This is a genomic window from Streptomyces sp. XM4193 (assembly GCF_023072595.1).
In the GTDB taxonomy this organism is placed as follows: Bacteria; Actinomycetota; Actinomycetes; order Streptomycetales; family Streptomycetaceae; genus Streptomyces.
The window spans coordinates 57,672-173,014 of record NZ_JALLGK010000010.1; the positions used below are offsets into that span (position 1 = coordinate 57,672).

Here is a 115,343-nt window from a genome sequence, read left to right on the forward strand (position 1 = left end):
GTGGTGGAGATGCTGCGCCTGGTCACCGAGCCGGGCGGAACGGTGGTGGTCAACTGCCCGGTGTATCCGCCGTTCTACTCCTTCGTGGAACACATGGGCCGTCGGGTCGTCGAGGCTCCGCTGACGGCGGCGGGACGGATCGCCCCCGAGGCGCTGGAGGAGGCTTTCGCGGGCGAGAACGGGGTGGGGGCCGCCGCGTATCTGCTGTGCAACCCGCACAATCCGACCGGGACCGTGCACACCCGCGCCGAACTGGAGCAGGTCGCGCAGCTCGCCGAGCGGTACGGGGTACGGGTGGTGGCGGACGAGATCCACGCACCGCTCGTCCTGCCCGGAGCACGGTTCACCCCGTACCTGAGCGTGGACGGGGCCGAGCGCGGTCTTTCGCTGATGTCGGCCTCCAAGGCGTGGAACCTCGCGGGTCTCAAGTGCGCGGTGGCGACCGCCGGTTCGGGCTCTGCGGCCGATCTGGCCCGGCTGCCGGAGGAGGTCGGTCACGGGCCGAGCCACATCGCGGCGCTCGCCCACACCGCGGCGCTTCGGGACGGCGGCGACTGGCTCGACGCGGCGCTGCGGGGCCTCGCCGCCAACCGCGATCTGCTCGGCGAACTCCTCGCCGAGTACGTGCCGGAGGTCTCCTGGCTGCCGCCCGAGGCCAGTTACCTGGCGTGGCTGGACTGCACCGCACTCGGCCTGGAGCACGACGGCGGCGCGCCGCAGAGCGACGGAGGCGGTCCGGCGGCGGCGACCGGGGATGTGACGGCCATCGCCGGTCCGGCGGCGGTTTTCCTCAAGCGGGGCCGGGTGGCACTGAGTTCCGGCCCGGCGTTCGGCAGCGGTGGAAGCGGCCACGCGCGGCTCAACTTCGGCACCTCCTCGGCGATCCTCGTCGAAGCGGTACGACGCATGGGAGAGGTCGCCGCCGGCGTGCGGTGAGAGAGGCCGGTGCGCCGGGGCGACCGGTGCGGGAGGGGAGTCGACGGCCTCGGCCGGCAGGCCAGGCGCGAAGTGTCACCGGGCGCGGCGGGCCGGCCAGAGGTCCGTGGGCCTGCGCGTACGTCTCCGTGGGCCCTGCCCGGTACGTCCGAGCCCCGCCGCCCGGGTCGGGTGGGGCGGGGCTCGGACGAGTGGGTCGTGTGCCGGGTCAGGGCGTGCGGCGCTCCTCCTCGGCGGCGGCCTGCGCGGCCCTCGCGGTCTGCTGGGCGGAGTCGGTCCGGTCGGCGGGCTCGGCGTCGGCGGGCTCCCCCGCCTTCTCCGCCTCGCGTTCGGCGCGCTCCTCGGCCTCCATCTCGGCGATCACGTCGATGGGGGCGGGGGCCTTCGCGAGGAAGATCCAGGTGAGGTAGACGCAGAGCAGGAACGGCGGAATGCCGAGTGCCACACGCAGCCAGCCGAGCTGGGTGGCGTCGCCCCAGAAGTAGATGGGGAAGGTGATGCAGGACTTCGCCAGCAGCACGAAGCCCCAGGAGTAACTGGCCTTGGTGTAGGCGCTCTTGCGACCGGGGTTGCGGGTGCGCCAGGAGAGGTTCTCGCGGAACAGCGGGCCGAGGATCAGACCGAGCAGCGGCCAGCCGACCAGCGAGCTGAGAATGTAGGCGACGGCCAGGCCCAGGGTGTAGAGCATCCCGGGCAGGTAGAAGTTCTTGGCGTCGCCGGACATCATCGCGAAGACCGCGCCGATGCCGACGCCGAAGACGCCGCTGAAGGCGTGCTTGACGGTGTCCTTGCGGGCGAGCCGCACCAGCGCCATGACGCCGGAGAGGGCGAGTGCGGCGATCGCGGCGGTGTGGATGTCCCGGGTGATCGTGTAGCACAGGACGAAGACGAGGCCGGGCACGGTGGTCTCCACCATGCCGCGCACGCCGCCGAACGCCTCGAGGAAGGCGGCCTTGGTCACCTCGGTGTCGGCGGCCGGTGCCTCCGCGTCCGCGGTGGGCTTGTCGAGTGGGGTCACCCGTTACTCCTGTCCCGGTGGTAGCAGTTCGTACTTGGGGTTGAACAGCACCGGTCGACCGTGATGCATCGCGATCCGTCCCGAGGCGATCAGCGCCGTGCCCGGTTCGATTCCCGCGATGGCGCGGCGGCCCAGCCAGACCACCGACAGCGAGGCGGAACCGTCGGACAGCTCCGCCTCCAGCGCGGGCACTCCGGCCCGGGCACGGAGTGTAACGGTGCGGAGCGTCCCGATCACCTTCACGATCTGGCGATCGCCGCACGCACCGATCGGCGTGCAGTCGCGCCCCGCCTCCGCGCCCCGGGGCTCGGGACAACTGTGCGGACGTTCGTCGTGGGGGGATAGCCGGGAGAGCAGCCGACGTATCGGACCGGAGCTCTTGCCGGAGGCGTTGACGCTGCCCATGACTGCCAGCCTACCCGTGCTCCGGATCCCTCCCGGCGGCGACGGCCCGGCCCCGCCCGAGGGGCGCCTCGTACCGGAACCCTGCCCTGCCGAGAGGCCGGGGACGGTCCGGTCCCGTTCAGCCCTCGAAGCGGTAGCCCATGCCGGGTTCGGTGATGAAGTGCCGGGGGTGGGAGGGGTCGGCCTCCAGCTTGCGGCGCAGCTGGGCCATGTAGACCCGGAGGTAGTTGGTCTCCTTCTGGTAGCTGGGCCCCCACACCTCCTTGAGCAGCTGCTTCTGGCTGATCAACCGGCCGCTCTGGCTCACCAGCACCTCCAGCAGATGCCATTCGGTGGGCGTCAGCCGTACGTCCTTGCCGTCCCGCCGCACCTTCTTCGCCCCCAGGTCGATGCTCAGCCCCTCGGCCTGGAGCACCACCGGCTCGGCGGTCGGCGGCGCGGGCTCGGCACGTCGTACGGCGGCGCGGAGGCGGGCGAGGAGCTCGTCCATGCCGAAGGGCTTGGTGACGTAGTCGTCGGCGCCCGCGTCCAGCGCCTTGACCTTCTCGTCCGAGGTCTGGCGGGCGGAGAGCACCAGGATCGGCACCCGGCCCCAGGCGCGTACGCCCTTGATCACCTCGACGCCGTCCATGTCCGGCAGCCCGAGGTCGAGGACGATGACGTCGGGGCGGCGGTCGGCGGCGATGCGCAGCGCGGTTGCGCCGTCGTGGGCCGAGTCGACCTCGTAGTTGCGGGCGCGGAGGTTGATGGCGAGGGCGCGGACGATCTGGGGCTCGTCGTCGACCACCAGCACCCGGTGCTTCGGCGGCTCCTTCGGCGGGCGCGACGTACGGCGGGCTGGGCTCACTCGGCGGCCTCCCTGGCGCTGGTGGAGCTGTCGGTTGCGGCTGGAGTCCCGGTTGCGGCTGGGGTCCCGGTCGAGGCTGCGGGCCCGGCGGCAGTGGCGGTCGGCGCTGCGCCTGCCGTCGAGGCGCCCGGCGCCGAGCCGCCCGGCGCCGAGCCGCTGTCCGTCCTGCCGCCGCCCGTGTCGTCACCGGAGGGGTCGTCGTCGGCAGGGTCGCCCTCCCGGGCGGCGCGGGCCTCCTCGGCGAGGTCGGCGTAGGTGAGCGGGCTGTCCCCGCCGGTGCGCAGGGTGAGCACCATCGTCATCCCGCCTCCCGGAGTGTCCTCCGCCTCAAGGCTGCCCCCCATGGCCTCCGCGAAGCCTCGGGCGACCGCGAGGCCCAGCCCCACGCCCGCGCCGCGCGGGGCGTCGCCGAGCCGTTGGAACGGTTCGAAGATCCGCTCCTTCTCGCTGTCCGGCACTCCCGGGCCGCGGTCGGTGACCCTGATCTCCAGCCGGTCGCGCAGCACGCTGGCCGAGACCTTCACCGGGGTCTGCGACGGGCTGTACTTGACCGCGTTCTCCACGATGTTGGCGACCGAGCGCTCCAGCAGCCCCGGGTCGACGGCGACCAGCGGCAGCCACTCGGGGATGTCCAGCCGCACGCTGCCCTCCGGCACTCCGCTCAGCGCCTTCGGCACGACCTCGTCGAGGTTGGTGCGGCGGATCAGCGGGGTGACGGTGCCGGTCTGGAGGCGGGACATGTCCAGCAGGTTTCCGACCAGGTGGTCGAGCCGGTCGGCGCCGTCCTCGATGGCCTCCAGCAGGTCCGCCTCGTCCTCCGGGGACCAGGCGACGTCGTCCGAACGCAGCGAGGTCACCGCCGCCTTGATCGCCGCGAGGGGGGTGCGCAGATCGTGGCTGACGGCGGCCAGCAGCGCCGTACGGATGCGGTTGCCCTCGGCGAGTGTCCGCGCCTGATCGGCCTCGCGCTGGAGCCGCTGGCGGTCCAGTACGCCGACCGCCTGGGCTGCGAAGGCGGCGAGCACCCGCCGGTCGGAGGCCGGCAGCACCCGCCCGGAGAGGACCAGCATCATCTGGTCGCCGACGGGCATGTCCGCCTCGCCGTCCTCGGGTCTGGTCAGCGGCTGCCCGCCGGCCGGTGTGCCGACGCTGCCCGCGCACGTCCACGGGCCGTGCTCCTCGGTGCGCTCCAGCAGCGCCACGGCCTCCATCGCGAAGGTCTCCTTGACCTGGCCGAGCAGCGCCTCCAGCGAGTCGCCGCCGCGCAGCACGCCGCCCGCGAGCATCGCCAGGATCTGCGATTCGGCACGCAGCCTCGCCGCCTGCCGGGCGCGGCGCAGCGCGAGGTTGACGACGAGCGCGACCGCCGCGGAGGCGACGAAGAAGCTCGCGATGGTGATGACGTTCTGCGACTCGGCGATGCGCCAGCTGTCGACCGGTTCGGCGAAGTAGTGGTGCAGCAGCGCCGAGCAGAGCGCGGCGGAGGCGAGCGCGGGCAGTACGCCGCCGAGGAAGCCGGCGACCACCGAGACCGCCAGGAAGAGCAGCACGGTGTTGGTGAAGCCGACGGTCGGGTCGAGTTCGGTCAGCAGCAGGGTGAGCAGCAGCGGTACGGCGATCGCGACGATCCAGCCGCTGAGGACGCGCGAGGTGCTGAGCAGCACCCCGTGGGCGACGGGCAGACCGCGGCCCTTGGCGACCTCCTCGTGCGTCACGATGTGCACGTCCAGGTCCGGCCCGGACTCGCTGGCCACGGTCGCCCCGACACCGGGGCCGAAGATGTACTGCCAGCTCTTGCGCCGGCTCGAACCGAGCACGATCTGGGTGGCGTTGACACCTCGCGCGAAGTCCAGCAGCGCGGCCGGGATGTCGTCCCCGATGACGTGGTGGAAGGTGCCGCCGAAGTTCTCCACCAGGGTCCGCTGGAGCGCCAGCTCCTTCGGGGAGGCGGCGGTCAGCCCGTCGGAACGGGCGATGTAGACGGCCAGCAGCTCGCTGCCGGACGCCTTGGCCGCCATCCGCGCCGCCCGGCGGATGAGCGTGCGGCCCTCGGGCCCGCCGGTGAGCGCGATGACGATGCGCTCACGGGCCTGCCAGGTGGTGCGGATGGAGTGTTCGGAGCGGTACTGCTGGAGGTACTCGTCGGCGCGGTCGGCGGTCCACAGCAGCGCGAGCTCGCGCAGGGCGGTGAGGTTGCCGGGGCGGAAGTAGTTGGAGAGGGCGGCGTCGACCTTCTCCGGGCTGTAGACGTTGCCGTGCGCCATGCGGCGGCGCAGCGCCTGGGGCGTCATGTCGACGAGCTCGACCTGCTCCGCGCGGCGCACCACCTCGTCGGGCACGCTCTCCGGTTCGCGGGCGCCGGTGATGGACTCCACGACGTCGCCGAGGGACTCCAGGTGCTGGATGTTCACCGTGGAGATCACGTCGATGCCGGCCTCCAGCAGCTCCTCGATGTCCTGCCAGCGCTTCTCGTGCCGGGAGTCGGGGGCGTTGGTGTGGGCGAGTTCGTCGATCAGGACCACCGCGGGCGCGCGCCGCAGCACGGCGTCGGTGTCCATCTCGGCGCCCTCCGCGCCGCCCACCCGCGGCAGCACCTCCAGGCCGTCGAGCTGCGCCTCCGTACGGGGACGTCCGTACGCCTCCACGCAGCCGACGACGACGTCCGTGCCCCTGGCCGCGCGGCGGTGTCCCTCGGAGAGCATGGCGTGGGTCTTGCCCACGCCGGGTGCCGCGCCGAGGTAGACGCGCAGCGTTCCGCGTTGTGCCATGTCGTCCATTCTCGGTGAAGCGGCGGACGATCGGCGCCGTTCACTTTCGGTGACCGGCGGCGACCGTGCGCACGAGGGGTCGGGGAGCGCGGGCGCCGTCCGATGCGGTGCGCGGGCAGGGGCGTTGTGGGCGGGGGCGTTTGCGGGCACGGGCGGTGCGGGCAGGGCGTTTGCGGCACGGCGAAGGGCCGCCTCCGGTACGGAAACCGGCGGCGGCCCTTCGATGTCGAGCGGCCGGGCGACCGGGAGCCCCGAGGGGGCGTCCGGTCCGGGGCGAGGGGCTCAGCGGACCTCGGTGACCTCGGGGCCGCGCTGGAGCTTCTCGATGCCGCCGGCGAACCGGGAGCCCTGCTCGGTCGTCTCGTCCTGCTTGACCCCGTCGGGCACCATCTGGGCGTCCTCCGGCAGCTTCAGGACGATCGGGTCGCGGGGCGCCATCGGGGCGTCGCCGCGCACGACGACGGTGTCCTGGAAGATCTGCTCCAGCAGCCCCGCGCCCTCGGGCTGGACCGCGCCCTGGCCGGAGATCACACCGCGCAGGAACCAGCGCGGGCCGTCGACGCCGACGAAGCGGACGACCTGCACGCCGTTCTTGCCGTCGGGCAGCTGCACCGGCACCTGGGCCCGCAGCTCCCAGCCGAGGGTGCCCTCGGTCTCGTCGATGACACCGCCCTGCTTGGTGATGCCGGAGGAGATCTCCTCGCGGATCTCGTCCCAGATGCCCTCGCGCTTGGGCGCGGCGAACGCCTGGAGCTGGATCGCGCTGTCCTTGAGGACGACGGTCGCGGCGACGATCGCGTCACCGGCGACCTCGACCCGGAGCTCCATGCCCTCGACGCCGGGCACGAAGAGCCCGCCGAGGTCGACCCGGCCCTTGGTGGGGTCGCCGACCTCGGAGAGGTCCCAGGGGCCGTCCGGGCGGGGGGCCGGCGGCAGCTTCGTCCTGGTCACCTCCGCGGAGGTCTCCTCGGCGTCCGCGGAGCCCTCTGCGTCGGCGTCCTCGACGGCATCCTCACCGGTCTCGATGTCGTCCTCGACACCCTTGGGCTTCTCGTCCCGCTTACGACGACGTCCGAACACGTCACTGTCCCTTCAGGTCGGTGCTCTTGTCCGCACCGACCGCAGCGTTATGAATGGTGCTGTGCAGAGCCGGCGGTCGTGTCGGCTCCGCTGCCGGAGGTGCCGGTCGAGCCGAAGCCCCCGTTGCCCCGGGCCGAGCCGGGGAGTTCCGCCACCTCGTGGAAGCTGACCTTCTCGACCTGCTGAACGACGAGTTGGGCGATGCGGTCGAAGCGCTCGAACCGCACGGTCTCGCGCGGATCGAGATTGACCACGATCACCTTGATCTCCCCACGGTACCCGGCGTCAACCGTGCCCGGGGAGTTCACCAGTGCGACTCCGCAGCGGGCCGCGAGGCCGGAGCGCGGGTGCACGAACGCGGCGTAGCCGTCGGGCAGCGCGAGGGAGATCCCTGTCGGCAGCACCGCCCGCTCGCCCGGGGCGAGTTCGGCGGACCGCGTGGTGACCAGATCGGCGCCGGCGTCGCCCGGGTGCGCGTACGAGGGCAGCGGCACCTCGGGGTCGACGCGGGCGATGAGCACGTCAACGGGCCTGTTCTCGCTCACGGGTTCACCTCGAAGGCACGCGCCCGGCGCACTTGGTCGGGGTCGTCCATGGCCGCCCGGATCTCCTCGTCGCGGCCGTTGTCGATGAAGTGCTCGACCTTGACCTCGATGAAGAGGGCGTCCGCCCGTACCGCCAGCGGCCCGTCCGGGCCTCCGATGCGGCCGGTCGCGGAGCAGTAGATCTTGCGCCCGTCGATGGCGTTGACCTGCGCGGCCATGTGCAGCACGGAGTCCACCGGCACGGGCAGCAGGAAGTCGGTCTCCAGTCGGCCGGTGACCGAGATGACGTGCATCATCCAGTTCAGCGAGCCCAGCGTCTCGTCCATGGCGGAGGCCAGCAGACCGCCGTGGGCGAGGCCCGGCGCGCCCTGGTGGTCGGGAGTGACGGTGAACTCGGCGACGACGTCGACGCCTTCACCGGCGCGCGCCTGGATGTGCAGACCGTGCGGCTGACCCGTGCCGCAGCCGAAACACTGGTCGTAGTGGGAGCCGATCGGCTCCCCCGGCGCAGGTGCTTCGGGATGGCGTTGCGGCGCGAGCGCCCCGGGCGGGGGCGTCAGCGAGGTCTTCGGTGCAGTCACGAGTGCAGACCCTACCGCCGTGCACAGTGCGGGGTCGCCACCGTGCCAAGCTGGACCCATGCAGCACTTCGACGAGCGTCTGACCGCTCCTGGTTTCTGGTGGTTCTGCGCGGCGATGCTGGGCGTGGTCTGCGGGTTGACCCTGCTCCCCATGGGCCTGCTTCCCGCGCTGGTGGGGCTGGTGGTGGGCGGCGCCCTCGCACTGCTCGGGGTCAGCTCGTACGGGGCGGTGCGCATCCGCGTCGTGGCCGGCCGGCTGCTCGCGGGCAGCGCCGGCATTCCGGTCGAGGCGCTCGGCGAGGCGCGGGCGCTGAACCGGGAGGAGGCCGCGGCCTGGCGTTCGCACAAGGCCGATCCTCGGGCGTTCATGGTGCTGCGGGCGTATGTGCCCACGGCGGTGCGGATCGAGATCGTCGACCCCCAGGACCCGACGCCCTACGTCTACCTCTCCTCGCGCCGTCCCAACCGGCTGGTGTCCGCGCTGGAGGCGGCGCGCTCGGAAGCGGCGCACGAGGGCGGCGGCTCGGAGACGGGCGCCCAGGCGTCGGCCGGGGGCACGGCTTCCCAGGGCAGCTGACCCGGCTCGGCGGCGGGGACGGCCCGCCGGTGCAGCCGGGGTCGCTCGCCGGCGGTGTGTCGCGAGCACCGACCCGTTCAGGGGTCCTGCTGCCGACGGTCAGGCCGAACGGCCGGGATGAACGGCCGGGTCGCACCCGGGAGTTGAGCGTGCCGCACAGCGCCCGGGAGGGCGTGGGGCGGGTGCGGGGGTGTTGTCGCGCGGGGCGCCTCGGGGGCGTACTCGCTCCGCTGGGGCGCGCATCGCGCCCGGCTCACGCGGCCTTCACGCGGCGGACGGCACAGAGCCGCTCCGGAGCTGCGCGGGAACTGCGGCGGTGCTCAGTCGGCGCCGCGCCGACTGCGGTGGTGCAGCGGGAATACGAGCGAGGCTTCGCAGCCTCGCTCGTCCTCACCCGCTCCTCGGCCGAGACGGTCAACTCCGGCCGGACAAGCCGAGATCGCGCCGACCTCAGGCCGCACAGTCGCGGCAGATCGGCTGACCGTTCTTCTCCTCCGCAAGCTGCGACCTGTGGTGCACGAGGAAGCAGCTCATGCAGGTGAACTCGTCCTGCTGGCGGGGCAGCACGCGGACGGACAGCTCCTCGTTGGAAAGGTCCGCGCCGGGCAGCTCCAGCCCCTCGGCCTGCTCGAACTCGTCGACGTCGACGTTGGACGCGGACTTGTCGTTCCGCCGCGCCTTCAGTTCCTCGATGCTGTCCTCGTTGGCATCGTCATCGGTCTTGCGTGGAGTGTCGTAATCCGTAGCCATGGTGTTCTCCCCCTCCGGGTTGCTGTGGTGTCTCAAGCGGTCGTAACGCATGAGAGGCCGGACTTGTGCCCGACCTGAGGCGGAGATTTTGCCTCACATCAAGGTCTGTTACTCAATCGACACCCAACCACCCCTCCGAAGAGGTGGGCAGGTCAGCTGCCGCACGGGCCCTCCTGGACCCGCTCCGGACTCCGCCAGACGCCATCTCGGGTACTTCCCGCGATCACGACCTGCGGAAACCTCGGTTATCTGACGATTTGAACCAACCGAACGGTCACCCAGCGTGGGCCGTCCGCAACGTCACATGTGTCCTCGATCACAACGTGCCCGACTCACGCCCTTCACATGGAAATCGTCCGTTTCGCTCTAAGCCTCGAAACTGCCGGGGATGCACTGTGCCAGACGTCGTCGACTTCCGCACACGGAATCAAACCGGCAGGACAACGCGCATCACCAGGCCGCCTTCGTCCCGGGGCTCGGCCGTAATGGTGCCACCGTGCGCGCGCACCACCGACCGCACGATCGACAAACCCAGTCCGACGCCTTTGTCACTTCCGGTACGTTCCGCCCGTAGACGGCGGAAAGGTTCGAAGATGTTGTCGATCTCGTACGCCGGCACCTGGGGCCCGGAGTTCTCCACCGTCAGAACGGCCTGCCCCGGTCTGGCCCGGGTGTCGACCGAGACCCAGCCGCCCTCGGCGATGTTGTAGCGCACCGCGTTCTGCGTGAGATTCATCGCGATCCGCTCCAGGAGCACGCCGTTGCTCTGCACATAGACCGGCTGCCGGGCCCCGCGCAGCTCCACCCCGCGCTGCTCGGCCTCCGCACGCACCTGCTCGACGGCGTGCGAGGCCGCCTCGGAGAGGTCGACGGGCTTGCGGTCGACGATCTCGTTCTCGCTGCGGGCGAGCAGCAGCAGCCCCTCCACCAGTGCCTCGCTGCGCTCGTTGGTGGCCAGCAGGTTCTTGCTCAGCTGCTGCACCTCGGCGGGGGCTCCGGGGTCGGAGAGCTGGACCTCCAGCAGTGTCCGGTTGATCGCCAGCGGGGTGCGCAGCTCGTGCGAGGCGTTCGCGACGAAGCGCTGCTGCGCGGTGAAGGCCCGGTCCAGCCGGTCCAGCATCTCGTCGAAGGTGTCGGAGAGCTCCTTGAGCTCGTCGTCCGGTCCGTCCAGCTCGATCCTGCGGTGCAGGTCGGAGCCGGCCACCTGGCGCGCGGTGCGGGTGATGCGGCCGAGCGGCGAGAGCACCCGCCCCGCCATCACGTACCCGAAGGCGAACGCGGCGACGGCGACACCCAGCAGCGCCAGCAGCGAACGTTTGAGCAGCGAGTCCAGGGCCGCCTCGCGCTGGATCTGCAGGCAGCGGTGGATCGCGTCGTTCAGCTCGTTCGCAAGCCCCGAGGAGGGCAACTGGCAGGCGTCGCTGGTCATCTCGACCCGCCCGCCGAGGATGCGCACGGGCATCACCACTCCGTCGTTCATCGCCCGGGCGGCCAGCAGATAGATGATCGTCAGCAGGATGATCCCGGCGATCAGGAACATGCCGCCGTAGAGCAGGGTGAGCCGTATCCGGATGGTCGGACGGAACCAGGAGGCGGCCGGCGGCGCGGGGTCCCAGGTGGGCTTGGGCGGAATGCCGGACGAGCCGGGCGGTGCGGAACCGGAGGGCAGGGTGGGGGGCATCGGCTCAGATCCGGTATCCCGAGCCGGGGACCGTCATGATCACCGCGGGCTCGCCGAGCTTGCGGCGCAGGGTCATCACCGTCACCCGCACCACGTTGGTGAACGGGTCGGTGTTCTCGTCCCACGCCTTCTCCAGCAGCTGCTCGGCGGAGACCACCGTGCCCTCGCTGCGCATCAGCACCTCCAGCACGGCGAACTCCTTGGGCGCCAGCTGGATCTGCTCCTCGCCGCGGAAGACCTCGCGGCGGTTGGGGTCCAGCCGGATACCGGCGCGTTCGAGCACCGGCGGCAGGGGCGCGGTCGTACGCCTGCCGAGCGCCCGGACGCGGGCGATCAGCTCGGTGAAGGCGAAGGGCTTCGGCAGATAGTCGTCGGCGCCCAGCTCCAGGCCCTCGACCCGGTCGCTCACATCGCCGGAGGCGGTGAGCATCAACACCCTGGTGGGCAGGCCGAGCTGCACCACGCGGCGGCAGACGTCGTCTCCGTGGACGAGCGGGAGGTCGCGGTCGAGGACGACGACGTCGTAGTCGTTGAGCTCCACCCGCTCCAGGGCCGCGGCCCCGTCGTAGACCACGTCGACGGCCATCGCCTCCCGGCGCAGCCCGGTGGCCACCGCGTCAGCGAGCAGTTGCTCGTCCTCCACGACGAGTACGCGCACGGTGCTGTCCCTTCCCTCACCCGGATCATCCGCCCTCCATCCTGCCCCGCACGCCGGTAAACCGGCTGTAAGTGACCGGAGCCGCACGGTGTTCCGGCCCGGCCCGAAGCTGCCGACGGACGGGGGCGGGAGGGAGATCACACAAATTCCGCGCCGAGTTGAGGTTTCTCTGAGGATCGGCGCGGGGAGGACACCCGCACACTCAGGATCACGCCCGGCAGGCGGCATGCCCACAACGCGCTGACGACCGGTCACCGGAGCAACCGTGATCTGCGTGACCCACCCATATCCGGCACCGTCGGCGTGCCGCTTTCCACAGACGAGGGGGCGCACCATGGACGCGTTCACCGCAAGCCTCTTGCAGCGGATAAAGAGCACGGAGGACGATCTGCACCGCGCTCGGGAGTCCGGTGACGAGTTCCTCGCGGAGGTCGAGGAGGCCGAGCTGGACGATCTGCGCCGGCTCGCCAACGAGCACGGCGTCGAGGTCAGCGCCTGACGAGCGGTTGCGAGGGCCGTCGGCGGGGCCGGCTGGCCCGGGGCCGGACGGTGCCCTGAGTCGAGTTCGCACCGAGTGAGGGTGCTCCCGGAAGTCCGGGAGCACCCTCACTCGTGTTCCTGCGGCGCGTGCCGGTGCCCGGCGGCCCGGACGGGTGGGCCGTGGGCCGCGCTCCCGGGCTGCGCGGGGTCACCGGCCCGCAGGCCGCACTGCGCGGGCCCCGGGCTGCGCGGGCTCCCGCGCTCCCGGGCTGCGCGGGCTCAGTCGTGCCAGGCGCCGAGCTCGTCCAGGAGCGGCTGGAGCAGCTCGAAGACGCCGGGCGAGGCAGCCACCATCAGCTCGGGCCCGCCGACCTCGCCGACCCGGCCGCCGGTCAGCGCTCCGGCCTCCCTGGCGATCAGATCGCCGGCCGCGTGGTCCCAGGCCTGTGTGCCGCGCTCGTAGAAGGCGTCCAGCCGGCCAGCGGCGACGTCGCACAGGTCCAGGGCCGCGGAGCCGGAGCGGCGGATGTCCCGTACGTGCGGAAGGAGTTCGGCGAACAGACGGGCCTGGACCTCCTTGCGCTGCTGCACGTAGGCGAAACCGGTGCCGACGAGGGCCTGGCCGAGCTCGGGCGAGGGACGGCATTGCAGCCGCTCGCCGTTGAGCCAGGCGCCGCCGCCCAGCACCGCGTGGTGCACCTGGCCTCGGGGCGGCGAGGCGACGACGCCCACGACCCGCTCGCCGTGCAGTTCGGCGGCGATGGAGACGGCCCAGTCCTGGCGGCCGTAGAGGTAGTTGACGGTGCCGTCGATCGGGTCGACGATCCAGCGCACCCCGCTGGTGCCGGCGGTGCTGGCGCCCTCCTCGCCGAGGATGCCGTCGTCCGGCCGGTGTTCGGCAAGGTGCGCGGCGATCAGCTTCTCGGAGGCCAGATCCATCTCGGTGACGACGTCGATCGGACTGGTCTTCGTCGCGGCCACGCCCAGCGAGGCGGGGCGTTCGTCGCGCAGGAGGGCGCCCGCGCGTTCGGCCGCCTCCAGTGCGACACGCAGCAGTTCGGCGTGGGGTGTGTCGGGCTGGTCGGTCACGGTCTCTCCTCTGGTTCCCGGCTTCGGCCGAACTCTTCGGGCGTACGGGGCAGCTGTACGGGTCAGGGGTACGGGGTCACGGGTACGGGCTGTCGGCGCCGGCGGCCGCCGGTTTGGCGGTCCGGGCGGGGCAGCAGCCCACTGGACACAGGTCGTGGGAGGGGCCGAGCGGGCCCAGCGCGCAGCGGACGGGCTCGGCGCCGCGCTCGCCGGCGGCCCGCTCCAGGACGAGCTCCCGGATGCCGGCGACGAAACGCGGGTCCGCGCCGACGGTCGCCGAGCGGGCGACCGGCAGACCCAACTCCCGCGCCCTGGCGAGCGCTTCGGTGTCCAGGTCGTAGAGCACCTCCATGTGGTCGGAGACGAAACCGACCGGCACCATCACCGCTGCCGCGGCGCCCCCGGCGTGCAGTGCGGTGAGGTGGTCGCAGATGTCCGGCTCCAGCCACGGGATGTGCGGCGGGCCGCTGCGGGACTGGTAGACGAGCTGCCAGGGGTGCCGGGTGCCGGTCGCCTCCGCCACCCGCTCGGTGAGGGTGCGGGCCGCGTCCAGGTGCTGGGCGACGTAGGCGCCGCCCTCGCCGTGCGCCTCGGGCGGTCCCGAGGTGTCGGCGGCGGCGGTGGGGATGGAGTGGGTGGTGAAGACCAGCTGGGCGTCCGCGCGCACCTCCTCGGGCAGTTCGGCGAGCGCCGCGACGATGCCCTCGGTCATCGGCTCGACGAAGCCGGGGTGGTTGAAGTAGTGCCGCAGCTTGTCGACGCGGGGCGGGTTCAGCCCTTCCTCGACGAGCGCCGCAAGCGACTCGGCGAGGTCCTCCCGGTACTGCCGGCAGCCCGAGTACGAGGCGTACGCGCTGGTGGCCAGCACCAGTACGCGGCGGCGTCCGTCGGCGGTCAGCTCCCGCAGGGTGTCGGTGAGGTAGGGCGCCCAGTTGCGGTTGCCCCAGTAGACGGGGAGGTCGAGGCCGTGGGCGGCGAGGTCGGCGCGGATCGCGGCGAGCAGTTCGCGGTTCTGCTCGTTGATCGGCGAGACGCCGCCGAAGAGGAAGTAGTGCTGTCCCACCTCCTCCAGGCGTTCGCGCGGGATCCCGCGCCCTCGGGTGACGTTCTCCAGGAACGGCACCACGTCCTCGGGGCCTTCCGGGCCGCCGAAGGAGAGCAGCAGCAGGGCGTCGTACGGGGCAGCGGTCGCGTCGGACATGCCCCGATCCTCCCACTGAGAAAAGCGAAGCGATCACCGCCCCGTCACGGTTAGCGTTCGGGGCGGGCCGGCGAGGTGCCCGGCCGGCCGCGGTCCGTGCCCGCACGCCGACCCCGTACACACACCGACGACCGAGGAGCGCCCTGTGCCGAGCCCGTACCGGGCGATCTTCGCCGAGCCCGGAACCCGGAGCTTCACCGCCGCCGGGCTGGTCGGACGGATGCCGATCGCCATGCTGGGCCTGGGCGTGGTGACGATGGTCTCCCAGCTGACCGGGGAGTACGCACTGGCGGGAGCGCTGGCCGCGACGGTGGCGCTGTCCACCGTCGTGCTCGGCCCGCAGGTCTCCCGGCTGGTGGACGTCCACGGCCAGCGCCGGGTGCTGCGCCCGGCCTCGGCGGTGACGGTGACCGCGGTGGCGGGCCTCACGCTGAGCACGCTCCTGCACTGGCCGCCGTGGACGCTCTTCGCCTTCGCCTCGCTCGCGGGCTGTGTGCCGAGTCTGGGCTCGATGGTGCGGGCGCGGTGGACGGCGCTCTTCCACGACTCCCCCGGGCGGTTGCACGCCGCGTTCTCCTGGGAGTCGATCGTGGACGAGACCTGCTTCGTCCTCGGGCCGATGCTGGCGATCGGCCTGTCCACCGCGTGGTTCCCGCAGGCGGGTCCGCTGGCCGCGGCCGTCTTCCTGGCCGTCGGCGTCTGCTGGCTGACCTCCCAGCGGGCCACCGAGCCCGTGCCCGGGCCGCGCGAGGAGCGGAGCGGGGGTTCGGCGCTGCGCACACCGGGGCTGCCCCTGCTGGTGGCGACGATGGTGATGCTCGGCGTGATCTTCAGCTCCATCGACGTGGTGACGGTCGCCTTCGCCGAGGAGCGGGGCGCCAAGGCCGCCGCCAGCCTGCTGCTGGCCGCGTACGCCCTGGGGTCCGGGGTCGCGGGCGCCGCGTTCGGTCTGCTGCCGGCGGCGGACGCGGTCGGCAGACGCTGGCTGCTCTGCGTGTGCGCGGTGGGGGCGGGCATGCTCCCGCTGCAACTGGCGGTCGGGCTGCCGGTGTTGGCGGCGGCGCTGTTCCTCGCCGGGATGGCGATCGCGCCCACCATGATCACGACTGTCGGGCTGGTGGCCCGGCTGGTGCCCAGGCAGAAACTGACCGAGGGGATGACCTGGACGAGCACCGGGGCGACCCTGGGAATCTCGCTCGGGGCCTCGGTCTCCGGCTGGGTCGTCGATAGGGTCGGTGCCGACCGGGCGTACCTGGTGCCCGCGGTGGCGGGTGCGTGTGCGATCGCGGTGGCGCTGGTCGGCACTCGTCGGCTGCGACGGCTCCCGGCGCCGCGGCAGCAGGAGCGGCACCAGCAGGAGGGGACGGACGATGAGCGGCATCAGCACGCTGACCGGAGCGGGCGGCACGAGGAACGCCACCTGGCGTAACTGGGCGGGGAACACGAGCGCCAGGCCGCTGCGCACGGTGGCGCCCTCGACCACCGAGGCGCTGGCGGAGACGGTGCGGCGGGCCGCGGAGGACGGACTGCCGGTCAAGGCCGTCGGCACCGGGCACTCGTTCACCTCCGTGGCGACCACCGGCGGTGTGCTGATCCGGCCCGAGCGGCTGACCGGTGTGCGCCGGATCGACCGTGCCGCCGGGACGGTGGCGGTGGCGGCGGGCACCTCGCTCAAGCAGCTGAACCAGGTACTGGCCGGCGAGGGTCTCTCGCTGGCCAACATGGGCGACATCATGGAGCAGACGGTCGCGGGCGCCACCAGCACCGGAACCCACGGGACCGGGCGGGACTCGGCGTCGCTGGCCGCGCAGATCGTCGGCTGCGAGATGGTCACCGCCGAGGGCACGGTGCTGCGCTGCTCGCCGACGGAGAACCCGGAGGTCTTCGCCGCCGCCAGGCTGGGGATCGGCGCGCTCGGTGTGCTGACCGAGCTGACCTTCGCGGTGGAGCCGCTGTTCACCCTCACCGCCCGCGAGGAGCCGATGCGCTTCTCCCGGGTGGTGTCGGAGTTCGACGAACTCGTGCGGGAGAACGAGCACTTCGAGTTCTACTGGTTCCCGCACACCGACAACTGCAACACCAAGCGCAACAACCGCACCACCGCACCCGCCCGGCCGCTCCCCCGGGTCCGGGGCTGGGTGGACGACGAACTGCTCTCCAACGGAGTCTTCCGGGCCGCCTGCTCTCTCGGCCGGGCCGCTCCCGCGACCGTGCCCGCCATCGCGCGGGTCTCCAGCCGGGCGCTGTCGGCCCGTACCTACTCCGACATCCCCTACAAGGTCTTCACCAGCCCGCGCCGGGTCCGCTTCCTGGAGATGGAGTACGCGCTCCCCCGCGAGGAGGCGATGTGCGCGCTGGCCGAGCTGAAGACCATGGTGGAGAGTTCACGGCTGCGCGTCTCCTTCCCCGTGGAGGTGCGCACCGCGCCGGCCGACGACATCCCGCTCTCCACGGCCAACGGCCGGGACACCGCGTATCTGGCGATGCACGTCTACCGGGGCACCCCGCACGAGGCGTACTTCACCGCTGCCGAGCGGATCATGACCGCGCACGGCGGACGCCCGCACTGGGGCAAGCTGCACAGCAGGGACGCGGCGTACCTGGCCGGTGTCTACCCGCGGTTCGAGGAGTTCCTCGCGCTGCGCGAACGGCTGGACCCGCAGCGCAGGTTCGGCAACGACTACCTCCGGCGTGTGCTGGGCGCCTGAAACAGGACGACGCCGGATCGGGGCGGGCCCGCGGCGCGGTCAGTCCGCGCCGGAGCCCTCTCCGGTGCGGGGCTCGGCGCGGTTGGGCGTGGTCGTCCCCGCTCCGCCGTCGTCCTCGGGGTCCGCGCCGGAGTTCCCGTCCGGGTCCGTCGGGGTCGTACCGGCGTCGCCTCCGCCGGGCGTGGGGACGGGGGTCGGCTCCGCGCCGTCCGAACCCCCCTCGCCCGGCTCGGGGTTGTCGGCACCGTCCTGCGGTGCGCCGGTGGAGGGCGCCTCCTCCCGAGGGCTCTGCCCGGTGCCCTTTCGCTGCTCGTCGCCGTCCGAACCGTCCGAGCCGTCCGGGTCGTCGTGGTCCGGGGCCCCGGACTCCTCGGGCTGCCCGGGGGCGTCCCGTCCGGGCACGTCCTGTTCCGAGTCGGAGGAGGAGCCGCCGGATCCGCGGTCGAGCACCCGGCCGATCGAGGTCCCGCCGCCGCCCGAGACGGTGTGGCCCGACAGTGCCTCGTACAGGGTGATCCCGCCCATCGCGACGACGAAGACCAGCACGGCCGGCAGCAGCGCACGTCGCACACCTCGCCGCCGGGTGCCGTGGGTGCGCGCCTCGCCGTACGGTTCGACGGGTGCCGCGCCGCTTCCGTCCCGCGGCGGCGGGTCGGCGACCGCAGGCGTCAACTGCCCGCGCTCCGCGTCCACTCGTTCCGGTACGACCTGTGCCGAGGTGCGAGGGCGGGTCCGAGCGGCCACCGCGGAGGAAGGGCGAGCCGTCCGCAGCCGCCTGGCTCCGACCTCTCCGGCCTGCTGTCTGACCTGCTCCCGCACTCCCTCGCCGGTACGGCTCAGCAGATGCTGGAGCAGCGGCCCGCCGGTCGTGGCGACCACGCTGATCACCCCGGCACCGATGATCGTGCCGTAGACGCCGAGCCTGCCGGCGATCAGCGCCGCGATGACCGCCGCGAGCGCGCTCCCGGCCACCTGGGCGACGCTCACGTCAACCACCCGCTTGGGAACGGTTGGTTGGCTTTCCGCGCTCTCCTCCGAATGTGAGCCGTTGATGGGCTCCTGCCCGGTTGTCCTGCTGTTGCTCATACCTCGCCTCGATCGCACACCTATGGCACCGCGCACGAGTTACGACCGATAAGCGACGGCGATAGTTCCGCTTCGCCCGATTCTGTGAGGCGTGCCACCGACACCGCCGTCGACCGGAACGCCAAGGAATCCCCAACTCCCCTGCACACGCACAAAATCGCAGCATGCCGACTCACCGGGGTGGCCCCAATGGAGTAGTGTGAAGAAACCTGATCTCAGCCTCGCTGAACCGCGTGGCACAGAGTGACGGCGAGTCCACACTTCCGTCACCGTCGGTGAAATCCGGTAACTGTGCCTCAGCGGTGACGAGAGGTGCGGGGTCGAAGAAGACGCCGGGCAGGTCGGCAAAACAGTGGCAGGCTGCACCCGGGCAGGCCACACTCGTCTACGCGGGAGCAGCGACGCACGTGACGTCGGCAGGCACCACCCGGGAGGTTCCCATGCCCGAACTGCGTGTCGTGGCCGTCAGCAACGACGGCACACGACTGGTGCTCAAGGCTGCCGACAACTCGGAGTACACACTTCCGATTGACGAGCGGCTGCGGGCCGCCGTGCGCAACGACCGCGCCCGGCTCGGCCAGATCGAGATCGAGGTCGAGAGCCACCTCCGCCCCCGTGACATCCAGGCCCGTATACGAGCCGGCGCCAGCGCCGAGGAGGTCGCGCAGTTCGCCGGCATCCCAGTCGAGCGGGTGCGTCGTTTCGAGGGCCCGGTGCTGGCCGAGCGCGCCTTCATGGCCGAGCGCGCCCGCAAGACCCCGGTGCGCCGCCCCGGCGAGAACACCGGCCCGCAGCTCGGCGACGCGGTCGCGGAGCGGCTGCTGATGCGCGGCGCCGACAAGGACCACGTCCAGTGGGACTCCTGGAGACGGGACGACGGCACCTGGGAGGTGCTGCTCGTCTACCGCGTCGCGGGCGAGACCCACTCGGCGAGCTGGTCCTACGACCCGCCGCGGCGGCTGGTCCAGGCGCTGGACGGCGAGGCGCGCGGGCTGATCGGCGAGACCGACGAGGCCCCCGAGCCCAGCTACCCGTTCATTCCGCGGATCGCCCGGCTGCCCAAGGAGCGTGCTCCGCACGACCGCGGCGAGCGTGCGGAGGGCGAGCAGGAGCGCGAGAAGCCGCTGCGGGCCGAGCGGCAGATCGAGCCGAACGAGGACCGGGACTCACTGACCAGCCTCCTGGAGTCGGTGCCCAACTTCCGTGGCGACATGGTGGTTCCCGAGCCGCCCGCCGCCCGGGAGGAGCAGCCCGAGGTCAACGACGAGGCGGAGCCGCTGGAGCCGCCCTCGACGGCCGTCGGCGCGGGTTCCGCGTACGCGGACGTGCTGATGCCGCGGTCGGTCGGCGGCCACCGCGACCGGCTTACCGGCACCACCGACCGCCAGGCCGAGGCGGACGGCGTCCGGCCCGGACGTCGGGCCGCGGTGCCCAGTTGGGACGAAATCGTCTTCGGCACCCGGCGCAAGAAGCAGGAGTAGCACCCCGGCCGCACGCACAACGGCGGGCCCCCGCGCACCGATTCGTCGGAGCGGCGGGGGCCCGCCGTGCGATCAGCCCGGCTCGGAGCCGGTGGCCACGGGCCTGCTCGGATCGGCGGTCCACTCCGACCAGGAGCCGACGTACAGCCCGGCCTCGACCCCGGCCACCGCCAGGGCCCACACCTGGTGCGCGCCCGAGACCCCCGAACCGCAGTAGACGCCCACCTCGGCGTCCTGATCCGCGCCCAACTCGGCAAAGTGGGCGGCCAGTTCGCCGGGAGGGCGCAGACGTCCGCCCTCGCCGACGTTGTCGACGGTCGGCGCCGACAGCGCACCGGGGATGTGCCCGCCGACGGGGTCGATCGGCTCGACCTCGCCCCGGTACCGCTCGCCGGCCCGCGCGTCCAGCAGCACCCCGCGGCGGGCGAGCGCGGCCGCGTCGTCGGCCGAGAGCAGCACCGCGCCGCCCGGCTCCGGTCGGAAGTCGCCCGGCACCGGGGTGGGCTCGGCATCGGTCAACGGCCCTTCCCAGGCGGCGAGTCCGCCGTCGAGGACCCGTACGTCCCGGTGGCCCGCCCAGCGCAGCAGCCACCAGGCGCGGGCAGCCGCCCAGCCCCGGCCGCCGTCGTAGACGACCACCGGCCGGTCCCGGCTCACTCCCGCCGCGCGCATGGCGGCGCCGAACGCCTCCGGATCCGGCAGCGGATGCCGCCCGCCGTCGCCCGCCCGGCCGGCCAGCTCGGTGTCCAGGTCGATGTAGACGGCCGAGGGCAGATGGCCCTTCTCGTACTCCGGACGGCCGGGCGGCCCGCCCAACTCCCAGCGCACGTCGAGCAGTACGGGAGCGTGCGGGCCGGTCTCGGAGACGGACTCGTGGTCGCCGGGCCCGCCCAGCTCGCTGAGCAGTTCGGATGCGGAGATGATGGCAGTCATAGCCGCATTCTGGCGCAGTCGGCCGCGCGGCAGTACCGGTTCGCGAGTGCGGGGCCGGGCACGGGCCGCAGACGGCAGGGCGGGACACGGCGCTCCCCGCGTACGGCGAATCAGCGAGCCGCGAGCCGCGCGGGCGGCGGGCGGCTGGCGGGGTCGGCAGTCGGCGGAACCGGGCGGGCGGGCGCGCCGGACCGGTGGACGCGACATTCGCACCTCGCGCAGTGCCGGGGAGGGGGACAGAACTCGCGGAGAGTGCGAGCATCGACACGCACCGCGCACGACGACCTCGCACCTCCCCACCTCTCGACCGTCCAAGGAGACAACAGCGATGACGGAGGCACCGGTTCAGCCCTCCCCCGGCACACCCTGCTGGGTCAGTCTGATGGCCCGCGACCTGGACGCCAGCAGGAGCTTCTACGGCGAGCTGCTCGGCTGGGAATTCCACCCGGGCCCGCAGCGGCTCGGGCCGTACGTACGGGCACGGCTCGGTGAACTGGACGTGGCGGGTCTCGGCGAGATCTCCCGCGACCGCAGTCTGCCGGTGACCTGGCTGCCGTACTTCGCCACCGACGACGCCGACACCACCTGCGCGCTGATCAGGGAGTGCGGAGGGACGGTCGGTGTCGGCCCGATGGACTCCGAGTGGGGCGGGCGGGTGGCGATCGCCGCGGACCCGGTCGGTGCCGCCTTCGGGATCTGGCAGACCGACGGCCGGCCCGGGGTCTCGCCCGACGGCACGCCCGGCACCTTCGTCTGGAACGAGCTGCTGGTGCGAGAGAGCGTCCAGGTCACGACGTTCTACTCGGCCGTCTTCGGCTACCGGATCGAACCGCTGGGCACGCCGGAGCGCGAGCTGCGCACTCTGCTGCTCAACGGCCGGCCGGTGGGCAGCGTCCGCGGCACCGATCTGCCGGAGGGCGGCGGGGCGAGCTGGGTGACGTACTTCGCGGTGCCCGATGTGGAAGCCGCGCTGCGGCTGCTGCGCAAGCTCGGCGGGACCATCGTGCGGGAGGTGCGCGACTCCGCCTACGGCCGGTTCGCCCGGGTGAGGGACCCGGAGGGCGGACCGTTCTCGCTGATCGAGATGCGTGACCCCAACGACGCCGTGGAACGTCCGCTGCGCGGCATGTGACCGCCCCGGCCCGGGACACGCCCGCCGGGGCTCGGTGGCGGGCCGGAGCGCACGCCGTCGGCCGCCGTCCGGGGTCGGGTCGCGGGCCGGCGGCAGCGGAGACCGGGCCGGCGGGCCGGTCGGGGACCGGGAGAGCGGCGGGTCAGGGTTGCGGGGCGGAGCTGGCGGGTTGCTGCGTCGGTACGGCGGTGCGGGCGGAGGCGCTCGTCATACGGCGGCGGTGGTGACGTCGGCAGAGCACCTCGTACCCGACCTCGGTCGCCGGCCGGCCCACGTCCCCGACGACGACCTGTGCGCCCTCGACGACCATCTCGCCGTCGACGGTGCGCGCGTTGTGGGTCGCCCGGGCGCCGCACCAGCAGAGCGCCTCGACCTGGAGCACCTCGACCCGGTCGGCGAGCTCTATCAGCCGGCACGAACCGGGGAAGAGCCTGGTGCGGAAGTCGGTGGTGATGCCGAAGGCGAACACGTCCAGCCCCAACTCGTCGACCACCTCGGCCAGTTGGTCGATCTGCCGGGCGCTGAGGAACTGCGCCTCGTCGACGATCACGTAGTCGCACCGCTGCCCGGCGGCCAGCTGCGCCGCCAGATGCCCGTGGAAGTCGAAGGAGTCGTCCACCTCGACCGCCTCGGTCACCAGGCCGAGCCGGGAGGAGAGCCGCCCCTCCCCCGCCCGGTCGTCGCGGCTGAAGATCATCCCCTGCAGACCGCGCGCGGAGCGGTTGTGCTGAATCTGGAGCGCGAGAGTGGACTTGCCGCAGTCCATGGTGCCGCTGAAGAAGGCCAGCTCGGGCATGCGAAGACAAGTCCCCTTGGGTGAAGGTCGGTTGTGGTGGCCACCGGTCGCCCCACAGGTTACTGGCGGCCTCCCGGCGCGGCGCGGCCAGCCCGGAGGCGTGCGCGGGGCCCGGGCGCGAGGGCCCCGCCTGCGGGCTCGGCCCCGAACCAGCGGGCGGCGCCCGCCGGAGCGGATCCGGCGGTGGTGGTCAGGTGCGCACTTCCAGCAGGGGCACGAGCTGCTCCGCGGCGGTGACCGAGCCGTGCATGCCGACCAGCGCCGACTCCTTGGGCTCGGTGCGGGTGGCGACGATGGCCGCACGGCCGCTCATGGCGACCACCACATCGCCGATCCGCTCGCGCACCCGGTCGTCGACGCCCGCCCGCGGCGGACCGAACCAGCCGAGCTCGATGGCCTCCTCGCGCCTGGCCACCCAGGCGTCCGGACCCAGCACCTCGCGCCAGACGGTGTACACATCGGCGGCGGCGCCCGGCACCGCGTACACGTGTCGGGCCCGGCCCTCGCCGCCCAACAGCCGTACGCCTGCGCTCAGTTCCCAGTCCTCGTCGAAGTCGAATCGGTGCCGCTGGTCGTCGGGCACATCGACCATGCCGTGGTCGGCGGTGACGTAGAGCGCCGAACGCGGCGGGAGCTGCTCGGCCAGGCGCTGCGCCAGTCCGTCCACGTACCGCAGCTGCTCGCGCCAGTTGCGCGAGTCGACGCCGTACCGGTGGCCGTTGCCGTCCAGGTCGGCGTAGTAGGTGTACACCAGCGAGCGGTCGGCGGCGGCGAGGCGTTCGGCCGCCAGGTCCATCCGCTCCTCACCGGTGAGTCGGCCGAGGAAAGTCCCGCCGGACAGCGCGATCTTGGTGAGCGGCGTGTGCTCGAAGTGCGGCGCGGAGACCTGGCTGGTCTCCACCCCGGCGTCCTGCGCCCGCTGGAAGACGGTCGGGTGGGGCTGCCAGGCGTACGGGTCGGTCCAGGGCTGCCAGCGCAGCTGGTTCATCAGCTGTCCGGTGCCCGGGTCGAGCGCCGAGTACCCCGGGAGCCCGTGGGCGCCGGGGGTCAGCCCGGTGCCCACCGAGGCGAGCGAGGTCGCGGTGGTGGAGGGAAAACCGGAAGTGAGCGGCGCACCGCTGGAGTTGAGCGAGGTGCCGAGCAGCGAGGTCAGGAACGGCGCCTCCTGCGGGTGGTCGCGCAGAATCTCCCAGCCCATGCCGTCCACCAGGAAGACGCAGACGCGGTCGGCCGGCTTCAGCGTCAACCCGGTCTCGAAACCGGTGAGTTGCTGTCCGGTGGCGATCGCGGGCAGCAGATCGGCGAGCGAGCCGGCGCCGTAGGCGGGCAGCGGGGCGGTGCGCGGATCGAGCGGCAGGTCGGAGGCGGGGTCGGTGGTCTGCGGCGAGGTCATCGACGGGACGCCGAGGCGGGTACGGCGGCCTCGGCCGCGGTGGTCGACTCCGCGAGCGCCTGCGCGAAGTCCAGCGCCTGCTGGACGGTGTGCGGTCCGTCGCCCGCCTCGCTCACCCGCAGGGCCAGATCGTCGGCGGTGCTGGAACCCGAATAGCCGTGGTCCGCCTCGCAATTGGGGTCGCCGCAGGCAGCCGGCTCCAGCTCGATGCGGCTGACCGCACCCCAGCCGATCGTCAGCACGACCTCGCGCGGCAGGGTGCCCGGCGTGTACGACTCGGGGTTGGCGACGACGCGGCTGAGCACCACGGAGGAGATGCGCGACAGCTTGACCGACTCGGTCGAGGTCGTGGCGTACGGAACGGCCGAACTGCCGTCCGCGGGCTGCTCATCGGTGTGGCTGACGATGAACCGGGTCGCGGTGAGCACCAGCACGGTCACATGGCGACGGACCTCGTTGGCGTCGAAGGTCGTCTCCTGGTGCACCACGTACGAGACGACCGGCTCCGAGCCGACCGCGGTCTCCACGGCCTCGGCCACCAGGGCCGGGTAGTAGCCGCTGCGTTCGATCGCCGCCCGCAGTCCCTGCGTCGTCGTTCCGGTCTTCGCCATACGGCCATCCTAAGGCCCAGAGAGGAGCCCGCAGACGGCCCGTGGCCGGTGGTGCCGGTGCGGGTGCGGCGCACGTTGCGCGGTGAGCACGCCGCACACGCGCCCCGCGGGTCGTCCGGCGCCGCGTCCCGGAGCGCCCGCGGGGCTCCACTGCCCGGGGCACGGCGCGCCCCGACACGCGCACGGCCGCAGGGCCGCGCACGGACGCAGGGCCGGGGAGGCGCTGGCCCCGGCGGGCGTACGGGGGCGCCGGGTCGACATGCGCACGGGCACCGTACGGGCGGCGGGGCGCCTGCCCGGGAGATCAGTGGGTGGCGAGGCGGCGAGGGCCGAGGTCGGTGGTGGCGGGAGGGAGCGCGAGCCGCACGGCGGCGCCGAGGACCGTCAGGCCCTCCGAGGCGACCACGGTGGGCTCCAGATCGAGCGCGACGATCTCGGGATGGTCGTCGAGCAGCACCGAGACCCGCAGCAGCAGCTCCTCCAGGGCCGGTACGTCCGCGGGGCGGGAGCCGCGCCAGCCGTAGAGCATCGGGGCCGACCGGAGATCGCCGACGAGCCTGCCCGCCTCCCGGTCGGTCACCGGGACCAGTCGGTAGGAGAGGTCGCCCAGCAGCTCCGAGGGGGTGCCGGCGAGGCCGAAGGAGAGCACGGTGCCGATCGAGGGGTCGAAGGAGGCGTGCACGACGGTGTCGACGCCGCGCGGCGCCATCGCCTGTACCACCGGGCGCAGTTCGTCCGCCGAGCCGAGTGCTCCGGTCAGCTCCTGCCAGGCGCGGCGCAGCTCCCGCTCACCGGCCAGCGAGAGTCGTACGCCGCCGAGGTCGGCGCGGTGGCGCAGATGCGGCGCGGTGGTCTTGAGGGCGACGGGATAGCCGAGCTCGCGTGCCGCCTCGACGGCGCTGTCCGCGTCGGGAGCGGGCCGGGTGGGCTGGACCGCGATGCCGTAGTGGGCCAGCAACTCGGCGGTGCGTGCCGGGTCCAGGGGGACGCTGCGGCCTCCGGCGGCGGGGTCCGCGGGAGTGTCCCGGTCCGCGGCGGCGTCCTCCAGCGCGGCGGCGACGAGGCGGGCGGCGGCGCCCTCGTCCACGTCGTACTCCGGTACGCGGCCCGGCTGTTGGGCGTCGGACCGCCACTGGGCGAGCCGGGTCGCCTCGGCCAGTGCGCGCACCGCGCGTTCGGGGGCGGGGTAGGTGGGGATGCGGCGGGAGCTCAGCTCCTCGTCCAGCCCCTCGATGGCGAGTTGGGCGACGGCGATCGGCTTGTCCGCGGTGTGCGAGGCGTCGAGCAGCGCGTCGGCCAGCTCTGCCGCGGCCCGCCCGGTGACCCACGGGATCGCGGTCACGACGACGGCGTCCGTCTCCGGGTCCGCGAGTGCTTGGACGAGCGCCGCGCGGTAGTCCTCCGGGGTGGCGGCGACGGTGAGGTTGACCGGCGGGGAGGGGCGCAGCCCCTGGGCGAGGCAGGCGTCGTAGGTGAGCAGGCAGAGCGACTCCGCGTTGCCGAGCACCGCGACGCGCGGCCCCGCCGGCATCGGCTGGAACGCCAGTTGGACGCCGGTGTCCACCAGCTCGGTGACGGTGTCCACCAGCAGCACCCCGGCCTGCCGCAGCAGCGCCGAGACGGTGGCGTCGGGCGTGCGGCTGGCGGGTACGGCGTGGCCGGGCGGCGGCGCGCTGGCGCTGTGCCGGGCGCCCTTGACGACCACGACGGGCTTGCTCAGCGCCGTGCGCCGCACCAGTCTGGTGAACTTGCGCGGGTTGCCGATCGACTCCAGGTACATCAGCACCACATCGGTGTCCGGATCGTCGTCCCAGTACTGGAGCACGTCGTTGCCGGAGACGTCGGCGCGGTTGCCGGCGGAGACGAACGAGGAGAGGCCGGCGCCCTGACGGTGCAGGGTGCTGAGCAGCGCGACACCGATCGCGCCGGACTGGGTGAACAGCCCGATGCGCCCGCGGCCCGGCGTCTCCGCCGAGAGCGTCGCGTTCAGCCGCGCGTCCGGCGAGGTATTGATCAGCCCGAAGGCGTTCGGCCCGATCACCCGCATCCCGTACGAACGCGCCTTGCGGACCAGTTCGCGCTGGTCCGCGCGGTCGATGCGGTCGGCGAAGACGATCACGCCCTGCACCCCGCGCTCGCCGCATTCGGTCAGCACCGGGTCGACCTGGTCGGCGGGGACCGCGAGGACGGCCAGGTCCACCGGCTCCTCGATCTCGCCCACCGAGCGGTGCGCGGGTACGCCCCCGAGCCGGTCGACACCGGCGGGCAGCAGTCGGTTGACGGCGTGGACACGGCCGGTGAAGCCCGCGGCGGCCAGTGAGTCGATCACCGTGCGGCCCGTACCGCCGGGGTTGCGGCCCGCGCCGATCACGGCGATCGAGCCCGGGGCGAGGAGCCGCCGCACGGAGCGGGCCTCGGCGCGCTGCTCCCGGGCGCGCTGGACCGCCAGCGACTTCTCGGTGGGTTCGAGGTCCAGATTGAGGTGGACGGACCCGTCCTCGAAACTGCGCTGCTGCGAGTAGCCGAAGTCCGTGAAGACCTTGATCATCTTGTGGTTGGCGGGCAGCACCTCGGCCGTGAAGCGGCGCACCCCGCGTTCCCTGGCGCAGGCCGCGATGTGCTCCAGCAGATTGGAGGCGACGCCGCGGCCCTGGTGGGCGTCCTGCACCAGGAAGGCGACCTCCGCACCGTCCGCGGGGGCGGAGGCGGGACGGCCGGTGCCGTCGATGCGGTCGTAGCGCACGGTCCCGATGAACTCGCCGCCGACGGTGACCGCAAGCCCGACGCGGTCCACGTAGTCGTGGTGGGTGAAGCGGCGCACGTCGCGGTCGGAGAGCCGGGGGTAGGGCGCGAAGAAGCGGTAGTACTTCGACTCGTCCGAGACCTGCTCGTAGAAGCTGACCAGCCGCCCGGCGTCGTCGGGGGTGATCGGCCGGATCAGCGCCGTGCCCCCGTCCCGCAGCACGATGTCCGCTTCCCAGTGGGTCGGGTAGGCACGCTCTGTAGACCGCTGCATCGCCCCAGGGTAAGGGCAGTTGACCACGTCCGGGCGGGCTCGGAGCGCCCGGCCCGAGGTCGTCCGCGCAACCCCGCGGCAGCGGTTCGGCAGGGGCGCGGACACCGGGGGCGAGCGTGGCGATACGGTCTGGAGAGCTTGTGAGAGTCTCCGTCTGAAGGGCAGAACACCATGGCAGAGCGCCGCGTCACCATCGGCTGGACTGAGGGCCTGCACGCCCGCCCGGCCTCGATCTTCGTCCGCGCCGCGACGGCCTCCGGCGTACCGGTGACCATCGCCAAGGGCGACGGCGCCCCGGTCAACGCGGCTTCGATGCTCGCGGTGCTGGGCCTGGGCGCGGAGGGCGGCGAGGAGGTCGTGCTCGCCTCGGACGCGGAAGGCGCGGACGCGGCTCTGGACCGGCTGGCGAAGCTCGTCGCCGACGGCCTGGAGGAGCTCCCGGAGACCGTCTGACCGCGCTGCGGCGCCAGTGCTGCGCCGGGCCCGCTCTCTGTGGCCGGCGCGGCACGGGCCCGTCTGTGGCCGGCGCGGCACGGGGCCGCGACGGCCGGAGATCGCTCCCGGCCCGTGGGTCGCTCCCGGCCGGGTGGGGCGCTCAGACCGCTGCCGCCCGGCGGTACTCGCTCGGGTTGGTGCCCCGAAGCCTCTTGAAGGCCACGCTGAACGCGAACGGATCGCTGTAGCCCACGGCGCGGGCGACATGAGCGACGGTCGAGGTCTCCTGCTCGACGAGCAGATCCGCCGCCAGCGTCATGCGCCAGCGCGTCAGATAGGTCAGGGGCGGCTCCCCCATCAGATCGGCGAACCGCTTGGCCAGTGTCGAGCGGGCGACCCCCGTACGCCGGGCCAGCTCGCCCACCGTCCACGGCGCTGCCGGCTCGGTGTGCAGCAGTCGCAGTGCTGCACCGACCACCGGATCCTTCTGTGCGGTCCACCAGGCCGGAGGGTGGCCGCCGGGCTGGTCCAGCCAGGTGCGCAGGGTGCAGACCAGCATCCAGTCCAGGAGCCGGTCGAGCACCACCTGCTGGCCGGGTTCGTCTCGGGCGACCTCGGCCGCGAGATGGTCCAGCACCGGATCGCCGGTCTCGCCGGCGTCCACACGCAGCACGACCGGCAGGGTGTCCATCAGCTGCCGGCCTATCTCGCCGCGCACCGGATAGGCGCCGACCACCAGAGTCGTCGCAGCACCGTCCCCGTCGGCCCCGTCACCCGGGTCGTGCCAGCCCAGTCGGTACCGGGTGCCGCCCTGCTCGGGCGTCGCACAGTCCTCTCCGCAGACGATCGGCTCCGCGTCGCTGCCGGGCTCGTCGACGAAGGTGAAGGTCGTGGGCCCGCGCACCACGATCGTGTCGTGGGCGCCGAGGCGCTCGGGCGGACGCCCCTGGGGCACGATCCACCCGGCTCCGGTGAGGACCGTGCACAGGGTCAGCGGCGCACCGTCCACGAACTGCAGCGACCAGGGCGGGGAGAGCGTCGAGCTGCCGAACAGCGAGCCGCGGGCCCGCACTCCCCGGAACAGATCACTGGTGATGTCCACCGGGACAGCGTAGACGTTCACAAAGGCATCCCGGCTTCTTGCCCATGTGAACGTACGACCGGGGGCTGTTCAGTGGTGTCCATGACGCAAAACACTCACCTTGTTCTCGGCGCGACCGGAAAGACGGGTCGCAGGGTCACCGCTCGGCTTCGACTGCACGGAGCGGCGGTACGAGCCGCCTCCAGATCCAGCCGGGTCCGGTTCGACTGGTCCGAGCCCGACGGCTGGGACACCGTCCTGCGTGACGTCGAGGTGGCCTATGTGGTGCCCCCGCCCGTGCCGGGCCCGATGCACGAGTTCACCGCGCGGGCCGAAGCCGCCGGCGTACGACGGCTGGTCCTGCTCTCCGGTCGCGGCGCGGACGACTGGGGCGACTCCACCTTCGGACGGAACATGCTGTCGGCCGAGGAGGCCGTACGCGCTTCCGCACTGGCGTGGACCGTCCTGCGGCCGGGGAACTTCGCCCAGAACTTCGACGAGGACGTCTTCCACGCACCGCTGGTGGCCGGCGCTCTGGCGCTTCCGGCGGGCGAGGTGCCCGAGCCCTTTATCGACCTCGAAGACCTCGCCGACGCCGCAGTCGCGGTGATGACCGACGGTGACCGGCACACCGGCCGGGTGTACGAGTTGAGCGGGACCCGCTCCCTCACGTTCGCCGAATCCGTCGCGCTGATCTCCCGAGCCTCCGGACGGGATCTCACCTACCGCCGCATCACCCGGGACGAGTACGTCTCCACCCTTGCCGAGCAGGGCCTGAGCCGAGACGACGCCGAGGAGGTCGCCGCCATGTTCGCCCTGATGGAGAGCGGAGTCATCGCCGACACGACCGACGAACTGGCCTCCCTGCTGGGGCGGGCTCCCCGGACCTTCGAGGAGTACGTCGTACGGCAGGCCGCGGCGGGCGCCTGGAGCGCGCGGTGAGCCGCCGGGAGCGCTCCGTGGCTGCGGCTGTTCCTGCCGGCCCCGTTGGCCCCGTTGACCCCCTCACTGAGGAGACCACCACCATGAACGTTCAGGACACCGGCCCACGGACGCTGGTCGTCACCGCACACCCGGACCCCGACTCCCTGACCCACCACGTCACCGAGCGGCTGGTCTCGGCCCTCCGTCCCGGGACGGTCGAGGTGGCGGATCTGCACCGCGAGCGGTTCGACCCCCGGTTCACGCCGACCGACCGCCGGGCGTACCGGGGCGACCACCCGCTCGACCCCGACGTCGTCCGCGAGCAGCGGCGCCTGGACCGCGCCACCGACCTCGTCCTGGTCTTCCCCGTGTACTGGTGGTCCGTGCCGGCGCTGCTGAAGGGCTGGATCGACCGGGTGTTCGTCAACGGCTGGGCCTTCGACATCACACCCGATTCGGGTCTGCGGCCGAGGCTCCAGTGGCTCACGACACATCTGCTGCCCGTCGCCGGCGCCGACTCCGGCACCTTCGAGCGCCACGGTTACGAACAGGCGCTGCGGACGCAGATCGAGCACGGTGTCGTCGAGTACGTCGGCAGCCGCCGCGGAGTCACCGCGTTCGTCCACGAGTCCGAGCAGCAGTCCCGCGCCGCCACGGCGGCGAGCGCCGCACACGCCGTACACGCGGTGAGCGAGGCCGTACGGACGGGGACGACGGCCTCGCGAGCGGGGACGGCGGCCTCCGCGGTCTGACGCTCCGGGTCGGGGAACGCGGGCGAAAAGGGGTGCGGCAGCACGAAGGACCCCGGGGTGAACCGGGGTCCTTCGTCGCGTCCGCGGTCTGCCACGAGCCGCCGCAGGTGGTGACCGCGTCCGCTGTTGTCGCGGGTTCTCCGCTCCCCGTCGCGCGGCCGGCACTCAGCAGTCGGCCGGACGCGCGGCGGGTAGGGCCTCAGTCGTGGGGGCGGGGTCAGCCGAGGCCGACGCCCTTGTCGCGGAGGTAGTTGATCGGGTTGACGTCCGAGCCGTAGGCCGGCGTGGTCCTGGCCTCGAAGTGCAGGTGCGGCCCGGTGGAGTTGCCGGTGGAGCCGACCCGGCCGATGGACTCGCCGGAGGTCACCTTCTCGCCGATGTTGACGTCCATCTTGGAGAGGTGGCCGTACTGGGTGAACCGGCCGTCGTTGTGCTGGACGACGATGTTGTTGCCGTAGGAGCCGCCCCAGCCCGCCTCGACGACGGTGCCGGGCCCGGCGGTCTTCACCGGGGTGCCCTCGGCGGCGGCGAAGTCGATGCCGCTGTGGGTGCCGGAGGACCAGCGGGCGCCACCGGAGTTGTACTGGGTGGTGACGTCGCCGCCCTTGATGGGGCTCAGGAACCCGTTGAGCTTGGCGCGCGAGGACCGGTCGGACCGCTTCTCGCCACCGCGCTCCGCGGCGTCCTTCTCGGCCTTCTCGACCTTCTCGGACTTGTCGCTCTTCTCGGACCCGCCGGAGACCTTCTCGCCGGCCTCGACGTCATCCTGGTCACCGGAGTCCTCGGAGTCCTCCGCCAGCGGGCCGACGGCCTTGGTCTGGGTCAGACCGGTCTGGTGCTCCGCGGTGGCCGTCAGTGCGGCGGTGGCGGGAGCGGCGAGCGGGCCGGTGATGGCTGCCACGAGCGCGACGGCTCCGGCGGCACCCATGCGGTTGCGCTGCTTGCGGGACAGGTTGATCTTGCCGGTGGCACGGTTGAACGCCATGGAGGCGAACTCCTTTCCTTCCTTCTCGCCTACCGGGTTAGCTGACGGGTTCGGAGCAGGAAGGTCTCCTACGGGCGGCTGTCCCAGTTCGGACACAGCCCGATTCACCCCAAGGACTTGAATGGGTCCCCGGCTCCCTCGAAGGGACTCGGCGATGCTGCACGGTCGGTCGCGGTCGCGATCACTTCGGACGAGCAGCGACCACCGAAGCTAAAACGGACATCCGGCGCAGAGCAACCAGATCAGTCACTTTGAGGCACAGCACACATCAACCCAACGAGAAATGCGGCCAAATCGGACATAGTAGGTCCCCCGGTCGTGGCCTGGGCCACAACCGGGGGACCTGGCAAGCGACTTCGCCGGAGCCGCCCGAGCGGCTCGCGGCGTCGGGGCGGTCAGCCGGTGACGACGGTCACCTCGCCGATGCCCAGCGCCCGCACCTCCTCGCCGATCTTCTCCGCATCGCCCACCAGCACCGTGACCAGGCGGTCCACCGGGAAGGCGTTCACCACCGCGGCGGTCGCCTCGACGGTGCCGGTCTCGACCAGCCGCGCGTAGAGGTTGCCCTGGAAGTCGTCCGGCAGCTCCTGCTCGACCTGGTCGGCGAGGGTCCCCGCGACCGCGGCAGCGGTCTCGAAGCGCAACGGCGCCACTCCGACGAGGTTCTGCACGGCGAAGTCGCGCTCCTCCTCGGTCAGCCCCTCGGCCGCCAGCGTCCGCAGCACCTGCCAGAGGTCGGTCAGCGCCGCGCCCGTCACCTCCGTCGCCACCGAACCGGCGATGCCGAGCAGCGCCGCACCACTGCCGTCCTGCGCGGAGCGCAGCACATGGCTGTAGGCGCGCACGCCGTAGGTGTAGCCCTTCTCCTCGCGCAGCACCCGGTCCAGACGCGAAGTGAGCGTGCCGCCGAGGCAGTAGATGCCGAGCACCTGCGCGCCCCACACGGCATCGTGGCGGTCGGCTCCGATGCGCCCGAGCAGCAACTGCGTCTGCACAGCGCCCGGTCGGTCGACGATCACCACCCGGCCGCTGTCGTCGGCGGTGATCGGGGTGAACGTGTGCGGCTCGGCGTCCGTGCCCTGCCAGCCGCCGAGCGCCTCGTCGATCAGCGCCTCGGGGTCCAGGCCGGTGAAGTCGCCGACCGCGACGACCGTGGCGGTCGAGGGGCGTACGTGTGCGTCGTAGAAGGCGCGCACCGCAGCGGCGTCGATCCGGGCGACGGTCTCCTCGGTGCCCTGCCGGGGACGGGAGATCCGGGCGCCCGCCGGGTAGAGGGCGTCGGAGAGAGCGATCGCCGCACGCCGGGCCGGGTTGGCCAACTCGTGGGGAATCTCGTCCAGTCGGTTGGCCACGGTCCGCTCGACCTCGGCCTCGGTGAAGGCCGGGGTGCGCAGCGCGTCGGCGAGCAGCTCCAGCGCCTGCGGCAGCCGGGAGACCGGCACCTCCAGGGAGACCCGCACGCCCGCGTGGTCCGCGCCGGCGTCCAGAGTGGCGCCGCAGCGCTCCAGCTCGGCGGCGAACTGCTCGGCGTCGTGCTTGGCGGTGCCCTCGGACAGCGCGCGCGCCATGATGGTCGCCACGCCGTCCAGGCCCGTGGGCTCGGCCTCCAGCGGCGCGGTCAACTGCACCTCGACGGCGATGACCTGCTGACCCGGACGGTGGCAGTGCAGCACCGTCAGGCCGTTGGACAGAGTGGCGCGCTCGGGCTGGGGGAAGGCCCACGGGCGGGGCCGGCCGGCCTGCGGCTGGGGATGGAAGTCCATGGCGGGGGCCACGCCCCGGTCGGTCGTCTCGCTCACTGCTCGGCACCTTCCTGCGCTGCCGCGTCAGCGTCGTCCGCCGACGGCTCGGTCGGTTCGTACACCAGCACCGCCCGGTTGTCGGGCCGCAGCCGTGCGGCGGCGACCGCGCGCACCTCCTCGGAGCCGATGTCCAGCACGCGGTTGACCGCGGTGAGCGCCAACTGGGGGTCGCCGAAGAGCACGGCGTAGCGGCACAGCTCGTCCGCCCGGCCGGCCACGGTGGCCAGCCGGTCCAGCCACTCCCGCTCCAGCTGGGCCTGGGCGCGCTCCAACTCCTCGGCGGTGGGGCCGTGTTCGGCGAAGGCGGCCAGCTCCTCGTCGACCGCGAGCTCGATATCGGCGATCTGCGCGTCGCCCGAGGTCTTCACGTCCAGCCACGCCAGGGAGGGCGCGCCGGCCAGACGCAGCAGCCCGAAGCCGGCCGTCACCGCGAGCCGGTCCCGGCGCACCAGGCGGTTGTAGAGGCGGGAGGACTCGCCGCCGCCGAGGATGGTCAGCGCCACATCCGCGGCGTCCAACTCCCGGGTGCCGTCGTGCGGCAGGCGGTACGCGGCCGTCAGCGCGGGCGAGGGCACCTCCTCGCGCAGCGGCTGCCGCAGCTCCTCGCCGATCACGTCCGGCAGGCTGCCGTCCCGGGGCGCCTGCTTGCCGTCGTGCGAGGGGATCGAGCCGAAGTACTTCTCGATCCAGGCCAGCGTCTGCTCCGGGTCGATGTCGCCCACGACCGACAGCACCGCGTTGTTGGGCGCGTAGTAGGTGCGGAAGAAGGCGCGCGCGTCCTCCAGGGAGGCGGCGTCCAGGTCGGCCATCGAGCCGATCGGGGTGTGGTGGTACGGGTGGCCGTCCGGGAAGACCATCGCCGTCAGCTTCTCGAAGGCGGTGCCGTAGGGGACGTTGTCGTAGCGCTGGCGGCGCTCGTTCTTCACCACGTCGCGCTGGTTCTCCAGGGACTCCTCGTCCAGGGCGACCAGCAGCGAGCCCATCCGGTCCGCCTCCAGCCAGAGCGCCAGCTCCAACTGGTGGGCGGGCATGGTCTCGAAGTAGTTGGTGCGCTCGAAGCTGGTGGTGCCGTTGAGCGAGCCGCCCGCACCCTGGACCAGCTCGAAGTGGCCGTTGCCCGGGACCTGCGCGGAGCCCTGGAACATCAGGTGCTCGAAGAGGTGGGCCAGGCCCGTACGGCCCTTGACCTCGTGCCGCGAACCGACGTCGTACCAGAGGCAGACCGCCGCGACCGGCGTCTGGTGGTCCTCGGAGAGCACCACGCGCAGGCCGTTGGACAGCCGGTGCTCGGTCGCTGTCAGCCCTCCTGTGGTCGGAGGAGGTGTGGCCGTGTGACCCATGGGCGGGGCCGTCCCTTCGGTTGTCGGTCATGGAAAAATCGGTGGTCCTGCCGCAGGGGCTGTCGTGCGGAGCTTCGCCGGGCGGCGGTGCCCGGCACGCGACATCGCTCCCCGGTCCAGCAAGATCCAAACGGCGGACCGCGGCTGCTGTCACTGTATGCAACCGTGCGGTGGGCGCGCTAAGTTCCCGTCGGGCGGGCATCGGGCACTGCCCGGCCCGGAGTTGTCGCACACTGTCCGGCGGCGGTCGCGCGGGGCTCGCGCGACCGTTGCCAACCGCCTTGCCCACCGCGCCGCTTGGGCCGGGCGCCGTAGTGTCAGCGACTGGGTTCACAATGGTCGGCGACCCGCCGGGTCGCCCGGCCCCGCCCGCCGCCTGCCACCACCGCAGGGGCGAGGCCCCGCACCGTCACGGATTCCGAAGGAGCCGCAGCCACAATGGCCCGCCGAGTTACGAAGTCCCCGCCGCCGGAGCCGTTCGAGGAGCGCATCCTCGACATAGACGTCGTGGACGAGATGCAGGGGTCCTTCCTCGAGTACGCGTACTCGGTCATCTACAGCCGTGCGCTGCCCGACGCACGGGACGGCCTCAAGCCCGTGCAGCGCCGCATCCTCTACCAGATGCACGAGATGGGGCTGCGTCCCGAGCGCGCCCATGTGAAGTGTGCGCGAGTCGTCGGCGAGGTGATGGGCAAGCTGCACCCGCACGGCGACAGCGCGATCTACGACGCGCTGGTGCGGATGGCGCAGCCGTTCTCGATGCGCCTCCCGCTGGTCGACGGCCACGGCAACTTCGGCTCGCTGGGCAACGACGACCCGCCCGCCGCGATGCGGTACACCGAGTGCCGCACGGCCCCCGCGGCCGGCCTGATGGTCGACTCGATCGAAGAGGACACCGTCGACTTCGCGCCGAACTACGACGGCAGCGAGCAGGAGCCGGTCGCACTCCCCGCCGCCTACCCGAACCTCCTGGTCAACGGCTCGTCCGGGATCGCGGTCGGCATGGCGACCAACATGGCGCCGCACAATCTGGGCGAAGTGATCGCCGCCGCACGGCATCTGATCAAGCACCCGGGCGCCGACCTGGAAACACTGATGCGCTTCGTGCCGGGCCCCGATCTGCCGACCGGTGGCCGGATCACCAACGTCGCCGGCATCAGGGACGCGTACGCCAAGGGCCGGGGCACCTTCAAGATCCGCGCCACCGTGGCGGTCGAGCAGGTCACCGCCCGCCGCAAGGGGCTGGTCGTCACCGAGCTGCCGTTCGCGGTCGGGCCGGAGAAGGTCATCTCCAAGATCAAGGACCTGGTCAACGCCAAGAAGCTGCAGGGCATTTCGGACGTCAAGGACCTGACCGACCGGGAGCACGGCCTGCGTCTGGTCATCGAAGTCAAGAACGGATTTCACCCGGAAGCGGTACTGGAGCAGCTCTACAAGTTGACGCCGATGGAGGAGACCTTCGGCATCAACAACGTCGCGCTGGTGGACGGCCAGCCGCTGACGCTCGGGCTCAAGGAGCTTCTCGAGGTCTACGTCGACCACCGCTTCGACGTCGTACGGCGGCGCAGCTCCTTCCGCCGCCAGAAGCGCCTGGACCGACTGCACCTGGTCGAGGGCCTGCTCGTGGCGCTGCTCGACATCGACGAGGTCATCGCCCTCATCCGCGCCAGCGAGAACGCCGCGGCGGCCAAGTCCGCGCTGATCGAGCGCTTCGACCTCTCCGACACCCAGACCCAGTACATCCTCGACACCCCGCTGCGCCGGCTCACCCGCTTCGACCGGATCGAGCTGGAGAGCGAGCGCGACCGGCTCCGCTCGGAGATCGAGGAGCTCACCCGCATCCTGGACTCCGACGCCGAGCTGCGGAAGCTCGTCAGCTCCGAGCTGGCGGCGGTCGCCAAGAAGTACGCCACCCCCCGCCGCACCGTGCTGCTCGACGGCGAGACGCAGACGCCGGTCGCCGACGTCCCGCTGGAGGTCGCCGACGACCCGTGCCGCGTGCTGCTGTCCTCCACCGGGCTGCTGGCGCGCACCGCCGGCGGCGACTCCGCTCTGGACACCTCGGGCCGCAGAGCCAAGCACGACGTCATCGTCTCCGCCGTACCGGCCACCGCCCGCAGTGAGATCGGCGCCGTGACCTCGGCGGGACGGCTGCTGCGGCTGTCGGTCATCGACCTGCCGCAGCTGCCCGAGCCCGCTCCAGGGACGCTCTCCGGCGGCGCCGAGATCTCCGAGTTCCTCTCGCTCGCCGAGGACGAGACGCTGCTCTGCCTGACGACGCTGGACGAGTCCTCGCCCGGCATCGCGCTCGGCACCGAGCAGGGCGTCGTCAAGCGTGTGGTGCCCGACTACCCGTCCCACAAGGAGGAGTTGGAGGTCATCACCCTCAAGGACGGCGACCGGATCATCGGTGCGATGGAGCTGCGCACCGGCGAGGAGGACCTGGTCTTCATCACCAACGAGGCGCAGCTGCTGCGCTTCCCCGCCGGCCAGGTCCGCCCCCAGGGCCGCCCCGCGGGCGGAGTGGCGGGCATCAAGCTCGGCGACGGAGCGCGGGTGATCGCGTTCAGCGCCGTCGATCCGGCTGCCGACGCCGTCGTCTTCACCTCCGCGGGTTCGCCGGACACCCTGGACGGCGCCGCCGCCTCGGCCAAGCTCACGCCGTTCGACCAATACCCGCGCAAGGGCCGCGCCACCGGGGGTGTGCGCTGCCAGCGGCTGCTCAAGGGCGAGGAGGGTCTGGTGTTCGCCTGGGCCGGGCCCGCCCCGGCACGTGCCGCCACCGCCGCGGGCAAGCCCGCTCAGCTGCCCGAGCCCGACCCTCGCCGGGACGGCTCCGGCGTGCCGCTCACCGAGCCCGTCGCGGTGCTCGCCGGGCCGGTCTAACCGGGCCCGTCGGTGGCCGGCGGCGCAGTCCGCCGCCGGCCGCGGCGAGCGCGTCAACGGGCCCGTTCGGTAGGGGCGTACGGCATCTGCGTCGGATGCCGTACGCCCCTACCGAACGGCCGCGGGGTGCGGGCCGGGGCCTGCTTGCGGCAGGCGCCGGAGGCCCCGGAGACCCGGCGAGTCTCAGTCGGTCGCGCACCGCTCGGCCTCGTCCGGGGCCGTCGCGCACCGCTCGGCCTCGTCCGGCGCCGTCGCGTTCAGCGCCGTCCCGTCCAACCGGGCCTCGTCCAGCGCGTCCTCGGCGCCCGCACCGCCGGCGAAACCGGTCCCGGCGGAGGGCTCGTCGACGTAGCGCAGTACGCACCACATGCCGCTGGGGCCGCTGTCCTGCTCACCCGGCCCCCGGCAGTCGAGCAGTTCACCGCGCAGCGTCGCGACGTCCAGACCCGCGCCGATGAGCACCAACGCCGTGCTCGGGCGTTCACCGCGCCCCCACGGGGTGGGAGTGAAACGCAGATAGCCCCCGACGGAGTGCACCGTCCAGCGCCAATCGGCACCGTCCGCCCCGAAGTGGACCTGCCCCTTCATCCGGTAGAGCCCGGCCGGCCGGGCGTCCATCAGCGCCATGAACCTGCGCGGGCTCAGCGGCTCCTCGGTCTCGAAGTCGAGGCTCTCGTAGCCGGTGTGGGTGTGCTGGAGCTCGCCCGTCTGCTCCAGGAACAGGTCCTCGAACGTCAACTGCCGGCCGCCGCCCGGCTCTTCACCGACCGGTCGCCGGTCGAAGAACAGCTCCGGGTCGATACGGCCGTGTTCGGCGCCCACCACCGGTGTGGCCGGGCTGACCCGGCCCAACTCGGCGTGCAGCGCCTCCCGGCGGCCGTCGTCCACCCGGTCGGTCTTGTTCAGCACGATCAGATCGGCGGCCCGCAGATGCCGGTCCAGCTCCGGGTGTCGCTCCCTGACGCCCTCGAACTCGGCTGCGTCCACGACCTCGACCAGACCTCCGTAGACGATCCGCTCGTGTGCGCTGGCGAGCACCATCCGGATCAGGGTCTCCGGTTCGGCGAGCCCGCTGGCCTCGATGACGATCAGGTCGATGCCCGCGGACGGTTCGGCGAGCCGGGCCAGCACCTCGTCCAGATCCTCGGTGTCCACCGCGCAGCAGAGACAGCCGTCCCCGAGGGAGACCATCGAGTCGACCTGGCCGGCGAGTGCCAGGGCGTCGACCTCGATCCCGCCGAAGTCGTTGACCACGGCCCCGATCCGCAGCCCCGCCCGGTTGTGCAGCAGATGGTTGAGCAGGGTCGTCTTTCCCGATCCGAGAAAACCGGCGATCACCATGACCGGGATACGGCTGCTGCTCAAGGGAGTTCCTCCAGGTGTGGTCCGGCGGCTGGTCAAGCGTGACCAAGGTTAGGCTCGGCGTCGTGAGCACGTGCACCACCGCCTCCCTCGAACTGGCCGAGCCGCTGACCGCCACCGCGGCCACCGCCCGGACCTGGCTCCTGCTGGAACAGCCGGGCCCCTGGGGCGCGAAGGCCCTGTCGCACAGCCGTCTCGACCCCGCCGTCGCCGCTGCCCTGTCCGCAGCGCTGGAAGGCACCGGGACCCGGCTCGCCCTCATCCGCCGACCGGGCCGGCACACGGACCCGCAGGCGCCCCGGCGGGTGTACGTCGCCCACACCGAGCCCGGCCGTTCCTGGGTGCGCACCACGACCCTGGCCGACCCCGCCGAGCTGCTCGACCTCGATCCCGCCGCGCTCGGCGAGGGCGACCACCGGGGACTTTGGCGGCCCCACGAGGGACCCCCGCTGGTCTGCGTCTGCACCAACGGAAAACGCGACCGCTGCTGCGCCCTGCTCGGCAGGCCGCTCGCCGCCGAACTCACCGCGTCGGGAATCGACACCTGGGAAATCACCCATATCGGTGGCCATCGCTTCTCCCCCACCCTGCTGGTGCTCCCGTACGGCTACGCCTACGGCCGTACGGACGCCCCTGCGGTCAAGGAGGTGACCGAGGCCCTGCGGGACGGCCGACTGGTCACCGACCGCTGCCGGGGACGTTCCGCCTGGGACCGTCCGGGCCAGGCCGCCGAACTCGCGGTGCGCGAGCTGACGGGCGAGGACGGTGTGGACGCCCTGCGCGTCACCGACACCCGCGGCAGCGCCCAGGACGCCGAGGCGTGGGCCGTCAACGTCACCCACACCGACGGGCGCCGCTGGCGGGTGAACGTCGTGGCCTGCGCCGACGCTCCGCCGCTGGCCGCGAGCTGCGGAGCGGCCCTCAGCAGGCAGCCCCGGATGGAAGCGGTGGCCGTCGCCCAACTCCCCTGACCGCAGAGGCCGTCCGGCCCGACGGGCACACGCGGCGGCCCCACCCGGCGGCCCCACCCGTCTGCCGACGCCGCCCGACCTGTGGCAGGTGCGGACGGTCCCCGCTGCCGCGGACCGCCGACAAAACCGTTGGCCGTCCTCACCGCTGCGGTGCTTCAATCGGCCGGCCGACCCCCGAACCGTGAGGAGAGACCAGCGTGCAGCCGCTGAGCGAGACCGAGATCAGGCAGTCGTTCGTCAACTGCTCCAAGGGCGAGGCGAAGCGGCTCAACCTCCCCCGGGACTTCGCCGGGACCGCCTGGTCCGAGCTGGATTTCCTGGGCTGGCGCGACCAGGGCGCACCCGACCGCGGCTATCTGGTGGTACCGCTCGCGGGCGCCGCTGTCGGCCTCACCCTGCGGGTCCCTCCCAGCAGCCGGCGGAGCCTGCTCAGAACGTCCATGTGCTCGTTGTGCACCACCCGGCACCCCTCCTCCGGAGTGACTCTCTTCGCGGCGCGCAAGGAGGGAGCGGCCGGCCGCCGGGGCAACACCGTGGGCACCTACATCTGCGCCGACCTCGCCTGCTCGCTCTACATCCGGGGCAGGCGAACGCCCGATGTGCTGCCCGTCAAGGAGACGCTGAGCCTGGAGGACCGGATCGCGCGGGTCGAGGAGAACCTGGCGGAGCTGGTGGACGCGGTACGGAACCAGGGCCTGTCCTTCGACTCCGCTACGCGGCCCCCGCGCCCGTCAGCGACCTGACCTCGGTCTCCGCGTGCCGGTGCACATCCGCACCGGCACGGTCGGTGACCGTGCCCAGCCACCCGGCGAGGAAGCCCAGTGGAATCGACACGATTCCCGGGTTCTGCAAGGGGAAGAGAGCGAAGTCCACCCCGGGGAAGATCGCCGCGGCATCGCCCGAGACCACCGGCGAGAGGACCACGAGCGCCACTGCCGGCAGCAGTCCTCCGTAGACCGACCACAGCGCGCCCCTGGTGGTGAAGCGCCGCCAGAAGAGCGTGTACAGCAGCACCGGCAGGTTCGCCGAGGCGGCGACCGCGAAGGCGAGACCCACCAGGAACGCCACGTTCAGGTTCTGGGCCAGCAGTCCGAGCCCGATCGCCACCGCGCCGATCCCGACCGCCGCGATCCGGGCCACCGCCACCTCGCGGCCGCTCCCCCGTACACCCTCCGCGTCGGACTCGAACCCGCCGGCGGCGAGCCCGCCGTCGTGGCCGCGGCCGCCCGTGCCCCTGCGTCGCCGACGGCTGAACGAGGCGTAGAGGTCGTGCGCGATGGCGGCGGAGGAGGCGAGGGTGATCCCCGCGACCACCGCGAGGATCGTGGCGAACGCGACCGCCGCCACCACGGCGAAGAGCGCGGCGCCGCCCGTGGTGCCCGCCCCGCCGCCCAGATGCTGCGCGAGCAGCGGTACGGCGGTGTTCCCGGCCGCGTTGTCCGCACGCACGGTCTCGCTGCCGAGCAGAGCGGCGGCCCCGAAGCCGAGGACGATCGTCATGAGATAGAAACTGCCGATGAGGCCGATGGCCCAGACCACCGATCGGCGGGCGGCGCGAGCGGTGGGCACCGTGTAGAACCGGGCGAGGATGTGCGGGAGTCCCGCGGTGCCCAGTACCAGTGCGATGCCCAGGCTGATGAAGTCCAGCCGGGAGGCCACGCTCTCGCCGAAGAGAAGGCCCGGTCCCAGGAAGTCCTCGGCGTGCCCGCTGCCCTCCGCGGCCCCGGACAGCAGGGCGGCGGGATCCCCGTCGAAACGGAGCAGGACCAGCACGGTCAGGCCGAGCGCTCCGGCCATCAGCAGACATGCCTTCACGATCTGAATCCACGTGGTGGCGCGCATCCCGCCGCAGGACACGTAGACCACCATCAGCGCGCCGACGCCGACCACCGTCCAGGTGCGCACCTCGCCGCTCGACCCGCCGAGCAGCAGCGCCACCAGTGTCCCGGCGCCCACCATCTGCGCGACCAGGTAGAGCACCGACACCACGACGGAGGAAGTGCCCGTCGCCACCCGCACCGGACGTTCGCGCAGCCGGGTCACCAGTACGTCGGCCAGGGTGAACCGCCCGCAGTTGCGCACGAGTTCGGCCGCGAGCAGCAGCACCAGGAGCCAGGCCACCAGGAAGCCGACCGAGTACACCATCCCGTCGTAGCCGTGCAGAGCGATCAACCCGGCCACGCCGAGGAAGGACGCCGCCGACATGTAGTCGCCCGCGATGGCGAACCCGTTCTCGGCCGGCGAGAAGAGCCGACCACCCGCGTAGAACTCCTCCGGGGTGCCCTGTCTGCGCCTGCCCGCCCAGGTGGTGATCGCCAGGGTGATCGCGACGACGACGCTGAACAGCACCACGACCAGCGTCCGCTCCCCGCCGGTCATCGCCCGACCTGCCTGGTGCGCAACTGGGTCTCCCAGCGCAGCTCGAACGCCGCCCGGTCCCGTCCGCGGCTCGCGTTGTGCACATACGCCCAGGTCAGCAATGCGGTGCTGAGGAACTGCGCAAGCCCGGCGAGTATTCCGATGTTCAACGGCCCCTCCCCCACGGGGGTGGCCATCAGCGCGGGGAACGCGGTCGCCGTGACGATGTAGAGCAGATACCAGACGAGGAATCCGGCCGTGGCGGGGAAGACGAACCGGCGGTGGCTGCGGCGCACCCACTGGAACTCCGCGCTCTGCTGCACGGCCAGGTACACCGCCGCGCGTTCCCCGGCGGCGGCGTCCCGACCGGGCTCGGAGTACGTCGGCGCACCCGCAGGACCGTTCCTGCGCGAGGGCGGCTCGTACGGTTCGCCGTCGGTCCCGGGCCCCGCGGCCTCCACGGCCGGGCCGGAGGCCAACTCGTCGTACCAGGGGTCCGCCACGCGCAGCGGCGCCACGGTACGGATACCGGCGTCGCCCGTGGCCTCGTGCTCTGTCACCGCAACTGTCACCCGAACTCTCGTCACTGCCCGGACCGTTGGCCCGTACGGGGCCGGTGGCCCGCCTGGCCGAGACCAGAATGGCGAGCGGCGAAGCGCGCGGGACGCGGTAATCCCGGACCTTCACCCCTTCAGGTGACGTGTGCTGGACAGGACCGCCTTCGCTCTGCCGGAGGGCCTCCGTACGGCCGTCGCACGGGCAGCGTCAGCGGACCCGACGGAAGAAGTCGCCGAGTGCCGCGGTGAGTTCGGCGGGGGCGTCCTCCTGGACCAGGTGGCCCGCGCCCGCGAGGGGCTCGAACTCCGCTCCGGGGATCAGCGCCGCGAGCTCTCTGCCCTTGGCGACCGGGATCCAGGTGTCCTCCTCGCCCCAGCAGACCAGCACGGGCAGATCGATCTCCCCGTACCGGCCCTGGACCTCGTCGGTGTAGCGCTGGTCCGCCTGCGCGATCTGACGGTAGAAGGCCGGCTGCCCGGCCTCTCCCGACCAGGGCTCCACCAGCCGGTCCAGAACTGCCGGATGCAGCCCGGGCCCGCTCGCGGAGGCGACGTACTCACGCACCAGCGCCCGGTGCAGCGCGGGCGGCAACTGCTCGAAGACCGCGGAGTGCTCGCCCACCAGCCGGAAGAACGGCGATCCCCACGGCGCCAGCGCCACCGGGTCCACCAGCGCGAGCGCCCGATAACGGGCCCCGTGCAGCAGATGTGCGCGCAGAGCGACCGCACCGCCGAAGTCGTGCGCCGCCACCAGCGGCGGCTGCGGGAGGTCCCAGTGCGCCAGCAGCCCGGCGAAGACCCGGCCCTGAGCCGCCAGCGAGACGTCCTGCCCGGCGGACTGCTCGGAGGTCCCGTAGCCGGGCATGTCCCAGAAGAACACCTGGTGGCGACGGGCGAGGGCGCGCGCGACCGCCCGCCACACATGGGAGGAGAACGGGGTGCCGTGCAACAGCACCACCGGGTCCCGCCCGGGTTCGCCGAGGCTCCCCCAGCGGACCTCGCCCGAGTCGCTGCGGTACGTGTGCGGCAACCGCCACTCGCCCATGGATCCTCTTCCTCCTCGATACCGACGCCCGGACGCGACAGCGCGGCCGCCGGCGGACAGCGGCCGGCGGGCGGGGTGATCCCCACTCGCCGGCCGCCGCCGACCGCAGCACGCTCGCGCCGCTGCGCCGCTAGATGTCGATGCGCGAGCGGTCCAGCGTCGCCGCCGACGTCGTGATGAACTCCTTGCGCGGCGCGACCTCGTTGCCCATCAGCAGGTCGAACGCCTTCTCGGCGGCCTCCAGATCGCTGATGTTGATGCGCCGCAGAGTGCGGTGGCGCGGGTCCATCGTCGTCTCGGCGAGCTGGTCGGCGTCCATCTCACCGAGGCCCTTGTAGCGCTGGATGGAGTCCTTGAAGCGGACCCCCTTGCCCCGCAGCTCCAGGACCGTCTGGCGCAGCTCGTTGTCCGAGTAGGTGTAGATGTACTTGTCCTGGCCCTTCTTGACGTTGGTCAGCTCGATGCGGTGCAGCGGCGGCACCGCGGAGAAGACCCGGCCCTGCTCGACCATCGGCCGCATGTAGCGCTGGAAGAGCGTCAGCAGCAGACAGCGGATGTGGGCGCCGTCGACATCGGCGTCGGCCAGGAAGATCACCTTGCCGTAGCGCGCCTGGTCGATGTCGAAGGTGCGACCGGACCCTGCTCCTATGACCTGGATGATCGCGCTGCACTCGGCGTTCTTCAGCATGTCCGAGACGGACGACTTCTGGACGTTGAGGATCTTGCCGCGGATCGGCAGCAGCGCCTGGAACTCGGAGTTTCGGGCCAGCTTCGCGGTGCCGAGGGCGGAGTCCCCCTCGACGATGAACAGCTCGCTGCGGTCCACGTCGTCGCTTCGGCAGTCGGCGAGCTTGGCCGGCAGCGCCGAGGACTCCAGCGCGGTCTTCCGCCGCTGGGCCTCCTTGTGCTGGCGTGCGGTGATCCGGGTGCGGGCCGCCGAGACGATCTTCTCCAGCACGGTACGGGCCTGCTGCTTGCCGTCCCGCTTGGTGGAGGTCAGAAACGCCTTCAGCTCCTTGGCCAGTACCTGCCCGACGATGCGGGCGGCGGCCGAGGTGCCCAGCACCTCCTTGGTCTGGCCCTCGAACTGCGGCTCGGCGAGCCGCACCGTCACCACCGCGGTCAGCCCTTCGAGGGCGTCGTCCTTCACGACGTCGTCCTCGGCGACCCGCAGGAGCTTCGCGGACCGGAGCACCTCGTTGACCGTCTTGGTCAACGACCGCTCGAAACCGCTCACATGGGTGCCGCCCTTGGGCGTCGCGATGATGTTGACGAACGACTTGACCGTCGAGTCGTACCCGGTGCCCCAGCGCAGCGCGATGTCGACTCCCAGCTCCCGGGTGACCTCGGAGGGGATCATGTGGCCGCGGTCGTCCAGGACCGGCACCGTCTCCTTGAAGCTTCCCTGGCCCTGGAGCCGCAGCACGTCGCAGATCGGCCGGTCCTGCGCCAGGTACTCGCAGAACTCGCTGATGCCGCCGTCGTACCGGAAGACCTCCTCGGCGACGGACGCACCGTCCAGGGCGCGCTGGTCACGGACCGTTATGGTCAGCCCCGGAACAAGGAAGGCGGTCTGACGCGCTCGCGCGTACAGGGTCTCCAGGGAGAGCCCGGCCTCCTTCAGGAAGATCTGCCGGTCGGCCCAGTACCGGATCCTGGTGCCCGTACGGGCCTTCGGCACCTTCTTGCCCTTGATCAGGCCGCTGGACGGGTCGAACGGAGCCTCGGGCCCGGACTCCGTGAACATCCCCGGGACGCCGCGGCGGAAGCTGATCGAGTGCGTCCGACTGTTCCGGTCCACCTCGACGTCCAGACGCGCGGACAGCGCGTTGACGACCGAGGCGCCGACTCCGTGCAGACCGCCGGACGCCGCGTAGGACCCGCCGCCGAACTTTCCGCCTGCGTGCAGCTTGGTCATCACGACCTCGACCCCGGACAGGCCCGTCTTGGGCTCGACGTCGACCGGGATGCCGCGGCCGTTGTCGCTGACCTCGACCGAGCCGTCGTCGTGCAGCACGACCTCGATGCGGTCGCAGTAGCCGCCCAGGGCCTCGTCGACGGAGTTGTCGATGATCTCCCAGAGGCAGTGCATCAGACCGCGGCTGTCCGTCGAGCCGATGTACATGCCGGGCCGCTTGCGGACCGCTTCGAGCCCTTCGAGGACCAACAGGTGACGCGCGGTGTAGTTGGAGCTGTCCCGATCCGCTCCGGTGAGCAGTGCGGTGGACGACGTCTCGGCGGTCACGCGGTTCGCTCCTCGCTGAATTCACTGGGGTGGCTTATTGCCGCTCAGAGGGTACCGACCCTTGCCATTGCTGGTGAAACGCCACCCGTGGGTAAACCTATGCTAGCGGCGAATCGTCCAGGCGTTCGATAACTCGTAAGGGTGACGTGTACATCACGTTCCCTTCGGGGCATGAACCATTTAGGCTCCGGGCACGTCCTCACCAACGAGTGGTACACCCACTCGGAGACGACAACTGGACAAGCGCAACGAAACCGACAAGCTTCTAGAACCAAGCAAACGGCCCTTTCGCCGCCAACCGGCAGCATCCAACCGTCCCGGAAGGCGACTTCAAGGAAAGTAGTCCGAGGCGGGAACATCTCGGACTGGTTGGATGTTGACCCTGGTACGACAGCTCGTCGAGCTAGAGAAGAGGCGACGTGACTACTGTTCTGACACCCGCGAGCCCGCTGACCGCCGCTGACCGCTGCGACCGCTGTGGCGCCCAGGCGTACCTGCGCGTCGTACTGGCCACGGGCGGCGAGCTCCTGTTCTGCGCCCACCACGGTCGCAAGTTCGAGCCAGAACTCAAGAAGATCGCCGCGGAAATACAGGACGAGACGGAGCGGCTCACCGCCACTCCGGCAACCGTGGGCGACGACGACCGCTGACCCGACGCACAGCGTCCTGACACCGACGAGCTCGGTTCCGGCCAAGGGCCGGGAAGACGACGGGCGGGCGACCACCGAGCGTGGTTGTCCGCCCGTCGTCGTGTGTGCTCCGGGCCGCCCACCACCGAGCGCCCCGAAGCCTCCTCCCGCCTAACCGCGCATCCGCCCGGTGATCTCCTTCTCCAACGCGGAAATCCTCGTGTAGACACCGGGCTGCCCCGCGACGCCGCAGCCCGATCCCCAGGAGACGAGCCCGATCAGCTTCCCACCGGAGACCAGCGGACCACCGCTGTCACCCTGGCAGGCGTCCCGGCCGCCCTCGGGCAGGCCGGCGCAGACCATCGTCTCCGCCCGGAACCGCCCTGCCGCGGCGCCGCCCGGGTAGGCGTCGGCACACTCCTGGTCCGCCAACACCCGCACACGGGAGGCGTGCAGCGAGGACGCATAGCTTCCGTCCCCGCCGGTGTCGCCCCAGCCGTACACCGACGCGGGCTGCCCGGCGGCGTACGCCGCGTCCCCGGCTCCCGCGAGGGGCACCACGGCGCCGGGCAGCGGCTTGGCCAGCGTCAGCACCGCCAGGTCCCCGGCGTTGGTCCGCCGGTCGTAGCGGGGGTTGACCCAGATGTCGCTGACCGCCACCGCGCGGCCCTGCTCACCGCGGAGATCGTCCCGGCCGGCGATCACACGGAAGTCCCGTACCCGGTCGGGGTCCGCGCCGAGGATCTGTCGGTCGAAGCAGTGCGCCGCGGTCACCACGGTGCGCGCCGAGACGACGGCGCCGCCGCAGAACTGCCCGGATCTCGAAGAGCCGAAGAGCTGCCGGCTCCCGATGGCCACCACCCACGGGTGGTCGGCCGTGCGAGCGGCATCACCGCCGATGACGGAACGGTCCATCGCATGGGCCACGGGCGGCCCGACAGCCGTGGCTGCCGTGAGGGCCAGGGACGAGACGAGGGTGGCGGTCAGAGCGCGCGTGAATGTGTTCATACCGCTAGCTGACTTTACGGAATCATCCAGTCACCCGCTGTCCGCCATACCGGCGAAAACGCGCACACCGCGTTGACTTCGCCGCCGCGGCCGCAACAGCGACGGCCCGGCCCAAGCCCCGCAGGGCGTTGTGGCCGGGCCGTCGCCGACAGGCGGTGTCGCTCGCCCCCGTTCGCTCCGGGTCGTCAGTCCGACTCGTCAGTCCAGGTAGTCGCGCAGGACCTGGGACCGGGAGGGGTGCCGCAGCTTCGACATGGTCTTCGACTCGATCTGACGGATCCGCTCACGCGTCACGCCGTAGACCTTGCCGATCTCGTCCAGTGTCTTCGGCTGACCGTCGGTGAGACCGAAGCGCATCGAGACCACGCCCGCCTCGCGCTCGCTGAGGGTGTCCAGCACCGAGTGCAGCTGCTCCTGGAGGAGCGTGAAGCTCACCGCATCCGCCGGAACGACGGCCTCGGAGTCCTCGATCAGGTCACCGAACTCGCTGTCCCCGTCCTCACCGAGGGGAGTGTGCAGCGAGATCGGCTCACGACCGTACTTCTGGACCTCGACGACCTTCTCGGGCGTCATGTCCAGCTCCTTGGCCAGCTCCTCCGGGGTGGGCTCACGGCCCAGGTCCTGGAGCATCTGACGCTGCACCCTGGCCAGCTTGTTGATGACTTCGACCATGTGCACCGGGATACGGATGGTGCGGGCCTGGTCGGCCATGGCGCGGGTGATGGCCTGCCGAATCCACCAGGTCGCGTAGGTGGAGAACTTGTAGCCCTTGGTGTAGTCGAACTTCTCGACCGCACGGATCAGGCCCAGGTTGCCCTCCTGGATGAGGTCCAGGAAGAGCATTCCGCGACCGGTGTAGCGCTTGGCCAGCGAGACCACGAGTCGGAGGTTGGCCTCCAGCAGGTGGTTCTTCGCCCGGCGGCCGTCCTCCGCGATGATCTCCAGCTCGCGCTTGAGCTTGGGCGCGAGCTTGTCGGAGTTGGCGAGCTTGTCCTCGGCGAACAGGCCGGCTTCGATGCGCTTGGCGAGCTCCACCTCCTGCTCGGCGTTGAGCAGCGGGACCTTGCCGATCTGCTTGAGGTAGTCCTTGACCGGGTCGGCGGTCGCGCCGGCCGCGGCAACCTGCTGAGCAGGAGCGTCGTCCTCGTCCTCGTCGGAGAGCACGAAGCCCTCGTTCTCGTTCTTGCCCTCGGGAGCGGCCTCGTCACCGGGCTTGCCGGGCTTGGCGGGGGCCTCCACGGCCTCCTCGTCGCCCTCGAGGATCTCGTCGACGACCGACTTCTTGGCCGTCTTCTTCGCGGCCGCCTTCTTGGTGGCCTTCTTGGCCGGACCCTCGGCGACCTTCTTGGCGGCGGTCTTCTTCGCCACCGCCTTCTTGGCCGCCTTCTTGGCCGGCTTGGCCTCCGAGTCGGCACCGGAGTCGACCGCCTCGGTGGCCGACGCCGCGGTCGACTGCCCGGCGGCGACGGACTTGGTGGTCGTGCGCCGCGCGGGTGTCTTGGCCGCGACGCTCTTACGGGTGCGCTTGGGCGCTTCGGCGGCACTCACCATCAGCGTCACACCCTCCTCGTCGAGGATCTGGTTGAGGCTGCGCAGAACGTTCTTCCACTGGGTTGGCGGAATCTGGTCAGCTTCGAAGGCCCGACGCACGTCATCGCCGGCGATCTGCCCCTCAGCCTTTCCCCGCTCAATGAGCGCCAACACGGACTCGGACTCGGCGATCTCCGCGGGGAGCGTACGGGATGTGCTGGCCGACACGAACAACCTCTCGGAACGATGGAATTGGCTACGACCCCGACCCTCTTCGGACGGGGCGTTGCGGGCACCGACGGGGATCAGCCGGCACCGGGATGGATGCGGAACGTCGGGGAACGGAACGCCGGCGAGCGGCTCTCCCATTCCCGTTGGCGCTGCTACCTCTTGAGTCATCGCGCTTCCACGGAAAGCGTTACGCCCAATTCGAGTGTCCCGAGTCACAGCCCATGTGCGCAGGTATCAGCACACATCCTGCTATACCTCAGCGCCGAACGGTCCCCTCGCGGTGCGGCCGGAGACCGTCGTGCGAGCCATCCGGAGAAGGGTTCGCACGACGGTCCCGGGAACAGGAGGACGCGGCTCGCGCTTCGCGACTCACGGCTCGCGTCTTGCGGCTCAGCGCACCCGGCTCAGTGCTCGCGCGGAGCCGGAACGACGTGGTCCGCCGCCCGGCCGGCCGGCGCAGGAGACTCCGAACGCACCGCGAGAAGCTGCCGCATCGCATGCTCGGCCCCGGCGGGGTCTCCGCCGCCGAGCGCGTCAACGATCGCCTGGTGCAGGCCGATCGCCGCCTCGGTCGGGCGATCGCATCCGGTCAGCGGGCCACCCGACACCTCCAGGGCCGAAGCGACGATCGCGGAGAGGTGCTCCAGCATCTTGTTGCCCGCGGCCTGCAGCAGCAGGGTGTGGAACTCGGCGTCCGCCCTGCCGAAGGTCACAGCGTCACCGGCACCCAGAGCGTGGCCCATGATCTCGACCATCTCCGCGAGGCGCTGCTGCAGCTCGTCCCGGCCGTGACCGACCGCGAGCCGGGCAGCGAGCGGCTCGATCGTCCAGCGCAGCTCGCAGAGCTCGCGGCGCTGGTCCTCCCGCTGGGGGCCGAAGGCCCGCCATTCGATGATGTCGGGGTCGAGCAGGTTCCAGTCGCTGACCGGTCGAACTCGGGTGCCCACATTGGGGCGTGCGCTGACGAGGCCCTTCGCCTCCAGCACACGGAGCGATTCGCGCACCACGGTGCGCGAGACCTCGAACCGCTGACCGATCTCTTCGGGCACCAGGGGGCGATCCGCACCCAGCTCACCGGCGACGATCATCTGACCGAGCTGCTGAACGAGTTGGCCGTGCAGGCCGCGGCCCCGCGTCCCCGCCGTTCTGCGGCCGGAGCGCGTCGCCGCGTCGGGTTCACCACCGTCCCAGCTGGGTGCACTGGCACCGGAACGCGGGGCAGCGGCGCCGCCGGGATATCGGCCGAGCTCACCGGCGCCGGTGAGGCTGGAACGGCCGGGCGAGGTCATCATGGAGTGCGCAAGGGTAGTCACGCATCCTTTGTCGGCGGCCAGTTGAGCCACCTTGAGGGCTTTGGTGAAAAGCACACGAAAGGGTGATCGCCGACTCGTACGCCCTTGACGGCCGGATGCGCACGGGGGTCGTCGCCCGTCAGAGGAGAAACCGCAGCTGGGAGCCGGCGAGCCGACCCTCGAAGGGGTACCGGGGCTACCTCACTCGGCCGCACAAGGTCCCGAACACATAGGCGCCGAACAAGCTCACGAGCGACAACATCATTGCGCTGCCCAGTGGTTGGGCGAGCAGTTGTGCCACCGGCTCCGCCCACTCGTCGGCGGTGAAGGGCAGCGGTACCAGCAGCAGCGCCGTCAGCCGCTCACTCACCGCGGCCACCGCGTCCACCGCCGGCGGCGCGAGCAACTCACGGACCGCCGGCGCCACCAGAAGCGGCACCGCGAGGACGCTCAGGACCCCCGCGAGAAAGGAACGGCAGATCGCTGCGGCCAGGAGCCCTGCCCAGGAACTCCCAAGGGCCAGCAGAATCATCCCCATCGTCGCGAGCCAGGCCGGCAGTTGGGGGGGCGGGCCGGCCGAAGCACCGTACAGGGTGAGCAGCACCGAGGCGTTGAGCGCGACCGAGGCCGCGCAGAGCACCACCGCCACCCCTGCGGCCACCGCAAGCTTCGCCGACAGCAGCCCCAGCCGTCTGGGGACCGGGGCCTGGGCCGGAGCCAGCGCCGGGTAGCGATGCTCCTGCCCGAACGCCAGAGCCCCCAGCAGCCCGGCCACGGCAGCCACCGGCGGCAGCGGCCAGCCGGCAGGCCAACCGACGAGCGCCCGGGCTGATTCATCCACTCCCCCACGGCCCACCCAGCACGCGGCGGCGAGTGCGGCGAGAAGAGCGGCAGCGACCAGCAGCCAGGTGGACCGCAGACCGACGAGGCGCCGGAGCTCGTACCGCAACGGCCAGACCGGGCCGGGGGCCGGGACGGCACGCAACCGCGGCGGCAGAGGGGAAGCGGTGGTGGCCGAGGGCGCAGTGGACGTCTCCCCGTTTGAGCGAGAGCGGCCGAGAGCGAGACCCGGACCGGGGCCGGGGCCTGCGATCCCTGCCGGCTGCTTCGGCGTGGAGTCGGCACGGCTGCCGCTGTGGCCAGCGGCGCCTGCCCCTGCGGGCTCGAGAGCCAAGCGCGCGTCACGGCCGTCGGCACGCGTCAACGGCTTGGTGGAGACGGCGGATTCACCGGTCTCGTCGGCGAGCTGATGGACGAGAATGCCATGGCGATAGGCCGTCTCCCCCACCATCGCGCAACTGCTGCCGTAGACCGAGATCTGCCCTCCGCCCTCGTTCACCACTTCGAGCGCCTCCAGCGGCTCGGCCTCTGCGCCCTGGGCACCCGATGTCGAACGGGCCTGGGGAGGCAGCCCGGCCAGCGGTGAACGGGATTCCCGCAGGAGCATGCTGCCCAGGCGCTCGGCGTGCGGGGAGCTGACAGCGACCCGGGGACGCAAACGGGTGCGCGTGAATGCCTGCACGTCCTGGTCTGCGATCAGCCGGCCCCTCTCCAGCGTCAGCACGCGGTCCGCGAGACGGGACGCCTCCCGCGGCTCACTGGTGGTGGTGAGAACCAGCCCGCCTTCCTCCGCGTAGGCGCGCAACAGCCCACGCAGCCAGGCGGCTTCGCGAGGCGCCAGCCCCTGCGAGGGATCGTCCAGCACCAGGGTGTGCGGGTCTCCCAGCAGAGCCGCCGCGACACCCAGCCGGCGGTCCATTCCCAGGGAGAACGTGCCGAGCCGCTGATCGGCCAGACCACTCAGGCCGACCACGTCGAGGACTTCTTCGGCTCTCGAGGAAGGAACACCCGCGACGGCACTGAGCATGCGCAGATGTCCGAGCGCGGTGCGCGCCGGATGTCCGGGGACGTCGCCGACGAGCACCCCCACCTCGCGGTAGACGTGTGGTACCCGGTGAAGTGGACGGCCCCGGAAGAGGGTTACGCCCCGGCCGCGACACAGCTGGAGCATCAGCCGCACCGCGGTCGACTTGCCCGAGCCGGAAGGTCCGCAGAGCACTGTCACATCGCCGGGCCTGGCCTCGAAGGTCAGGTCGGCGACTGAGGGTGGGCGGTTCCGGTGAGAGGCGCTGGTGAGTCCGATGGCCTGGATCATCACTTCTCCCCGCTGAACGCATGAGTGACTCAGGCAAGGTATCGCGACATTCCAGACATATAGCGAATAGCGCGATCCTGGCCGCGCCGCTGCCCGTCAACCGGTGGTCCGGGGCTTCGACGCGACAACGACAAGGGCCGGCAAGTGCCGCCCGCCGGGATGAACTTCGAACCGCTGCCGCTGCGGAGGCGACGTCAGATTTCGGGACGCAGCATCGGCGGGTTGAGCACCGTGGCTCCGCCGGCGCGGAAGAGCTGTGCAGGACGACCGCCCTGACGTGTGGTCGTGCCGCCGGTGGGGACCAGAAAGCCCGGTGTGCCGGTGACCTTCCGGTGGAAGTTCCGCGGGTCGAGCGCCACTCCCCACACCGCCTCGTAGACGCGACGCAGCTCGCCGACGGTGAACTCCGGCGTGCAGAAGGCGGTCGCGAGCGCCGAGTACTCGATTTTCGACCTTGCCCTCTCCACACCGTCCGCCAGGATCTGCCCGTGGTCGAAGGCGAGTTGGTCGCTCTCCCGCTCGCTGTCGACGGGCTCAGGATGGCCGGCCTCGAGCAGCAAGGTGTGGACCGGAGCCCAGCGAGCCGACTGGGCGTCCCCGCCGGAGACCGGAGCGGGAAGATCCGGAGCGAGCACCAGATGCGCAACACTGACCACACGCATACGAGGGTCACGATCCGGAGCACCGTAGGTCGCCAACTGCTCCAGATGAACACCTGGGGCGCTGCCCACCGACTCCCCCACCCGGAGCCCGGTTTCCTCCTCCAGCTCCCTGGCCGCAGCCGAGCCGAGGTCTTCGGAGGCGGCCACGAAACCACCGGGCAGAGCCCAACGCCCCTGGTACGGCGATTCACCGCGACGGACCGCTAACGCACACAGTGCGTGTTTGCGCACCGTGAGCACGACCAGATCCACGGTGACGGCGAAGGGCGGGTAGGCCGACGGGTCGTATGGCATGCGGTGATCATAGTCGTCTGCATGACGATAATCAGGCGCTCAGCACACCCGGCACCAGGACAGTCGCCTGCCGTGGCGGCCTTGCGGAACCGGGGGCCGCCACCCGGCGGTCCAGGAGTGCAGGACGCTGGGCAGTGGCCGTCCTGCGGGCGGAGCAACTGCATGCGTGCCGCCTCCGGGCGGCTCGGGGCGCTCAACTGCTCGACCAGCGCTCGTAGTCGGCACGCTGCTTGCGCAGACACTGACGCAGCGGCTCCGGGTCCAGACCACGATTGCACGCGCTGTGCAGGAGATGGGCAAAGGTGTATCGGGGATCGAGCCGCAAGGCATGCTCGAGTGCCACCCGGGCGCTCGGCTCGTCGCCTCCGGACCAGGCGACCCAGCCGGCCAGCGCCAGCGCGGGCGCACCGTACTCCGAGTAGGTGCCGACGCATCGCCTGCACAGGGCACGCCAGAGGCGCAACGCGGGCTCTGCCTCCTCGCCCTCCATCCACTCCGCCGCGCGGTCACGCGTCACCCGGTCCTGAAGCCCGACGAGAAGCTCGGCCGCTTCCTCGTCCGCCAGGATCGCGTCGTCCCGGATGTCGTCCAGGGCAGGGCCGACCGGCGCAGTGGTCCTGGAGGCGGCGAGATACCTCCTGCGCAACCTGCCCGCCAGGCGCAGGGTCCGCTCCCGGACTCGGGCACGGCCCTCCTCCGTCACCAGATCAGGCAGCAGCCGCGCCGAGGCCTCGCGCAGAGCGCCCTCCTGCCTGCCTGCGCGCGGTGGGCCCAACGGCGCGATCCTTCTCGTCAACTCCTGGGCGGAGCCACGCGTCCGGATGCCGGCGTATGTGGTCGCAGCCGCAAGCTCCGAGACGCCGGACGGACCGAGACGCCTTCCCTCGGCAGGACAACAGCGGTCGTCCTGACACAGATAGGTCCAGTATCGGCCGCCGGACAGGAAGAGAGCCTCGTGAACCGGCATACCCCGAGCCACGAGCGCCCGGCACAGCTCCTCCACCAGCGGCCGGAGTTGCTCTTTCACCGCGGGGCTCGAAGCGTCCTCGGCGGGCTCGCGGCAGAGATAGACCAAGGAGGCATCCGGGCGTTCACCCCGCGCCATCCCGGACTGCATCAGGCAGTCGGCGAGCTGAGCTGCCGTGTCGGGCCACTCGGCTCGAACGGACGGGATACCGACCCGGATCCGACCTCCGAAGCGCCCGCGCTCGCCGTACAGGCCGATGAGCACGATCGAGTCGTCCGGGTGGTAGCCGATCAGGTAGGGAAGCGCGTCTGCGAGCGCTGCGGGGCCTCGCAGGGTGACGTTGGTGAGTGTCCTGGCGGGCGGAACGTAGCTGGTGCCGTGGCTCATGTCGGAACGATCGCCCGAGCGGCCCTTCGGTGAACGGCCGCTGTCCACAGGCAGCTCCATCAGTCGTACATTCGCATCTATTGCGAGTTGTCCACAGTCGCGTTGGCGGAGGACACCACCCATCGGATTGCATGGGGCCATGACCTCCCACCAGCCGCTCGACGCGGCCACTCTCCGCCGCGAAGCCGACGCCGTCCTCGCTCCGCTCGTCGGCGCTCCTGCCGGCGGCGCCGCTCTGCGCGAGGACCAGTGGCGAGCGATCGAAGCCCTGGTGCGCGAGCGCAGGCGCACCCTCGTGGTGCAGCGCACGGGCTGGGGGAAGTCCGCCGTGTACTTCGTCGCAACCGCGCTGCTGCGTGCGCGGGGCAGCGGACCCACGGTGATCGTCTCACCGCTGCTGGCGCTGATGCGCAACCAGATCGAGGCGGCGGAGCGTGCAGGACTGCATGCGCGGACGATCAACTCCTCCAACACCGAGGAGTGGGAGGAGATCCACCGCGAGGTGACCGCAGGCACCGTGGACCTCCTCCTGGTCAGCCCGGAGCGCCTCAACAATCCGGACTTCCGCGATCAGGTCCTGCCCCGTCTGGCGGCCGCCACGGGACTGCTCGTGGTCGACGAGGCGCACTGCATCTCCGACTGGGGGCACGACTTCCGGCCGGACTACCGCAGGTTGCGCACGATGCTCGCCGAGCTGCCTGCCGATGTGCCCGTGCTCGCCACCACAGCCACCGCCAACGCCCGGGTGACCGCCGACATCGCCGACCAGCTCGGCACCGGCGCCGGGGAGAGCACGGGCCAGGCCCTCGTGCTGCGCGGCGAGTTGGACCGCGAGAGTCTCTCCCTGTCCGTGCTCAGCCTTCCCGACGCCTCGCACCGGATCGCCTGGTTGGACACCCACCTCAACGAGCTTCCGGGCTCGGGAATCATCTACACGCTGACGGTGGCGATGGCCGAGGAGATCAGCAGCTATCTGCGCGGGCGCGGCCACCGGGTCGTCGCGTACACGGGCCGCACCGAGCACGCGGACCGAGCGGCGGCCGAAGCCGATCTGCTGGCGAACAACGTCAAGGCGCTCGTGGCGACTTCCGCTCTCGGGATGGGTTTCGACAAACCCGACCTCGGTTTCGTCGTCCACCTCGGTTCGCCGTCCTCCCCGATCTCCTACTACCAGCAGGTCGGCAGGGCCGGTCGTGGCGTCGAGCATGCCGAAGTGCTGCTGCTGCCCGGCCGCGAGGACGAGGCGATCTGGCGCTACTTCGCCTCGCTGGCGTTCCCCGCGGAGGAGCAGGTGCGCACGACCCTCGCAGCACTCGAGGGTTCCGACAGACCGCTCTCGCTGCCCACCCTCGAAACCGTGGTGGAGCTGCGGAGGTCTCGTCTGGAGATGATGCTCAAAGTGCTCGATGTCGACGGCGCCGTCCGACGAGTGCGGGGAGGGTGGACCGCCACAGGGCAGCGCTGGGAGTACGACGCCGAGCGGTACGAGCGGGTCGCCCGCCAGCGAGCCGCGGAGCAGGAGGCGATGCGGGAGTACGCGCGTACCGATGCCTGTCGGATGGAGTTCCTGCGCAGACAGTTGGACGACCCGGCAGCGACTCGATGCGGGCGGTGCGACAACTGCACGGGCAACCACCCCGACGAGACAGTCGCGCCGGACTCTCTGGCCGCAGCAAGAGGTGACCTGAGCCGTGCCGGAGTGGTCGTGGAGCCGAGACGGATGTGGCCCAGCGGGCTGCCGGCGATCGGCGTCGACCTCAAAGGACGCGTCCCCGCGGGCGAACAGGCCCTGGAGGGCCGGGCGCTCGGGCGGCTCTCGGACATCGGGTGGGGCAATCGACTGCGTCCCATGTTTGCGGTGGGAGCGGCGGACGGCCCGGTGCAGGACGACGTGTTCGAAGCCGTGGTGGGCGTGCTGCGGGACTGGTCCACGGGTCCGGGCGGCTGGGCGTCCGCCGAGAACGGGGCGTCCGAGCGTCCCACGGGTGTGGTCACCCTGAGCTCGCGCAGCCGACCAGAGCTGGTGCAGTCGCTGGGAGTCCGGGTGTCGGAAGTGGGCCGCATGCCACTGCTCGGGAGCCTGGAGTGGACCGGCGAGGGCCCTCTCGGGCAGACCAACAGCGCCCAGCGGGTGCGCGCGCTGCACGACGGACTGGTCGTCCCGGACTCCGTGGCGAAGGCGGTCGAGCAGAACCCCGGGCCGGTTCTGCTGATCGACGACTACACCGATTCGGGTTGGACCCTCGCGACAGCCGCTCGTCTCCTTCGTAGAGCCGGCGCGCCCGCCGTACTCCCTCTGGTGCTCGCGGTGCAGGGGTGAGCTCTGGGGCCGACGGCCCGGCCGAGGCCAGGTGGACGGGCGGGCGGACCGGCTGGCGGGCGGACGACCAACGCCCGCCAGCTGCACGGCCGGGGTACTGCCGGAGGCCGGCCTGCGCATCGACCGCGTACGACCCCGGCCCGGCCGACTCGGATCGCCCCGACCCGACCAGTGCGGTGCGGTGCGGTGCGGTGATCGGAGCCGGGGGCGAGCCGGTGATCACCGTGTTCGTGACATGGCCTCCTCGGACGCGCCGGGGCGAGGGTGCAGAGGACGCCGTTGACCTTCGCTTCGGTCGGGTCACACAACAGCGCTCCGGTGAACTCCCGGCCTGCGCCGAAGGCTTGGCGCAGGCCGGGGAAGGGAAGGAACAAGTATGTGGGAGCCTTCGACAGAGAGGGCCAGACCTGCTTCACGGAGGGGGCGTCGGAAGCTCGATGGCTGCCTGCCTCTCGCGGAGGCATGCTGCTGACGGAGGCAGCCGAGCATTCGGGCCTCTCCGAAGGCGATGCAGCCGAAGGAGCGTTGACGCAAGAAGGGGCCGCCACCGCAAGTCGTCGCACGTTTCGGGTCGCCGAGAGGTGACGCAGGCCGAGATCACTTCTCCGGGCTCTCGCGAAGGGCTGCCGGATTGATCGCGGTCGAGTTCTGCGCAGCTTCTCTCTGCGCGGTGTGCTCAGTGGTGTTGCTTGCACCGGTTGTACCTGCAGTCCGTTGACCGACCACGCGCACTCGCCCCGCCCGTCGGTGGCTCGGCGCCACCGTCCCGGGAGGGAAGAGCGGTATGGCCTTTGGTGTACTCGGCTCGGTTCCGGCGCCGCCACGAGGCGTCCCCTCCCGGCTTGGTCGCGTTCTTGAACCCTCCGAATGGGCTGCGGCGGAAATCCCGTTGCTCAACAGCCCGCGAGAGGTGGTTACCGGCCTGCACTCCCTGCACAGACCGAGCCTGGCGACTGCGGTCGTCGGTGTGCTGGGGCCGGATGAACGGGTCACCGCCAGCGCCTCGTTCCAGCACACAGCGCGTCCCGACGGCTGGGAGCTGCGCAATCTGCTCCTGAGTTCGCTCCGGCGAATAATTCCGCACGATCTGCGCCGTCGCCGTCCGGTACGCACCGCCGTGCTGCTCTACTACCGCGAGGGCGAGGGTACTTGGACAGAGGAAGACGGCGCCTGGATGTGGGGCTTGCGTGACGCGTGCTTGCTGCACGGACTGCGTTGCGGTGCCTACGTCACGCTCACCGGCGAGGGCTGGCGCATCCTCGGCGAGGGGCGAAGGGGTCGCAGACCGAGCTTCGTGGCGGAGCCGACGTCGGCAGCGCGGAAGACCGCCTGAAGCCGGAGGAGAGGTCACGGGCCCGCCTGAGTCTGCCTGCGCTACTGCCGGCGAGCAGGCAGACGTACGGGAGAGGTGTCCCTGCAAGGCCACGGTGAGTGGGTCTGCCGAGCATGGACTCTGCTGGTGTGTAGCTGTCGTTGTGCACGGGGCGCGATGCGGTGCAGCAGTCAGCCGTGCGTGGCGGATCGGTGTGCGGGATGGTGCTCTTCTCTCGCAACTGCCTCAGCCGGTGCGGCAGCTCACCTCGTCAGGCGCCGCACTCGGGTAGCTCGACTGTCGCCCTTCGGGCAGTGGCGTCGACCGTACGGCAGCGACAGCGGCAGCAGGGGCTGCCGGATCTGTGGCATCAAGGCACCACGGCTCGCCACTCGGTGGACGTGGGGCAGAGCAACGGCCCACTTGGTGCGCGGACTTCGTGAGAACAGGTATCCGCCACAACAGGACGGCGTGAGAAACAGGACTTCACGAGAGCAGGGCAGCTAGGGAAGAGTCAGCGCGTGAATCGGATCTCGTGAGGACTGGCCGTCGAGGCCATGTGTCACAGAACCCGCCTGCGCGGAACTGGACGGCCAAGGGCCGGGCTGCACCGGTACAGGGCTGCAGGGCCGGATCAGGTAGATCGGAGCCGCGCGGCGCGATCGGGCCTCCGGAGACCGAGCCGGGATGACTCGGTTTCCGGAGGCCGGACGCCGAAACGCAGTGGTGCCGAGCGGTCTGGGGCGACCGCCGTTGCTCTCCCCGCCGAGCCGACAAGGCGTGAGTCACGACAAGGCGCTGCGCCACCCACAAACGGCTCCACGAGTCCACCAAACGCTGTGTCGGTCGCAACGGACGCCAGCCGGGGGCCGTGCCATTCGGGCACCGTCGAGCAACGCCGACTGCTCGGCCAGAGCGCTGCGCCACTCAGAGCTCATCGCTCAGAGCGGGGCCTCGCTCAGAGCAGGGTGCGCAGACGGGCCGGGTCGCCGCAGACGATCAGCTCGTCCGTTGCGCGTCCCAGTGCCTGCGGCAGCGCGCCGGCGACTTCTGCGTCGCTGCCGCCGTTCACCGCGAGGATCACCACGGGGCGGGCAGCGGCCTGTGCGGCGTGGGAGGCGTGCGCGGCGAACACGTCGTCGCCCTCGGACTGCTGGCGCCAGTACGCATCGGCCCCGAAGCTCAACTCATGCTGGGCCCACGGGTGTTGGTCGCCCGTGGTGAGAAGCAGTACGTCCGACGGGGCCCGACCGAGGTCGAGCAGGCGGTCGACGGTCTCGTCCGCGGTGTCGATCGCACCGGCGTCGGTGGTGTCGACGAGTTCGATCTTGGCGGTCGACGCAGCCTCGGCGCCGTCGGGCCTGACCGCGGTCGCGGTGCCAGCGCCCGGGCGGGGGCCGGACGCCGGCCCGGCGGCCAGATCTCCGGGCCGCTCGGACGTCTGTGCCGTGCCAACAGCGGGGCGGGCACCGGTGGTTGGGCGCGATGGCCCGGGACGGCTGCGGTCCGCGCGCGGCGGTGCGGGACGCGGACCGGGTCGTGGGCCGGCAGAGCCGGAGACGCCAGTGGGCTGTGAAGTACGGGCTGGAGCCGCGGGTTGACGCGGGCCCGGAACGCTGGGGTGAATCTGTGGCTCCTCGGAGCTGAGTGGCATGGTGAGTTGTCTATCAAACGCCGTCGGGGGACTGCGCAGCGGGCTCCACCGCGACAGGACGCCCCGTGCGGGGCGAGGTCGGAGCGGGGACCGACGGCGGGGCGAAGAATCCCAGCTGCCCGTCGACAGCCTCCGGCCGGCCTCCCACGCCCCTCGGGGCGGGAACTTCTGCCGGGTCCGGCAGCCTGGTCTTCTTCAAATGCCGCCATTGCGGCAGGACATCAAGATACGACCAGGTCAACCGGTGGTGCGGAGTGGGGCCCAGTTCCGCGAGCGCCGCCTTGTGCACGGGTGCAGGGTATCCCGCATTGGCTTCGAAGCCGAAGTCGGCGTGTTGCACGCCCAGTTCGGCCATCAGAGCGTCGCGCTGCACCTTCGCGATGACGGAGGCGGCGGCCACGGCGACGCAGCTCTGGTCTCCCTTGATCACCGTGCGCACCCGCCAGGGCGCGCCGAGGTAGTCGTGCTTCCCGTCGAGAATCACCGCGTCGGGCCGTACCGGCAGCTGCTCCAGTGCTCTGGTGGCAGCCAGTCGCAGGGCGGCGGTCATCCCCAACTCGTCGATCTCCTGCGGCGATGCGTGTCCGAGAGCGTGGCTGGTGACCCAGTGTGAGAGTTCGACGGCGAGCTTCTCGCGACGCGCGGCCGTGAGCAGCTTGGAGTCGGTAAGGCCTTCCGGTGGCCGCCTCAGGCCAGTGACGGCCGCGCAGACGGTCACCGGCCCCGCCCAGGCGCCCCGCCCGACTTCGTCGACGCCTGCGACGACCTTGGCTCCGGTCGTCGCGCGCAGCGACCGTTCGACACGGTGGGTGGGTGGCTCGTACGGCACAAACCAAGCCTACTCGGCCGGTAGCGCGCCGATGTCGGGCACCCAGACTGTCGGGCACCCAAGGTGTCGGACCCACCACGCGGGCGGCTCGACGGCGGCCGCTGCTCTGAGCACCCGGCGACGGCGGCGCCGGTCGTTTCGGCGTCTCTGCCGGCCGACGCTGCGGTTCCGGACAGCGCGCGAAGTCGTTCCCGTACCGGGCGGCGGCTCACAGCGCGTAGGGGGCACGGGCCTTATGGGGCCAGTACGCCGGCGGCAGCGGAGAAGGGCGAAGCCGGTGGCGAACCCGTCGTGGTCGAGGAGGACGACGGCGCGACCGAGCACGCACGTCCTGCAGGGAGCTGCGCCGCATCGGTTCGATCGCGCCCGCGAGTAACTCCGCCCTCGCAGCCACCGGTTCCTCCGACACGTTCACGTGCAGCTCGTGGCCACTGCGACGGCGATGGTGCCGCCAGGTGGCTCCTCGTCGTCGTGGGTGACGTACGACGAGAGCTGCACCGGCGACGTGGGCTTACACGAGATCGTTCGGGAGCCATGGGCGCCGAGCGGGGCGATCCGCATGGCGTTCCGTTGCCCCAGAAGCCGCCTTCGTCCCGGGAATCGCGCCCGCCGACAAGCTCGCCCGTGGTGCGCCGGTCTGCGCCTGCCAGACGCCTCAGTCCGGGGCCGGTTGAGCGCGGGCTCGTCGGCGGTTCGCGTCGTGGTGGCGGGCGGACGGAGACGGCGGCGGGTGCGTTCGGGGACGGGGGCGGCTGTCCGGGTGTTGCTGAAGCAGGAGCGGCGTCTGACGGTTGCGCTGCAAGGCGGCGGGAGGAGTCCTGCGAGGAGCGGCGACCGACGACAAAGCGGCAGCCCCGCACGTCGGTCGTCGTGCGCCGGTGAGCCCGTGCGCCCGGCGACGGTCGAGTGCCGCACCCTCGAGTGTCGGGCCGTGTGCCCGGACAGGGTGGGAGCGCCGGTGCAGAGCACCGAGAGTGGGCAGGCCGCTCGGTGTCGTCCGTTCACTGCCAGCTGTCCGGCGGCGGTCGTCGCCGGAGCGGTGGCAGGACGGACGGGAGAAGGGTGCGGGCTCAGCGCCACTCGCGGGCGGCCCACGAGGTCTCGCCGGAGCACCGGCGCTGGGGGCGGGCCCGCGGTCGTAGTGGCAGGCCGCTGCGCGTACGGGGCTGTGGAACCGAGGGCACGCGCGTCGCGCCACCGGAGGAGCAGGAGCAGGAGCAACAACGCGTGGTGCAACCGTTCGCCGCGCGGCCCTCGATCCCATCCGTCTCCTGCGCTTGCCGCGCTGCCCGAACCACACTCACGGGCGTCCGACGGCGGCCCCGGACACACGACACGGTCAGCCGGGCCGGGGCCGGCTACAGCGTCTCGAACGGTTCGGGCACACACCAGCGTTCGAAGGGGCGGTCGAGGTGGTAGCGGCCGTCGCTGCCGAGCACCAGGGCTCGGGACTCGGCGTTTCCGGGATTGGACAGCGACTCGAACTCGGCCACGCTCCAGTGCATCCAGCGCATGCAGAAAAGCCGCATGGTCAGGCCATGAGTCACCAGCAGGACGTTCTGCGGGTGGTCGGGCGCCTCGAAGCTGCGCCAGAGGCTTTCGAGGAACGCGCCGACCCGGTCGTAGACGTCGGCGCCCGATTCGCCCTGCGCGAAGCGGTAGAAGAAGTGCCCGTAGGTGTCGCGGGCGGCCTTCTGGCGCTTGACCTCGGGAGGGTCCTGCCAGTTGCCCCAGTCCTGCTCGCGCAGTCGCGGTTCCTCGCGGGCGCGGACGAGTGAGGGGTCGAGGCCCAGGTGGCGGTAGGTCTCCAGGGTCCGCCGGTAGGGCGAGACGTAGGCGGACACACGTTCTCCGTCGAAGTACGCGCGCAGCCGGGCGCCCGCCCCCTCGGCCTGCTCCCGCCCCAGGGCGGTGAGTCTGAGCGCATGGTCGGGCACGTGCTCGTACACCGTGTCGTCGACGTTGCCCTCGGATTCGCCGTGTCTGATCAGAACGATTCTCCGCGGTCGTGCCATACGGCCAGCCTAGGCCGCCGCCGAGAACGGCGGCGCTGAGGTGATCCCAACGGTCCGCGGGACCGACTTCACGGAGCCTGCCCACAGCCGGTCCTTCGCGGCAGCACGCGGGACGAGGGTCGCGGCGCACGGGACGACGGACGCGGACCGCGCGGACCGCCCTCGCAGGCCCGAGGATCCCCGAACGTGCCCGAAGCAGACGCCCGGCCGGGGCCAGAGCCACCAGCCGCGGCTGCCGGCACGGCCACCGGCCAGAGCCACCGGCAGGGGCTGGCGGCAGGGCCTTCAGAGCATGCTCAGGTCCGGGTCGTCGCTCTGGCGGGCCTCGATGGTCCACTCCGGTTCCAGATCGATCACATCGCCGTCGATCGCGGTGATGTCGGCGCCGGTCTGGGCGCGGAAGGCCAGCCGTTCCACTCGCTCGGTGCGGTACTTCCCCCGCTCGGTCGCGGTGTCCCACATGGACAGCACCAGGAACTCGTCCTCACTGCCGGCCTGCGCGAAGACGCCGCGGACCATGCCGGGCGATCCGGCCATGGCCGGGTTCCAGACCTTCTCCTGCATCAGGGTGTAGTGGTCTATTCGGTCCTCGCGCACGGTGCAGTGCGCCACCCGCAGCAGGTCCGCGCCGGAGAACTCGGGGCGGAACCCGGTCTTGACGTCGAAGCGGTACTCGAAGAGCGAGGTGCGCAGGTCGCTGTACGTGCCCACCTGGGCCGACTGCAACCGGTCGTGGGAACGCGCCATGAACGAGTCGTAGAACGCCCGGCTGTCCCAGAACCCGAAGATGTGCACCGTTTCCGGGGTGGATCGGCTCCATCCACCGCCCTGCCCGCGGAAACCGGGCTCGCCCAGCAGGCCCGCCCACTTCCGCTGGGCACGTTCGAATCCACGGCGATCGCTTACGGTGCATCGCATCCACTTGACCAGCACCGCGCCATCGTACGGGCAACAGGGGCCCGGATGATCCAGGTCCGGAGGATCAACTCCCGTACCTGCGGCGGAGATACGTCTCGTGATCGACGGCGCCGACCGCTCGGTCCTCGGTCAGCAGCCCGCCCGACCGCACCGCACGCACGGCAGCGCCGGGCAGCCTCAGCGGGAGGACGGGACGCGAACTGCCGCGCGCCCGCAGGCTCATCGAGGCGAGTTCCCGCAGGTCGTGCACGAGCGGCCCGCCCATCTCGGCGGCTCGGCCGGACGGTTCGACGAGCGCGAGCGCCGCGAGTCGTTCGGCCACCTCGCCGGAGTCGATCGGCTGCAGCCGTGCGTCACCCCCGAGGGTGAGCACCACCGGCAGCCGATGCTGGGCCGCGAACACGTCGGCGACCAGGTCGTGGAACTGGGTGGTGCGCAGGATCGTCCAGGGCAGTCCGCAGTCCTGTACGACCCGTTCGGCGGCCAGTTTGGCCCGGTAGTAGAACATCGGCACTCGATCGACACCGACGATCGAGATATAGACGAAGTGCGGTCGTCCACCGCTCGTGTGCGCCGTGCGCACCAGACGCTGGGTGGCGCGCACATCCGCGCGGCCGAGCGTGGTCGCGCAGTGGACGATCGCCGTGACGCCCCGGACGGCGTCGGCGATCCCCGTGCCCTCGACGAGGTCGGCGACCGCCCACTGCACGGGAGGTCCGGCCCGATCCTCGACAGCTCCCGTCTCCCGGGGTCGGCGGCTCATCACACGTACGGGGGTGCCGCAGGCACGCAGCGCGTGCACCACCTGCCGACCGAGCGTCCCGGTTCCGCCGGTGACCAGTACGGGGCTGCTGGGCTGTTCGCTCATGGCGCCATCCTGCTGTGTCGACGGCAGCACATCCGGTATCGCCACCCCTCGGCCCTGCGTCCGACCCCCGGCAGGAGTCTTCGAGTGGCGGAGCGAGGCGGCGGAGGCGCGTGCGAACACCGTCCTTGTGCGCGTGCCCTGTACGCGCGCCTTGTCCGCGTGCCTTGTCCGCGTGACCGGCAGCCGGAAAGATCACTCCGTATGCACACCACTGCACTGGAGATCCTCACCGCCGACGGTCTCGTCGACGCCTGCGCAGCCTTCCCCGAGCAGAGTGACCCGCTGCCCGGTGTCCTGCTGTACCCGGACGCGTTCGGCCCGCGTCCCGTACTGGAGTCCTGGGCGCGGGAGTTGGCGAGCCACGGCTATTTCGTGCTGCTGCCGAACGTCCTCCACCGCAACGGGCGCGCGCCGGTGGTCGAGCTCCCCACGCGCATCACCGCGCAGGCCCGTCCGGCGCTGTTCGAGCAGCTGATGCCGATGATCGCCGAGCACACGCCCGACCGTGTCCTGCGCGACGCGGAGGCGTATCTGCAGTACCTCACCGGGCGGCCCGAGGTGCGCAACGGCCCGGTGGCGGCGGTGGGTTACTGCATGGGGGCGGTGCTGGCACTGCGCACCGCGGCGGCGCACCCCGAACGGGTGGCGGCCGTCGCCGGGTACCACTCCAGCCCGCTGGTGACCGACGCACCGGACAGTCCGCACCTGCTCGCCCACGACGTCGCCGCCGAAGTCCAACTGGGCCTGGCCGAGGGGGACATGACGCCGGAGTCGTTCGCCGAGCTGACCGCGGCGCTGGACGCGGCCGGGGTGCGGCACAGCACCGAGATCCACCCCGGCACCGTCCACGGCTTCACCATGGCGGACACCGAGGCGTACGACGCCGCCGCCTTCGACCGGCACCGCGACGGCCTGCTGGCGCTCCTGGACCGCACCCTGAGGTGACCGCTCGCGGCGCGCAGGTGCGCGGCAGAGAGGGAGCCGGCCTGTGGCCGACTCCCTCTCTCCGGTGCGCTGCTCAGCCGCCGTTCAACGGTGCGAGCGGTTGACGCTCACGAACGCGGCGCGGGCCGGGGCGCGGGCAGCGCCCTCTGCCCTCAGCTGCAGCCGCTGGTGGAGCCGCAGCCTTCGCAGAGGTAGCAGCTGCCTGCGCGGCGCATCTTGGTGCCGCAGGAGAAGCACAGCGGCGCGTCCGCGCTGAGGCCCAACTGCATCTCGGCCAACTCGGTCGAGTTGTGTGCCGCCCCGGTGGATGCGGGTGGCGTGGTGGGCTGCCCGGTGCTCTGCGGCGCCTCGGGGGCGGGCTGGGGCAGGCTGTCCGCCTCCAGGACCTCCTCCGGCTCGTACGAACCGGTCTCCAGGTGGCGCTCGCGCTCGGCCGCGGAGTGGATCCCCAGCGCCGAACGCGTCTCGAACGGCAGGAAGTCCAGGGCGAGACGACGGAAGATGTAGTCGACGATCGACTGCGCCATCCGGACGTCCGGGTCGTCGGTCATTCCTGCCGGCTCGAAGCGCATGTTGGTGAACTTCGAGACGTAGGTCTCCAGCGGAACGCCGTACTGCAGGCCGACCGAGACGGCGATCGAGAAGGCGTCCATCATGCCCGCGAGGGTCGAGCCCTGCTTGGACATCTTCAGGAAGACCTCGCCCAACCCGTCGTCCGGGTAGGAGTTGGCCGTCATGTACCCCTCGGCGCCACCGACGGTGAACGAGGTGGTGATACCGGGACGGCCCTTGGGCAGCCGGCGGCGCACCGGACGGTACTCGACGACCTTCTCCGGCTTGGCCTGTGCGGCACCGCTCCCCTCGGACGCGGCGTTCTCCGCCTTGGTGTCCTTGGACTTGGCGGAGAGCGGCTGGCCGACCTTGCTGTTCTCGACGTACACGGCGAGCGCCTTGGTGCCGAGCTTCCACCCCTGGAGGTAGATCTCCTCGACGTCCTCGACGGTGCTGGAGCTCGGCATGTTGACCGTCTTGCTGATCGCGCCGCTCAGGAAGGGCTGGGCGGCGGCCATCATCCGCACGTGCCCCATCGGGGAGATGGAGCGCTCGCCCATGGCGCAGTCGAAGACGCTGTAGTGCTCGGTCTTGAGGCCGGGGGCGTCGACGACGTTCCCGTGGTCGGCGATGTGCGCGACGATCGCCTCGACCTGCTCGTCCTGGTATCCGAGGCGCTTGAGGGCCTTGGGGACCGTGTTGTTGACGATCTGCATCGAGCCGCCGCCGACGAGCTTCTTGAACTTGACCAGCGCGAGGTCCGGCTCGACGCCGGTGGTGTCGCAGTCCATCATCAGGCCGATGGTGCCGGTCGGGGCGAGCACGCTGGCCTGGGCGTTGCGGTAGCCGCTCTTGCGACCGAGCCGCAGAACGTCCTGCCACGCCTCGCTCGCCGCGGCCCAGACGGGGGTGTCCAGGTCGTCGACGCGGGTGGCGGCGTCGTTGGCGTCGGAGTGCTGCTTCATGACGCGCTTGTGCGCGTCCGCGTTGCGCGCGTAGCCCTCGTACGGGCCGACGACGGCGGCGAGCTCCGCGGACCGGCGGTAGGAGGTGCCGGTCATCAGCGAGGTGATCGCGCCCGCGAGACCGCGACCGCCGTCGGAGTCGTACGCGTGGCCGGTGGCCATCAGCAGCGCGCCGAGGTTGGCGTAGCCGATGCCCAACTGCCGGAAGGCGCGGGTGGTTTCACCGATCTTCTCGGTCGGGAAGTCCGCGAAGCAGATCGAGATGTCCATCGCGGTGATGACGAGCTCGACGACCTTGGCGAAGCGCTCGGCGTCGAAGGACTGGTTGCCCTCCTCGTCGGCGCGCAGGAACTTCATCAGGTTCAGCGAGGCCAGGTTGCACGAGGAGTTGTCCAGGTGCATGTACTCGCTGCACGGGTTGGAGGCGGTGATGCGACCGGACTCCGGCGAGGTGTGCCAGTGGTTGATGGTGTCGTCGTACTGGATGCCGGGGTCGGCGCAGACGTGGGCGGCCTCGGCCATCTTGCGGAACAGCGCCCGGGCGTCCACCTCCTCCAGCGCCTCGCCCGTCATCCGGCCGCGCAGGGAGAACTTCGAGCCCGCTTCGACGGCCTTCATGAAGGCGTCGTTGACCCGGACCGAGTTGTTGGCGTTCTGGTACTGGACGGAGGTGATGTCGTCCCCGCCGAGGTCCATGTCGAAGCCCGCGTCGCGCAGGGCGCGGATCTTCTCCTCCTCCTTGACCTTCGTCTCGATGAAGGCCTCGATGTCCGGGTGGTCGACGTCGAGCACGACCATCTTGGCGGCCCTGCGGGTCGCGCCGCCGGACTTGATGGTGCCGGCGGAGGCGTCCGCGCCGCGCATGAAGGAGACCGGGCCGGAGGCGTTCCCGCCGGAGGAGAGCAGCTCCTTGGAGGAGCGGATCCGGGAGAGGTTCAGGCCGGCGCCGGAACCGCCCTTGAAGATCATCCCCTCTTCCTTGTACCAGTCGAGGATCGACTCCATGGAGTCGTCGACGGAGAGGATGAAGCACGCCGAGACCTGCTGCGGCTGCCGGGTGCCGACGTTGAACCAGACCGGGGAGTTGAAGGCGAAGATCTGGTGCAGAACCGCGTACGCGAGCTCGTGCTCGAAGATCTCGGCGTCCGCCGGGGAGGCGAAGTAGCCGTTCTCCTCACCGGACTTGCGGTAGGTCGTGACCACGCGGTCGATGAGCTGACGCAGGCTCGTCTCGCGCTGCGGGGTGCCGACCGCGCCGCGGAAGTACTTGCTGGTCACGATGTTGGCGGCGTTCACCGACCAGAACTCGGGGAACTCGACGCCCCGCTGCTCGAAGTTGACCGAGCCGTCCCGCCAGTTGGTCATGACGACGTCGCGCCGCTCCCAGACCACCTCGTCGTACGGGTGCACACCGGGAGTGGTGTGGATGCGCTCCACGCGCAGCCCCTTGCTCGCCTTGCCGCCCTTGGTACGGGAACTCCGTGCCGGGCCGCTCGTCGTCTCAGTCATTCCGCCTCCCTGTGCAGGCATAACGCCCTGTGTGCCCCGGAACTTCCCGGATCACAAGTTGTTTCTGATCGGCGGGGCCACTCAGTGGTCCCGGGCTGCGCCGCGCGTACGGCGCAGTCAGTCCGCGGTCGCCGGACGGGCCGGGCGCGCGGCACTCGCGGCAGGGGCTCCGTCGCCCCCGCCGGTGGTCGGGGCCGGGCTCTCGTCGTGCCCGGCCCTCAGCTCCTCGATCGCCGCCTCGAAGTCCTCCAACGAGTCGAACGCCCGGTAGACGGACGCGAATCGGAGGTAGGCGACCACGTCCAGCTCACGCAGCGGGCCGAGTATGGCCAGCCCGACGTCGTGAGTGGACAGCTCGGCACTGCCGGTGCCGCGCACGGCCTCCTCGACGCGCTGGCCGAGCTGGGCCAGTGCGTCCTCGGTGACCGGGCGCCCCTGACAGGCCTTGCGCACTCCGGCGATGACCTTGTCACGGCTGAACGGCTCGGTGACCCCGCTGCGCTTGATCACGGTGAGTGAGGCGTTCTCCAGCGTGGTGAAACGGCGGGCGCAGTGCGGGCACTGGCGGCGACGCCGGATCGCGGTGCCGTCATCGGCGGTCCTGCTGTCCACCACGCGGCTGTCGGGGTGCCTGCAGAAGGGGCAGTGCATGGCTTCCCCACCCTTTCTCACCCTCGCCGGCGCAGCATGACGTGACAGCTCCCCCGCCGAACGAGCAGCGGGGTGGAACGTGCCCCCAGCATAGGCGATCCCCGCCGCCGAACGGAGCAGGGGACCACTACTTGTGGTGGCTCGCGCCAATCTAACCACTAGATCTGGGGTCGCAACCCACGGGACACGCCCGGCGTGTCGCCGTCTCCCGAATCCGCCCCACGGCCCGCAGGAGGCCGCCGCGAGCCCCGGCGCCACCCTCCCGCGGGCAGCGGCGAACCCCCTGCGGCCGCGGAGACGGAGTGCCCATGGGGCGCGATCCGGCACACGGAGCGAGCCGCCTCAACTCCCGTGCGGGGGCGGCGACATACACCTTCACCCGCACCGGTGGCCACCGAAACGACACATTTCACTCGAACGTGTGTTTGGCGCAACCTTTCGAAAGCAACTACCGTTGCGACTAGGGAGAACCGCTTGAGAAGGGGCCGACGTGACCACGACCGCAGACAGTGCCAGCATCGCCGCGCAGCAGCGTTCCGGCAGGGACCATCGCGACCTCCCGGAGCACTTTACGGGTGAGGAGTCCACCGACGGCGACGAGGGCGCCCCGCCTCCCCGACCCGGCCGCTCCCTGCCCGGCCGACCCCCCGGGATCCGAGCGGACAGCTCGGGGCTGACGGACCGGCAGCGCCGCGTCATCGAGGTCATCCGCGATTCGGTGCAGCGGCGCGGCTACCCGCCGTCCATGCGCGAGATCGGCCAGGCGGTCGGGCTCTCCAGCACCTCCTCGGTCGCACACCAGCTGATGGCTCTGGAGCGCAAGGGCTTCCTGCGGCGCGACCCGCACCGTCCGAGGGCGTACGAGGTGCGCGGTTCGGACACTCCGGCCAGCGCCCAGACCGCGGACACCACGGGCAAGCCCGCCGCTTCCTACGTCCCGCTGGTGGGCCGGATCGCCGCGGGCGGCCCGATCCTGGCGGAGGAGTCCGTCGAGGACGTCTTCCCCCTCCCCCGTCAACTCGTCGGCGACGGAGAGCTGTTCGTCCTGAAGGTCGTGGGCGACTCCATGATCGAGGCGGCCATCTGCGACGGCGACTGGGTCACCGTCCGCCGTCAGCCGGTCGCGGAGAACGGCGACATCGTCGCTGCCATGCTGGACGGCGAGGCGACCGTCAAGCGCTTCAAGCGCGAGGACGGCCATGTCTGGCTGCTCCCGCAGAACGCCGCGTACCAGCCGATCCCCGGCGACGAAGCCACCATCCTCGGCAAGGTGGTCGCGGTGATGCGCCGCGTCTGACGGCGATGCGCGGTCCGCGGCGCCCTCCTCTCCCTGAGCGGCGCCGCGCACTCCCCGTGCCCCGGCCCGCTCGGCCGGGCGTGGAACGGAGCCGCGAGCCCGTCGTCGCCCCCCTACCGGACCCCGAGACCTCTGCGCCGGCTCGGGGTCCGTCGCTGTGCGCACCCCGGGCCCGGACTTCGCCGCGGCGCGCTCGGTCCGGGCCGAGACCCCCACGGCGGGCCGGGCGGCAGCCCTGCGACGGCGGCGCGCTCAGCCCGTGGTGGCTTTGCGTGCGGACTCGTCGATGGCGGCAAGTGAGCGCCGCACCTGGTTGCGGTCCGTGGTGTACCAGAAGTCCGGCATGGACGCCCGCAGGAAACTCCCGTACCGCGCCTTCGCGAGCCTGGGGTCCAGCACCGCGACCACTCCGCGGTCCCCCGAGGCGCGGATGAGACGGCCGGCGCCCTGCGCCATCAGCAGCGCCGCGTGGGTCGCGGCGACCGCCATGAAGCCGTTTCCCCCGCCTTCCTCCACCGCCTTCTGGCGAGCGGCCATCAGCGGGTCGTCCGGGCGCGGGAACGGCACCCGGTCCATGACGACCAACTGGCAGCCCGCGCCGGGCACATCGACGCCCTGCCACAGCGACAGCGTGCCGAAGAGGCAGGTGCGGTCGTCCTCGGCGAACCTGCGGATCAACTCGCCGAGCGTCTCCTCTCCCTGGAGGAGCACCGGTACGTCGAGTCTGCCGCGCAGCTCCTCCGCGGCGAGCTGCGCGGCGCGCATCGAGGAGAACAGCCCGAGAGTGCGTCCTCCCGCGGCTTCCACCAGCTCGGACAGCTCTGCGAGCATGTCGGTGCGGCTGCCCTCGCGGCCGGGCGTGGCGAGGTGCTGAGCGACGTAGAGGATGCCCTGCTTGCGGTAGTCGAACGGCGAACCGACGTCCAGGCCACGCCAGTCGGGCAGGTCCTCGCTCTGCTTGCCCTCCGGGCCGAGGCCGAGCGAGGCGCCCACGCCGTTGAAGTCTCCGCCGAGCTTGAGGGTCGCGGAGGTGAGGATCACCGTGCGCTCGGTGAACAGCTTCTCCCGGAGCAGGCCCGACACGGACAGCGGCGCCACCCGCAGCGAGGCGCCGAACCGGTCGTGGCGCTCGTACCAGATCACGTCGTACTCGGAGGCGGCGACGACCCGCTCGGCGACGGTGTGGACGTTCTCCACCGAGGCGAGAGCCTGCTTGCGCACCGCGTCCTCGTCGGTGACGGATCTGTCGCGGGTGTTGCCGAGCGCGGTGATGCAGGTGCGCGCGGCGTCCCGGAGGGCCATCAGCACCTGGGCGAGGTCCTCGGGAACGGTCTCCAGGCGTCCGGGCAGGGCGAGTTCCATCTGGCGCTCGAAGCCCTCGGCCGCGGTCTGGAGCTGGTCGGCGGCCTTCTCGTCGATCAGCTTCGCGGCCCGGCGCACCGCTCGGTTGACCGCGCCGGGTGTGAGCTCGCCGGTCGCCACGCCGGTGACCCGGGAGACCAGCTCGTGCGCCTCGTCGACGATCAGCAGGTCGTGGTCGGGGAGGATCGGCGCACCCTCGATCGCGTCGATCGCCAGCAGCGCGTGGTTGGTGACGACGACCTCGGCGAGCTTGGCGCGCTCCCTGGCGGCCTCGGCGAAACAGTCGGCGCCGTAAGCGCACTTGGAGGCGCCCAGACATTCGCGCGAGGCGACCGAGACCTGCGACCAGGCCCGGTCGGAGACGCCCGGCCGCAGATCGTCGCGGTCTCCGGTCTCGGTGTCGTCGGACCAGTCGCGGATGCGCAGCAGGTCCTGACCGAGCTTGCTGCTCGGACCGCCCTGCGGCTGGGAGGCGGCCTCGAACGGGTCGAAGAGGCTGTCCTCGTCCTCCTTGGGCACGCCCTCGTGGAGCCTGTGCAGACAGAGGTAGTTGGATCTGCCCTTGAGCATGGCGAACTCGGCACGACGACCCAGCAACGGCTGGAGCGCCTCGACCGTGCGCGGCAGATCGCGCTCCACCAGCTGGCGCTGCAGCGCCAGCGTCGCCGTCGCGACCACCACCCGCTCGGTCTGCGCGAGCGCGGGCACCAGATAACCCAGCGATTTGCCGGTCCCGGTGCCGGCCTGCACCAGCCGGTGGCTGCCGTCCTCGACGGCCTGCGCGACCGCCTCCGCCATGGCGACCTGACCGGGCCGCTCGGTGCCTTTGACCGCGTGGACCGCGGCCTGGAGAAGTGCGGTCAGATCCGGGCCGCCTGCTGCTGTGCTCATAGGGCCGTCAGCTTACGCGGGGCCTCTGACAACAGCGGCCGTACGGCGATTTCGCCGGTCTCCGGCGCGGGGCGGGCGAGTTGTCCCGGCACCGGCACCTGCCCCGGCCGACGGACCGCCGGGGCGGGACGGGCGCAGGGCGGGGCGCAGGGCCGGCGCGGCAAGTCGTGGACGGCCGTGGGCGGCGGGGGCTCCCCGGCCGGTCACAGCCGGTGGCGGTGGGCGCGGTCGTGCACCATGATCGCGGCCCGCTTGCCCGGCAGGTACGCCTCCGCGCCGAACCGGAAGCCCGCGCCAAGAAAGGCCGCCACCGACGGGGTGTTGGTGATGTCCGGCTCCGCCAGCACCCGGCGGCAGGCGGGCCGGTGGTCGAGCACCAGGGCGGCGACGGTGCGCAGCAGCGCGGTGCCCAGGCCCCTGCCCCGTCGTTCCGCGGGCCCGACCAGCAGATGGACGCCGGTGTCGTGCGGCTGGACCGGGAAGCTGCGGGCGAGCGGGTCGAGATCGGCGCGGTAGAGCTCCCAGTAGCTCATGGGCACGCCGTCCAGCAGGCCGAGGCAGGGGACGCTGCGCCCGTCACCCGAGAGCTGCGGCGCGAGGTGTTCCCGTACGCGCTCCTCGTCTCCGGCCAGCTCCCAGTAGCGGGCGACGGCGGGGTCGTTCATCCACTCCGTGAGGAGCCCGAGGTCTCGTTCCGGGCGGACCGGGGCGAGTTGGAAGGCGGCACCCTCGCCGAGAACGACGGGCGGCCAGCTGTGCACCGAGTCGAGGAGGTCGGTGGGGTCGGCCAGCAGCGGCGCCCGGCGCGGCGCGGACTGTCCGGGAGGGGCCGACTCGCCGTCGGGCTCGAGGAGTTCGGGCGGCAGCTCGACCTCCAGCGTGTCGTCCTCGCTGGGGTCGGGCGGCAGTTCGGCGGCGGGTGCGGGGTCGAAGGCAGTCATCGGTCGTCGTTCAGCCGCGACGGACCAGCGGATTGGGAACGGTGACGTAGACGGACTGGGTGTCCACCGGCCCGACCAGCTCGTCGAGCCCGTGCAGTCTGGTGAGCAGGTTGGCCTTGCAGCGCAGCTCGGGCGAGTCCAGGAGCAGCGCGGGCAGCGGTGAGGCGGCCTCCGCGGGGCGTACCGCGTCCGCGTGGGTGGCCAGGAAGCCTCGGGCGGCGGCGAGCAGCAGCTCCTCGTCGGCCAGCTGCTCCGCGCCGAAGGCCCCGATGAGGCCGAGGATGTTGTTGACACCCAGGTAGTAGGCGAAGCGCTCGTCGGTGACCGCGTCCTCGACGTAGCTGTCGCTGGCCGTCCCGATGCCGGGCAGCCGGTGCTCGAGCGCCTCGCGGTGCGAAGTGCGCAGGTAGTAGCCCTGGTTGTCGCGGTAGCGGCCGCCCTGCGGCCAGCCGTCCGGGTCCAGGAGGACGAGGGTGTTCTGCTGGTGCGCCTCCAGCGCGACGCCGGCCACGGCGTCCAGCCACAGCACGGGGGCGACGACCGTCGACAGATAGCGCAGCAGCCACTCGGTGGCGACGGCTGCGCGGGAGCGGCCGGTGCGACGGGCGAGCGCGACGACGGTCCGGGCCAGCGGCGAGATCAGCTGTTCGGCGGGCGCGTCCGCCCAGGGGCGCGGCGAGGTCAGCGCCGCCAGGCACACGGGCCGTTCGCCGGGACCGAAGGGGTAGTGCCGGATCACCGTGTCGAGACCGGCGATCGGTTGTCCGTCGGGGCCGTCCACCGCGAGCCAGGCGGGATCGCGGACGATGTCGAAGCCGGGCCCGACGGGGAAGGCCGCGCGCCAGCGGTTGGCGAGTCCGGTGCGCAGCAGACGGTGGATCTCCACACCGCGGTGCAGCTCCTTGCGGAGGTTCTCCCGGCACGAGTTGGTGATCCGCAGGCCGAGCGAGAGCTTGAGCATCACGGGCGTGCCGGGTTGGTGGACGGTGCGGACCGACGAGGTCGGGTGCCAGTGCGCCCCGCCCGTTCCCAGGTCGAACAGCAGCCGTTCGTCGAGGAGTTGGTTCAGCTGTGGGCGGCGGAGCAGCTCGCGCGCCTGCCACGGGTGCAGGGGCAGCGGCACGGTCTCGTCCGGGACGGTAACCCCGGGGCCGGCCAGGACGGTCGCCAACCGCGAGGCGGAGACCGTACGGCCGCGTTCGGTCCACGCCGAGTCGGCCGCCAGCAGCGAACGGTCCACGGCGAACCAGTGCAGCGGGAAGCTGCCGCGCAGCTCGGGCGCGAAGTCGCGGCTGTCGCGCTCGTCGAGGTGGTCGCGGCTCTTGGGCGCGGGGTGGAACGGATGTCCGAGCAGCAGCGACTGCTCGGCCTCCAGGAAGGCCGAAGTCCCCGCGGGCGGTGCGGGTTCGGCCCGGTGGTGACGGAGGATCCGCGCGGTCTGCCGCACCGAGTCGACGACGCGGCCGAGCAGGTCGGCGGTCTCCTCCGTGACGACCGGCCCGGGCCCGGCGGCCTCGCGGACGAGCAGCGCGGCCAGAGTGACGGCGTCCACCGGGCTGCCTTCGGGGGCGTACACGGCGCCGATCCCGGCCTCGCGGGCGGGCGCCGAGCGGCCGGGGGCCCCGGTGTCGGGTCGGGGGCTGCCGGTGTCCGGATCTGCTGCGTACGCGGTGTCGCCGGCCGGGCCCTCGGCGTCGGCCGGCGCGGCGTCGGCCGAGTGCGCGGGCGGGGCGCTGCGGAGCCGGGGAACGCCGAAGCGGTGCATCCCGGTGGCCGACCAGTGGCGCACCGGAACGACCAGTTCGGCGGCGGAGGCGGGCAGTTCGACCCTCAGGTCGGCGTACGGGCGGCCCGGCGGGGACGCGGGAACGAGCGCGCGCTCGCGCACCCAGCAGCGGAGCAGGTTCTCCGCGGTGGCGGCGTCGGCCGCGGCGAAGGGGTCGGCGGACTCCCTCGGGTCGGCGGACTCCACCGGGCGCCGCGGCTCCCCCGGAGCGTGCGAACCCGGGTTGCGCGAACCGTCCGTGGCCGGCGGTACGTACGGACCGGCCTGGTCGGTCGCCGGGGGCAGCGACTCGGTACGACGCGGGCCGGGCAACGGTGCGGCGTCATCTGCGGTGCGCCGCTCGCCGTCCGGCGGCGGGGCCAGCAGGCCCGTGTCCGCGCCCGGTTCCTGCGAGCCGCTCAGTGGGTTCACCGATTCCTCCCTTGCCGCGCGGGCGCGCCTCGGCCGGCGGCCCGACCGGAACAACGACGCCGTACGCCGGTGAACACGGTTTTCACGCAGGTTGATTCACGGATTCACACGGTCGCGAGGCATCCCGGAACAACTGCTTCCGCATGAGCGGGAGGTGCTGGTCGGTGAGGGTTGCACGAGGTGTTGCGCAGGGTTGGGAACCAAGGACCCGATGGCCGCCGTCGTAGGCGGCACCGGCATAGTGGGGGTCGCCTCCGCTCCGGCGAGGTCCATGACAAGAAGAATGCAAGTTGATCCACTTCAGGGGGAGTTCATTCATGTCAGCTACCGGCACGGGGACGCGTCGCCGCTCGACGCTGGCCGCGGCAGCGGTCGTCGCGGCGCTCGCACTGACCGCCACGGCCTGCGGACCGGAGGACGAGAGCGACGCCAAGCCTTCCGAGTCCTCGCCGGCGGAGAACGACAAGGGCGGCGACGGCAAGGACACCGTCGGTCTGCCGGAGAACCTTCCGTTCGACCTGGATGACCTCAAGGACTGGAAGGACGGGGCCTGGAAGGACTGGGACCCGGACGGCTGGCTCGGCGACGCCAAGGCCTTCATCAACCCGATCATCGAGGACCTCTGGGACCGCGAGCGGATGGGCGACGCCGAGGAGCCCGACCGCGGCATCGACGAGGACGAGATCGAGGACGAGCCCGCGGGCGACGGCTCCAGCGAGGACGAGGGCGTGACCGACCCGACCCCCGCCGCCGTACAGGCCAAGCAGGTGCCCACCTCGTACACCGAGAGCGCCCCGGCGCACGGCAAGGTCTTCTTCGACTCGCCGCAGGGCCAGATGGTCTGCTCCGCGACCGCGGTCAAGGACCCCAAGAACCCGGGCAAGTCCAACCTCGTCGCCACCGCGGGCCACTGCGTGCACGGCGGCAAGGGCAAGGGCTGGTTCCGCAACGTCGTCTTCGTCCCGAGCTACAACTCCAAGGGCGTCGCCGGCCCGCAGCTGGAGACCGCGCCCAAGGCCGATGTGACGCCGCACGGCGTCTGGTGGGCCGACAAGGCCGTAACCACCGACCACTGGCGGGGCAACGGCGCCGACAGCGGCGGCCGGGGCGCCGCCCAGGACTTCGCCGTCCTGGACGTCAAGCCGGAGAAGGGCAGCACCAACACCAAGTCGCTCGAGGAGACGATCGGCGCGGCGGTGAAGGTCAACTTCGGTCTCCCGAAGGTGACTTCGATGAAGGACCTGACCGCCCGCGGCTACCCGGCGGCCAAGCCGTACGACGGTGCCCGGATGTTCAGCTGCACCGACAAGCCGAGCCGGGTCACCATCGACCCGAACGAGCCGACCATGTACCGCATCGGCTGCACCATGACCGGCGGTTCCTCCGGCGGCGGCTGGGTCTCCGAGGGCCCGGACGGCGAGGACGAGCTGTACTCGGTGACCTCCATCGGCCCGCTGACCGCCACCTGGCTCGCCGCACCCCGACTGGGCGCGGACGCCAAGAAGGTGTTCGACCAGCTCGCCAAGTGATCGCGGGCGGGGCGGGTCCGAGACGGCCCCGCCCCGCCGTCGTTCCCCCAATCGACAGAGAACAAGACCGGCCAGGAGATCCAGACGATGCCTTCCATACGCAGGTCCTCGCGCAGGCGCTCGGCGCTCGCCGCGGCGGCCGTCGTGGCGGCGCTCGCCGTCACCGCCACCGCCTGCGGCCCCGGTGACGACGAGGCCGGCTCCTCCCCCGACGCGTCCAGCAGCGCGGCTTCGGACAGTTCGCAGGGCAAGGGCGGCGACGAGTTCGACCTGAACCTGCCCAAGGACCTGCCCACCTCGCTCCAGGACCTGGAGAAGTGGAAGGACGGCGGCTGGGAGAACTGGGACAAGAAGGACTGGCTGCGCGACGCCGCCGACTTCGTCAACCCCTACATCAAGGACCTGTGGAAGCCGGACCGGATGCAGGACGCCCAGGACGCCACCAAGGACGTCACCGAGGAGGAGGTCGCCGCCGCCTCCACCCCGCAGGACGACCCCGAGCCGCGTCCGGTGCAGGCCTCGAAGGTCAAGACGCCGTACCACAAGCACGCCGCCCCGGTCGGCAAGCTCTTCTTCGACTCCCCCGAGGGCCCCTCGGTGTGCTCCGGCACCGTCGTGAAGGACCCGCGCAACCCGGGCAAGTCCAACCTCGTCGCCACCGCGGGCCACTGCGTGCACGGCGGCAAGGGCAAGGGCTGGTACCGCAACATCATGTTCGTGCCCTCCTACAACGACCTCGGCCGCCCGGCGAACCAGGTCGGCCAGGGCGCGGCGCACGAGGTGTACCCGTACAAGCAGTGGTGGGCGACATGGGCGCAGACCACCGGCTACTGGATCGACCGCGGCGACGGTGTCGACGGCGCCCGCGGAGCGAGCCAGGACTTCGCGGTGGTCCAGGTCAAGGCCGAGGACGGCTCCGCCAAGTCGGTCGAGGAGACGGTGGGCGCCGCGCTGGAGATCAACTTCAACGCCCCCACGCCCAAGCAGCAGACCGGGCTGACCTCCTACGGCTACCCGGCCGCACCGCCGTACGACGGTGCGCTGATGCACCGCTGCACCGCACGTCCGGGGCAGCTGACCACCGACCCGAGCCAGCCGGCGCTCTACCGCATCGGCTGCACCATGACCGGCGGCACCTCGGGCGGCGGCATCCTGGCCAACGGCGAGGGCGGCAAGGCCCAGTTGGTCTCGGTCAACTCCATCGGACCGCGTCCCGCGACCTGGTTGGCCGGGCCGTACCTCGGCGCCGAGGCCAAGGGCGTCTTCGAGGCGATCAGCAAGCGGCACGCGGGCAAGAACTGACGCGGCAGGCCGCACTGCGGCGAACGTCCCGGCGCTCCTCGCGGAGTGCCGGGACGTTCGCCGTTGCGTGGGCCGCGCGGCGTACGGGACGGCGTGTGCGACGTGCGAGACGCGGCGTATGCGGCGTGCGGTGCGGGTGGGGTCAGTGCGTCATGGCCAGCGGGCTGCGCTCGGTGCCGCTGCCGGGAACGGGCGCGGAGATGTCGCTGCCCAGTTCGACGATGCGGTTGTCGGTGTCGACGTGGACCACCCGGGGCTCGTGGGCCCTGGCCTCGGCGTCCTCCATCTGCCCGTAGCTGATCAGGATGACCAGGTCGCCGGGGTGCACCAGATGGGCCGCGGCGCCGTTGATGCCGATGACGCCGGAACCGCGCTCGCCCTTGATGGTGTAGGTCTCCAGGCGGGCGCCGTTGGTGATGTCGACGATGTGCACGAGCTCGCCGGGCAACAGATCCGCGGCATCGAGCAGGTCCGCGTCCACGGTCACCGAACCCACGTAGTTCAGGTTCGCCTCGGTGACCGTCGCACGGTGGATCTTGGACTTGAACATGGTGCGCAGCATGCTGAACTCCTGAAGGACGGCTCCCTGCCTGCTTTCTGCCGGTCAAGGGCAGTCGTCACTGTACATGGGCACGCGTCGGACTCGAAGCGGGTCGGGAACATCGCTTCGCCCCGGGCAGGTGCCCGCCCGGACGGCCGCCCCGGAATGTGCGGGGGCCGACATGGATCGAAAGCCGACCGGTTGATCAGGAACCGGATCTCACGGTGGCGGGCGGGCCGCACGCCGACGGCTCCGGCGTCGGTGGTGGTCGGCATTCGTGCTCATCGTGCCCTGCGGGACGGCGTGAGGACGTAGCGGTCGAGGACGTCGGGGCGCGGGGCGACACCGGGGCCTCCGGCCCTGACCCAGTCGGCGACGTCCTCGGTGGCGGCCGGTTCGTTGACGAGTCCGAGCCAGACCGGGCGCGCACCGTTGACACGTGCGGCTGCGGAAGGCTGGACGACGATCACATTCGCTTCCTCGCAGACCTCGAGGCAGTCGGCGACTCGTACGGGAACCTCCTCGGCAAGGCGCGCGACTTGCCAGTCGTGATCCACACCCGTGACTTTCGCGGTTCCGCAGCAGCAGTCCCGGCACACGACGACGCGGCACGGTGCCGGTCGGGCGGATGCGAGCTCCGCGCCGACAGTTTCAGGACGGTGTCGGGGCATCGCTCGTCACACTCCTCTTCGGGGGATGTCCGTTCTTCGGGGGTTGTCCGTTCTTCGGGGGTTGTCCGTCCCGGGCGGCCGGGCGCAGAAAACGGATCACGGGGTGGCCGGGCCCGTGGGTGACCTCGGCACGGACGCCGTAGACCTGCTTGATGAGCGTGGGCGTCAGGACCTCGGCCGCAGTGCCCTCCGCGACAGGGCGGCCCTCGCGCAGCACGAGCAGGCGGTCGCAGTACATCGCGGCGAGGTTCAGGTCGTGCAGGGCGATCACCGTGGTGACCGGCAGGCTCGCGACGAGTTCCAACAGGTCGAGCTGGTGCTGGATGTCGAGGTGGTTGGTGGGTTCGTCGAGGAGGAGTTCGCGGGGTGCCTGGGCGAGCGCGCGGGCGATCTGGGTGCGCTGGCGCTCGCCGCCGGACAGGGTGTGCCATGACTGGCCGGCCCGGTCGGTCAGACCGGTACGGGCCAGTGCCCGGGCGACGGCCTCGGCGTCGGCCGCCGTGGCCGGTGTCCAGGCACGGCGGTGCGGGATCCGGCCGAGGGCGACGACGTCGTGGACGGTCAGTTCGGTCTGCGTGTCGGCGTGCTGCTCGACCGTGGCGATCCTGCGGGCGACGGCCCGGCGGCCGACATCGGCCAGGGGACGTCCTTCCATGGTGACGACACCGGCGGTGGGGGCCAGAACTCCGGCCAACAGCCTCAACAGCGTCGACTTTCCCGACCCGTTGGGGCCCAGGAGTCCGACCGTCTCGCCCCGGCTCAGGGTGAGGGTGACGCCGTCGACGACGACCTTGTCGCCGAGACGCCGTACGACACGGTCCGCGTGCAGGTCGGTCATGTCCTTCTCCGTCCGCGATAGAGCACGGCCACGAACGCGGGCACGCCGACAAGAGCCGTCACCACGCCCACCGGGACCTCCTGGGGGTCGAGGACCGTACGGGCGAGGGTGTCCACCCACACCAGGAAGACGGCCCCGGTCAGCGCGGTGGCCGGCAGCAGCCGGGCGTGCCCGGAGCCGGTGAGGACGCGGGTGGCGTGCGGCAGGACCAGGCCGACGAACCCGATCGCGCCGGCGCAGCTGACCAGTACGGCCGTGAGCAGCGCGGTCGTGCAGAGGAGGACCAGGCGGGTACGGGCGACACGGACGCCGAGTCCGGCGGCGGCCTCCTCGCCGAAGGCGAAAGCGTCCAGCGTACGGGCGTGCCCCAGGCAGACCACGAGGGCCGCGGCCAGCACGACCGCGCAGAGCAGTACCTGTCCCCAGTCGGCCCCGGTGAGCGAGCCGAGCAGCCAGAACAGCACGCCCCGGGTGGTCTCCGCGTCCGCCGAGGTCAGGACGGTGAACGAGGTCAGTGCGGCGAAGAGCTGCATGACCGCGACTCCGGACAGGACGACCCGGTCGGTGCTGCCGCCGAGGGCGTGGCTGAGCGTCAGCACCAGTGCGAAGGAGAGCAGCGCGCCGAGAAAGGCACCCCCCGACAGGGACAGCACTCCCCCGCCCACACCGAGCACCACCACGGCGACCGCTCCGGTGGACGCCCCGGAGGAGACCCCGAGCACGAAGGGGTCGGCGAGCGGGTTGCGCAGCAGCGACTGCATGACCGCGCCGCACACGGCGAGTCCGGCCCCGCACACGGCGGCCAGCAGTGTGCGGGGCATGCGCAGGTCCCAGACGATGCCGTCGCGCAGTGGCGCCAGCGTGCTCTCGCCGAGTCCGAGGTGGGCCGCGACGGAGGTCCAGACGTCTCCGGTGGAGATGTCGGCGGGGCCGATCGTTACCGCCACGGCGATGGACGCGACCAGCGCGACCAGGCCGCCGCCCGTCAACAGCAGTGTGCGGACACTCACTTGACGAGCCCGAAGTCGCGCAGACCGGCTGCGACCTTCTCGATCCCCTCGACGGTGCGGATGGACGGGTTCATCGCCTGTCCGCTCAGCAGGACGTACCGCTTCTTCTGCACAGCGGCCAGATTGCGGGTGGCGGGGTTGGTCTCCAGAAAGCGGATCTTGGCGGCGGCGGTCTCCGCCGTCTGCTGCTTGCGGGTCAGATCGCCGATCACGATCACATCGGGGTCGCGGTCGGCGACCGTCTCCCAGCTGATCTGGGGCCACTCGTCCTGGGTGTCGGCGAAGGCGTTCTTCGCGCCGACCGCACGGGTGACCGCGCCCGGTGCGCCGCAACAGCCGGCGAGGTAGGGCGACTGGGAGTTGGCGAACCAGTACATGAGCGAGACGTCGGAGGAGTTGAGCCCGGCGGTGGCCGTGCCGACCCGCTTCTTCAAGGAGGCGATCAGCTTCTCGCCCCGCGCCCGCACGCCGAACGCCCGTGACAGATCACGTATCTCGCCGTACACGACATCGAGAGTGAGCGGCTCGCTGCGCGATCCGTCGCCGCCGCTGTCGTTGTCCTTGCCCAGGCAGTCGGACGGTGAGACATACGCGGGCACGCCCAGCTTCTCGAACTGGGCGCGGTCGGCGACCCCGCCCTTGCCCAGAGTGGAGAGGAACGAGGCGGTGACGAGGTCGGGTTCGGCGTCCAGGACCTTCTCGAAGGAGGGCGCGTTGTCGGCGAGACGCGGTACGGACGCATTCGCCTTCTCCAGCCCCTCCATCACCGGGTCGGTCCAAGTGGCCGTACCGGCAACGCGGTCGGCGAGGCCGAGCGAGAGCAGGATCTCCGTGGTGCCCTGGTTGAGGGACACGACCCGCTTCGGGGCGGACTCCAGGGTGACCTTGTGGCCGCAGTTGTCGAGGGTCACCGGGTAACCAGCGGCCGAGGTCCCCTCCGACTTCGCGTCACCCGCGCCGGAGGAGCCGCACGCGGTGATCAGCAGGGCGGACGCGACGAGCAGCGCCGGGGTACGGAAAAGAGCGGGAGCACGGAGCACGGGCATGCCTCTGGGGGTAGGGGCTCATACGCGGAGCCTGGCCTGTGGACGTCCCCGCGCCGGGGCGCGGAGGTGCCAGCAGGTCTTCGGACTCGGGTTCGTCCGGACGGGACGCCTTCCCGGTCTCCCAGTGGCGTCGTGCCCCGCCCGTCCCCCTCACCGCTGCGCGTCAGCTCCGGATTCGCACCGGATTCCCTGACCACGGATGTGGTTCGACTGGCCCGTGGAGGTTACCAAGGCAACCGCCGGGCCATGGCGTGTGATCAGTCTCCGGGCTCGGCACCAGGGTGCCGGTGTTCCGGTCGAGGCTCAGCAGCCTCGAAAGCCGCGGGCCCGCGGGCCCGCGGCCGAGGCCGGTCTCCACCCTCGGGGGTGCGAAACCGGCCTCGTCGCGGGCCCGTTCAGTGCGGCCGTACAGACCGCTTCACACTCAGCGCGGCCACCTCGGAAAACTCTCCCGTGAAGCACGCCCCCAACGGCCGGCCGCTCCGGCACGTCCGTCAGACACCGCCGTCACAGGCACCGTCGTCCCAGGCACCGCCGTCACAGGCACATCGCCGCTCAGTGCGCGTGCCGGCCCGCTCAACGCGGCCCGGGCGCACGCGCACCGGCGGCTCGCCCCTCGGAGATCACCCCTCGGCGGCGACGGGCTGGTACGGCCGCAGCAGGGCGGCGAGCTCCTCGTGCACCCGGACCTTCATCAGGGTGCCTTCGACGGTGTGCTCCTCGGAGAGGACCTCGCCCTCACCGTGGACGCGGGAGACCAGCGCTCCCTCGGTGAAGGGCAGCAGAGCCTCCAACTCCACGTCCGGGCGGGGCAGTTCGCTGTCGATCAGCTCCAGCAGCTCGGCGATGCCGAGACCGGAGTGCGTGGAGACGGCGAGCGCGTGCGGCTCCGCGCGCAGCAGCCGCTGCACCGTCAACGGGTCGGCGACATCCGCCTTGTTGATCACAACGATCTCGGGGACCTCCACCGCGCCCACGTCCCGGATCACCTCGCGCACGGCGGCGAGCTGCTCCTCCGGCACCGGATGGGAGCCGTCCACGACGTGGAGGATCAGCGTCGAGTCGGCGACCTCCTCCATGGTGGAGCGGAACGCCTCCACCAGGTGGTGCGGAAGGTGGCGCACGAAACCGACGGTGTCGGCCAGCGTGTACGCCCGCCCGCTCGGTGTCTCGGCCCGGCGCACGGTCGGGTCGAGAGTGGCGAACAGGGCGTTCTCCACCAGGACTCCGGCGCCGGTGAGGCGGTTGAGCAGGGAGGACTTGCCGGCGTTGGTGTAACCGGCGATCGCGACCGACGGCACCTGGTGACGCCGCCGCTCCTGCCGCTTGACGTCCCGGCCGGTCTTCAGCTCCGCGATCTCGCGGCGCATCTTCGCCATCTTCTCGCGGATGCGCCGACGGTCGGTCTCGATCTTCGTCTCACCGGGGCCGCGGGTGGCCATGCCGCCACCGCCGCCACCGCCCATCTGACGGGAGAGCGACTGACCCCAGCCACGGAGCCTGGGCAGCATGTACTGCATCTGGGCCAGGGCGACCTGCGCCTTGCCCTCCCGGGACTTGGCGTGCTGGGCGAAGATGTCCAGGATCAGCGCGGTGCGGTCGACGACCTTGACCTTGACCACGTCTTCGAGGTGGATCAGCTGGCCCGGGCTCAGCTCGCCGTCGCAGACCACGGTGTCCGCGCCGCTGCTCAGCACGATCTCGCGCAGCTCCTGGGCCTTGCCCGAGCCGATGTAGGTGGCCGGGTCCGGCTTCTGCCGCCGCTGGATCACGCCGTCGAGCACCTGGGCACCCGCCGTCTCGGCGAGCGCGGCCAGCTCGGCCAGCGAGTTGTCCGCCTCCTCGGCGGTGCCCGAGGTCCAGACGCCCACCAGCACGACCCGCTCCAGACGCAGCTGGCGGTACTCGACCTCGGTGACGTCCTCGAGCTCGGTGGAGAGTCCTGCGACGCGGCGCAGAGCCGCTCGCTCGGAGCGGTCGAGCTGGTCGCCGTCACGCTCCTCGTCGATCGAATGACTCCAGGCGACGTCCTCTTCCATCAGGGCGTCGGCCCGGCGCGTGCTGCTTTCGGAGCTTTGCTGAGCGCTGTGGGGAAGAGAAGAGGAGTGGGTCATTGTGTCCTTACGTCGAGGAGTGGTGCACGGCAGTGCGTGCTCTGCGGTAACGCGCGGGGGTGCGGAAGTATTCCCGCCGGCCCGCGGTCCGCCGCCCGATCCGCGGGCGGGACCGGCCGGGGTCGGTCACGGAGACGATGGTCCCACGGGCGCGTGCGGGCGTCACCCCGATTTTCCAGCGCGTCAGCCGCGCGCGTCAACGGCGCCGCCGACCCGCCGCGACCGCGCCCGGCGGCCTTTGCGGGCACTGCCGCACCGGCTCCGGCACCGGGCGCTGCGTCCCTGCGGTCGCCGGAGCCCGCGCGGAGGCAGCGGCGGTGCACCGCGCCGCGGGGCGCTCAGTGCAGCGGCTTGGTCACTCGGGCCACGTCGTAGACGCCCGGCACCTCGCGCATCGCGCGCATGAGCGCCGGCAGCTCCCCGGAGTCGTCGAGCCGCAGGGTGTACGTGTGCCGCACCCGCTGCTCGCGCGGCGGCTCGACGGCCGCGTAGAGCACCGCCGCTCCCTGGACCGCGATGGTCTCGGTCAGATCGGCGAGCAGCTGCTGCCTGCCGAACGCCTCCGCCTGGAGCGTGACCCGGCACGAGGCTCTGCCTCCGCGCCACCCCACCGCGACCTGCGCACGTCCGGCGTCGCGCATCCGGCGGACGGTGGCGCAGCTGTCGCGGTGCGCGGTCACATTGCCGCCGCGCACCAGGAAGCCGGTCACCGCGTCGGGTGCGACGGGGGTGCAGCAGCGGGCCAACCGCACGGTGTGGCCCGGGAGTTCCTCCGCCACCGCGCCGCTGCCGGCCGGGGCCGCGCTCGGTGGCGCGTCCTGCGGGCTGTCGTGCTCCGCCCCGGAGCTGCCCGCCACCGGCTCGGCCTCGGCCAGGTCGGCGCCTGCCGCGCCGACCTGGACGGCGGGCGACTCCAGCTCGAGCCGACGGCGGATGGAGATGCGGGCCGCTGGCGTACGGGCGTGGTCGAGCCACTCCGGGGACGGGCCGGAGCCGCCCTCGGCAGCCATCAGCAGCTGCAGCACGTCGCCGTCGCGCAGAACGGTGGCCAGGGTGGTCAGCCGGCCGTCGACCCGGGCACCGATGCAGCGGTGCGCCTCCTCGCCGTACCGGGCGAACGCCGCGTCGAGACAGGTGGCGCCGCCCGGGAGGTGGAGGGCCGCCGTCCCGGCGGTGCTGCCCGGCTCGCCGCAGAAGACGGTGATCTCGCGGTCCTGCGCGAGATCGTCGCGCAGAGCGGCCCAGAAGGTGTCCGGGTCGGGGGCGTGGCTCTGCCACTCCAGCAGCCGGGAGAGCCATCCCGGCTGGGTCGGGTCGGAGCGCTCGCCGTCGGCGGCGGGCTCGGCGGCGCCCTCCGCACGGTGCGGATTGCCCAGCGCGACCACCCCGGCCTCGGCCACCTTGTGCATGTGGTGGGTGCGCATCAGCACCTCGGCCACACGGCCCTGGGGATCGGCGAAGGCCGTGTGCAGGGACTGGTAGAGGTTGAACTTCGGCACCGCGATGAAGTCCTTGAACTCCGAGATCAGCGGGGTGAAGCAGGTGTGCAGCTCGCCGAGGACGGCGTAGCAGTCGGCTTCCTCCCCCACGAGGATCAGCAGCCGGCCGAAGTCGCACGGGCCGAGCTCGCCGCGTTTGAGGCGCGAGCGGTGCACCGAGAGCAGGTGCCGCGGCCTGATGAGGACTTCGGCGGTGACCTTCGCCTCGCGCAGTATTCCGCGGACCTGCTCGGCGATCTCCTCCAGCGGATCGGCGGCGGCCCGGTGGTCGCGCACCAGCTCGCGGGTCCGCGCGTGCTCCTCCGGGTGGAGGATCGCGAAGACCAGGTCCTCCAGCTCGGTCTTGAGCGCCTGCACCCCGAGGCGCTCGGCGAGCGGGATCAGCACATCGCGGGTGACGGTGGCGATCCGCACCTGCTTCTCCGGCCGCATCACGCCCAGGGTGCGCATGTTGTGGAGCCGGTCGGCGAGCTTGATCGACATGACCCGGACGTCGTTGCCGGTGGCGACCAGCATCTTGCGGAAGGTCTCGGGCTCGGCGGCGGCGCCGTAGTCGACCTTCTCCAGCTTCGTCACACCGTCGACGAGATAGGCCACCTCCTCGCCGAACTCGGCGCGCACCTGCTCCAGCGTGACCTCGGTGTCCTCGACCGTGTCGTGCAGCAGCGAGGCGGTCAACGTCGTGCCGCCCGCGCCCAGTTGGGCGAGGATCAGGGTCACCGCGAGCGGGTGGGTGATGTACGGGTCGCCGCTCTTGCGCATCTGCCCGCGGTGCGAGGACTCGGCGAGCAGATACGCCCGCCGCAGGGCGTCGAGGTCGGCGTCCTGGTGGTGTCTGCGGTGGGCCTGCACGACGTGCTCCAGGGCGTGCGGCATACCGCCGCGGGAGGCCGTGCCCACCAGTGCAGCCCTGCCGAGCTTTCGCAGGCTCCGTACCGCGCTCATGGGCAGCCCCCTGGGTGTCGCGCCGTCAGTTACCCGATGCTATCCATCCCGCGGAGGCTCGCCGACGGGTCCCCCAGGACCGTGTGCGGGATCACTCCTTCGAGCGAAAAGTCGTGCCCTGTTTCCCCATCGCCCCGTCCACGGCGGGGAGTTGGCGTCCGGCACGCCTCCCGGGAGGAGCCGACCGGCCGCCAAACCGCCTGCGATCAGGCGCCCTTGAGCAGCGAGGGGTCGACGATGCCCTCGGCGACCACGACGGCGGGGCCGGTCATCTCCACTTCGCCGTCGGCACGTTCGGTGATGGTCAGGGAGCCGCCCGGCACGTCCACGGTGTACGTCACCGTCTCGCCGTCGGCGGCCGGGTCCAACCCGTCCCGGCGCGCGGCGGCGACCATCACCGCGCAGGCCCCGGTGCCGCAGGAGCGGGTCTCGCCAGAGCCCCGCTCGTGCACCCTCAGCGCCACGTGCCGCGGGCCGCGGTCGACGACGAACTCGACGTTGGTGCCGTTCGGCACGGCCTCGGCGGGCGCCACCCCGGGCGCCTCGAGCAGCCGTCCGGCCTCGTCCAGCGAGTCGACGAACACGACGGCGTGCGGGTTGCCCATGTCCACGTGGCGCGCGGGCCTGCTGCGCCCGTCCACCGTGACGGTGAGCCCGGGGCCCGGCAGCAGCGCGCGGCCCATGCCCACCGTGATCGACCCGTCCTCGCCCAGCGTCACGCGGCGCACGCCCGCTCTGGTGGCGACCGCCAGCTCGCCGGGCTTGGCCAGCGCCATCCGCTCCAGGCAGTGGGCGAAGACCCGTACGCCGTTGCCGCACATCTCGGCGATGCTGCCGTCGCTGTTGCGGTAGTCCATGAACCACTCGGCGGCGTCGGCCATCGCGCGGGCCTCCGGGTGGGCGGCGGAGCGGACGATGCGCAGCAGCCCGTCGGCGCCGATGCCGGCTCTGCGGTCGCACAGCCGCGCGACCTCGGCGGCGGACAGCTCCAGGCGGCCCTCCGGGTCGGGGATGATCACGAAGTCGTTCTCTGTGCCGTGGCCCTTGAGGAAGGTGATCGGCTGCGCTGTGGTGCTCACACGGCCGATCGTAGTGGAGCGCACAGGGCGCCGCGCGGAGCGGCTGACCGACCCCGGGACCGGGCGCGCGCCGGGTGGCGCGGGTCCTGCCGCAGGGTGGCCTTTCCTACCGCAGAGTGGCCACCCGCAGCGCGGCGAGCACCACCAGCAGGGCGACCAACAGGGCGTACAGGGCGACCACGCGCCAGTCCGCGCGCCGCTCGCCGCCCCTCGGCGGGAGCCCGGGCCAGGAGAGGCCGACCCGGCGGGCGGCCATCATGCCCCAGCCGGCGGCGCAGCAGCTGATCAGCAGTCCGAGCATGGCCACGACCGCTCCGCCGCCGCCGAACTCGAAGGCGAGCGGGAAGGCGAACATCAGCGAACCGACAGCTGCCAGGGCGACGATCGGGGTGATCTGCCACAGCCTCAACCGGCGCGGTGGCCGCAGCTCGCCGTAGGACTCGCCGCTCTCCGCGACCGGGGCGCTGTCCTCGCTCGGGACGGGGACCGTCAGGGGATCGCTCGACACCTGCGACGGCAGCGCCGGATCATCGTTTCTGCGAGGGCCGGCATCCATTGCCACGCGCCCTCCCAACTCCCGACACCGCGGCTCCGATCGTCGATGATGGCACGTCTGCACGCGGCTCCCGGCCGGACTGAGCGTCCCGATGCCATCACGTGATCAGGCTGTGACCGGGCGATCGATCAACGCCAGTGACCGTGCGAGGAGTTCCGCTCTTTCGGGTACCGCCCCGCTCAACCAGTGCACACGCTCGTCCCTGCGGAACCAGGTGTCCTGGCGGCGCGCGAAGCGTTTGGTGGCGCGCACGGTCTCCGCGCGCGCCTCCTCGAGGGTGTACTCCCCCGCGAGCGCCCTGAGCACCTGCTGGTAGCCGAGGGCCCGGGAGGCGGTGACTCCCTCGCGCAGCCCCTGCTGCTCCAGCGCCTCCACCTCGGCGACCAAACCCGCCTCCCACATCCGGTCGACCCGTACCGCGATGCGCTCGTCCAGCTCCGGCCTGGCCACGTCGACGCCGATCTGCACGGTGCGGTAGACCTCGCGGCGCTCGTCGGTCGGCGGCAGATTCGCGGTGAAGGGCTGGCCGGTGATCTCGACGACCTCCAGCGCCCGTACGATCCGGCGTCCGTTGCTCGCCAGGATCGCCTCCCCCGCGGCCGGGTCGAGGGCCGCGAGCCGTGCGTGCAGTGCGCCGGGCCCGAGGCGGTCGAGCTCCTCCTCCAGCCGCGCCCGCACCAGCGGATCGGTGCCGGGGAACTCCAGGGCGTCGATCGCGGCACGCAGATAGAGCCCGGAACCGCCCACCAGCACCGGGGTGCGACCGTCGGCGAGCAGTGCGTCGATCCGCTCCCTGGCCAGCGTCTGGTACTCGGCGACGCTCGCGGTGACGGTGACGTCCCAGACGTCCAGCAGGTGGTGCGGCACGTTCCGGCGCTCGGATTCGGACAGTTTGGCGGTGCCGATGTCCATCCCCCGGTAGAGCTGCATCGAGTCGACGTTGACGACCTCGCCGCCCAGAGTGCGGGCCAGCTCGACGCCGAGGTCGGACTTGCCGGCCGCGGTGGGGCCGACGACGGCGATGACCTGAGGGGCGCAGACACGACTGTTCACGCGCGCCAGTCTCCCAAACCCGGAGGACGGGCGGGACCGTACGTCCTCCTGGCCCGGGCGGCTCCGGTACCGGCGGTGGCTGCTTCCACCCGGCACGGGCCCGCACCGGCACGTAAAATCGGACAGCGAGAGAAGCCGTCCCTCCAGGGATTCGGAACTTCCCGTTCCCCGGGGGCGGATACGATCAAGCGGCTTCGCGCGCGGTCCCGGAGCACCGCACGTGCGGACGTCGCCGCCTCACCGCTCGTGCGGGGAGCGCGGCGGACGCGGGATGCGGTGCGGCCGCGGAATCGCGCCGCGGAACCGCCCGCAGGTACTCACCGTTGGACTCACGGAAGGCAGCCGTCATGGGATTCATGGAAAAGATCAAGGGCCTCCTCGGACAGCACAGCGACAAGGTCGGTCAGGGGCTGGACAAGGCCGGGCAGGCGGTCGACTCCAAGACCGGCGGCAAGTACAGCAAGCACATCAAGACCGGCACGGACAAGGCCAAGGAAGCCCTCGGCGACAACGGCAAGGGTGACGGCGGCAGGGGCGGCCGGGACGACGACGGCAACAAGGGCCGCTGAGTCCCGCACTGCGCCCGACTCCTGCGGACGCGGGTGCCGCGGTCCCGCGCGGTCGGCTCGTACGGAGCGGGCACTCCCCTGCGAATGCGAGCCGACGGCCGACGGCGGGCAGCCCCCGCGCGCGCTCGCGGCTCCGGGAGCCGTGAGGCTCTTTCCGGGGAGCGGCAAGGGCGTCGTGGTACCTGACGACCTCAGTTCCAGGCCGCGACCAGGTACCCGACGCCGTACGGAGCGCTGTCGTGCAGGAGTCGGCCGCTGAGGCCGGCCTGCTCCGCCGCGCCGGCCAGCACCTGCCAGGGCGCCCGGCCGGCGGCGAGCAGATCGGCGCCGAGCGCGGCGTCCAGGGCGGCCAGGGCGGCGTGGTCGGCGTCGGCGAGGGCACGTGCGGCGTCCGCGTCGAAGTACGCGGCCCGATCGTCGAGATAGCCCGGCGCCTTGAGGGTGCGGCACGCGCTGCCGTCCCCGAGCACCAGCAGGGCCAACCGCTCCTCGCCCGCGGCCAGGCGACGGCCCTCCCGCAGACAGTCCTCGGTCGGCAGCGCACGGTCCACACCGAGGCCGGAAACCGGCGCGGCCCGCCAGGACACCGAGCTCAGCAGCCACGCGCCGACGGTCAGCGGGGCCGGCAACTCCCGTGCCGCGGCCGGTGGTTGACCGCCGGCTCCGTCGGCGGCGTCCTCGCGCGGGGCCCGGCCCAGGACGAACTCCGCCGGCACCCCGAAGCCGTGCAACCCCCCGATGCTGCCCGCCGGGTACGTACCGCTCCCGGCCCGCTCCACCGGAGCGAGGACGACCAACCGGTCCGGGCGGGCCGCCGCGAGCGTGGAAAGCGCCTCGGCGCAGGCGTCCCGCACCGCTTCCAGCTCCTCCGCGGCGCCCTGTGCGACCTCGGGAACGAGAACCGGCGGGCAGGGGCAGACGGCGGCAGCGGCAAGCATGTCCGCAGCCTACCCGCGCCCCGGTCGGCTCCGGCCCGGCGCGGTTCGTGGCCCCCGTACGCGGCCCACATCAGTCCTCGACGGCGACGCCGGAACCCAAGTGGCCCGCGAGCAGCGCAGGTTGGGCGCCGCAATCGCGCGGACCCACGGGCCGAGGTGTACCGCCGTACCGGCCGTCGGCCTCAGCAGGCGCTGCAACCACCCGTCGGAGCGGGCAGCGGCTCGGGGGCGCCGACCTTCGGCAGCCCGAGCATGACGCCGCCGCCCTCGGGCGCGGCCTGCCGCGCCTCCCAGGCGTCACCGGCACGGGTGCGGCGCACTCCGAGCGGCCTGCCCTCGGCGAGCAGGTGGTGCGGGGCGGCGTAGCTGATCTCGACCGTCACCATGTCGCCGGGGCGCACGGGCTCCTCGGGGCGGGTGAAGTGGACCAGGCGACTGTCCGGAGCCCTGCCGGAGAGCCGGCGCGTCTCGCCGTCCTTGCGCCCCTCGCCCTCGGCGACCATCAGCTCCAGGGTGCGGCCGACCTGGCGCTTGTTCTCCTCCCAGGAGATCTCGTCCTGCAGCGCGACCAGGCGCTCGTACCGTGCCTGGACGACCTCCTTGGGGATCTGCCCGTCCATCTCGGCAGCGGGGGTCCCCGGGCGCTTGGAGTACTGGAAGGTGAACGCCTGCGCGAAACGCGCCTCGCGCACGACGTGCATCGTCTCCTCGAAGTCCTCCTCGGTCTCGCCGGGGAAGCCCACGATGATGTCGGTGGAGATCGCGGCGTCGGGCATCGCCGCTCGGACGTTCTCGATGATGCCGAGGAAGCGCTCCTGGCGGTAGGAACGCCGCATGGCCTTGAGGATCCTGGAGGATCCGGACTGCAGCGGCATGTGCAGCTGCGGCATCACGTTGGGCGTCTCGGCCATCGCCGCGATCACGTCGTCGGTGAAGTCGCGCGGGTGCGGCGAGGTGAAGCGCACCCGCTCCAGCCCGTCGATCCGGCCGCAGGCGCGCAGCAGCTTGCTGAACGCCTCGCGGTCGCCGATGTCACTGCCGTAGGCGTTGACGTTCTGCCCGAGCAGGGTGATCTCGGTGACGCCCTCGGCGACCAGTGCCTCGATCTCGGCGAGGATGTCGCCCGGCCTGCGGTCCTTCTCCTTGCCGCGCAGGGCGGGAACGATGCAGAAGGTGCAGGTGTTGTTGCAGCCGACCGAGATGGAGACCCAAGCCGCGTAGGCGCTCTCCCGGCGCGTGGGCAGCGTGGAGGGGAACGCCTCCAGGGACTCGGCGATCTCGACCTGCGCCTCTTCCCGGACCCGCGCGCGCTCCAACAGCACCGGCAGCTTGCCGACGTTGTGGGTGCCGAAGACGACGTCGACCCAGGGCGCCCGGCGGACGATGGTCTCGCGGTCCTTCTGCGCCAGGCAGCCGCCGACGGCGATCTGCATACCGGGCCGGGACGCCTTCTTCGGCGCGAGCTGGCCGAGGTTGCCGTACAGCCGGTTGTCGGCGTTCTCCCGCACCGCACAGGTGTTGAAGACGACGACGTCGGCGCCGTCCGCGTCCTTGGGCGCACGTACGTAGCCGGCGTCCTCCAGCAGACCGGACATCCGCTCGGAGTCGTGGACATTCATCTGGCAGCCGAAGGTGCGCAGCTCATAAGTCTTGGCAGTCATCTCAATCGACCAGGGTACGCGCATCCCGACGGCGCTCCTCCCCGCCCACCTCGAACGCGGGGGTCGGCCGCCGGGCCCGCGGATGGCAGGATCGGGCGCATGGTGAGGTTCCCGGCCCGCGGGCCGAGCAGACGGCATGTGCTGTGGGCGGTCAGCGCCCTGGTCGTGGTGGTCTCGCTGCTGTGGTGGATGACTCCCGGCGGGCGCGACCGGCCCACCGGGAGCGCGACGCTCGCCACCGGCGTTCCGTCGGGGGTGTACGCCCGCTACGGCACGCTGCTCAAGGAACGGCTCCCCCGCGATCTGCCCGAGGTGGAGCTGGGGCTGCGACCGAGCCAGGGGTCGGTCGACAACATCGAGCAAGTGATCGCCGGCAAGGCCGACTTCACCATCGCACAGGCCGACGCGGTGGCGGCGTACCTCACCTCGGGAGGCAAGGACGCCTCCCGGCTGCGGGCCTGCGCCAGGCTGTACGACGACTATGTGCAGCTCGTCGTGCGCGCCGACTCCGACGTCGAGTCGGCAGCGGATCTGCGGGGGCTGAAGGTCGGCGTCGGCCAGCGGCAGTCCGGTGTGCGTCCGGTCGCCGAACGACTGCTGCGCGCAGCGGGGCTGGACCCGGCCAAGGACGTCCGCCAGGTCTACGAGGGGATCGGCCTGATGCCCGAACTCCTGGAGAACGGCGGACTGGACGCGTTCTTCTGGACCGGCGGACTGCCCAGCAGCGCCATCCAGGACCTGGCGGCCAGCAGCGACATCCGGCTGGTGGAGCTGGGCAGCCTGGTCCCGGCGCTGCACGCCCAGGACCCGCAGGCCCGCCACTACCGGGCCGCGGTGATGCCGGCGGACGCCTACCCCAGGGTGCAGCAGGGCGAAGCGGTGGAATCGGTGGCGGTGGCCAACCTGCTGGTGACCACCGACCGCGCGGAGAAGTCCCTGACCGAGGGTCTGACCAGAGCACTGATCAACAACCGGGACTACATCGGTTCGCGGGTGCACGCCGCCCAGCGGGTCGATCTGCGCACCGCGATCTACACCGACCCGCTTCCGCTGCACGAGGGCGCCCAGCGCTACTACCGCACCGTCAAGCCCTGACCCCGCACCGCACCGTCGAGCCCCGGCACCCTCGGCCCGCCGCGGCCTGCGCCCGGGCCTTCCGTCAGCCGAGGCATCTGCGGCCGGGCCCTCCGTCAGCTGACGCATCTGATGCCCGGGCCCTCCGCTGTTGCCGGGCCCACCGCCTCCGAGCACGGCAACGCCGAGCCGACGTCGAGCCCCGACCGTCCGGACGCCGCGGGACCGTCGCCGGACCCGTCCGGGCCGGCCCGACGGCTCACAGCCGCCGGCAGCCGCCGCTACGCCGTGCCCCGTCCCAACACCCGCGCGCCGTCCTCGGCCGGCTCCCGGTCGGGGTCCGGGTCCGGGGCCTCGTCTCCCCCGGGCCGGCCTCCGGCTTCGCCGCCCGTCTCACGGGCCCGACCGGCGGCCGAACCGGTGGCACGTACAGCGGCCCGACCGCCCAACGTGGCGACGACGCGCCCGAGTTCCTCGCGGTGCACCCCCGGCAGCGCTGCCGCGAGGTAGCCGTCGGGACGCACCACCAGCACCGTGTGCGCCGCCGCGCCCGGGTAGGACTCGGTGACGAACAGCTCGGCGGGGGCGGGCAACGCCCGTACGGCGGCGGCCAGTTCCGGCATCACCCCGGCGTTGAGCCAGTGCCGGCTGTCCCACACCGCGGTGCCGGGCGCCACCAGGACGACCAGCAACCGGGCGCCGAGCCGCTCGGAGAGCGCCAGCCGGGTGCCGTCCAGCGCGGTCAGCGGGATGTCCTGTGCGCGCTCGCCCGGCTCGGTGACGACACCGCCCCCGAGCGGCGCGGTGGTGAGCGGGGAGTCGCGGTGCTCCGGCGCGGCGCCGAGCGTCCCGCGGCCCAGATGTCCGTCGGTCAGCAGCGTCAACCGGCTCCGGGCGCCGCCGGGGAGCAGGGTGCGCAGCGCCCCGGCGTTGCGCACCAGGGGCAGTGCCTGGTCAACTGCGCGCAGCCGTGCGACGACCGCGCCGCGGCGCTCCTGCTCGTAGCTGTCCAGCAGCGCCTCGTCGCCGGCACCGAGCCGGTGCAGGGCGAGTTTCCAGGCCAGGTTGTCCACGTCCCGCAGACCCTCGTCGACAGCCTGGGTGCCCAGTGCCCCCAGCAGATGCGCGGCGTCCCCGGCGAGCAGGACCCGCCCTCTGCGCCAGTGCCGTGCCAGGCGCTGGTGGGCGGTGTGCACTCCGGTGTCCAGCAGCTCGTACGCGGGGTCCCGCTCGCCCGTCCAGGCCGCGAGCGTCTCCTGGATGCGCTCCAACAGGGCGTCGGGCGTGACCAGTTCACCGCGCGCCGGCAGCAGCCAGTCCAGCCGCCACACCCCCGACGGGAGCGCCCGGGCACAGACCTCACCGCCCTTGCCGCCGGGCATCTCCTGGTGCAGCAGGGCCTCTTCCGGCCAGGGCAGTGCGACCCGCAGTGCCGCGACCGCGTGCCGCTCCACCGCGGTGCGGCCGGGGAACCGCGTACCGAGCAGCTTGCGGACGGTGGAGCGGATGCCGTCGCAGCCGACCAGATGGCTGCCTCTCCAGACCTCGCCCTGCTCCCCCTTGGTGCGCGCACGCACCCCGTCCTCGTACGCCTCCAGCTCGACGACCTTGCTGTGGTCGACGATCCGCACCAGCCCGGTGCGCCCGGCCGCGGCGCGGAACGCCTTGCGCAAGGTGTGCTCGGGCACGTGTAACGGGGCGTCGGCGGGGGTGAAGTCCCGCTGCTCCAGCACCTGTCCGCGGCGCAGCGTCCGCCACACCATCCAGCGCGCGCCCGGAAGCGGTTCGGGAGCTATCAGGCGCTGTACGAGCGCGGCGGTGTCGGGCCGCAGCACGCAGCTGCGCGCGGGCCGGGGGGTGATCCGCCCGTCCCCCGCGTCCAGTACGACGGTGGGCACCTCGTGGCGCGCCAGCGAGAGCGCGAGCGCGAGACCGACGGGGCCGGCACCGACGATGATCACCGGTTCCACGGCTGCGAGACCTCCAGGCCCCGCGCGCGGGTCTCACTGCAGGCACGGTGGCCTGCGCTCTTGTGGGGACGGGGAGTTGACGCGAGGCGGCGGCCGTGGAGCGTGATCACACCCGGTATGCAACCCACTGCCCGTGCACGCGTCAAGTGAGCATGGGGTGGGCACCGACGCACCGAAGGGGAGCAGCGCCGACATCGCGCTGCTCCCCTTCGCCGCCCGCGCCCGTGCGGACAGTGCGCACGGGCCGGTGCGGGCTACCTCATTTGCCGTCCTTGCCGTCGAGCGCCTTGTCCGGCTCTGCGACGGGCTCGGCGTCGGCGACCTTGATTCCGGTCTTGGCACGCCGGCCGCGCTTCTCCAGCCAGGTCGCGAACCAGGACAGCAGCAGGCAGATGCCGACGTACAGCGCGCCCACCGCGCCCAGGAGCACGACCTCCGGGTTGGACCCGTTGATGAGGGTGTTGTCGGAGAACTGCCGTGCGACGTACAGCAGCTCCTCGTACACGATGATGTAGCCGAGCGAGGTGTCCTTGAGGGTCACCACCAGCTGGCTGATGATCGTCGGCATCATCGCGCGGACGGCCTGCGGGATCTGGACGGTCAGCATGACCTGGCTCTTGCGCATGCCGATCGCGTACGCGGCCTCGACCTGGCCCTTGGGCACCGAGAGGATGCCGGCGCGCAGCACCTCGGCCTGGACCGAACCGTTGTAGACGGTCAGACCGAGGACCAGGGCCCACATCGGGTCGTTGATGAGGAAGCCCTGCCAGAACACGAAGATCGTGATCAGCAGCGGCACCGCTCGGAACAGCTCGATGAAGGCGGTGGCGAACCACCGGATCGGCAGGTGGTCCGAGAGCCGCGCGACCGCCAGCAGCACACCGAGGATCAGCGAGAAGATCCCGGCGAAGAAGAACGCCTTCAAGGTGGCGACCAAGCCCTCGAGGATGCGCTCCTGCGTGGAGGTGTACTGCAGGATCTCCCACATCTCCGGCGCCAACTGCCCGGTGCGGGCGAGCCGGAAGACGATGAAGGCACCGACGCCCAGCAGGGCGATCCCGCCGACCACGGAGAGGATCAGGTTCCGCGCCTTGGCCCGGGGGCCCGGCACGTCGTAGAGGACTGAGCTCATCGCGCGACCCCCAGCTTGCGCTCCAGCAGTCGGAAGAGGCCGGAGATGGAAAAGGTGATGATGAGGAAGGCGACTGCGATCCAGAAGAAGACGAACAGGATGTTGTAACCCATGTCGCTGAGGTCCTTCTGGGTGCCGAAGAGCTCGGCGTTGCTGAAGGCGCCGGCGATCGCAGAGTTCTTGGTCAGCGCGATCATGATGCTGCTCATCGGGGCGATCACTGTTCTGGTCGCCTGCGGGAGCACAATCAGGCTCAGGGTCTGGGTGAAGGTCATTCCCAGGCTGCGGGCCGCCTCGGCCTGGCCGACGGCGACGGTGTTGATGCCCGAGCGGACGGCCTCGCACACGAACGAGGAGGTGTAGAAGCTCAGGGCCAGGACCGCCAGCACATACGGGCTCATGCCGGGGAAGAGGACCTTCGGCAGGATGAAGAAGGCGACCACGAAGAGCAGGACGAGCGGGGTGTTGCGCAGCAGGGTGACCCAGGCCGCGCCGAACCAGCGCAGGGGCGGGATCGGCGAGACCCGGCAACCGGCGATCACCACTCCCAGCACAAGGGCGATCAGCGCGCTCGCGGCCGTGAGCGAAAGGGTTCCGATGAACCCCTCCCGGAACAACGGCAGGTTGTCGAGCAATACGTTCATCTAGGTCTCCGCGTTAATCTCCGCGCGGGCGGGGAGCGGGATGGGCAGGACAGAGGGTGCCCCGTACGCCCTCGAGTGCGGACATACGGGGCACCTCGTGCTTCACGCTTCGATCGGCCCGAACAGCGGGGTCCGGTCCGGTGTCAGCGGATTCAGGAACGGTCGAGCTTCGGCGGGTCGACGAACTCCGAGCCGGAACGGCCGAGGGTCGCCTCGTACGCCTTCTTGTAGTCGCCGTTCTCGATGTGCGCCTCGATCGCGTCGGAGACCGCGTCCTTGAGCGCCTTGTCGCCGAGCTTGATGCCCACGCCGTAGGGCTCGTCGCTGAAGGTCTCGCCGACGACCTTGAGGTCGTCGGGGCGCTGCGCAGCGTAGCCCTTGAGGATGGCGTCGTCGGTCGTCATCGCGTCGACCTGGCCGTCGACCAGCTGCTTGACGCAGTCGGTGTACTTGCCGAGCTCGATGGTCTTGGCACCGTACTTGGACTTGTTCTCCGTGATGTTGCGCAGCGGAGTCGAGCCCTTGATGGAGCAGACCGTCTTGCCCTTGATGCTGTCCGGGCCCTTGATCGCGTCCTCGTCCTTGCGCACCAGCAGGTCCTGGCCGGCCATGTAGTACGGACCGGCGAAGGCGACCTGCTTCTTGCGCTCGTCGTTGATCGTGTAGGTACCGATCATGAGGTCGACCTGGCCCTTGGAGACCGCGGTCTCACGAATGGAGGAGTCGATCGTCTTCCACTCGATGTCCTTCTCCGGGTCGAAGCCGAGGTCGGCCGCGATCATCTTCGCGATCTCGACGTCGAAGCCTTCGTACTTCTTGGAGCTGGGGTCCTGGAAACCGAGGTACGGCTGGTCGGCCTTGGAGCCGACGATGAGCTTGCCGCGCTTCTGGGCCGCCTTCAGCACGGGCGAGTCGACGTCGACGTCGTCGGCGACGGTGTACGTGGGGACCTCGGGGCCCTCCTCGTCCTTCTCGTCACCGGCGCTGCCCTCCTTGCCGCAGGCGGTGAGAGCGAGTACGACCGCCACGGAGGCGGCCAGGGCCGCGCTGGTCTTGCGGAGTCTCATGACTGAACTTCCCTCGTCTTCGGTTGATGTGCCTGGCCCCGCCGGGCCGCTGCGTCGTGTCGTCAGTGCTGGAGGATCTTCGACAGGAAGTCCTTCGCCCGGTCGCTGCGCGGGTTGCTGAAGAACTGGTCGGGAGTCGCCTCCTCGACGATCTTTCCATCGGCCATGAAGATCACGCGGTTCGCGGCGGATTTGGCAAAGCCCATCTCGTGCGTGACGACGACCATCGTCATTCCCTCACGAGCCAGCTGCTGCATGACCTCGAGAACCTCGTTGATCATCTCGGGGTCGAGGGCGGAGGTGGGCTCGTCGAAGAGCATCACCTTCGGCTCCATCGCCAACGCCCGAGCGATCGCGACACGCTGCTGCTGACCGCCGGAGAGCTGGGCGGGGTACTTGTCCGCCTGAGCGCCCACACCGACACGGTCGAGCAGCTCGCGGGCCCGCTCGTCGGCCGCGGCCTTGCTCTTGCGGCGCACCTTGGTCTGGCCCAGCGTCACGTTCTCCAGCACCGTCTTGTGTGCGAAGAGGTTGAACGACTGGAACACCATGCCGACGTCGGCCCGCAGCTTGGCCAGCTCGCGGCCTTCCTCGGGCAGCGGCTTGCCGTCGATCTCGATACGACCGGAGTCGATCGTCTCCAGGCGGTTGATCGTGCGGCACAGCGTGGACTTGCCGGACCCGGAGGGACCGATCACGACGACGACCTCGCCCTTGGCGACAGTCATGTCGATGTCCTGGAGCACATGCAACGCACCAAAGTGCTTGTTGACGTTGTCCAGTACGACCAGCGGGTCCGCCGCGCCTGCGGCGTCCTTAGTCACCGATACTTCACCCATCGGCGTCACTCGCTCCGTCCTCATCGGTTGAGGGGACCTTAATGACCTGCGTGAACCGCCGTCAGTACATCTGAGGGGAAATTGAGCATAACGATCCCGTCACACGTCAACACGCTACGTAAAGGACCCGACCGGCAGCGTACCGGCCGGATAACGGAAGAACCCCAGGTGGGCGCAGAAGTCTTGACGCGACTGGCCCCCGTGAGCGTGGATGCGTAATCTGCGGCGCCGTACAACGACAGAGCCCGAAGGGCTCCCGAAGTGCACGGACGCAGGCGGGAAGCGGGTCCGGTGGGTGCTCACGGGCCCGGTTGCCCGAGGTCGACGCGGTCGGCACGGGCTCTCACGGGGGTCGGCTCGCAGACAGGGAGCCGACGGCGCACGGCACTGCCGGAATCGGCGGCACCCGTCGCCGCACAGTACGGAAGGAAGGTCCTATGCGGCTTCTGCTGGTCGAGGACGACACACATGTCGCCGCCGCCCTCACCGCCGTACTGGGGCGGCACGGCTACACCGTGGTGCACGCGGGCAGCGGCGAGGAGGCCATGCAGGCGCTGCTGCCGATCGCCGGCTGCACACCGTTCTCCGTCGTCCTGCTGGACCTGGGACTGCCCGACCAGGACGGCTTCGAGGTCTGCGGACGCATCCGCCGCCACAGCAGCATCCCGGTGATCATGGTCACCGCCAGGGCGGACGTGCGATCCCGCATCCACGGCCTCAATCTCGGGGCCGACGACTACGTGGTGAAGCCCTACGACACCGGCGAGCTGCTGGCCCGCATCCACGCGGTGAGCCGCAGGCACCCCGTCGACGATCTGCCCGAGCAGCCCGGCGAGGACCGGCCCGGACGCGGCGTACTGCACTTCGGCACCGTCGCCGTCGACCTGGACACCCGGCGGGTGCAGGTCGACGGGGAACTGGTCTCGCTGACCCGCAAGGAGTTCGACCTGCTCGCGCTGCTCGCCGGACGCCCGGGCGTGGTCTGCCGCAGGGAGCAGATCATCAGCGAGGTCTGGCAGACGAGTTGGGAGGGCACCGGCCGGACGCTGGAGGTCCATGTCGCCTCGCTGCGCTCCAAGCTGGGGCTGCCCCATCTGATCGAGACGGTGCGCGGCGTGGGGTACCGGCTGATCGACCCGGCAGGGTGACCGTGCCCCGGCGGCGGGTGGGCCCCGGCGGCGGGGCTCCGGGCCTTCGGGCCGGGGCTTCGGGACGGCTTGAGCGTGCGGGCATCGGTCAACCGGACAGCCTCGCGAACGACAGGACCGCCGCGTGAACGGCAGGATCGGTCGGTGGTGGCGGACAGCCCGTCGCCCAGCGGTCCCGCGTCGACTACGGTCATCCGGTGCGCGCCCGCCTTCTGCCCCTGCTGATCCTGCTCTTCGCCGGTGTCCTGCTGGCGCTCGGCTTCCCGCTGGCGATGAGCATGGCGGCCACCGAGCAGCAACGGGTGGTGATCGACCGGATCGACGACACCACGCGCTTCGCCTCGTTGGCCCAGTTCGTCACCGTGCCGCCCTCCGGCAGCAGCGATCCCAGGCGTCCCAGCTCCGAACGCAACGAGCGGCTCTCCGCCCTCACCAGCGAACTCAGCCGCTACCACCAGCTGTACGGCATCCGCGCGGGTGTCTTCTACCGCGACGGGACGGTGATGGCGGCCTCGCCCGGCGACTGGCGGCTGCCCGAACAGGGCGAGGGCACGCAGGCGTTCAACGAGGCGCTGGCGGGGCGGCGGAGCCAGGACCCGGCGCAGGTCTGGCCGTGGCAGGACCGGCGCATAGCGGTCGCCTCCCCCGTGGTGCGGGACGGGGACGTGGTGGCCGTCGTGCTGACCGACTCCCCCACCGACCAGCTCCGTTCCCAGATCCTGCGCCACTGGCTGCCACTGGCGCTCGGCGAGGCGTTCGCCATGCTCTGCGCCGTGGGCGCGGCCGTACAGCTCACCCGCTGGGTGCTCCGTCCGGTCGGCGTGCTGGACAAGGCGGCCCACGACATCGCCACCGACCAGCTCGCCGCCAGGGTCGTCGCCTCCGAGGGGCCGCCGGAGCTGCGCCGCCTGGCGCGTTCCTTCAACGAGATGGCCGGCCACGTCGAGGAGATCATGGAGCAGCAGCGGGCGTTCGTCGCGGACGCCTCGCACCAACTACGCAACCCGCTCGCCGCGCTGCTGCTGCGCATCGAACTGCTCGGACTCGAACTCCCGCCGGGCAGCGAGGAGTTCGCCTCGGTGGAGGCCGAGGGCAAACGTCTGGCCCGGGTGCTCGACGATCTGCTCGGCCTCGCGCTGGCCGAGCACAGCCGGCCCGATCTGCGCCTGACCGACGTCGGTGCCCTCGCCGCCGAACGCGTAGACGCCTGGCGGGTCCTGGCCGAGCAGCGCGACATCACTCTGCGCACCTCGGGAAACAGTGCCGTCACCGCCTGGGTGGACCCGGTGGGCCTCTCCAGCGCGCTGGACGCCGTGGTCGACAACGCGCTGAAGTTCACCCCCGCCGGCGAGACCGTCACGGTCTCGGTCTCCCCGGAGCGCGAACAGGTGACCATCGTGGTGGCCGACGGCGGGCCGGGGCTCACCGAGGACGAGCTGGCACGGGTGGGCGACCGCTTCTGGCGCAGCGGCCGGCACCAGAACGTCAAGGGGTCGGGTCTCGGGCTGTCCATCACCAAGGCCCTGCTTGCAGCGGGCGGCGGAACGCTGGCGGTGGAGCCGAACCGGCCGCACGGCCTGCGCGTGGTGCTGGTGGTCCCCCGCAACTCGTCCTAGCGGTACGGCGATCGGGCACTCCGCCGGGTGAGGGGGGACATCGCCGGTCCGTCGCACCGCACGCGGGGCGGCGGGCACCTCCCGGAGTGAGAGGCCCCGCCGCGCCGCGACCGGTTCAGCGGGAGAGGCGGAGGGTGAGGATCTGGAACGGTCGGAGCGTCACCCGCACCCCCTCGTAGCCGGAGACGACCGCCTCGGCGTCCTCCTCCCTGGGCCGTTCCAACAGATCGACGGCGGTGACCGAGGTGACGGGGAAGCCCGGCGTCAGCGCTGCGACGGCGCGACCGCCGTACGACTCGTACAGACGCAGCACCACGTCGCCGCTCCGGTCCTCGGCGAGCTTCACCGAGGCGACCACGATCTGCTCGCTGTCGACGGTGACCAGCGGCGCCACCTCCCGCTCGCCGCGCACCGTGCGCTCGGGGAGGTTCATCCGGTGGCCCTCGCGCACCGCGTCCCCGATGCAGGCGCCCGGGACTAGCGCGTAGCGCAGCACATGGGTGCCGTGGTCGGTCTCCGGATCGGGGTAGCGGGGAGCGCGCAGCAACGAGAGCCGCACCGTGGTCGTCTGCCCGCCGTCCCGGCGCACGTCGCGGGTGACGTCGTGACCGTAGGTGGAGTCGTTGACGAGCGCCGCGCCCCAGCCGGGCTCCTCGACATGCAGGAAGCGGTGCGCACAGATCTCGAACTTCGCGGTCTCCCACGAGGTGTTGGTGTGGGTGGGCCGGAAGACGTGCCCGAACTGGGTTTCCGAGGCCGACCTGTCCGCCTTCACATCCAGCGGGAAGGCGGCCTTGAGGAACTTCTCCGTCTCCTGCCAGTCCGCCTCGACCTCGCAGTCCAGCCGCGGCGACCCACCGGCCAGCGTCAGCCGCTGAACGAGCGTGGAGCTTCCGTACTCCCGGTGGACGGTGACGGTGGCGCTGTCGTCGGCGGCCTCGACGGTGAGCGCGGTGTGATCGGTCAGGTCGGTGACGCTGTGGCGGTAGAAGGCGTCGACGTCCCAGGCGTCCCAGAGGTTGGGGAAGTCGGGGTGGATCTGCAGGAGGTTCGCGGCGCTGCCCGGCGCCACCGCCTCCCGGCCGGACGCCAGGTCCCGCACGGAGACCACCAGTCCGCGGCCGTCGATCTCCACCCGGATCAGCTCGTTGGCGAGGATGTGGCCGCCGCCCGGACGCTCGTGGCAGCCGACCGGCCCGGCCGGCGCTGCTTCCCGGGCCCCGCCAGCCGGTACACCGTGACGGGAGTGCGGCGCGGCGTTGAAGACGAGGGAGCGGTCGCCGGTGCCCGCGAGCGCCTGCTGCGCCGCGAGCGTGAGAGCGGTCAGCTCCTTCTGCAGCCGCGCATAGGTCTCCCTCGCCTCCCGGTGCACCCAGGCGATGGAGGTCCCCGGCAGGATGTCGTGGAACTGGTGGAGCAGCACCGTCTTCCAGATCCGGTCGAACTCCGCGTACGGATAGCCGTATCCGCTCACCCGCACCGCCGCGGTCGCTGCCCAGAGCTCGGCCTCGCGCAGCATCGACTCGCTGCGCCGGTTGCCCTGCTTGGTCCTGGCCTGCGAGGTGTACGTGCCGCGGTGCAGTTCGAGGTAGAGCTCACCGCTCCACACGGGAGCGTCCCGGTACTCGGCGTGCGCCTGCTCGAAGAAGGCGGACGGCTTCTCGATCTCCACCCGGGGCGAGCCCTCCAGGTCCTTGAGACGGGCAGCCCTGGCGAGCATCTCCCTGGTCGGCCCGCCACCGCCGTCCCCGAAGCCGAATGGCGCCAGCGAGCGCGAACCCGCGCCCTTCTCCCGGTAGTTGCGCGCCGCGTGCGCCATCTCCCGCCCGCTGAGGTCCGAGTTGTAGGTGTCGACCGGCGGGAAGTGGGTGAAGACCCTGGTGCCGTCGATGCCCTCCCACCAGAAGGTGTGGTGCGGGAACTTGTTGGTCTGGCTCCAGGAGATCTTCTGCGTCAGGAACCAGTCGGCGCCCGCGAGCTTCACGATCTGCGGCATCGCCGCCGTGTAGCCGAAGGAGTCCGGCAGCCACACCTCCCGGGTTTCGATCCCGAACTCCTCCAGGAAGAACTTCTTGCCGTACACGAACTGACGGACCATCGCCTCGCCGCCGACCATGTTGGTGTCGGACTCGACCCACATGCCCCCGACCGGTACGAACTGCCCGCCCGCCACCTTCTCCCGCACCCGCGCGTACACCTCGGGGCGGTGCTCCTTGATCCAGTCCAACTGCTGTGCCTGCGACATCGCGAAGACCAGCTCGGGGTGGTCGCCCATCAGATTGACCATGTTGGAGGCGGTCCTGGCGACCTTGCGGACCGTCTCGCGCAACGGCCACAGCCATGCCGAGTCGATGTGCGCGTGGCCGACCGCGCTGACGCGGTGCGCGGAGGCGCGTGCGGGTGCAGCGAGCACACCTGCCAGCTGCGCCCGGGCACCGGCCGCGGTTCCCGCGACGTCACCGAGGTCGACCGCGTCCAGAGCGCGTTCCACCGCACGCAGGACCTCCCACCGCCGGGCGTCCTCGACGGGCAGTGCGTGCATCAGACCACCGAGGACCTCCAGGTCCTGGACGAGCTCCCACACCTCGCTCTCGAAGACAGCGAGCTCCACGCGGTTCAGCCGGTAGAGCGGGCGGTCGCTCGCGGTCAGCCGGTCTCCCTCACGGGTGGGCCGCTGCACGTTGAGGATCGGATTCGCCGCGGCCTCGACGTAGAACTCGAGCTCGCCACCGGGCGGGACGTCCGGGAAGCGCACCCAGTCGTTGCGCGGATTGAGCGCCTTGACCGCCTCGCCGTCCGCCCGGTAGACGAGCCCCTCGCACTGGAAGCCGGGCATGCTCCGCTCGAACCCGAGGTCGACCACGGCCTCCACCGTGCGATCCGCCCAGTCGGCCGGCACGCGGCCGCTGACCCTGAACCAGGTGGTGCCCCAGGCCGGCCCCCACTCCTGGCCGACAGCGGCACTCACGTACTCGGCGGCCAGCCCTTCGGCCACCGGCACCGGCTCCCCTGGCGCGTCCCAACGGGCGACGGCGAGCGGTTGCGGAGAACTGTGGACGGCGGGCTTGATCCGCTCCTCCAGGACGCGGCGCAGGCGGTCCTCAACGATATGGCGATCGTCATGCATGGTGTGCGGCTCCGTTGACGCGTGTGCGCGGGCAGGGGGTTGGGGTGGATGGCGTGGTTCGGGGCGGAGGTCCTCGGGAGGGGTGCGGCGGAGGTCGGGGAAGGGCAGGTCGGGGCGGTCGGGGAAGGGCGCGGTCGTGGCGGATTCGGAGTGGGCGGGGTGGATGGGGTGGGTGGGTCCGGCGGGTGTGGGCCGGGTCCGTGTCGTTCGTGGCGGTCCGGGCCGGGAGGCCTGCGGAGTGCGGGGTGCGGGGTGCGGGAAGAGCGGCGCGGACAGTGCGGTGAGCGGGTGCAGCGCGGTGGGCACGGACAGTGCGGTGTGCGGTGGGGTGCAGTGTGCAGATGTGGTGCGGCCTCCGTCAGGCCTTACCACTGACGCTCCCCCGCAATCGTCCGAAGGAGAACGAGCGGCAAACCGGCTCCCGTGCGCACACCCGGTCCGAAGTGCGCCTCGCCGAGCCGGACTTCGGACCTTCCGCTGCCGACTCGGCGCTCATCTCCTCGAAGAGCCTGGCGACCGGAGGGGCCCGGACCCACCGCGTCCCTCCTCCCACCGGCCCGCGCGCAGTCTTCGAACTGGCACCTCGCAGGAGCAACGGGCCCGTCAAGCCGTCGAAGCCCCGAGCAGCAGCCACCTGGGGCAGGCCGCCCCGGACCGACCACCCGGCGGGCCGTCTCATCCCCCTGCGGCGCCAACGCCGGGTCAGAGGTCAGCCCGCTCTGTTGACCTCGTCCGGCCGGACCACCTCGACGATTCCGCGCTGCGAGAGATGTGTCGGGTCCGCCGCACGCCCGGCGAGCACCGCGGTGGGACGTACGCCCTGTGCCGCCAGCACCGCCCACGCCTCGTAGAACTCGCCTCCGGGCGCTGTGGTGGAACGCGCGGGGGCGTACTCCTCGCCGCCGACGTCCAGCACCAGCGCCGTGCGCCGCGCACGCGGCGCGGGTGGATCGGCCCGCAGCGCGGCGGTGAACTCGGCGACGGCATCGGCGAGCGGCTTGCGCGCCCGTTCGGACGTGAGCAGGCCGAGGTCGTACTCCAGCTCGGGAAAGTCTCCCAGCGAGCGGGGCACGTCGTGGGAACACCACCAGGTGGCTGCCCGTACGTCCTCGCAGTCCCAGGCGTTCCGCAGGGTCTCCACGGCGAACTCCGCGGCAGAGGCCGGCGGGATCAGAGGCGCGGGCGCGCCCACCTCCTGGAGCCAGACCGGACGTCCCGGCTCCGCCCACGCCTTGGTGAGCTCGATCTGGTACGCGGCGTGGTGCAGGGTCGCCGCGCCGTCACGTCCGTGGCGCTGCGCGGTGCCGTTGAAGACCCAGGAATGCACCACGCTCGCCCCGCCCAGCCTCGCGACCTGGGCCGGCGTGAACGGATGGTCGTCGCGGAACCAGACGGCGTCGTACGCCCCGTGGACGTGCAAGCGGCCCGGAGCGGCCTCCTCGCACACGGCGAGCAGACGCTCCAGCCAGGCGGTCGCCTGGTCGGGGGTGCAGAGATCGGGATCCGGGTGCGGTGGCCCGGAGAACTGGTTGACCTCGTTGCCCAGCGTCATGCCGAGGAAGTTCGGCCGGTCCGCCAACGCCGAGGCCAGCGTGTGCAGATAGCGCGCCTCCGCCTCGACGACCTCGGGATGGGTGAACATGCTGCGTCGATGCCAGCTGTGCAGCCAGGACGGCACGAAATCGAAGCTGGACAGATGTCCCTGCAGAGCGTCGACGCAGACGTCCAGGCCGCGTTCGGCCGCCGCGTCGACCAGTGCGCACAGCTGCTCCACCGCGCGGGGCCGGATGAGTGTGCGGTTGGGCTGGAAGACCGGCCAGAGCGGAAAGACCCGCACATGGTCCAGCCCGAGAGCCGCCAGGGAGTCGAAGTCCCACCGCACGGAGTCGAGTTCGAAGTCGAGCCAGTGGTGGAACCAGCCGTTGGTCGGGGTGTAGTTGGCGCCCATCCGCGCCCCGCGACGCCCGAAGGGCCCCGCGGCGTGCTGCTCGGCCGTCCTGTTCGACATGTTCGACACCGCCTTTCGTTCGACAGCGCGCCGGGCACACGCGGACGCGCTCTGTCTTCTTACGCTCGGCCGCAGGCCCGCTCCGCTGCCACGCAGACTCGTCGGCCCGGCCCGGCCCGTCCCGGCCCGTCCCGGCTCGGCTCGGCTCGGCTCGCTGCCCGCCTCGTCCTCGGGCCGCCCCGCTCCCGCTGCTGCCGCCGTACGCTGCCCCGCTGCTGCTCGTACGCGACCCCAACGGGGCCGCGCCTGAAGCCGATCAGCCGCGCGTACGCGATGCCCGGCCGCCCGGACGAGCGCAGGGCCCGGACGAGCGCGAACGGGAGGCCGACAGCCGGGCGGGGCCCGGTCAGCCCCGAACCACCCGGCTTGCGGAGGACACACCCGTCAATCGCTCCCACACTCGTGTCATTGCGTGCACCAGGACCAGCGCGACGACCTGTATCGCCAGCGCGACCAGCGCATGGACCAGCCACGCGCCCGCCAGCGTCGGCCCGCCCCAGGCGTTGTCCAAGACGGAGTCCGCGGTGAAGGGGTGGCCGATCGCCTCGATGACGTCCGGGCGTATCGGATAGAGATAGCCCGAGATCCCCACGAACACCGCCAGGCCGACCGAGAACAGGGCCACCAGCGCGGGCACCAACGCGAGCAGCGCCCTCGGCACCGCCAAGCGGCCGGGACGGCCGGAAGTGCCGCGTCCCGCCAACGCTTTCACTGTCAACGGCAGGAGTGCCAGACCCCGTCGGGCGGTGCGCAGGGCGGTGCGCACCGCCGTGTACGCGGCACTGCGCAGCCGACCGCGCTCACGCGCATCAGGCTGTCGGTCGTCGGATTGCATGGTCCCGTCCTCCTCGGGTGAACGGACGGCGGCCCGATGAGGCGGGGCTCCCCGCTTCACAGGAGACACCTCGGCCCCGAGGGTCGCCCTCCCCCTGTCGGCAACGGCCGCTGATCGACCGCCGCCGCACCGCCAACCCTCCGTCGACCGGACGCTGTCGCACCATGTGGCCAGCCCCCGTATCGCCGTGCGGCCCACCTCCTCCGGGCGGGCACCGGCCGTCGCCGCATCCCCACAGGCCGCGAGCAGCGTCTCCGTCCGACGAGGCGTCGGCGGCCCGCAGCACCCAGCGCACCGCTGCCAACCACCACCCGCCACGGACCGCGTCTCGGGTCACCGCTCCACACAGCGGAGGTACCGCTCGGGCTGCGCAGAACGCGTCCCGAATACTGCGCACACGCCCGTGTCGCTCCCGCACGTGTCACTCGCGCCTCGCCTCCGCAACACGCATCGCCGAGCCCCGCCTCCGACTCGACGCGCCCAGTCGATGTGCGGTGGTACTGCTACGGCGCCCAGGGCTTGAGCATGTCCTTCATCGCATCGGTCGCTGCGAGTTGGAGCAGCGGACCGTAGGTGATCCGACCGACGCCGAGGCGACGGAAACGTTCGAGGTCGTGCTTGACGGGGTGGGCGGTGGAGTTCACCGGGATGCCGACTGAACCGGTCACCGCCGCGAGCAACTCGTCGTCGTCCTGGATACGGACCGGGTAGACGCTGTCGGCGCCCGCCTGCTCCAGGGCCCGCAGCCGCTCGATCGCCTCGTCGAGGACGCCGGCGGCAGCCTCCGCGTGCAGAAAGAGATCGGTACGGCCGTTGACCCAGACCGGGACTCCCGCGTTGTCGGCCGCCGCGCGCAGACCCGCGATGTAGCTCGCGTGCTCCGGCGTGCTCCGCACCCGACCGCCCTCGGAGTGGACGGTGTCCTCGAGGTTCAGACCGACACCGCCGATCTCCGTGAGTCCGGCGATGAGATCCGCCGGCTCCTGCCCGTACCCGGCCTCCAGGTCGACGGAGACGGGCACATCGACCGCCGCGACGATCGGCCGTACGGCGGCGAGCACCTCTTCGAAGGTCTGTCCCTCCTGGTCTGCCGCGCCTCTGGAGTCGGCGAGCGGGTGGCTTCCGACCGTCAGCGCGGGAAACCCCGCATCGGCTGCCGTCCGCGCGGACCACACGTCCCAGACGGTCGGCAACACAAGCGGCTTGTACTCGGCGTGGAGCTGCTTGAGACGTTGAGCGCGCTCAACTGTGGTGCGAAAGTCCATGCCGAGGACGCTACCCCCGCGACCCCGTTCACAACGTGCCGACGGGCGCGCCGGCGGACGGCGGACGGCGGACGGCGGACGGCGGACGGCGGACGGCGGAACAGTGCCCGGCCCTCACCCGGTCCCGGCTCACCGGGTCTCGGTCCGCCCGGTCCCGGCCCACCCGGAGCCAACCGCCTCAGTCGTCCGGCAGATGATGCTCCAGGAGCTCTTCCTGCTCCCCCTCCTCCTCAAGTGCCTGTCTGACCACTCGCATTGCCAGTCCCTGGCCGTATCCCTTGCGGGCGAGCATGCCCACCAGCCGGCGCATCCGTCTGGCCGGGTCCACTCCGCGGGTGGAGGCCAGCTTCCGGTCCACCAGGCGCCTGGCGGTCAACTCCTCCTGCTCGGGGTCGAGTTGCTCGACAGCCTCGGAGATCACCTCGGAATCGACTCCCTTGGTCCGCAGCTCCCGGGCGAGTGCGCCGCGCGCCAACCCTCTGCTGCGGTGTCTGGATTCCACCCAGGCACCGGCGAACGCGGCGTCGTCGATGAGGCCCACTTCCTCGAAGCGGGACAACACTTCCTCGGCTGCCTCCTCGGGAATCTCCCGCTTTCGGAGAGCTTCGGCCAACTGCTGTCTTGTGCGAGGAGTGCCCGTGAGCAGCCGCAGACAGATCTGCCGCGCCCGCTCCGCCGGGTCGGTGGACTCCGAAAGCTCGTCCTCAGCCTCACGGCCCCGCCCGCGCGAGCGCCTGCCCTCGCCGAACTCCCCCGATCCGCGCGGTGGCCCCGCTCCGGCCCTCGACGGACCGGGGCCACCGCTGTCATCAACCGGTGCTGCGTCGACCGCCCACTCGGTGCGTCGTGTCACCGGTCAGCTCTTGGCAGCGCTCGGCTTGGCCTTGCTCTTCGATGCGGCGGTGGTCGCCTTCGCGGCCACGCCGGCTCCGGCACTCGTGGCCAGAGGATCGGCCGCAGGACCACCAGCCGCATCGGCGCCGGGCTCAGCCTCGGGAGACTCGGTGCGCACACCGATGCCCAGCTTCTCCTTGATGCGCTTCTCGACCTCGTTGGCGAGGTCCGGGTTGTCACGCAGGAAGTTGCGGGCGTTCTCCTTGCCCTGGCCGAGCTGGTCGCCCTCGTAGGTGTACCAGGCGCCGGATTTGCGGATGAAGCCGTGCTCCACGCCCATGTCGATCAGACCGCCCTCACGGCTGATGCCGACGCCGTAGAGGATGTCGAACTCCGCCTGCTTGAAGGGCGGTGCCACCTTGTTCTTCACGACCTTGACACGGGTGCGGTTGCCGACCGCGTCGGTGCCGTCCTTGAGCGTCTCGATCCGCCGAATGTCCAGCCGGACCGAGGCGTAGAACTTCAGCGCCTTGCCGCCGGTCGTGGTCTCGGGGGAGCCGAACATGACGCCGACCTTCTCCCGAAGCTGGTTGATGAAGATGGCGGTCGTCTTCGAGTGGTGCAGAGCACCGGTGATCTTCCGCAGCGCCTGGCTCATCAGCCGGGCCTGGAGACCGACATGGGAGTCGCCCATCTCGCCCTCGATCTCGGCCCGGGGAACCAGCGCGGCGACGGAGTCGACCACGATCAGGTCCAGCGCACCGGAACGGATCAGCATGTCGGTGATCTCCAGCGCCTGTTCGCCGTTGTCCGGCTGGGACAGGATGAGCTGGTCCACATCGACCCCGAGCCTCTTGGCGTACTCGGGGTCGAGCGCGTGCTCGGCGTCCACGAACGCCACGGTGCCGCCGGCCTTCTGGGCGTTGGCCACGGCGTGCAGGGTCAGCGTCGTCTTTCCGGAGGACTCCGGGCCGTACACCTCCACGACCCGGCCCCGGGGCAGGCCACCGACGCCGAGCGCGACATCCAGCGCGGTCGAGCCGGTGGAGATGACCTCGATGGGCTCGTTCGGCCGCTCGCCCAGGCGCATCACGGCGCCCTTGCCGAACTGTCGTTCAATCTGCGCGAGTGCGGCGTCGAGCGCCTTCTCGCGGTCCGTACCTGCCATGGGTGCCACCCGGTTTGCTTGAGTCGATCGCTTCACGTCCGAGACGCTAGCGGCTGCCACTGACAATCGGTCCGGCCGTGACCACCTGGCCACCCCGGCACACCCATGGGAATCCATGTTCGATTTACGTGTCAAGTGCCGCCACGCACCCTGTGGATAACTCGAATTCGCAGGTCACGGCGGTACGGATGCGTCACACCGGGCGGTGGAGCCGGGGCGTGACTCAAACGAGTGACCGCGCAGAATCAACCGCAAGGCGCACGAAAGCACACATTCCGAAATCACCGATCCGGCCCGGCACTTGAGCCGGGTGGAACGAAGGAGCGGCGGTTCCGGTCCGGACCGACCGGCGCACTCCACCGGCGCGGGGCGAGTCCCTGCGCCGGCCGGCGGCCGCCCCCGCCACCGCCCGGCGTCGAGCCGTTGTCAGCGCAGCTCGGCGGGGACGTCGACGGCCTGGCACACCGCCCGCCAGACGCTCTTGGCGTCCCACCCCGCGTCCAGCGCCTCGTGCACCGTGCGCCCACCGAGTTCCGACATCACATGGTCGCGCGCGAAGGAGTCCGCGTAGGCGGCTCCGAAGTGGGTGGACATCCGCTCCCAGAAAATCGTCAACCGCATGGCCCCAGTATCACGCGCTCGACACCGAGCTCCGTCACCCCGAACGCCGGAACGCTTCGGACACGGCAGACACCGCGAACACACAGACATGGCAGACACACAGACACCGCAGACACAGCAGACACAGCAGACACAGCAGACACCGCTGCGAACGCCGTGAGCCCCGGGAGCCCCGGGAGCCCCGCGCCATGGGGCCCGCAGTCAGCCGCCCAGCGCCCTGGCGAGTGCGGTGACCAGTACGGCGACCGCGATCACCACCAGGAACGGTGCCCTCAGCACCAGTGCCACCGCGGCAGCACCGACCCCCACGGCCCTGGCGTCCAGCACCACGCTCCCCGAGTCCGTGCCGAACGTCTGGAGCGCGGTGAGCGCCGACAGCAGAGCGACCGGGACCAGCACCGCCACCCGTCGCACCAGCGGACGCTCCAGGGCCCCGGCCGGTACGGACAGGCCCAGGAGTTTGACCAGATAGCAGCCGACCGCCGTCAGCCCGATCGCCGCCCAGACCGTCACCGCCGCTCCTCCCCGCCGCGCGGCTCCTCGCGCTCCTGCGCGCCCGTCCGCACCTCGCCCCCGCACGGCTCCGTGCCCGGCTCGGGGCCCCGGCCCGCCGGCCCGGGGCCTCCCGTGTCCAGATCCAGTGCGGCCCGTCTCCCGCGCAGCAGCAGAACCAGCGGCGCGGCCGCGGCGGCCACCAGAATCGGCACTCCCGAGGGCAGCACCGGCAGGCAGCCCAGTGCGAGAACGACTCCGACACCCGCGACGAGCCGCTCGGTTGTCGTACGCAGCATCGGTGCCAGCAGCGCCAGGAACACCGCGGGCCCGGCGGCGTCCAGACCCCACTCCTGCGGGTCCCCCAGCGCCTCCGCTCCGAGAGCTCCACCCGAAGTGGTGAGATTCCACAGCAGGAAAAGGCTCAGCCCGGTGAGGGTGAATCCGAGTCTGGCGGTGCGCGCGGTCGGTTGGGCCAGCGCGACGGCGGCGGTCTCGTCGATGACCCAGTGCGCGGCGAACGGCCGCTGCCAGCGCGGCAGTTGGAGCAGCGGGCCGAGCCGCAGACCGTAGAACGCGTTCCGTGCGCCGAGGAAGAACGCGCCGGCAGCGGCGGTCAGCGGGTTGCTGCCGGCGGCCAGGGCGCCGACCAGGGCGAACTGCGAGGCGCCGGTGAACACCAGCAGACTCAGGGCACAGGTCTGGGCGACATCGAGCCCCGCCCCCACCGAGGTCACGCCGAAGGCGAAACCGGAGAGGCCGACCGCGATGCCGACTCCCAACGCGTCCCGCACCACCGCCCGTTCACCGGGACCGAGCCCTCGCCGCCGGGCCGTCCCGGCTCCCCCGCCGTCCGCGACCGGTCCGATGTCGGGGCTCTCTCCGCTGCCGCCGGGGCCGCGCGGACCCACCGGCAGCTCCTCGGACGGCACCGCACGCCGTTCCGACCTCACCTCTTGCTCTTCGCTCACCCGCGAAGGCTAGGGAGCCCGCTCCCTCCAGGTCTTGTACGTTCTTGCACCCCACAACCTCACAACCCCACGCACCACACCCCCGCACCGCGCCACACACACCGCACCCCCACGCCATGCGCCCGCCCGCCCCGTCCGTCCGGGAGCGCACCGCAGCCGGCACGCTCACCTCCCGGGCGCCGCCGCCAGCCGCTCGCGCCGGTACGCGCCCGGGGGAACCCCGACGATGCGACGGAAGTGCCGCCCCAGATGGGCCTGGTCGGTGAACCCCACCGCCGCAGCGGC

General features: G+C 71.7%; 94 protein-coding genes and 2 riboswitches (2 of these 96 cut by a window edge). Of the genes, 24 read left to right on the plus strand and 70 right to left on the minus strand.

The window, feature by feature from the left end; genetic code table 11:
* A protein-coding gene (locus MTQ01_RS22155) for a MalY/PatB family protein (protein WP_247492592.1) crosses the window boundary here: on the plus strand, positions 1 to 936 show its 3' portion. Its footprint begins 294 nt before the window's first position; 936 of the gene's 1,230 nt are visible here — the last part of the coding sequence; its start codon lies off the left edge, out of view; the stop codon is at positions 934 to 936.
* A gap of 208 nt (positions 937 to 1,144) precedes the next feature.
* On the opposite strand, the gene MTQ01_RS22160 is transcribed toward MTQ01_RS22155, so the two are convergent.
* The 7 genes from MTQ01_RS22160 to MTQ01_RS22190 all read right to left on the minus strand — a co-directional run bounded on the left by MTQ01_RS22160 (position 1,145) and on the right by MTQ01_RS22190 (position 8,180).
* The gene (locus tag MTQ01_RS22160; protein ID WP_247492593.1) at positions 1,145 to 1,954 is read right to left on the minus strand and encodes a DUF3159 domain-containing protein; all 810 of its coding nucleotides are present in this window, start codon (positions 1,952 to 1,954) and stop codon (positions 1,145 to 1,147) included.
* 3 nt (positions 1,955 to 1,957) lie between these two features.
* Entirely contained in the window at positions 1,958 to 2,359 is a 402-nt protein-coding gene (locus MTQ01_RS22165) for an OB-fold nucleic acid binding domain-containing protein (protein ID WP_247492594.1), read from the minus strand.
* Positions 2,360 to 2,477: 118 nt separating this feature from the next.
* Entirely contained in the window at positions 2,478 to 3,206 is a 729-nt protein-coding gene (locus MTQ01_RS22170) for a response regulator (protein ID WP_247492595.1), read from the minus strand.
* Entirely contained in the window at positions 3,203 to 5,974 is a 2,772-nt protein-coding gene (locus MTQ01_RS22175) for an ATP-binding protein (protein ID WP_247492596.1), read from the minus strand. Before MTQ01_RS22175 ends, MTQ01_RS22170 begins: the two co-directional genes overlap by 4 nt.
* A gap of 282 nt (positions 5,975 to 6,256) precedes the next feature.
* Complete coding sequence (locus MTQ01_RS22180; RefSeq protein ID WP_247492597.1) at positions 6,257 to 7,054, minus strand: DUF3710 domain-containing protein; 798 nt, start codon at positions 7,052 to 7,054, stop codon at positions 6,257 to 6,259.
* A 47-nt stretch (positions 7,055 to 7,101) separates the two neighbouring features.
* On the minus strand, positions 7,102 to 7,599 hold the full coding sequence (gene dut, locus MTQ01_RS22185) for a dUTP diphosphatase (RefSeq protein WP_211041400.1): 498 nt from the start codon (positions 7,597 to 7,599) through the stop codon (positions 7,102 to 7,104).
* On the minus strand, positions 7,596 to 8,180 hold the full coding sequence (locus tag MTQ01_RS22190) for a hotdog fold domain-containing protein (protein ID WP_247492598.1): 585 nt from the start codon (positions 8,178 to 8,180) through the stop codon (positions 7,596 to 7,598). The genes dut and MTQ01_RS22190 overlap by 4 nt, the downstream gene beginning before the upstream one ends.
* Positions 8,181 to 8,238: 58 nt before the next feature.
* Here MTQ01_RS22190 and MTQ01_RS22195 point away from each other — a divergent pair, with 58 nt between their 5' ends.
* A complete protein-coding gene (locus MTQ01_RS22195; protein WP_247492599.1) occupies positions 8,239 to 8,757 on the plus strand; it encodes a DUF3093 domain-containing protein in 519 nt (172 codons plus the stop codon).
* A gap of 450 nt (positions 8,758 to 9,207) precedes the next feature.
* Here the strand turns inward: MTQ01_RS22195 and MTQ01_RS22200 are convergent, their stop codons facing one another.
* From MTQ01_RS22200 to MTQ01_RS22210, 3 genes are all read right to left on the minus strand, one after another.
* Positions 9,208 to 9,507, minus strand: a complete 300-nt coding sequence (locus tag MTQ01_RS22200; RefSeq protein WP_211041397.1) for a DUF4193 domain-containing protein — start codon at positions 9,505 to 9,507, stop codon at positions 9,208 to 9,210.
* Positions 9,508 to 9,934: 427 nt separating this feature from the next.
* A complete protein-coding gene (locus MTQ01_RS22205; protein WP_247492600.1) occupies positions 9,935 to 11,188 on the minus strand; it encodes a HAMP domain-containing sensor histidine kinase in 1,254 nt (417 codons plus the stop codon).
* Between the two features lie 4 nt (positions 11,189 to 11,192).
* Entirely contained in the window at positions 11,193 to 11,846 is a 654-nt protein-coding gene (locus tag MTQ01_RS22210; RefSeq protein WP_211038895.1) for a response regulator transcription factor, read from the minus strand.
* Positions 11,847 to 12,180: 334 nt separating this feature from the next.
* Here MTQ01_RS22210 and MTQ01_RS22215 point away from each other — a divergent pair, with 334 nt between their 5' ends.
* Entirely contained in the window at positions 12,181 to 12,345 is a 165-nt protein-coding gene (locus MTQ01_RS22215) for a hypothetical protein (protein ID WP_211038896.1), read from the plus strand.
* Positions 12,346 to 12,605: 260 nt separating this feature from the next.
* Here the strand turns inward: MTQ01_RS22215 and MTQ01_RS22220 are convergent, their stop codons facing one another.
* A complete protein-coding gene (locus tag MTQ01_RS22220) occupies positions 12,606 to 13,415 on the minus strand; it encodes an inositol monophosphatase family protein (RefSeq protein ID WP_247492601.1) in 810 nt (269 codons plus the stop codon).
* 76 nt (positions 13,416 to 13,491) lie between these two features.
* On the minus strand, positions 13,492 to 14,616 hold the full coding sequence (locus MTQ01_RS22225) for a ferrochelatase (RefSeq protein ID WP_247492602.1): 1,125 nt from the start codon (positions 14,614 to 14,616) through the stop codon (positions 13,492 to 13,494).
* A gap of 145 nt (positions 14,617 to 14,761) precedes the next feature.
* Between MTQ01_RS22225 and MTQ01_RS22230 the strand changes: the two genes are divergently transcribed.
* A complete protein-coding gene (locus MTQ01_RS22230; RefSeq protein WP_247492604.1) occupies positions 14,762 to 16,045 on the plus strand; it encodes an MFS transporter in 1,284 nt (427 codons plus the stop codon).
* Entirely contained in the window at positions 15,987 to 17,324 is a 1,338-nt protein-coding gene (locus tag MTQ01_RS22235; RefSeq protein WP_247492606.1) for a D-arabinono-1,4-lactone oxidase, read from the plus strand. The genes MTQ01_RS22230 and MTQ01_RS22235 overlap by 59 nt, the downstream gene beginning before the upstream one ends.
* Positions 17,325 to 17,363: 39 nt before the next feature.
* Here MTQ01_RS22235 and MTQ01_RS22240 read toward each other — a convergent pair whose 3' ends face one another.
* The gene (locus MTQ01_RS22240; protein ID WP_247492609.1) at positions 17,364 to 18,311 is read right to left on the minus strand and encodes a hypothetical protein; all 948 of its coding nucleotides are present in this window, start codon (positions 18,309 to 18,311) and stop codon (positions 17,364 to 17,366) included.
* 506 nt (positions 18,312 to 18,817) lie between these two features.
* On the opposite strand from MTQ01_RS22240, the gene sepH reads away from it, so the two are divergent.
* A complete protein-coding gene (sepH, locus tag MTQ01_RS22245; protein WP_247492610.1) occupies positions 18,818 to 19,891 on the plus strand; it encodes a septation protein SepH in 1,074 nt (357 codons plus the stop codon).
* Positions 19,892 to 19,963: 72 nt separating this feature from the next.
* On the opposite strand, the gene MTQ01_RS22250 is transcribed toward sepH, so the two are convergent.
* Positions 19,964 to 20,824: a sulfurtransferase gene (locus tag MTQ01_RS22250; protein WP_247492612.1), complete on the minus strand. Its 861-nt coding sequence runs from the start codon at positions 20,822 to 20,824 to the stop codon at positions 19,964 to 19,966.
* A gap of 328 nt (positions 20,825 to 21,152) precedes the next feature.
* Between MTQ01_RS22250 and MTQ01_RS22255 the strand changes: the two genes are divergently transcribed.
* Positions 21,153 to 21,956 (plus strand): VOC family protein, encoded by an 804-nt coding sequence (locus MTQ01_RS22255; protein WP_247492613.1) that lies wholly within the window; start codon positions 21,153 to 21,155, stop codon positions 21,954 to 21,956.
* Positions 21,957 to 22,098: 142 nt separating this feature from the next.
* Here MTQ01_RS22255 and MTQ01_RS22260 read toward each other — a convergent pair whose 3' ends face one another.
* From MTQ01_RS22260 to MTQ01_RS22275, 4 genes are all read right to left on the minus strand, one after another.
* Entirely contained in the window at positions 22,099 to 22,752 is a 654-nt protein-coding gene (locus MTQ01_RS22260) for a thymidine kinase (RefSeq protein WP_247492616.1), read from the minus strand.
* A 190-nt stretch (positions 22,753 to 22,942) separates the two neighbouring features.
* Positions 22,943 to 24,145 carry an alkaline phosphatase family protein gene (locus MTQ01_RS22265; protein WP_247492617.1) on the minus strand — a complete coding sequence of 401 codons (1,203 nt, stop codon included), beginning with the start codon at positions 24,143 to 24,145 and terminating at the stop codon, positions 22,943 to 22,945.
* Positions 24,142 to 24,756, minus strand: coding sequence for a DUF5998 family protein (locus MTQ01_RS22270; RefSeq protein WP_247492618.1), 615 nt, complete (start codon positions 24,754 to 24,756; stop codon positions 24,142 to 24,144). The genes MTQ01_RS22265 and MTQ01_RS22270 overlap by 4 nt, the downstream gene beginning before the upstream one ends.
* Positions 24,757 to 25,060: 304 nt before the next feature.
* The gene (locus MTQ01_RS22275) at positions 25,061 to 27,772 is read right to left on the minus strand and encodes a bifunctional GNAT family N-acetyltransferase/acetate--CoA ligase family protein (protein WP_247492619.1); all 2,712 of its coding nucleotides are present in this window, start codon (positions 27,770 to 27,772) and stop codon (positions 25,061 to 25,063) included.
* A 171-nt stretch (positions 27,773 to 27,943) separates the two neighbouring features.
* On the opposite strand from MTQ01_RS22275, the gene MTQ01_RS22280 reads away from it, so the two are divergent.
* The gene (locus MTQ01_RS22280; protein ID WP_247492620.1) at positions 27,944 to 28,225 is read left to right on the plus strand and encodes an HPr family phosphocarrier protein; all 282 of its coding nucleotides are present in this window, start codon (positions 27,944 to 27,946) and stop codon (positions 28,223 to 28,225) included.
* A gap of 142 nt (positions 28,226 to 28,367) precedes the next feature.
* On the opposite strand, the gene MTQ01_RS22285 is transcribed toward MTQ01_RS22280, so the two are convergent.
* Positions 28,368 to 29,309, minus strand: coding sequence for an AraC family transcriptional regulator (locus MTQ01_RS22285; RefSeq protein ID WP_247492621.1), 942 nt, complete (start codon positions 29,307 to 29,309; stop codon positions 28,368 to 28,370).
* Between the two features lie 81 nt (positions 29,310 to 29,390).
* On the opposite strand from MTQ01_RS22285, the gene MTQ01_RS22290 reads away from it, so the two are divergent.
* Together MTQ01_RS22290 and MTQ01_RS22295 are read left to right on the plus strand one after the other, a co-directional pair.
* Complete coding sequence (locus MTQ01_RS22290; protein WP_247492622.1) at positions 29,391 to 30,230, plus strand: NAD(P)H-binding protein; 840 nt, start codon at positions 29,391 to 29,393, stop codon at positions 30,228 to 30,230.
* An 83-nt stretch (positions 30,231 to 30,313) separates the two neighbouring features.
* Complete coding sequence (locus MTQ01_RS22295; RefSeq protein WP_247492623.1) at positions 30,314 to 30,964, plus strand: NAD(P)H-dependent oxidoreductase; 651 nt, start codon at positions 30,314 to 30,316, stop codon at positions 30,962 to 30,964.
* A 217-nt stretch (positions 30,965 to 31,181) separates the two neighbouring features.
* Here MTQ01_RS22295 and MTQ01_RS22300 read toward each other — a convergent pair whose 3' ends face one another.
* From MTQ01_RS22300 to MTQ01_RS22310, 3 genes are all read right to left on the minus strand, one after another.
* Positions 31,182 to 31,949: a M23 family metallopeptidase gene (locus tag MTQ01_RS22300; RefSeq protein WP_247492624.1), complete on the minus strand. Its 768-nt coding sequence runs from the start codon at positions 31,947 to 31,949 to the stop codon at positions 31,182 to 31,184.
* An 11-nt stretch (positions 31,950 to 31,960) separates the two neighbouring features.
* Positions 31,961 to 32,113, minus strand: a riboswitch (cyclic di-AMP (ydaO/yuaA leader).
* A gap of 231 nt (positions 32,114 to 32,344) precedes the next feature.
* Positions 32,345 to 33,712, minus strand: a complete 1,368-nt coding sequence (locus MTQ01_RS22305; protein ID WP_247492708.1) for a pitrilysin family protein — start codon at positions 33,710 to 33,712, stop codon at positions 32,345 to 32,347.
* Positions 33,713 to 33,744: 32 nt separating this feature from the next.
* On the minus strand, positions 33,745 to 35,091 hold the full coding sequence (locus MTQ01_RS22310) for a pitrilysin family protein (protein WP_247492625.1): 1,347 nt from the start codon (positions 35,089 to 35,091) through the stop codon (positions 33,745 to 33,747).
* 438 nt (positions 35,092 to 35,529) lie between these two features.
* Here MTQ01_RS22310 and MTQ01_RS22315 point away from each other — a divergent pair, with 438 nt between their 5' ends.
* A complete protein-coding gene (locus MTQ01_RS22315) occupies positions 35,530 to 37,977 on the plus strand; it encodes a DNA topoisomerase (ATP-hydrolyzing) subunit A (RefSeq protein ID WP_247492626.1) in 2,448 nt (815 codons plus the stop codon).
* Between the two features lie 183 nt (positions 37,978 to 38,160).
* Here the strand turns inward: MTQ01_RS22315 and MTQ01_RS22320 are convergent, their stop codons facing one another.
* Positions 38,161 to 39,342: a GTP-binding protein gene (locus MTQ01_RS22320; protein ID WP_247492628.1), complete on the minus strand. Its 1,182-nt coding sequence runs from the start codon at positions 39,340 to 39,342 to the stop codon at positions 38,161 to 38,163.
* 62 nt (positions 39,343 to 39,404) lie between these two features.
* Between MTQ01_RS22320 and MTQ01_RS22325 the strand changes: the two genes are divergently transcribed.
* Positions 39,405 to 40,310 carry a sucrase ferredoxin gene (locus MTQ01_RS22325; RefSeq protein WP_247492630.1) on the plus strand — a complete coding sequence of 302 codons (906 nt, stop codon included), beginning with the start codon at positions 39,405 to 39,407 and terminating at the stop codon, positions 40,308 to 40,310.
* A gap of 197 nt (positions 40,311 to 40,507) precedes the next feature.
* A complete protein-coding gene (locus tag MTQ01_RS22330) occupies positions 40,508 to 41,053 on the plus strand; it encodes an FBP domain-containing protein (protein ID WP_247492634.1) in 546 nt (181 codons plus the stop codon).
* Here the strand turns inward: MTQ01_RS22330 and MTQ01_RS22335 are convergent.
* From MTQ01_RS22335 to MTQ01_RS22350, 4 genes are all read right to left on the minus strand, one after another.
* Positions 41,022 to 42,689: a cation acetate symporter gene (locus tag MTQ01_RS22335; RefSeq protein WP_247492636.1), complete on the minus strand. Its 1,668-nt coding sequence runs from the start codon at positions 42,687 to 42,689 to the stop codon at positions 41,022 to 41,024. The two genes, MTQ01_RS22330 and MTQ01_RS22335, sit on opposite strands and share 32 nt — an antisense overlap.
* Positions 42,686 to 43,228 carry a DUF485 domain-containing protein gene (locus MTQ01_RS22340; RefSeq protein WP_247492637.1) on the minus strand — a complete coding sequence of 181 codons (543 nt, stop codon included), beginning with the start codon at positions 43,226 to 43,228 and terminating at the stop codon, positions 42,686 to 42,688. Before MTQ01_RS22340 ends, MTQ01_RS22335 begins: the two co-directional genes overlap by 4 nt.
* Before the next feature lie 205 nt (positions 43,229 to 43,433).
* Entirely contained in the window at positions 43,434 to 44,270 is an 837-nt protein-coding gene (locus MTQ01_RS22345) for an alpha/beta fold hydrolase (protein ID WP_247492639.1), read from the minus strand.
* Positions 44,271 to 44,400: 130 nt separating this feature from the next.
* Positions 44,401 to 46,515: a DNA topoisomerase IV subunit B gene (locus tag MTQ01_RS22350; protein ID WP_247492641.1), complete on the minus strand. Its 2,115-nt coding sequence runs from the start codon at positions 46,513 to 46,515 to the stop codon at positions 44,401 to 44,403.
* A gap of 419 nt (positions 46,516 to 46,934) precedes the next feature.
* Here MTQ01_RS22350 and MTQ01_RS22355 point away from each other — a divergent pair, with 419 nt between their 5' ends.
* Complete coding sequence (locus MTQ01_RS22355; protein WP_211038919.1) at positions 46,935 to 47,165, plus strand: hypothetical protein; 231 nt, start codon at positions 46,935 to 46,937, stop codon at positions 47,163 to 47,165.
* 150 nt (positions 47,166 to 47,315) lie between these two features.
* Here the strand turns inward: MTQ01_RS22355 and MTQ01_RS22360 are convergent, their stop codons facing one another.
* The 6 genes from MTQ01_RS22360 to MTQ01_RS22385 form a co-directional block, all read right to left on the minus strand.
* Positions 47,316 to 48,152 (minus strand): trypsin-like serine protease, encoded by an 837-nt coding sequence (locus tag MTQ01_RS22360; protein WP_247492642.1) that lies wholly within the window; start codon positions 48,150 to 48,152, stop codon positions 47,316 to 47,318.
* Between the two features lie 198 nt (positions 48,153 to 48,350).
* Positions 48,351 to 49,910 carry an RNA polymerase sigma factor gene (locus MTQ01_RS22365; protein ID WP_308294431.1) on the minus strand — a complete coding sequence of 520 codons (1,560 nt, stop codon included), beginning with the start codon at positions 49,908 to 49,910 and terminating at the stop codon, positions 48,351 to 48,353.
* Between the two features lie 407 nt (positions 49,911 to 50,317).
* Positions 50,318 to 51,280 (minus strand): FadR/GntR family transcriptional regulator, encoded by a 963-nt coding sequence (locus tag MTQ01_RS22370; protein WP_247492644.1) that lies wholly within the window; start codon positions 51,278 to 51,280, stop codon positions 50,318 to 50,320.
* Positions 51,281 to 51,401: 121 nt separating this feature from the next.
* Complete coding sequence (locus tag MTQ01_RS22375; protein ID WP_247492645.1) at positions 51,402 to 53,360, minus strand: ATP-binding cassette domain-containing protein; 1,959 nt, start codon at positions 53,358 to 53,360, stop codon at positions 51,402 to 51,404.
* A 194-nt stretch (positions 53,361 to 53,554) separates the two neighbouring features.
* Positions 53,555 to 54,316 carry an NUDIX domain-containing protein gene (locus tag MTQ01_RS22380; RefSeq protein ID WP_247492646.1) on the minus strand — a complete coding sequence of 254 codons (762 nt, stop codon included), beginning with the start codon at positions 54,314 to 54,316 and terminating at the stop codon, positions 53,555 to 53,557.
* A gap of 193 nt (positions 54,317 to 54,509) precedes the next feature.
* A complete protein-coding gene (locus tag MTQ01_RS22385; protein WP_247492647.1) occupies positions 54,510 to 55,670 on the minus strand; it encodes a DUF4192 domain-containing protein in 1,161 nt (386 codons plus the stop codon).
* 139 nt (positions 55,671 to 55,809) lie between these two features.
* Here MTQ01_RS22385 and MTQ01_RS22390 point away from each other — a divergent pair, with 139 nt between their 5' ends.
* The gene (locus MTQ01_RS22390; protein WP_247492648.1) at positions 55,810 to 57,990 is read left to right on the plus strand and encodes a RecQ family ATP-dependent DNA helicase; all 2,181 of its coding nucleotides are present in this window, start codon (positions 55,810 to 55,812) and stop codon (positions 57,988 to 57,990) included.
* 784 nt (positions 57,991 to 58,774) lie between these two features.
* Entirely contained in the window at positions 58,775 to 59,323 is a 549-nt protein-coding gene (locus MTQ01_RS22395) for a hypothetical protein (RefSeq protein ID WP_247492649.1), read from the plus strand.
* Positions 59,324 to 60,260: 937 nt separating this feature from the next.
* Here the strand turns inward: MTQ01_RS22395 and MTQ01_RS22400 are convergent.
* The 5 genes from MTQ01_RS22400 to MTQ01_RS22420 all read right to left on the minus strand — a co-directional run bounded on the left by MTQ01_RS22400 (position 60,261) and on the right by MTQ01_RS22420 (position 65,586).
* Positions 60,261 to 60,956, minus strand: coding sequence for a hypothetical protein (locus tag MTQ01_RS22400; RefSeq protein WP_247492650.1), 696 nt, complete (start codon positions 60,954 to 60,956; stop codon positions 60,261 to 60,263).
* Positions 60,957 to 60,969: 13 nt separating this feature from the next.
* Positions 60,970 to 61,785, minus strand: a complete 816-nt coding sequence (locus MTQ01_RS22405; protein WP_374207840.1) for a ribonuclease HII — start codon at positions 61,783 to 61,785, stop codon at positions 60,970 to 60,972.
* A 1,358-nt stretch (positions 61,786 to 63,143) separates the two neighbouring features.
* Positions 63,144 to 63,800, minus strand: coding sequence for a histidine phosphatase family protein (locus tag MTQ01_RS22410; protein WP_247492651.1), 657 nt, complete (start codon positions 63,798 to 63,800; stop codon positions 63,144 to 63,146).
* A gap of 285 nt (positions 63,801 to 64,085) precedes the next feature.
* Positions 64,086 to 64,733 (minus strand): YdbC family protein, encoded by a 648-nt coding sequence (locus tag MTQ01_RS22415; protein ID WP_247492653.1) that lies wholly within the window; start codon positions 64,731 to 64,733, stop codon positions 64,086 to 64,088.
* A 49-nt stretch (positions 64,734 to 64,782) separates the two neighbouring features.
* Positions 64,783 to 65,586 (minus strand): SDR family oxidoreductase, encoded by an 804-nt coding sequence (locus MTQ01_RS22420; protein WP_247492654.1) that lies wholly within the window; start codon positions 65,584 to 65,586, stop codon positions 64,783 to 64,785.
* 201 nt (positions 65,587 to 65,787) lie between these two features.
* Between MTQ01_RS22420 and MTQ01_RS22425 the strand changes: the two genes are divergently transcribed.
* Positions 65,788 to 66,531: a dienelactone hydrolase family protein gene (locus MTQ01_RS22425; RefSeq protein ID WP_247492655.1), complete on the plus strand. Its 744-nt coding sequence runs from the start codon at positions 65,788 to 65,790 to the stop codon at positions 66,529 to 66,531.
* A gap of 152 nt (positions 66,532 to 66,683) precedes the next feature.
* On the opposite strand, the gene MTQ01_RS22430 is transcribed toward MTQ01_RS22425, so the two are convergent.
* Together MTQ01_RS22430 and nrdR are read right to left on the minus strand one after the other, a co-directional pair.
* The gene (locus tag MTQ01_RS22430; protein WP_247492656.1) at positions 66,684 to 69,557 is read right to left on the minus strand and encodes a vitamin B12-dependent ribonucleotide reductase; all 2,874 of its coding nucleotides are present in this window, start codon (positions 69,555 to 69,557) and stop codon (positions 66,684 to 66,686) included.
* Positions 69,558 to 69,674: 117 nt separating this feature from the next.
* A complete protein-coding gene (gene nrdR / locus MTQ01_RS22435; RefSeq protein ID WP_247492657.1) occupies positions 69,675 to 70,208 on the minus strand; it encodes a transcriptional regulator NrdR in 534 nt (177 codons plus the stop codon).
* A gap of 490 nt (positions 70,209 to 70,698) precedes the next feature.
* Here nrdR and lexA point away from each other — a divergent pair, with 490 nt between their 5' ends.
* Positions 70,699 to 71,505, plus strand: a complete 807-nt coding sequence (gene lexA, locus MTQ01_RS22440) for a transcriptional repressor LexA (protein WP_247492658.1) — start codon at positions 70,699 to 70,701, stop codon at positions 71,503 to 71,505.
* 252 nt (positions 71,506 to 71,757) lie between these two features.
* Here lexA and MTQ01_RS22445 read toward each other — a convergent pair whose 3' ends face one another.
* The 3 genes from MTQ01_RS22445 to MTQ01_RS22455 form a co-directional block, all read right to left on the minus strand.
* Entirely contained in the window at positions 71,758 to 73,758 is a 2,001-nt protein-coding gene (locus MTQ01_RS22445; RefSeq protein WP_247492659.1) for an ATP-dependent DNA helicase, read from the minus strand.
* Positions 73,759 to 73,961: 203 nt separating this feature from the next.
* Positions 73,962 to 74,699 carry a GNAT family N-acetyltransferase gene (locus MTQ01_RS22450; protein WP_247492660.1) on the minus strand — a complete coding sequence of 246 codons (738 nt, stop codon included), beginning with the start codon at positions 74,697 to 74,699 and terminating at the stop codon, positions 73,962 to 73,964.
* 10 nt (positions 74,700 to 74,709) lie between these two features.
* Positions 74,710 to 76,671 (minus strand): IucA/IucC family protein, encoded by a 1,962-nt coding sequence (locus MTQ01_RS22455; RefSeq protein WP_247492709.1) that lies wholly within the window; start codon positions 76,669 to 76,671, stop codon positions 74,710 to 74,712.
* Between the two features lie 542 nt (positions 76,672 to 77,213).
* Here MTQ01_RS22455 and MTQ01_RS22460 point away from each other — a divergent pair.
* Both MTQ01_RS22460 and MTQ01_RS22465 read left to right on the plus strand, forming a co-directional pair.
* Positions 77,214 to 78,425: a serine protease gene (locus MTQ01_RS22460; RefSeq protein WP_247492661.1), complete on the plus strand. Its 1,212-nt coding sequence runs from the start codon at positions 77,214 to 77,216 to the stop codon at positions 78,423 to 78,425.
* Between the two features lie 87 nt (positions 78,426 to 78,512).
* Positions 78,513 to 79,727 carry a serine protease gene (locus MTQ01_RS22465; RefSeq protein ID WP_247492662.1) on the plus strand — a complete coding sequence of 405 codons (1,215 nt, stop codon included), beginning with the start codon at positions 78,513 to 78,515 and terminating at the stop codon, positions 79,725 to 79,727.
* Positions 79,728 to 79,869: 142 nt separating this feature from the next.
* Here the strand turns inward: MTQ01_RS22465 and panD are convergent, their stop codons facing one another.
* The 10 genes from panD to miaA all read right to left on the minus strand — a co-directional run bounded on the left by panD (position 79,870) and on the right by miaA (position 91,079).
* On the minus strand, positions 79,870 to 80,289 hold the full coding sequence (gene panD, locus MTQ01_RS22470; protein WP_247492663.1) for an aspartate 1-decarboxylase: 420 nt from the start codon (positions 80,287 to 80,289) through the stop codon (positions 79,870 to 79,872).
* Between the two features lie 260 nt (positions 80,290 to 80,549).
* Positions 80,550 to 80,939 (minus strand): (2Fe-2S) ferredoxin domain-containing protein, encoded by a 390-nt coding sequence (locus MTQ01_RS22475; RefSeq protein WP_247492665.1) that lies wholly within the window; start codon positions 80,937 to 80,939, stop codon positions 80,550 to 80,552.
* Complete coding sequence (locus MTQ01_RS22480) at positions 80,920 to 81,777, minus strand: ABC transporter ATP-binding protein (protein ID WP_247492667.1); 858 nt, start codon at positions 81,775 to 81,777, stop codon at positions 80,920 to 80,922. Before MTQ01_RS22480 ends, MTQ01_RS22475 begins: the two co-directional genes overlap by 20 nt.
* Positions 81,774 to 82,787 (minus strand): iron ABC transporter permease, encoded by a 1,014-nt coding sequence (locus MTQ01_RS22485; protein ID WP_247492668.1) that lies wholly within the window; start codon positions 82,785 to 82,787, stop codon positions 81,774 to 81,776. Before MTQ01_RS22485 ends, MTQ01_RS22480 begins: the two co-directional genes overlap by 4 nt.
* The gene (locus MTQ01_RS22490; protein WP_247492669.1) at positions 82,784 to 83,833 is read right to left on the minus strand and encodes an ABC transporter substrate-binding protein; all 1,050 of its coding nucleotides are present in this window, start codon (positions 83,831 to 83,833) and stop codon (positions 82,784 to 82,786) included. The genes MTQ01_RS22485 and MTQ01_RS22490 overlap by 4 nt, the downstream gene beginning before the upstream one ends.
* Before the next feature lie 53 nt (positions 83,834 to 83,886).
* Positions 83,887 to 84,063: riboswitch (cobalamin riboswitch) on the minus strand.
* A 393-nt stretch (positions 84,064 to 84,456) separates the two neighbouring features.
* The gene (hflX, locus tag MTQ01_RS22495) at positions 84,457 to 85,947 is read right to left on the minus strand and encodes a GTPase HflX (RefSeq protein ID WP_247492670.1); all 1,491 of its coding nucleotides are present in this window, start codon (positions 85,945 to 85,947) and stop codon (positions 84,457 to 84,459) included.
* Between the two features lie 338 nt (positions 85,948 to 86,285).
* Complete coding sequence (locus MTQ01_RS22500) at positions 86,286 to 88,391, minus strand: bifunctional (p)ppGpp synthetase/guanosine-3',5'-bis(diphosphate) 3'-pyrophosphohydrolase (protein ID WP_247492671.1); 2,106 nt, start codon at positions 88,389 to 88,391, stop codon at positions 86,286 to 86,288.
* A gap of 206 nt (positions 88,392 to 88,597) precedes the next feature.
* Complete coding sequence (dapF, locus tag MTQ01_RS22505) at positions 88,598 to 89,470, minus strand: diaminopimelate epimerase (protein ID WP_247492672.1); 873 nt, start codon at positions 89,468 to 89,470, stop codon at positions 88,598 to 88,600.
* A 106-nt stretch (positions 89,471 to 89,576) separates the two neighbouring features.
* Positions 89,577 to 90,026, minus strand: coding sequence for a hypothetical protein (locus MTQ01_RS22510; RefSeq protein WP_247492673.1), 450 nt, complete (start codon positions 90,024 to 90,026; stop codon positions 89,577 to 89,579).
* Between the two features lie 105 nt (positions 90,027 to 90,131).
* Positions 90,132 to 91,079, minus strand: coding sequence for a tRNA (adenosine(37)-N6)-dimethylallyltransferase MiaA (gene miaA / locus MTQ01_RS22515; RefSeq protein WP_247492674.1), 948 nt, complete (start codon positions 91,077 to 91,079; stop codon positions 90,132 to 90,134).
* 347 nt (positions 91,080 to 91,426) lie between these two features.
* On the opposite strand from miaA, the gene MTQ01_RS22520 reads away from it, so the two are divergent.
* Positions 91,427 to 91,648 carry an antitoxin gene (locus MTQ01_RS22520; RefSeq protein WP_247492675.1) on the plus strand — a complete coding sequence of 74 codons (222 nt, stop codon included), beginning with the start codon at positions 91,427 to 91,429 and terminating at the stop codon, positions 91,646 to 91,648.
* 191 nt (positions 91,649 to 91,839) lie between these two features.
* Here MTQ01_RS22520 and MTQ01_RS22525 read toward each other — a convergent pair whose 3' ends face one another.
* Entirely contained in the window at positions 91,840 to 92,586 is a 747-nt protein-coding gene (locus tag MTQ01_RS22525; RefSeq protein WP_247492676.1) for a class III extradiol dioxygenase subunit B-like domain-containing protein, read from the minus strand.
* A gap of 182 nt (positions 92,587 to 92,768) precedes the next feature.
* Positions 92,769 to 94,247: a tRNA (N6-isopentenyl adenosine(37)-C2)-methylthiotransferase MiaB gene (miaB, locus tag MTQ01_RS22530; protein WP_247492677.1), complete on the minus strand. Its 1,479-nt coding sequence runs from the start codon at positions 94,245 to 94,247 to the stop codon at positions 92,769 to 92,771.
* Positions 94,248 to 94,346: 99 nt separating this feature from the next.
* On the opposite strand from miaB, the gene MTQ01_RS22535 reads away from it, so the two are divergent.
* Complete coding sequence (locus MTQ01_RS22535) at positions 94,347 to 95,342, plus strand: TAXI family TRAP transporter solute-binding subunit (RefSeq protein WP_247492678.1); 996 nt, start codon at positions 94,347 to 94,349, stop codon at positions 95,340 to 95,342.
* A 260-nt stretch (positions 95,343 to 95,602) separates the two neighbouring features.
* Here MTQ01_RS22535 and MTQ01_RS22540 read toward each other — a convergent pair whose 3' ends face one another.
* The 5 genes from MTQ01_RS22540 to MTQ01_RS22560 all read right to left on the minus strand — a co-directional run bounded on the left by MTQ01_RS22540 (position 95,603) and on the right by MTQ01_RS22560 (position 100,973).
* Complete coding sequence (locus MTQ01_RS22540; protein ID WP_247492679.1) at positions 95,603 to 97,291, minus strand: FAD-dependent monooxygenase; 1,689 nt, start codon at positions 97,289 to 97,291, stop codon at positions 95,603 to 95,605.
* A 259-nt stretch (positions 97,292 to 97,550) separates the two neighbouring features.
* The gene (locus MTQ01_RS22545) at positions 97,551 to 98,423 is read right to left on the minus strand and encodes an amino acid ABC transporter permease (RefSeq protein ID WP_247492680.1); all 873 of its coding nucleotides are present in this window, start codon (positions 98,421 to 98,423) and stop codon (positions 97,551 to 97,553) included.
* A complete protein-coding gene (locus MTQ01_RS22550; protein ID WP_247492681.1) occupies positions 98,420 to 99,067 on the minus strand; it encodes an amino acid ABC transporter permease in 648 nt (215 codons plus the stop codon). The genes MTQ01_RS22545 and MTQ01_RS22550 overlap by 4 nt, the downstream gene beginning before the upstream one ends.
* A 152-nt stretch (positions 99,068 to 99,219) precedes the next feature.
* A complete protein-coding gene (locus MTQ01_RS22555) occupies positions 99,220 to 100,134 on the minus strand; it encodes a glutamate ABC transporter substrate-binding protein (RefSeq protein ID WP_247492682.1) in 915 nt (304 codons plus the stop codon).
* Positions 100,135 to 100,196: 62 nt separating this feature from the next.
* Positions 100,197 to 100,973, minus strand: coding sequence for an amino acid ABC transporter ATP-binding protein (locus MTQ01_RS22560; protein WP_282614012.1), 777 nt, complete (start codon positions 100,971 to 100,973; stop codon positions 100,197 to 100,199).
* 437 nt (positions 100,974 to 101,410) lie between these two features.
* On the opposite strand from MTQ01_RS22560, the gene MTQ01_RS22565 reads away from it, so the two are divergent.
* Both MTQ01_RS22565 and MTQ01_RS22570 read left to right on the plus strand, forming a co-directional pair.
* The gene (locus MTQ01_RS22565; RefSeq protein WP_247492683.1) at positions 101,411 to 102,121 is read left to right on the plus strand and encodes a response regulator transcription factor; all 711 of its coding nucleotides are present in this window, start codon (positions 101,411 to 101,413) and stop codon (positions 102,119 to 102,121) included.
* Positions 102,122 to 102,318: 197 nt separating this feature from the next.
* Positions 102,319 to 103,737, plus strand: a complete 1,419-nt coding sequence (locus MTQ01_RS22570; RefSeq protein ID WP_247492684.1) for a HAMP domain-containing sensor histidine kinase — start codon at positions 102,319 to 102,321, stop codon at positions 103,735 to 103,737.
* Between the two features lie 115 nt (positions 103,738 to 103,852).
* Here the strand turns inward: MTQ01_RS22570 and MTQ01_RS22575 are convergent, their stop codons facing one another.
* The 10 genes from MTQ01_RS22575 to MTQ01_RS22620 form a co-directional block, all read right to left on the minus strand.
* Positions 103,853 to 106,864 (minus strand): glycoside hydrolase family 38 C-terminal domain-containing protein, encoded by a 3,012-nt coding sequence (locus MTQ01_RS22575; protein WP_247492685.1) that lies wholly within the window; start codon positions 106,862 to 106,864, stop codon positions 103,853 to 103,855.
* Between the two features lie 709 nt (positions 106,865 to 107,573).
* On the minus strand, positions 107,574 to 108,872 hold the full coding sequence (locus MTQ01_RS22580) for a glycosyl hydrolase (protein ID WP_374207841.1): 1,299 nt from the start codon (positions 108,870 to 108,872) through the stop codon (positions 107,574 to 107,576).
* A gap of 346 nt (positions 108,873 to 109,218) precedes the next feature.
* Positions 109,219 to 109,707, minus strand: a complete 489-nt coding sequence (locus tag MTQ01_RS22585; protein WP_247492687.1) for a hypothetical protein — start codon at positions 109,705 to 109,707, stop codon at positions 109,219 to 109,221.
* Positions 109,708 to 110,210: 503 nt separating this feature from the next.
* A complete protein-coding gene (locus tag MTQ01_RS22590) occupies positions 110,211 to 110,972 on the minus strand; it encodes an isocitrate lyase/phosphoenolpyruvate mutase family protein (RefSeq protein WP_247492689.1) in 762 nt (253 codons plus the stop codon).
* A 178-nt stretch (positions 110,973 to 111,150) separates the two neighbouring features.
* Positions 111,151 to 111,825, minus strand: a complete 675-nt coding sequence (gene recX / locus MTQ01_RS22595) for a recombination regulator RecX (RefSeq protein WP_247492690.1) — start codon at positions 111,823 to 111,825, stop codon at positions 111,151 to 111,153.
* 3 nt (positions 111,826 to 111,828) lie between these two features.
* On the minus strand, positions 111,829 to 112,974 hold the full coding sequence (gene recA, locus MTQ01_RS22600; RefSeq protein WP_247492692.1) for a recombinase RecA: 1,146 nt from the start codon (positions 112,972 to 112,974) through the stop codon (positions 111,829 to 111,831).
* A 426-nt stretch (positions 112,975 to 113,400) separates the two neighbouring features.
* Positions 113,401 to 113,595 (minus strand): DUF3046 domain-containing protein, encoded by a 195-nt coding sequence (locus MTQ01_RS22605; RefSeq protein WP_247492693.1) that lies wholly within the window; start codon positions 113,593 to 113,595, stop codon positions 113,401 to 113,403.
* A 201-nt stretch (positions 113,596 to 113,796) separates the two neighbouring features.
* Positions 113,797 to 114,108, minus strand: a complete 312-nt coding sequence (locus tag MTQ01_RS22610) for an AzlD domain-containing protein (protein WP_247492694.1) — start codon at positions 114,106 to 114,108, stop codon at positions 113,797 to 113,799.
* Positions 114,105 to 114,884 (minus strand): AzlC family ABC transporter permease, encoded by a 780-nt coding sequence (locus tag MTQ01_RS22615; RefSeq protein ID WP_247492712.1) that lies wholly within the window; start codon positions 114,882 to 114,884, stop codon positions 114,105 to 114,107. The genes MTQ01_RS22610 and MTQ01_RS22615 overlap by 4 nt, the downstream gene beginning before the upstream one ends.
* 339 nt (positions 114,885 to 115,223) lie before the next feature.
* A protein-coding gene (locus MTQ01_RS22620; protein WP_247492713.1) for an AraC family transcriptional regulator crosses the window boundary here: on the minus strand, positions 115,224 to 115,343 show its end. 729 nt of this gene lie beyond the right edge of the window; only the last 120 of its 849 coding nucleotides appear in the window; the start codon falls outside the window, past its right edge; it ends in the stop codon at positions 115,224 to 115,226.

Excerpts from the sequence above, each read along its gene's own strand:
- MTQ01_RS22165 (WP_247492594.1), bottom strand. The coding sequence starts at position 2,359 with ATGGGCAGCGTCAACGCCTCCGGCAAGAGCTCCGGTCCGATACGTCGG.
- MTQ01_RS22175 (WP_247492596.1), bottom strand. The coding sequence starts at position 5,974 with ATGGCACAACGCGGAACGCTGCGCGTCTACCTCGGCGCGGCACCCGGC.
- MTQ01_RS22195 (WP_247492599.1), top strand. The coding sequence starts at position 8,239 with ATGCAGCACTTCGACGAGCGTCTGACCGCTCCTGGTTTCTGGTGGTTC.
- MTQ01_RS22200 (WP_211041397.1), bottom strand. The coding sequence starts at position 9,507 with ATGGCTACGGATTACGACACTCCACGCAAGACCGATGACGATGCCAAC.
- MTQ01_RS22205 (WP_247492600.1), bottom strand. The coding sequence starts at position 11,188 with ATGCCCCCCACCCTGCCCTCCGGTTCCGCACCGCCCGGCTCGTCCGGC.
- MTQ01_RS22215 (WP_211038896.1), top strand. The coding sequence starts at position 12,181 with ATGGACGCGTTCACCGCAAGCCTCTTGCAGCGGATAAAGAGCACGGAG.
- MTQ01_RS22225 (WP_247492602.1), bottom strand. The coding sequence starts at position 14,616 with ATGTCCGACGCGACCGCTGCCCCGTACGACGCCCTGCTGCTGCTCTCC.
- MTQ01_RS22235 (WP_247492606.1), top strand. The coding sequence starts at position 15,987 with ATGAGCGGCATCAGCACGCTGACCGGAGCGGGCGGCACGAGGAACGCC.
- MTQ01_RS22250 (WP_247492612.1), bottom strand. The coding sequence starts at position 20,824 with ATGACTGCCATCATCTCCGCATCCGAACTGCTCAGCGAGCTGGGCGGG.
- MTQ01_RS22255 (WP_247492613.1), top strand. The coding sequence starts at position 21,153 with ATGACGGAGGCACCGGTTCAGCCCTCCCCCGGCACACCCTGCTGGGTC.
- MTQ01_RS22260 (WP_247492616.1), bottom strand. The coding sequence starts at position 22,752 with ATGCCCGAGCTGGCCTTCTTCAGCGGCACCATGGACTGCGGCAAGTCC.
- MTQ01_RS22265 (WP_247492617.1), bottom strand. The coding sequence starts at position 24,145 with ATGACCTCGCCGCAGACCACCGACCCCGCCTCCGACCTGCCGCTCGAT.
- MTQ01_RS22270 (WP_247492618.1), bottom strand. The coding sequence starts at position 24,756 with ATGGCGAAGACCGGAACGACGACGCAGGGACTGCGGGCGGCGATCGAA.
- MTQ01_RS22275 (WP_247492619.1), bottom strand. The coding sequence starts at position 27,772 with ATGCAGCGGTCTACAGAGCGTGCCTACCCGACCCACTGGGAAGCGGAC.
- MTQ01_RS22280 (WP_247492620.1), top strand. The coding sequence starts at position 27,944 with ATGGCAGAGCGCCGCGTCACCATCGGCTGGACTGAGGGCCTGCACGCC.
- MTQ01_RS22290 (WP_247492622.1), top strand. The coding sequence starts at position 29,391 with ATGACGCAAAACACTCACCTTGTTCTCGGCGCGACCGGAAAGACGGGT.
- MTQ01_RS22295 (WP_247492623.1), top strand. The coding sequence starts at position 30,314 with ATGAACGTTCAGGACACCGGCCCACGGACGCTGGTCGTCACCGCACAC.
- MTQ01_RS22300 (WP_247492624.1), bottom strand. The coding sequence starts at position 31,949 with ATGGCGTTCAACCGTGCCACCGGCAAGATCAACCTGTCCCGCAAGCAG.
- MTQ01_RS22305 (WP_247492708.1), bottom strand. The coding sequence starts at position 33,712 with ATGGACTTCCATCCCCAGCCGCAGGCCGGCCGGCCCCGCCCGTGGGCC.
- MTQ01_RS22310 (WP_247492625.1), bottom strand. The coding sequence starts at position 35,091 with ATGGGTCACACGGCCACACCTCCTCCGACCACAGGAGGGCTGACAGCG.
- MTQ01_RS22315 (WP_247492626.1), top strand. The coding sequence starts at position 35,530 with ATGGCCCGCCGAGTTACGAAGTCCCCGCCGCCGGAGCCGTTCGAGGAG.
- MTQ01_RS22335 (WP_247492636.1), bottom strand. The coding sequence starts at position 42,689 with ATGACCGGCGGGGAGCGGACGCTGGTCGTGGTGCTGTTCAGCGTCGTC.
- MTQ01_RS22345 (WP_247492639.1), bottom strand. The coding sequence starts at position 44,270 with ATGGGCGAGTGGCGGTTGCCGCACACGTACCGCAGCGACTCGGGCGAG.
- MTQ01_RS22360 (WP_247492642.1), bottom strand. The coding sequence starts at position 48,152 with ATGAACACATTCACGCGCGCTCTGACCGCCACCCTCGTCTCGTCCCTG.
- MTQ01_RS22375 (WP_247492645.1), bottom strand. The coding sequence starts at position 53,360 with ATGATCCAGGCCATCGGACTCACCAGCGCCTCTCACCGGAACCGCCCA.
- MTQ01_RS22380 (WP_247492646.1), bottom strand. The coding sequence starts at position 54,316 with ATGCCATACGACCCGTCGGCCTACCCGCCCTTCGCCGTCACCGTGGAT.
- MTQ01_RS22385 (WP_247492647.1), bottom strand. The coding sequence starts at position 55,670 with ATGAGCCACGGCACCAGCTACGTTCCGCCCGCCAGGACACTCACCAAC.
- MTQ01_RS22390 (WP_247492648.1), top strand. The coding sequence starts at position 55,810 with ATGACCTCCCACCAGCCGCTCGACGCGGCCACTCTCCGCCGCGAAGCC.
- MTQ01_RS22395 (WP_247492649.1), top strand. The coding sequence starts at position 58,775 with ATGGCCTTTGGTGTACTCGGCTCGGTTCCGGCGCCGCCACGAGGCGTC.
- MTQ01_RS22400 (WP_247492650.1), bottom strand. The coding sequence starts at position 60,956 with ATGCCACTCAGCTCCGAGGAGCCACAGATTCACCCCAGCGTTCCGGGC.
- MTQ01_RS22410 (WP_247492651.1), bottom strand. The coding sequence starts at position 63,800 with ATGGCACGACCGCGGAGAATCGTTCTGATCAGACACGGCGAATCCGAG.
- MTQ01_RS22420 (WP_247492654.1), bottom strand. The coding sequence starts at position 65,586 with ATGAGCGAACAGCCCAGCAGCCCCGTACTGGTCACCGGCGGAACCGGG.
- MTQ01_RS22425 (WP_247492655.1), top strand. The coding sequence starts at position 65,788 with ATGCACACCACTGCACTGGAGATCCTCACCGCCGACGGTCTCGTCGAC.
- MTQ01_RS22430 (WP_247492656.1), bottom strand. The coding sequence starts at position 69,557 with ATGACTGAGACGACGAGCGGCCCGGCACGGAGTTCCCGTACCAAGGGC.
- nrdR (WP_247492657.1), bottom strand. The coding sequence starts at position 70,208 with ATGCACTGCCCCTTCTGCAGGCACCCCGACAGCCGCGTGGTGGACAGC.
- MTQ01_RS22445 (WP_247492659.1), bottom strand. The coding sequence starts at position 73,758 with ATGAGCACAGCAGCAGGCGGCCCGGATCTGACCGCACTTCTCCAGGCC.
- MTQ01_RS22450 (WP_247492660.1), bottom strand. The coding sequence starts at position 74,699 with ATGACTGCCTTCGACCCCGCACCCGCCGCCGAACTGCCGCCCGACCCC.
- MTQ01_RS22460 (WP_247492661.1), top strand. The coding sequence starts at position 77,214 with ATGTCAGCTACCGGCACGGGGACGCGTCGCCGCTCGACGCTGGCCGCG.
- MTQ01_RS22465 (WP_247492662.1), top strand. The coding sequence starts at position 78,513 with ATGCCTTCCATACGCAGGTCCTCGCGCAGGCGCTCGGCGCTCGCCGCG.
- panD (WP_247492663.1), bottom strand. The coding sequence starts at position 80,289 with ATGCTGCGCACCATGTTCAAGTCCAAGATCCACCGTGCGACGGTCACC.
- MTQ01_RS22475 (WP_247492665.1), bottom strand. The coding sequence starts at position 80,939 with ATGCCCCGACACCGTCCTGAAACTGTCGGCGCGGAGCTCGCATCCGCC.
- MTQ01_RS22480 (WP_247492667.1), bottom strand. The coding sequence starts at position 81,777 with ATGACCGACCTGCACGCGGACCGTGTCGTACGGCGTCTCGGCGACAAG.
- MTQ01_RS22490 (WP_247492669.1), bottom strand. The coding sequence starts at position 83,833 with ATGCCCGTGCTCCGTGCTCCCGCTCTTTTCCGTACCCCGGCGCTGCTC.
- hflX (WP_247492670.1), bottom strand. The coding sequence starts at position 85,947 with ATGACCCACTCCTCTTCTCTTCCCCACAGCGCTCAGCAAAGCTCCGAA.
- MTQ01_RS22500 (WP_247492671.1), bottom strand. The coding sequence starts at position 88,391 with ATGAGCGCGGTACGGAGCCTGCGAAAGCTCGGCAGGGCTGCACTGGTG.
- MTQ01_RS22510 (WP_247492673.1), bottom strand. The coding sequence starts at position 90,026 with ATGGATGCCGGCCCTCGCAGAAACGATGATCCGGCGCTGCCGTCGCAG.
- MTQ01_RS22520 (WP_247492675.1), top strand. The coding sequence starts at position 91,427 with ATGGGATTCATGGAAAAGATCAAGGGCCTCCTCGGACAGCACAGCGAC.
- MTQ01_RS22525 (WP_247492676.1), bottom strand. The coding sequence starts at position 92,586 with ATGCTTGCCGCTGCCGCCGTCTGCCCCTGCCCGCCGGTTCTCGTTCCC.
- miaB (WP_247492677.1), bottom strand. The coding sequence starts at position 94,247 with ATGACTGCCAAGACTTATGAGCTGCGCACCTTCGGCTGCCAGATGAAT.
- MTQ01_RS22535 (WP_247492678.1), top strand. The coding sequence starts at position 94,347 with ATGGTGAGGTTCCCGGCCCGCGGGCCGAGCAGACGGCATGTGCTGTGG.
- MTQ01_RS22545 (WP_247492680.1), bottom strand. The coding sequence starts at position 98,423 with ATGAGCTCAGTCCTCTACGACGTGCCGGGCCCCCGGGCCAAGGCGCGG.
- MTQ01_RS22550 (WP_247492681.1), bottom strand. The coding sequence starts at position 99,067 with ATGAACGTATTGCTCGACAACCTGCCGTTGTTCCGGGAGGGGTTCATC.
- MTQ01_RS22555 (WP_247492682.1), bottom strand. The coding sequence starts at position 100,134 with ATGAGACTCCGCAAGACCAGCGCGGCCCTGGCCGCCTCCGTGGCGGTC.
- MTQ01_RS22560 (WP_282614012.1), bottom strand. The coding sequence starts at position 100,973 with ATGGGTGAAGTATCGGTGACTAAGGACGCCGCAGGCGCGGCGGACCCG.
- MTQ01_RS22565 (WP_247492683.1), top strand. The coding sequence starts at position 101,411 with ATGCGGCTTCTGCTGGTCGAGGACGACACACATGTCGCCGCCGCCCTC.
- MTQ01_RS22575 (WP_247492685.1), bottom strand. The coding sequence starts at position 106,864 with ATGCATGACGATCGCCATATCGTTGAGGACCGCCTGCGCCGCGTCCTG.
- MTQ01_RS22580 (WP_374207841.1), bottom strand. The coding sequence starts at position 108,872 with ATGTCGAACAGGACGGCCGAGCAGCACGCCGCGGGGCCCTTCGGGCGT.
- MTQ01_RS22585 (WP_247492687.1), bottom strand. The coding sequence starts at position 109,707 with ATGCAATCCGACGACCGACAGCCTGATGCGCGTGAGCGCGGTCGGCTG.
- MTQ01_RS22590 (WP_247492689.1), bottom strand. The coding sequence starts at position 110,972 with ATGGACTTTCGCACCACAGTTGAGCGCGCTCAACGTCTCAAGCAGCTC.
- recA (WP_247492692.1), bottom strand. The coding sequence starts at position 112,974 with ATGGCAGGTACGGACCGCGAGAAGGCGCTCGACGCCGCACTCGCGCAG.
- MTQ01_RS22605 (WP_247492693.1), bottom strand. The coding sequence starts at position 113,595 with ATGCGGTTGACGATTTTCTGGGAGCGGATGTCCACCCACTTCGGAGCC.